Here is a 109,664-nt window from a genome sequence, read left to right as displayed (position 1 = left end):
TCCTTCTCCGCCGCGATCGCGGGGGCGCCCGCGTCGGTCCCCCCCCGCCCCGGCGGTTCTCGTCAGGCGGTCCTGTCCCATGGCGCCACCGCCGCCACCTCTCTCCACGACGCCGGCATGACCGGCGTGCCGGCGGTCGCCCGTCGAGACGCCGGCGCGCTCGGCGCCCACATCACCGCTCGGCCACCGGTTCGCGGTCCGGCTCGGCGGGCTCGGTTGTGTCGGTTGGCTCGGCGGGCTCGGCGGGCTCGGTGGACTCGGTGGGCTCGGGAGGCACGGTGGGCACGGCCGCCTCCGGGGCGCCTTCGAGCCCGCGCAGCGTGGCACTCGTCGCGGCCAGGACGCAGCACACGGCGAGCGAGCCGCCGATGGCGAGCAGCGCGCCGACGCCACCGGCACGGTCCGCCAGGACACCGCCCAGCAACGGCCCGAGCGGGGCCAGGCCCATGGTCGCCACCCGGAGGAGCGAGGTCAGCCGGCCCATCATCGCGTCCGGGACGAGCGTGGCCACGAGCACGCGCAGGACCACGTTGAGCGCCGGGGCCGCGATCATCGCCAGGATGAGCGGGACCGCGGGCCAGTAGGGGCCGAACGGGAGGGTGGTCGCGCAGACGGCGAGCGCGAACACGCCGACGACCGCCAGCATCAGCTTGCCGGGCGGCAGCAGGGCGCCGATCTTCGCCGACAGGGCGGCTCCGAGCAGACCGCCCAACCCCAGACCCGCGAGAACCATCCCGGTCACCGCGGGGTTCCCGCCGCGGGATCCGACCAGCACGACCACCGGCAGCAGCAGCGCGTTGGCGGCGAGGTTGGCGACCAGGGAGAAGCCCAGCCCCGCCCGCAGCGCGGGCCGGTGCCACAGCCAGCGGGCCGCCTCCGCGATGTCCGCCCGCATCCGGGTCTTGCCGGAGTCCTCGACGTTCTGGGGCCGTCGCGGGACCCTGGCCAGCAGCACGCACACCATCGAGACCACGTAGGTGACCGCGTCCACGGCGAACGGGACGACCCGGCCCAGGCCGAACAGGAACCCGCCGAGCGGCGGCCCCGCGAGGACCGTCGCGTGGCCGCGCGCCTCGTCCTGCGCGTACGCCGTTATGAGCTGGCTCGCGGGAACGACGGCGCGGATCGCCGCGTCGCGGGCGGGCCGGAAGAACGCGTCCGCGGCCCCGTTGGTCACGGACACGGCGACGATGTGCCCCATCGTCACCCGGTCGGCGAGGACCGCCGCCGCGAGGGTGGCCAGAGCCACGGCCCGTACGGCCTCGCTGCACAGCAGGATCCGGCGCCGGTCCCACCGGTCCACCCACACCCCCGCGGGGAGCGAGACGAGGACACCGGTGGTGATGCGGCAGGCGGCGGTGAGCCCGGCCAGCGCGGCGGAGCCGGTGACCGCCAGGATCAGCAGCGGCAGGGCGAGCCCGGTCAGTGAGGAGCCCAGCTCCGACGTCACCGAGCCCAACCACAGGAACTGGAAGCGCATGTTGCGCCGCAGGGGCGGGGGTTCGCTCATGGGCTACCTCTGTAGGCGCCGATGTCGGTGGGAGCATCGGAGGCGGGAGTCCACGCGCCGCCCTGGACCGGTACTTGGGCGGTGGCCGCGACATCGGTGTGGGTCACATCGGTAGGCGCGACACCGGTAGGTGCGACATCGATAGGCGCGACATCGGTAGGCGCGACATCGGTAGGCGCGGCACCGTGCGCGCCCGCCCGCGCCGACGAGGTGGCGGCGACCACCGCGTCGGCGGCAGCGGCGGCGCCGCCGGAGGTGTTCAGGCGCGCGCCGAGCTCGCGCACGCGCTCGTCCAGCCCGCCCGCGTACGCGGTGCCGAGCGCCGGGACGCCGTCGCCCACGGGGCCCGGGGGAAACCCGACCGCCACACCGGCCCGTACGCACGCCTCGGACAGCATCGGCTGCTCTGAGCCGATCGGCGCGACGGCCAGGGGCTTTCCCCGCATGAGCGCGGCCAGGACGGGAGACGAGGTGCCGTTCGTCAGCACCAGGTCCGACAGCTCGATCAGGGGGCCCATCCAGGGTTCGCGCACCACGACGACGTCCGCTCCCGGGGCGGGCCTCGGCTCGCCGGAACGGCCCCGCTCGACCACGGCCTGGAACGGGCTGCCGGTGAACGTCGCGTTCAGCCGGGGCCACATGCTCTCCCCGCCGAACACCCGGCCCAGATGCACGTACACGACGGGTTTGCCGATCCGGCGCACATGCCCGGCCAGCCGGTGCAGCGCGGCCGGGTCGGCGGCAGGCTCCCACGGGCACGGCCCCACGTGGCGCACGCCCTCGGGCAGCTCCGCCCCCGGATGCTCCAGCGCCGGGTCTCCGCGGAGCAGCAGGCCCGACCCGATCAGCGGGAGGTCCCGTCTCCGGTCCCGGCGGGGCGGCAGCCCCGCCTGCTCCCGCGTGAGGTCGTAGAGGCGCAGCAGCTCCACCAGCCGCAGCTCCCGCATGACGGCGCGCCCGTGCCGCTCCCCCTCAGCGCCGCGGGCGTACGTCCACAGGTGCGTCGCGAAGCCCAGCACCACCACCGGCAGGTCGAGCGCCTCGGCGGCGAGGATCGCGCCGTGGCACAGGATCGAGGTGACCAGCGCGTCGGCCCGGACCTCGCGGGCCGCGCGGACCACGGTCCGATACTGGAGGGCGCCGGTCTCGCCCCACCAGGCGGCCGAGAAGGCGCGGACTCCGCCGTACTCGTGCGCGTTCAGCGCGGCGAAGCCCGCCTCGCCCACGACGCCGGCCGCACCGGGCCGGGCGAGGGGGAAGACGGCGTGCCCGCGCCGGCGGAGCTGCCTGCCGACCGCGAGGGCGGGGTAGAGGTAGCCGGCGTCGCTGAGCGGGCACAGGAGGACGTTCACGGCAGACCCACCGGGTCGAGGCCGCAGTGCCGCGCGAGGAAGGCGACGACGTCGGCGAGCAGCGCGAGCCTCACCGACTCGGACCTGGCGCCGTGGCCGACGCCCCGGTCCAGCCGGTGCAGTACGGGGCCCGGACCGGCCGACGCCCACTGCAGCAGGGCGCACATCTTGCGCGAGTGGCCCGGGTCCACCCGGGTGTCGCCGTCGGCGACGGCGAACAGCACCGGCGGGTACGGCAGGCCCTCGCGCACCAGGTGGTAGGGCGAGTAGGCCAGCAGCGCGCGGAACTCCCCGGGGTCGCGCACGCTGCCGTACTCCGCCCGCCAGCTCGGGCCCATGCCCAGCCGCTCGTAGGCGAGCATGTCCAGCAGCGGCGCGACACAGACGACCGCGGCGTACTTGTCAGGATGCTGGGTGAGCGCCGCCGCGGCGAGCAGCCCCCCGTTGGACTCCCCCAGGACGCCGAGGCGGTCGGGGGCGGTCCAGCCCTGCCCGATCAGGAGGTCGGTGGCGGCGTCGAAGTCGTCGAAGACGTTCTGCTTGCGCAGGCCCGTCCCGGCGCGATGCCACTCCTCGCCTTCCTCTCCCCCGCCGCGCAGGCACGCGATCGCGTAGACCCCGCCGGCCCGGACCCAGGCCAGCGCCTGCGGCGTGTAGACGGGAGTCATGGAGATACCGAAACCGCCGTACCCGCTGAGGATCGCCGGGCGCCTGCGGTCCGGCACGCCGTGCGGCGAGAGGACGAACATCCGCACGGTGGTGCCGTCCCTGGACGGGAAGGCGACCTGCGTGGTCGTCACGGAGCCCGGCTCCGGCGACGGGACCGGCGCCGAGGGAAAAGCGGGAGGAACAGCGGGAGGAACAGCGGGGGCAGAAGCCGAGGGAGAAGACGGGACGGACGCCGGGAAGGCACCCGGCGGGAGAGACGGGACGGGCGTCCGCGTCGGAGAGGCCATGGCAGGCACCGCCGGGCACGGCCAAGTCTCCAGCGTCCCCGTACGGGCGTCATAGCGCAGCACCCTCGGCGGCGTGACGTGGTCGTGGTAGCCGAACCACACCTCGTGCCCGCCCTCGGGCCGCGTGGCGAACCGGCCGATGGTGCCCCTGCCCGGCAGCGGCACCTGGGCCAGTTCCCGGCCGTCGGCGAGGTCGTGCAGGGTGATCTCGGACACGGCGTGGCGGGTCCAGGAGACCAGCGCGCGCGGACGCGGCAGCGCCGGGTCGCGCAGCGGCGCGAAGTCCTCCAGCACCGCGTCCGGCCGCTCCGGGATGAGCGTGCGCCACCGTTCCGCGGCGGTGTCGGCGACGGTGCCGGCCACAGCGCCGGCCACAGCGTCGGCGACAGTGGTCACCACGACCCGCCCCCGGGGGGCGTCCAGATCCGTACGCAGCCAGATCGGGTCGCCGGGCGCCGTGCCCGGGGCGATGTGGAGCCTGCTGCGGGCGGGCGTGCCCGTCCGCACGGCGCGCAGCCGGGGCCGGTCGGGGGCGCCGTCCGGGCCGGCCAGGTCGGCCAGCCACAGATCGGTGGCGGGACGGGTGCCGAGGGTCGACGAGACGCTCAGCCAGCGGCCGTCCGGTGTGACGGCGACGGTGTAGAAGCTCGTCTTCTCCCGGCCCTCGCCGAAGACGAGGACGTCGTCGTCCGGGTCGGCGCCCACCCGGTGCAGATAGACGCGCCGGTGGTAGCGCTCCTCCCCCGGATTCAGGCGGGGATGCAGCCGGCGCACGTAGTAGTACGCCCGGCCGCCCGGCAGCCAGGCGACCGGGGTCCGCCGCACCCGGTCTGCGGGGCCGTCGACCACGGCGCCGGTGGCGACGTCGATCACCCGGAGCACGCAGTCCTCCAGGCCGTCGGCGGACACCTGGAAGGCGAGCAGGTCGCCCTCGACGGAGGGATGCCACGCCTCCAGCACCGTTCGCCCGCTGGGGTCGAGGGTGAGCGGGTCCACCAGGGGCCTTACGGTGCCGTGTTCGGCGACCAGCAGCACCGGGTGTTCCGCGCCGGGCTCCCTGTGGGTGAAGAAGACGCGGTCCCCGCGGGGGCGGGGCACCGACGACAGCGGGAACGCGTGCAGGCGGGCCAGCGCCACCTGCCATTTCTCCAGGTGCGGCCACGCGGCCCGCTCGGCGTCGAACAGCGCGTCCTGGGCCGCGGTCCACGCGCGGGTCCGCTCGTCGCCGGAGTCCTCCAGCCACCGGTACGGGTCCGCCACCACGTGGCCGTGGAACACCTCGGTCCGGTCCTCCCGGGCAGCGGCGGGGTACTCGCTCGTGCGGCCCTCGCTCATGCCCGCAGCCGGCCGGTCGCGCTGAGGTGGTCGAGGTGCGCCGCGTCCACCCGATCGCGGAACCGCGCCGCCTCCCGCGTGTCGCCCGCCCGCCCGTACGTGTCCTCGCACGTGATCCATCGGTCCTCGGTCCGCTCGCCGGGCAGGTAGCCGTCGCGGGCCGTGCCCACCCGCAACTCGGGTCTGCCGGCGGTGGTCCAGGAGCTGTACAGCGCGCCGTCGGGGCTGACGACCGCCCCGTACTTGCCGTCCCGATAGGAGCACGCGTTGCAGGGCCGCCGGACGTGGGGACGGGGGACGGTGAAGCCGAGGTCGAGCGCGCGGCGCTGCCAGCGGATGAACCGGTCCGCCAGATCGTCGGAGTACGCCAGCGTGTCCTCGTAGCCGACGCCGGCGTCGCCGACCCGGGCGAAGTGGATGGTGCACCGGGACGGGTCCAGCGCGGCGGCCAGCCGCTCGACCAGCGTGTCGATTCCGGCCACGTTCTGAGGCGAGACGTTGACCCGCAGGTCGCATCTGACCGAGGTGGTCTCCGTCATCGCGGCCATGGCGCCCACGATGGCGTCGAACGTGCCGCCGCCTGTCCTGCGCACCCGGATCCGGTCGTGGTCGGGCCGGTCGCCGTCGAAGGTCACCTGTACGTATCGCAGCCCCAGGTCGGCGAGCTGCCGGGCCAGCCGCGGCGTCAGCAGCGTTCCGTTGGAGACCATGCCCGCGCGGCGCAGCCCGTAGCCGGCGGCGCGTTCGAGCAGCTCAAGGCAGCCTCGCGGGTTCATCAGCGGCTCTCCCCCGAAGATGGTGAGGAGGAGGCCGTCGAGCCCCGACTCCGCCTGCCGCCGCCCCACGAACGTGAGGATCTCGGCGATGACGCCGGAGGTCAGCCTGACCGAGCCGATGCGCGGCGGGCTGGTGCCGCCGCCGCCGTCCTGGTCAAGGTTCTGGAAGCAGTAGGCGCAGCCCAGGTTGCACGCGGTGGCCGTCAGCACGGTCAGGGAGTAGCTGCGGCTGGGCCGTACGGTGAACAGCCCCTGCTCGCGGAGACCGCGCTCGACGTCCGGGCGCAGCGTGCGCGCCGGGGTCAGATGCCCGTCCCCGAGCCGGGCGATGCCGCCCGGCCCCAGGAACCACCAGCCGCGCTCTCCCCGGATCAGCCGCGGGGGCGCCTCGTCCTCACGGTTGCTCGCTTCGATCACCGAATCCTCCAAGCGGGGACGACGAGGATGCCCGGCCCTTCCGGAGGACCGAGCCGACGAGACGTGCCCGGGCGCCGTGGTCGGCGCCGGGGCGTCCGGAGGATGTCCGGCCGCTCCGGCCGGCCCGACCTAGTGGACCTCGATGTTGATCGAGATGCAGAGGGGATTGTCCTCGGACTCCTCGTCGGAGTGCGCGACGACCTCGGGGCCTTCCTCGTCCGTGATCTCCGGCTCGACGCTCGGGTTGTCGTTCGCCTCGGACATGGCTACTCCTCGCCTTCCAGGGGCCGAAGCCGCTCACCAGGGATGACCCCTACGGTAGGAAAGGCCAGTTCGGCGGTGGTATGGCGACGGCATAGCGCCGCCATACCGGCGCCGCGAGCGCGCCGGCGCGCTGAAGGGGTGCCGAAGGAGCCGGAGGAGCCGCACCGGTCGAACGGCCACGGTGGCGAGCCGGCGGGTGTGGATCCGCTCACGCCGTGCTCGCCTCCGGACCGCCCGCGGCGCCGACGCTCACGAGCGGGCGGACAGGGTGAACTCCTTGCGCGGCTCCTCGATGGCCCCCAGCGAGATGATCTCCCGGGGGAAGAACAGCCCGAGCGTCCAGTCCATGAGGATCCGGGTCTTCTTGTTCATGGTCGGCATCCGCGTCAGGTGATAGGTCCGGTGCATCAGCCAGGCGGGGAAGCCGCGAAGCTCCCGGCCGTAGATCTGCGCGACCCCCTTGTAGAGTCCCAGGCTCGCCACCGACCCCGCGTACCTGTGCCGGTACGGCCGCTGGGCCTCCCCGCGCAGCGCCGCAAGCAGGTTGTCCGCCAGCGTCTTGGCCTGCCGTACGGCGTGCTGGGCGTTGGGCGGGCAGAACTCGCCCGGGCGGGTGAGGTCGGGCACGGCGGCGGAGTCGCCCGCGGCGAAGGCGAAGTCGGTGCCGTGCACGCGCAGGTACGGATCGACCCTGATCCTGCCCTTCTTGTCCAGGGGCAGGTCGCCCGCGCCGACCAGCGGGTTCGGCTTGACGCCCGCCGTCCAGACGAGGGTGTCGGCGTCGAACTCCTCGCCGTCGCTCAGCACGATGTGGCAGCTCTCCGCGGACTTCAGCAGCGTGCCCATGCGGATCTCGATGCCCCGCTCACGCAGCTGCGACGCCGTCCACTTGCCCATGTCCGGCCCCACCTCGGGCAGGATGCGGTCGGTGGCCTCCACGAGCACCCAGCGCATGTCCTCGCGGCTGATGCCTTCGAAATACTTGCAGGCGCCGGCCGCCATGTCCTCGAGCTCGGCCAGGGCCTCCACTCCGGCGTAGCCGCCACCGACGAAGACGAAGGTGAGCGCCCTGCGGCGGACCTCGGGGTCCGGGGTGGACGCGGCGATGTCGAGGCGGCCGAGCACGTGGTTGCGCAGGGCGATGGCCTCTTCGATGGTCTTGAAGCCGATGCCGTTCTCGGCCAGGCCGGGCACCGGCAGCAGCCGCGAGATCGAGCCCGGCGCGACGACGAGGTAGTCGTAGTCGATGGTGAGGTCGGGCCCCTCGTGCGGGGTGAACTCCGCCTTGCGGTCGGCCAGCCGCACCTGGGTGACCCGCCCGCTGAGGATCTGGCACCGGGACAGCACCCGTCTGAGCGGGACGACGACGTGCCGCGCCTCGATGTTCCCGGCGGCCGCCTCCGGCAGGAAGGGCTGGTAGGTCATGTAGGAGTCGAGATCCGCAACGGTCACGAGTGCCTCGCCGCGGCGGAGCCTGCGCTGCAGGCGGAGTGCTGTGTACATGCCGACGTATCCGCCGCCGACGATCAGAATCCGTGGGACAGCCATGGCTGTCCCCTACCCCTACTCAAGGAGGAAACGCATCGTCACGGTGGTTCCCCTGGGGCCGGTGGTGACCTGGAGATCGTTGCTCAACATGCGTGCCACCCACAGCCCCATGCCGCTGGTCGCGTTCTCCGGAGGCGGGTCGTGGCCCGGCTCGCCCTCGAAACGCCACTCCCGGCCGTCGTCGTGGACGGCGACCACCAGGGCCGGCCCCTCCCGCCGGACACCCAGCCGCGCCTTGGTCGACCCGTGGGTGACCGCGTTGGTGGCGACCTCGTTGAGCGCGACGAGGAAGTCGCCGATCGCGTCCTCCCGCATGCCGCGACGCAGCGCCTCGGCGGCGGCGAACTCCCGCAGATCGGGCAGATCGGCTAAGGAGAAGGCACGCTCCCTGGCCGCTCTGGTGACGTGCGCGGGAACGCCGTCATCTTTCACCCGGTACACGCCTCCCGCCGGAAATCTGGCCGTCTCAGGATCTATGGGCTGTGGGCAGGACGAAGATACCCCGGGACACCGCCTCGGCACAGACGGTGTCCCGTGCATCGCCGCATCCTCTCATCCCGCGACGAGCTCCGCCCGGAGCTGGTCGAGGGTCTTGCGGAGGATCCGTGAGACGTGCATCTGCGATATGCCGAACTCCGCCGCGATCTCGGCCTGGGTCATGTTGCCGTAGAAGCGCAGCAGGAGGATGTTCTTCTCCCGCTCGGGGAGAAGGTCGATGAGAGGCTTCAGCGCCTCGGTGTCCACCAGGGTGTCGAGCGCGTCGTCCTCTTCGGGGATCACGTCGCCGAGGGCGGCGGCGTCGTCGTCCGCGCCGATCGGCGCGTCGAGGGAGAGGGTGCTGTACGCCGCGGAGGCGTCCATCGTGAGGAGCATGTCCTCCTCGGACAGGCCCATCTTCTTGGCGAGCTCGGCGACGGTGGGGAACCGGCCCAGCTCCTGGGTCATGTCGGCGACGTGCCGGTTGAGCTCGGCCCGGCGCTCCTGGTAGACGCGGGGCACCCGGACGGCCCAGGTGCGGTCCCGGAAGTGCCGCTTGACCTCGCCCGTCATGGTGACCATGGCGTAGCCGCGGAAGCTGTGGCCCAGAGTGGGGTCGAAGCCGTTGATGGCCTTCATGAGGCCGACGTACGCGGCCTGGAGGAGGTCTTCCATCGGCTCGCCGCGGTTGAGATACCGCCGGGCGATGTCCCTCGCCATCGGGCGGTGCATTTCGACGATCTTCTCACGGAGGCGTTCCCGCCGCTCCTCGGACAGTCCGTCCTCGGCCAGCTCGGCCAGGAGCTCTTCGGCGGTCGGATTGCTGGCGGTCTCTACATGGACCTCGGCAGCCATCTGCGCAGTCCCCTCGTATTTTCTCGCGAGGGCGCCTACGCGCTGGGGTGACCACGCAGAAGGCACGCCTCGCTACAGTATCGAGACGAGGCCCTCTGCTGGACCTCTGCTTCAGTATATTGCCCCAAAATCAGGAGTATCACCACCCCTTCGGCACCAGTAATGTTGCCGCAGAGGAGGCGCGAGGTGTCTAACAACGGACTGCTGTCCCTGTCGTCGAGCATGGCGGGGGACATCGTGGTGATCCATGTGAACGGTGTCCTCGACGCCACGACACGTGAGCAGTTCTCCGACTATCTGGACGCGGCGGCGGACGACCACGGCCCCGGCATGATCCTTGACCTGGGCGGCGTCACGTTCATGGACTCCCGGGCGCTGGGCCTGATCGTGCACCACTGGCAGCGCTCGACCACGGCCGGCGGCAACTTCGCGCTGATCTCCGTGCAATACCCGAACTCCAAGGTGATGTGGGTGACCGGCCTGTCGGAGCGGCTGCCCCTGTTCGACACCCTCGACGAGGCCCTGGCCGCGTTCGCCGCCTGAGCCCGCCCGCCGCCGGCCCCTCCCCCGCGCGTACGGCCCGCTCAGGCCGGGGCGGCTCCCCCGTGCTTCTGCTGGTGCTCGGTCACCAGGAGCCTGGCCAGGTCGGCCACCTTGACCTGGTGGTGCTGCGACACCCGCCTGAGCTCCTCGAACGCCTCCTCGGCCGAGCAGCCGCTCTTCGACATGATGATGCCCTTGGCCTGGTCGATCACCGACCGGCCCGCCAGGGCCTCCTGCATCTGCGCCGCGCCGGTCAGGACGTCGTCGAACTCCCAGATGTTGGCCAGCGCCACGGTGACCTGCTCGCGCAGCAGGGCCATGAGCGGGCCGCCGGAGGTGAACACGCCGGGGCGCACGCCGTACAGGCCGATGATCACGACGGCGCCTTCCACGGCGATCGGCACGACGAGGACCGAGCGCACCCCGTGCCGCACGGCCGTGGCGGCGTAGCGGGACCAGCGCGACTCGCGCATCACGTCGGGGATCGTCACCGGGCGCCCGGTGGACAGCGCCTCCCGCGACGGGCCCTCGCGTAGGTCGCGCTCGCGGTCGATCAGCACGGTGAGCTCGCTGTGGGAGGCGGCCAGCAGCACGCGCTCCTCCATCCACAGTTCGGCCGTGCCGCCGGCGCAGCCGGGCACGCCTCGCGCCACCGCCTCCGTGATGCCGCGCAGGACGCTCTCGGCCGACGTGCCCTCCGTCACACGGCCGAGCGCCGCGAGGTCACGCGCGAGGATGGATGTCGTCTCCATGGTAGAAAGACCATTCCCATAGTTTCCGGGTTAATCCAGGCTGGATCGATTAGGCCCGGGGTTTGGCGTAGCGTCTACGTCGAGAGAGGGGGGCAGCTTGCCCGACACCGCCGAGCTTGAGCGCGCGTTGAGCGGGCTCGCCGACCGCATCGCCAGCCTACGGGACGATCCCGATCCGGGTGCGATGCTACGGGAGCTGGACGCCGCCGAGGAACTGGTCCGCAAGGCGCTGAGCGAGCTGGCGCGCAGCCGCAGGCGCAGGGACGGCGGCAGTCAGCGCGAGCAGAAGCTGCTGCGCCAGGTGTTCCGCGCGCTGCCGATCCCCGTGATCATCATGGACACCGGCGGCACGGTGCGCCGGATCAACAACGAGACCACCCGCCTGCTCGGCAGCCCCGCCGGCTACCTCATCGGCCGCGCCTTCCCGCTGCTCGTCGACGTGACCGCCCGCGCCGCGTTCCGGCAGCGTTTCGCCGCCGTCCTCCACGGCGACGACAGCGCCTCGTTCCAGACCCGGCTGGCCCACCAGGGCCGCGCCCACACCGTACGGCTGGTGCTGAGCCGCCTGCGCATGCCGGGCGAGCCGCAGGAGATGATCGCCGGGGTCGTGCTGCCCACCGAGGTCCAGCTGCCCGAGCCGGCCGTGCAGGCGGGCGTGCCCGACGACGCGGCGGTCCTGGCGGCGGCCAGGCGGCACGAGCTGCTGTCGCGGCTGACCGGGCTGCTGCTGGACGAGGAGAGCCTGCGCGAGCCCGTCGCCCTGCTGCGGGCGGCCCGCCTGCTGGCCGGGGAGACGGCCGACTGGGTGATCGCGGACGTCACCAGGGACGGCGAACTGGTCCGGTCGGTCGTCGTCGGGCCGAGCGACCAGCCGGTCGGGCGGCTGCAGCGGACGGTCGAGGAGGCCCCGCCCGCGCTGGCTCCGGTCGTGGAGCAGGTGATGGCGACGCAGAGCGGCGTCGTCCACGAGATGCTGACCGACGACTCGGTGCTCGGCGGCGACGTGCTCCAGGCGATGCGCGCGGGCTCGCTGCTCAGCGTGCCGATCCGCACGGACGACGAGGCGCGCGGCGTGCTCACGCTGGTGCGGCTGCGCGACCGGCCGCCGTTCGGCCTGGCCGACCTGGGCCTGATGGAGGAGATCGGCCTGCACCTCGGCCTGGCGATGCGGGCCCAGCAGGGGTTCCAGCGCCGGGCGCAGGCCGCCGACACCCTGCAGACCGGCGTGCTCCCCCGCACGCTCCCCGACATCCCCGGTTTCGAGATCGCCGCCGCCTACCACCCCGGCTCCGGCATGCGCGCCATCGGCGGCGAGTTCTACGACGTGTTCCCCGTCAAGAACGGGTGGGGCTTCGTGATCGGCAGCGCGGCGGGACGCGGCGAGGAGGCGGCGTCCGTCACCGCCATGGTCCGCAACGGCCTGCGCGTGCTGAGCGTGTGGGAGGACGACCCGGGGCAGGCCCTGCGCAAGGTCAGCGACGCCCTCGTCGCGCAGAACACGGGCCTGTTCGTGATGGCCGCCGCCGGCTTCGTGCGGGGCCGCAAGGTGCGGCTCGCCTCCGCGGGTCACCACCCCGCCGCGCTGATCCAGCCGGGCGGCGGTGTCCGGTTCTCCGAGGGCGGCGGCGTCCCGCTGGGCTTCGAGGAGGGCTCGGTCCCCGCGACGGAGGAGCTCACCCTGTCGGCCGGGGAGGCGCTCGTGCTGTACAGCGACGGCCTGGTGGGCTCCCAGAGCCCCGCCGGGGACAACTACGGCGAGCAGCGGCTCACCGAGGCCCTCGCCCGCTGCGCCGGACAGCCCCCGAGCGCGGTCGTCAAGGCCATCGAGGAGGACCACCGGGCCTTCTGCGGCAGCCACGCGGTCGACGAGATCACCGTCCTCACGCTGCGCCGATCCCGCTGACCAGGAGTGCGCATGATTTTTCCCGATTAGGCGTTTAGCGGGAATCAGAGTAAGGTAAACATCATCTACACCGATCGTGCCTAGGACGCAGGCACACCCTTTCAGACGCCTTCCTGTCTTGAGGTGTGCCATGGATATCGCGATCGTCTCCGCGCACGAGCTGACTCCCGACACTCCCGCCATCGCCCGCGAGCTGGGGCGGGGCCACCGGGTGACCGTCTACACCCGGTCGATGGTCACGGGTGACGGCGTCGAGCACGTGCCCGCAGGACCCGACGTGGAGCTGTCGGAAAGCGACCTCCTCCCCTACATCTCGGACTTCAGCGACGGCCTGCGGCGCCGGTGGCGGGAGCATCGCCCGGACATCATCCACGCCTACTCGTGGTCCAGCGGCCTGGCCGCCATCGCCGGGTCCGAGGGCCTGGGCGTGCCCGTCACGCAGACCTTCCACAGTCACTACGACGACAGCCGGAGCACCGCGCCGGTGCGGCGGCTGGAGTGCGCGATCGGCCGCCGGGCCAGGGCGGTCATCGCCGCCTGCGCCGACGAGGAGTCGGAACTGATCCGGATGGGCGTTCCCCGCCGCAACATCTCGGTCGTCCCGCACGGCGTGGACATCGAGCGCTTCCGCCGCCAGGGCCCCGCCTTCCCGCGGGGCGAGCGGCCCCGCCTCCTGCACGTGGGGCACGTGGGCGCCGACTGCGCCGTGCACGCGCTGCGGGCGGTCCCGGACGCCGAGCTCGTGATCGCCGGCGGCGACGACCAGAGCGTCGAGCGGCTGCGCGCCCTCGCCGGGGAGCACGGCGTGGCGGACCGCGTGGAGGTGCTGGGCATGGTCCCGCACACCGCCATGCCCAAGCTCATGCGCAGCGCCGACCTGGTGCTGTCGCTGCCGCCGACCGTTCCCACGGGCACGGCGGCGCTGGAGGCCATGGCCTGCGGCATCCCGGTCATCGCCTCGGCCGCCGGGGCGCACCTCGACTCGGTGGTGGACGGCGTGACCGGATTCCTGACCCGGCCCGACCGCCCGCTGGAGATCGCCCACCGGATCCGCCGCCTGCTCGGCGACGCCACCCTGCGCACGGCCATCGGCTACGCGGCCGCCGACCGGGCCCGTTCCCGCTATTCGGTCGAGCGAATCAGCATGGAACTGCTTCGCGTATACGAGAAGACGTGCGCGTAAAGGCAAGAGATATTACCGGATTTGGGCCGTTATCTGAGTGAATTCATGTGATTAACTCGGCTCATGTCACTTCATGGGCCTGGTTTAGCGGTGGGGGGGGGGGGGGGGGGGCTGCCCCCCCCCCCCCCCCCACCGCCTGTTCGAGCGGGGACTCCACGAAGGTGTTCAACGCCGGGGCCGAGTCCACCGCCCAGAAGTCCGCGTCCTCCCCCGGTTCGCCCGGCGACCAGCCGGGAAACGCGAACGCGGCAGGGCTGGGCGCGACACAGACCGCCACCGCGGCCGCCGCGCCGACCGGCCAGGACGCCAACGGCCGGAAGGGCGACGAGACCGCGGAAAAGACTTCGGAGAAAACCGCGGAGAAGATCGGCGACGTCCCGGCGGGCCCGTCGCCGCGCCCCTCCCCCAGCCTTTCACCCGTTCCTTCCCCCCTCCTCTCGTCCGGCACGGGGGCGACGTCCGCACCCACCGAGACCGAGCCGCCGATGCGGCTCGCGGGGCCGGTGCGCTCGGCGGACGGGCCGCGCGTGGTGGACGTCATCCAGCCGGAGGACGTAGCCGGGGAAGGCCGCGCGCCCGCCCGGGCGATCCCCGGAGGCGGGCACGGGGCCGCGCCGGAGTCCTCCCCGCCGTCGCGGACGCCGTCCCGTACCCCGCCGTCCCGTACCCCGTCGCCCCGCTCGTCCGGCGCCTCCGCGAGTGGGTGGGGCAGCCCGGCCCTGGCCGAGGACTTCGGCGGGGAGGCGCTGCGCCTCACCGGGGGCGGCGACGGCGTGGACCTGTCCGGGACGTCGGTCCAGCGGTACGGCCGCTGGGAGGTCCGCCTGCGGGCCGGGGAGGGCGCGCTTCCCGTCGTGCTGCTGCGGTCCGCCCGGTCGGAGGTCTCCCGATACGGAGACTCACGGCGCGACGGCTCCCGATACGGAGACTCACGGCGCGACGGCTCCCAATACGACGGCTCCCGATACGACGAATCGTGGTACGACGACGTCGAGTTCGCCGGCCCGCAGGACGACGTCCCGCAGTCGCATGGAGCGGAGACGGACGGCGCGGGGGCGGAGGACGCGGCGATCGGCGTGGCGGAGGTCGCGGGCGGGCGGCGCACGGAGCTCTCCGTCCGGCAGGGCCGGGAAGTGGCCCGGGCCGAGATGGCGGCCGACTTCACCCAGTGGCACACGGTCACCGTCGACTGGCTGCCCGGCCGGGTGACCTTCTGGCTGGACGGCAGGCAGGTGTGGAACTACACCGGCCCGTACGTCCCCCGGTCCCAGGAGATGGGCCTGGTGCTGCGCAACGACGCCTCCGGCGGCACCGTGGACGTCGACTGGGTGCGGATCTACCGGGCTCCGGAGCGGTAACCTTTCCGGATGATCTCGGATGCGTGACGGAGACGCGGGGCGGGTGTGAGCGAACTGCACGGCACGGCCGGGGAACCCACGGCGGATTCCGGGGCGGACCCCACCACTGACCCCATCGCGGAGGCGGTGCGGGCGGGCGACGAGGCCGTGTTCGGCGAGCTCGCCGCGCGTCACCGGCACGAGCTGCGGGTGCACTGCTACCGGATGCTCGGGTCGTTCACCGACGCGGAGGACCTGGTGCAGGAGACGCTGCTGCGGGCCTGGCGCGCGCGGGAGAGCTTCGAGGGACGCTCCACGTTCCGGGCGTGGCTGTACCGGATCGCCACGAACGCCTGCCTGGACGCGCTGTCCGGCCCGGCCCGCGCCCGCGAGGTGGTGGCGGCGGACGCCTCGCAGAGCCCGGGGCGTCCGGCCCCGGCCGACGTCCCCTGGCTGCAGCCCTATCCGGACGAACTGCTCGACCTGGCGGCGCCGGACGAGGGCGGGCCGGACGCGGTGGCCATCGCCCGGGAGACCGTCGAGCTGGCGTTCCTGGCGGCGATCCAGCACCTGCCGCCCCGGCAGCGGGCCGTGCTCATCCTGCGCGACGTGGCCGGCTGGCCGGTGGCCGAGACCGCCGAGGCGCTGGAGATGAGCGTCGCCTCGGTCAAGAGCGCGTTGCAGCGCGCCCGCGCGACGCTGCGCGAGCGGCTGCCCAGGCGGCGGGGGGACTGGGCCGCGGCCACCCGGCCCAGCCGGGACGAGCTCGACCTGCTGGAACGCTACGTCACCGCCTCCAGGAACGCCGACCTGGGGGCGCTGGCGGCGCTGCTGCGCGAGGACGTCCTGCAGTCCATGCCGCCCGCCGCCCTGGTGTTCGACGGGCGGACGGCCGTGCTCGACATGTGGCGTCCGGTCCTGGAGGGCGAGGAGCGCTGGGGCGAGTGGCACTGCGTCCCGCTCGCGGTGAACCGGCAGCCCGCGGTGGCGAACTACGTACGGCGGCCCGGCGAGACCTCCTACACCGCGGTCAACATCGACGTCCTGTGCGCCGAGGACGGCCTCGTCACGGAGATCACCACCTTCGGCCCCGAGCTGCTTCCCCTGCTCGGCCTGCCGCTCTCCGTCGCCCCTTCCGCCGTCGAACAGGCCGTTACCGGATCGTGATCCGGGATGCTCGTGCGGACCGATTCCTTCTCCCGGCCCGCGCCGTCGTACGAGCGACATCGCACACCGTCACCAATGGAGAAGGGGCGCACCATGCCGGACATCATCGAGACGACGCAGCCGGACAAGCAGGTCAGGGCGCTGGACCGGCTGGTCGGCTCCTGGCGCGTGACCGGCGGCGCGGAGGGCACGGTCACCTACCGCTGGATGGAGGGGGGCTTCTTCCTCGTCCAGGACATCCGGCTGGAGCAGGACGGTCAGCCGATCGTCGGCATCGAGGTCATCGGCCGTGAGAGGCCCTACGGAGCGGACGAGCCGAGCGAGGACATCAAGTCCCGCTATTACGGCAGCGGGGGCGACACGCTGGACTACGTCTACGAACTCGACGGCGACACGCTGACCATCTGGTTCGGCGCGAAGGGGTCTCCGGCCTACTTCCGGGGCACCTTCACCGCCGAAGGCGACACCATGACCGGCCGCTGGCACTACCCGGGCGGCGGGGGCTACGAGTCGAACATGACCAGGGTCGGATAGCCCCGTCACGGGTGGGTCGGGAGGAGGGCCGCCGCCTTCAGCGACAGGTGGAGCAGCAGGCGGTCCTCCCCGTCGGCGAGGTCGAGCCCGGTGAGCTGCCCGGCCTTGCCCAGGCGGTAGTACAGCGTCTGCCGGTGCACGCCCAGCGCCGCCGCCGTCTCCTGGACCTGCCCGGCGTGGTCGAGGTAGGCCTCCACGCTCGCCGCGATCCCGGGCGTGAGGGCGGCCGACTCGGCGGCGAGGTCGGCCAGGTCGCGCGGGGACAGCCGGGCCAGCAGCCGGTAGACGCCGAGAGCGCTCCAGTCGGCGACGGGGGCGTGCCGCTCGACGTGCTCGGCCACCCGCAGCGCCAGCAGCGCCTCCCGCCAGCTCTGCCACGCCTCCCCCGGGTCGTCGCGCGGGCCCCCGACTCCGGCGGCCATGCCGTACAGGCCGTGCAGGAGGCGCGCGACGTGCGCGGCCTGCGCGGCGGGCGCCAGCACCGCGAGGAGCGGCGCTTCCACGGCCGTGTCGGTCACGTCGGGGTCGGCCAGCACGCCGCGCGGCAGCGTGCGCGGCGGTCCGGGGGCCTCCGCGGGCGTCCGTACGGCGACCGCCGTCACCGGGCCCTCGACGTCCACCCCGGCGGTGGCGCGGACCGCGGGGTCGGGCGAGAAGAACTGGCGGAGCGGGGCGTGCCGGCCGCGGGCCTGCGTGGCCAGCAGCGCGGCCGCCCGGCCGACCAGCGGCGCGACGGCGGCCAGGCGCTCGTCGGTGAGCGCCCCGGATTCGAGCGCCCACAGGTAGCCGTAGGTCACCCCGCCGTGCCGCAGCGGCACGCACACGCGGCCGAGCAGGCCGGGCAGCCCGGGGATGCGCACCGGGCCCGTCGCCGTGGCGATGCCGTACGCCTCGAAGTGGGCGCGCACCTCGTCGGAGGCGTGCCTGCGCAGGATCGACTCCTGCCGCACACGGTCGATGTCCCCGCTCTGCGCGCCGTACGCCAGCAGGTTGAACGAACGGTCCTCCAGCGTGACGGAGGCGTCGAGCAGCCGGGAGATCTCATCGACGATGTCTTGCATGCTGACATTCTTGTGCATTTGTCGAAAAATACTGTGGCGGATGTCCGTGGAACTTCCGTGACGTGCGGATTTAGCCTGAGGCCATGCTCGGTTCCCTGCTTCTCGCGGGCTCGCGCAGCCCGCTCGCCCGCCGGGCCGTGTCGGGGCTCCCGCTCACGCGCAAGGTCGTCGACCGCTTCGTGGCCGGGGAGTCCGGCGCGGACGCCGTCGCCGCGACGCGCCGCCTGACCGGCTCGGGGCTGTCCGTCACGATCGATCACCTGGGCGAGGAGGTCCGGGACCCCGGGACCGCCGTCGCCGCCGCCAAGGCGTACGTCTCGCTGCTGGAGGAGCTGCGGCCGCTCGGCCTCGGCGCCCGGGCCGAGGTGTCGGTCAAGCTGTCGGCCGTCGGCCAGGCCCTCGACCCGGGCATGGCCCTGGACAACGCGCGGCAGATCTGCGCGGCGGCGCGGGAGTGCGGCTCCACCGTCACCCTGGACATGGAGGACCACACCACCGTCGACGCGACGCTCGGCGTGCTGCGCGCGCTGCGGGAGGACTTCCCGGAGACGGGCGTGGCGATCCAGGCCTACCTGTTCCGCAGCGAGGCCGACTGCCGCGACCTCGCGGGGTCGCGGGTGCGGCTGGTCAAGGGCGCCTACCGCGAGCCCGCCTCGGTGGCCTGGCAGAGCAAGGCCGAGGTCGACCGCGCGTACGTGCGATGCCTGCGGGCGCTCATGTCGGGCACGGGATATCCCATGGTGGCCACGCACGACGACCGGCTGATCGCGATCGCCGAGTCGCTCGCGGTGACCGCCGGGCGCGGCCCGGACGACTACGAGTTCCAGATGCTCTACGGCATCCGGGCCGACAGGCAGGCGGCGCTGGCCGCGGCCGGGTCGCGGGTGCGGGTCTACGTCCCCTACGGCGACGACTGGTACGGCTACTTCATGCGCCGCCTCGCCGAGCGCCCGGCCAACGTCGCCTTCTTCCTTCGCGCTTTGAGGGGTAAATGATGGATGCGATCACCGACGTCCCGGTGCCGGCGAACGAGCCGGTGCACGCCTACGGACCGGGCAGCGCCGAGCGCGCGGCCCTGGAGACCCGGATCAAGGAGCTGTCGGGGGCGTCCCTCGACCTGACGATGACGATCGGCGGCGAGCGGCGCATGGCCGGCGGCGCCCCGATCGACGTCGTGCAGCCGCACAACCACGCCGCCGTCCTCGGCCGTACGGCCGACGCCACCGCGGCCGACGTCCGGGCGGCGGTCGACGCCGCGCTGGAGGCCGCGCCGCGCTGGCGGGCCCTGCCGTTCGAGGAGCGCGCCGCGGTGTTCCTCAGGGCCGCCGAGCTGCTCAGCGGCCCGTGGCGGGCCACGCTCAACGCGGCCACCATCCTCGGCCAGTCGAAGTCGGCGCAGCAGGCCGAGATCGACGCCGCGTGCGAGCTGATCGACTTCTTCCGGTTCAACGTCGCCTACGCCCGGCGGCTCCTCGCCGAGCAGCCGCAGTCGGCGCCGGGCGTGTGGAATCGCATGGAGTATCGCCCGCTGGAGGGCTTCGTCCTGGCGATCACGCCGTTCAACTTCACCTCCATCGCGGCCAACCTGCCGGCGTCGGCGGCGCTGATGGGCAACGTCGTGGTGTGGAAGCCGTCGCCGACGCAGCAGTTCGCGGCGCACTTCACCATGCGTTTGCTGGAGGCGGCCGGGCTGCCGCCCGGCGTGATCAACATGGTCACCGGCAACGGCGCGGCCGTGTCCGAGGTCGCGCTGCCGCATCCGGAGCTGGCCGGGATCCACTTCACCGGCTCGACGGCCACCTTCCAGCACCTGTGGCGCGCCGTCGGGGAGAACATCGCGGGCTACCGGGGCTACCCGCGGCTCGTCGGCGAGACCGGCGGCAAGGACTTCATCCTGGCCCACCCGTCCGCCGAGGCCGGTGTGCTGTCGACCGCGCTGCTGCGGGGCGCGTTCGAGTACCAGGGCCAGAAGTGCTCGGCGGCCTCCCGGGCGTACGTGCCGCGCTCGCTGTGGACCCGGATGCGCGACGACCTCGTCTCGGCGGCCGAGTCGCTCACCGTGGGCGACGTGTCGGGCGACCTGTCGACGTTCATGGGCGCGGTGATCGACGCGCGGGCCTTCGCCAAGCACAGGGAGGCGATCGACCGGGCGCGGTCGGTGGACTCGATCGAGGTGCTCACCGGCTCCTACGACGACTCGTCGGGCTACTTCGTGCGGCCGACGGTGCTGGAGTGCGCCGACCCCGCGGACGAGATCTTCGTGAAGGAGTACTTCGGCCCGATCCTCGCCGTCCACGTCTACGACGACGCCGCGTACGACACGGTGCTGGACCAGATGGAGAGCGTCTCGCCGTACGCGCTGACCGGGTCGGTCATCGCCCAGGACAGGTACGCGATCGACGACGCCACCGAGCGCCTGCGCTTCGCGGCGGGCAACTTCTACGTCAACGACAAGCCCACCGGGGCGGTCGTCGGGCAGCAGCCGTTCGGCGGGGCCCGCGCCTCGGGCACCAACGACAAGGCAGGCTCGATCTTCAACCTGATCCGCTGGGTCAACGCCCGCACGATCAAGGAGACCTTCGTGCCGCCGGTCGTGAGCGGGCCGTACAAGGGCGACGTGCCGCAGGGCGGCTGGCAGCAGCCCGACCTCGGCGACCTCGGCTACTGACGGATCGCGGCGCCCTCGGAACCCCGGCGCGGGTTCCGAGGGCATCGTCACGGGGTGCGGCGAGACGGGCGCGCGGACAGTCCCCAGACGGCGAGGGCCGTCAGGCTGAAGGCCGCGCCGAGCAGGCAGACGGCGCCCCAGCCCGCGACGGCGTAGACGGCGGTGGAGGCCAGCGCCCCGGCGGCGCTTCCGGCCGAGTAGAACATCATGTAGCCGCCGATGACCCGGCTGCCCGCGTCGGGACGGTGGGCGTAGATCATGCTCTGGCTGGTGACGTGGACGGCCTGCACCGCGAGGTCGAGCAGGACCGCGCCGAGCGCGAGAGCCCACAGGGACCGCTGGGTGAGGGCCAGGGGGATCCAGGAGATCGCGAGCAGGAGCAGGGCTCCCCCGGTGGTCCACTGGCCGAGGCCGCGATCGTGCAGGCGCCCGGCCGGCGCGGCGGCCATGGCGCCGGCGGCACCGGCGAGGCCGAAGGCGCCGATGGCGGCGTGTGTCAGGGACAGCGGCGGAGCGCTGAGCGGCAGGGCCACGCAACTCCACAGCGTGCTGAAGGACGCGAAGACGAGCAGGGCGAGCACACCCCGGGCGCGCAGGAGGGGTTCCCGGACGAACAAGGTGATCGTGGAACGCAGCAGGTCGCGGTAGCGCGGGCGGCGCGGCGTCGCGGGCCGGCGAGGCAGGACACGCCGCAGGGCGAGGGTGAGGAGCAGCATCGCCGCGGCCGAGGCGAGGTAGACGGCGCGCCAGCCGGCCAGGTCGGCCAGCAGCCCGGAGACGGTGCGGGCGAGCAGGATCCCGAGCACGACGCCGCTCGTGACCTGTCCCACGACCCGGCCCCGGCGGTCCGGCGTGCTCAGCGCGGCGGCGTAGGCGACCAGGGACTGGGTGACGACGGCCAGGAAGCCGACCGCGGCGGCGGCGGCGAACAGCACGGGCGCGTGCGGGGCGGCGCCCAGGGCCGCCAGCGCCGCGGCCAGCAGCAGCGACTGCCTGGTCACCAGCGTTCTCCGGTCGAGCACGTCGCCGAGAGGAACCAGCAGGAACAGGCCCAGTCCGTAGCCGAGCTGGGTCGCCGTGACCATGGCGCCGGCGGCCCCCGGCCCGATCCCGAAGTCCTGGGCGAGGGTGACCAGCAGCGGCTGCGCGAAGTAGACGTTGGCCACGGCCGTACCCGCGGCCAGGGCGAACAGCATGGTGGTTCCGCGCGGTGCCGGGCCCGCGTCCCCGATGTGCGTCACGTGTCCGTCCGCGGTCCGGCATGCGGCCATGAGCCCTCCTGGTTTCAACTTGCTACCAGGCGAGACTAAAAGCATTTGGTAGCATGTTGCAACCAGACTGGGTGTGGGAAAGAGGAACGACCGTGGTGCGACGGACTCGTCTCGACGACAGCGACTGCCCCGTGGCACGGTCGGTGGACGCCATCGGCGACTGGTGGTCGCTGCTGATCGTGCGCGACGCCTTCGACGGGCATCGCCGCTTCGGGGAGTTCCAGCGCAGTCTCGGCGTCGCGAAGAACATCCTCGCCGCGCGGCTGCGCGCCCTCGTCGCCGGCGGCGTCTTCGAGGTCGTGCCGGCCTCCGACGGGAGCGCCTACCAGGAGTACGTCCTGACCCCGAAGGGCCGGGGGCTCTTCCCGGTGATCGTCGCCCTCCGGCAGTGGGGTGAGGACCACTTCTTCGCCGAGGACGAGCCGCGTTCCGAACTGGTGGACCGGCTGTCCGCCCGGCCGCTGGCCCCCCTGCGGATCCAGGCCGCCGACGGGCGTCCCGTCGCCCCCGAGGACACCGTCGTCGTCAAGGTCTCCCACGATCACTGACGCTTCGGCACCTGCCGGACTCGGCGGCGATGGAGGTAGAGGCCGGCTCCGCCGAACAGGAGCACCGAGGCCAGCGAGCCGGGGGCGATGCCGAACAGCAGGTCGCCGTGTCCCCGGTAGCGAAGGTGCCCGTCGACGAGGAGCGGGGTCGACAGGGCGTTGCTGACCGTGTGGAGCACGACGCCCGGCCAGATCGAGCCGGTCCACAGGCGCATCTCGCCGTACAGCACGGCCAGGGCGACGGTGCCGGCGAGGAACGCCGGGAGATACCAGGCGAAGGGCAGCGTGGTCGTGGCGTCCAGGTCGGCGGGAGCCATCCACACCGCGTACAGCGGGATGTGCCACAGCCCCCACACCAGGCCGACGAGCACGTGCGGCACGACCCCGGGCAGCCCGAGCGCCGCCGCGGTGCGGGTGCCGTAACCACGGAAGACGAGTTCCTCCAGGAGGTTCTTGACCACCAGGAACCCCAGCGTGCTCGCGAGGGCCGCCGGGAGGGACGGCTTGCCGGCCGAGGGCGTGAGGGAGAACGCCGCGGCCCCGGTCGTCAGGGCCGCCGCCACGCAGACGGCCACCGCGACGGGAAAGGCCGCCGCCGCGAACGCCAGCCATCGGACCGGATGGGGAAACCGGGGCGTCAGACCGAGGGGTCCTGCGCCGTCGCGGACGACCAGGCGCAGGACGATCGCGGTCAGCGCGGGGACCAGGATCCACAGGCCCTGCCCGGCGGTGGTGCCACTGGTGGAGACCGTGCTGCCGGCGCCGGTGATCTGCCCGGTCGCGCGATCCAGGGCCACGAAGAGCCATCCGCCGCCCACTGCGGCGGCGGAGAGCATGGCGAAGCCGACACCGGCGCGCAGACGGGAGGGAGGGGCGGCGGTGGGGACCGCTGCGGTGAGGGTCATCGCTGTGCTCCGTTCGGGGGGCTGTCGCCGGCCCGCGCCGGCGTGGGGACGTCCCGCGACGTGCCCGCCGCCGGTGTCTTCGGCGGGGTCTTCGGCGGGGTCTTCGGCTGGCCGTCGAGCAGCGCCAGGGCCTCGGCGGCCCAGGCGATGACCGCCTCGGCGCCGCGCCTGCCGGCCGAGACCGTCATCAGGGTGTAGGGCAGGTCCGGCGAGCCCCGGTCCTCGATCTCGATCTGGGCGGCCAGCGCGGCGTACTCGGCCAGGCGGCGCTCGGCGTCCGCCTTCGCCTGCTCGATCAGCTCACGGCACCGTTCCGGCCCGAGGAGCCGCCCGAAGAACAGGCGCAACAGCAGCCCGTTGCGCGGCGGCACCGCCGCGATCGGCTCGTTCAGCAGTTCACGCAGCCGGGCGACGCCCGGCTGCGTGACCGAGAAGATCGACGAACCCGCGCGGGGCCCCTCGTGCCGCACGACGTGCCCCCGCTCCTCCAACGCGTGGAGCGTGGGGTAGATCTGACCGAAGCTCTCGCTCCAGAAATGCCCGAGCACCTCCCTGATGGCCTCCCGCAGCGCGTACGCCGTCATCGGCCGCATGTTCAGAGCCCCGAGGACCGCCATCTCGGTCTGGTCTTTCCGCGCCATCCTTCCTCCCTTCTCTCTGCCAGATATATCTAATAGATAGAAGGGGCGCTTCGCAAGGGTGAGTCACCGCCGGGGGATGGCTACCCTCGCCGACTCCGAGATGCGCGCCGATCTCGTCGAGGCCGCCGCCACCGAGGCGAGGGGCGACGTGACGACAGAGGAAGAGATGGCCGCCATCATGGCCGCCCGTCTCGGCAGGGCCGGTGCGTGAGCGACCGATACAGCGTCCTCCTCGCTCCGCCGGCACGCCGCGCCCTCAGCGGCGGTCTCCCGGAGAGGTGACCGCCGCCTGGGAGCGCAGTGACGATTCAGACGATCAAGCACCGCCGCGACGCCTACGGGTTCCGAACGCGTTTCAGTCCTCGGCGGGGAGGGCCATCTCGCCGAGGGGGACCAGTCACAGGCGGTCGCGCCGGGCGGACAGCGTGCGCGTCGGTCGCGGTGCGCGTCAGCCGAGGGTGGCGGTGTCGATGACGAACCGGTAGCGGACGTCGGAGGCCAGGACACGCCGGTAGGCCTCGTTGATCTGGTCCGCCGAGATCAGCTCGATGTCGGCGCCGATATGGTGCTCAGCGCAGAAGTTCAGCATCTCCTGCGTCTCGGCGATGCCGCCGATCATCGACCCGGCGTAGGAGCGTCGGGCACCGATGAGGGAGAACACGTTGAGGCTCAGCGGCTCGGCGGGGGCGCCGACGTTGACCAAGGTGCCGTCGACGGCGAGCAGGCCGAGGTAGGCGTCGAGGTCGATGCCGGCGCTGACCGTGTTCACGATCAGGTCGAACCGGCCGGCGAGCCGCTCGAACGTGTCGGGGTCGCCGGTGGCGTGGTAGTGGTCGGCCCCGAGCCGCAGGCCGTCCTCCTGCTTCTTCAAGGACTGCGAGAGCACGGTGACCTCGGCGCCCATGGCGTGAGCGATCTTGACGGCCATGTGCCCGAGTCCGCCGAGACCGACGACGGCGACCTTCTTGCCCGGACCGGCCTGCCAGCGGCGCAGCGGCGAGTAGGTGGTGATACCGGCGCACAGCAGCGGCGCCGCGGCCGCCAGGTCGATGCCCTCGGGCACCGACAGGACGAAGCGGGCGTCGACGACGACGTGCGTGCAGTAGCCGCCTTGGGTGATGGTGCCGTCCCGATCCACGCCACCGTAGGTGGGCACCATCCCGTCCAGGCAGTACTGCTCGTCGCCGTTGCGGCAGTGGGCGCACTCACCGCAGGCGTTGACCATGCAGCCCACTCCGACACGGTCACCCACCCGGTGCCGGGTGACGGCGGCGCCGACCTCGGTGACGACGCCGACGATCTCGTGGCCGGGGACCAACGGATAGGGCTGGGGCCCCCAGTCGCCGTTGACGGTGTGGATGTCGGAGTGACAGATGCCCGCGTACTTGACCTCGATGAGCACGTCGTTGGGACCGACCTCACGTCGATCGATGATCGTGGGGGCCAGCGGCTCGCCGGCGGCCGGCGCGGCGTAGGCATGAACACGCATGATGATTGCTCCTTCGGTAAGGGCCGCCCCCAAACGCTCAGTGGGCTGTGCTCGCTGGGCTGTGCTCACTGGCGGCGAGGTGGCCACCACCCATCCAAAGCGCCGACCGGAGGAGGAGGAAGGCACTGGTGAAAGGTGTACTGGCAGGGCATCCCTGCGGTGGGGAAGGTTACCTAGCCTGAAAGACGTGGACAGCCGCACCGAGATCCGTGAGTTCCTGACCTCCCGCCGGGCCAGGATCAGCCCGCAACAGGCCGGGCTGCCCTCCTACGGCACCCGCCGGGTTCCCGGCCTGCGCCGCGCCGAGGTCGCCCAGCTGGCCGGGATCAGCGTGGAGTACTACTCCCGGCTGGAGCGCGGCGACCTGTCCGGAGTTTCCGACAGCATCCTGGACGCACTGGCCCGCGCCCTGCGGCTCGACGACGAGGAACGCACCCACCTGGAGGATCTCGCCCGTGCGGCCGGACCCGCCCGGCGTCGCCGGCGCCGCCCCACTCCGCAGCAGGTACGGCCCACCGTGCAGCGGCTGCTGGACGCCATGACCGACGCGCCCGCGTTCGTGATGAACGGCCGCGGCGACATCCTGGCCACCAACGCCCTCGGCCGCGCCCTGTACGCCCCCATGATCGACGCGGCCCGCGGCGCCACCCCCAACCACTCCCGGTTCATCTTCCTCGACCCCCGCTCCCACCGGTTCTGGGGCGACTGGGAACGCGCCGCCAACGACACCGTCGCCCTCCTGCACGCCCAAGTCGGCCGCGACCCCTACGACAAGGACCTCGCCGACCTCATCGGCGAGTTGTCCACCCGCAGCGACGACTTCCGCGCCCGCTGGGCCCGCCACGACGTCCGCCAGCACCACATCGGCACCAAGCCCTTCCGTCACCCCGTCGTCGGCGAGCTCCACCTCACCTACGAATCCCTCGACCTGACCGCCGACAACCTGACCCTGGTCGCCTACGGCACCGAACCCGGCAGCGACTCCGAAGACAAACTCCGCCTCCTCGCCAGCTGGGCCGGCACGCTCGACGCCGCCCCCGGCCACGACGACCGCAGCAGGCCCCGGCCCGCCCCTCCGGCGTCGCGGTCGCGGCCTCTGGATGCCTTCTGAAACGCGTTTCAGTCCTGGGCGGGGACGGCCATCTCGCCGAGGGGGGACCAGTCGTCCTGCGGAACCGTGACGTTCACGATCCTCGGGGTCTCGGCGAGGTGGGGCGGCAGCGTCCGCCGGGCCGTCTGGAAGTGCTCCGACCCCACGTGCGCCGCTCCGGCCTCGTCGTCGCGGAACGCCTCGACGAGGACGTACTCGGCCGGGTCGTCGAGGCTGCGCGACCAGTCGAACCACAGGCAGCCCGGCTCGGCGCGGGTCGCCTCGGTGAACTCACGGGTGATCTCCGGCCACTGGTCGGCATGCTCGGGCAACACCCGGAACTTCGCGGTGATGAAAATCATCCGGCGTCTCCTCACCTGATCGCGGGCAGGACCACATCCTCCAGGACCGCCCTCGGCGCCGTGTCCTGGCCCGCCCCATCGTAGTCACCGGCCGTGACGGCCACGACGAGGCCGAGATCGGGCAGCAGGAACAGCCGCTGGCCGCCGTTGCCCATGGCCGACGCCCGGCCATCCGGGCCGGAGTACCACATGTACCCGTAGGAGACCGCCTCCCAGGCGGGCACACGCGGGCGCAGCATCTCCTCCAGCCAGCCGGGGGCGATCTCCCGGTCGACCACCGCCTGCCCGATCCTGGCGAGGCCGCGCGGCGTCAGGCGCAGGCCGGAGGCCGCCAGCGCCCTCCCGTCGGAGCCGGTCGACCACTCGAAGGCCCCGGTGCCGAGCGGCTCGAACAGCGCGGCGCGGGCGAACTCCTCAAGGCGCGAACCCGTGCCCCTTTCGACGATCGCGCCGACGAGGGCCGCGGCTCCGCCGCTGTAACGCCACCGCTCGCCCGGCTCCTCCACGAACGGGCGCTCCAGCACGTAGCGGCAGCGGTCCGGCGCCATCTCCATCGCGATCTCGCTGTTCGCCGGGCTGGTGTAGGGCGCGCTCTCGTCCCACTCCAGGCCCGTCGTCATCGTCAGCGCGTGCCCGATCGTCAGCCCGGCCCGCCGGGGATCGGCCGCCAGGTCGGCGTACTCGGGGAAGACCGTCAGGATCGGCTCGCCGGGACCCGGCACCAGGCCGGACTCCAGTGCCAGGCCGTACAGCAGCGCCACCACGCTCTTGGTGACAGAGCGCACGTCGTGCGGCGTGTCCGGCCCGAAGTCCACGTGGCCGAGCGGGGTGTTCAGCACATGGTCCTCGCCGCCGCCGTACCACTCGAGGACGACGCGGCCGTGCCGGGCCACCACGACGCCGTGCAGGGCCGGGGCACCTCCCCGCCGTACGAGGGCGTCCAGCCGGTGGGACAGGTCCGGCGTGAACCCGGCCTCCTCCGGGGAGATCAGCCGCATGCGTTTCCTCCGCGTTCTCGGGGATTCCTCCTCGTCCCGAGGCTCGCATAATTTTCCGGCGGTAAACAACCGGCAGAGGGGGTACCCAGCCTCGAAAGACGCCCTCCGAGCGAGCCGAGGTCGACATGCGCAGGATCCTGGCGGCTCTATGCATAGCGGCCGCGGCCGTCACCGCCGCCTGCGGCGACATCAAGCAGGACTACTACACCCAGACGATGCCGCAGAACGAGGGGGCGAACGTCAACCTTCCCGGCCTGCTGCTCCGCAACGCCTTCATCATCGGCTCGCAGCAGCCCGCCCCGCCGGGGACCGACATGCCGATGTACATGATGCTGCTCAACGAGAGCGGCCGCGCCGACCGTCTGGTGTCGGTGGACACCGGAGGCCTGTTCCGGGAGGCCCGCCTGCCCGCCGGCGGCCTGGAGATCCCCGCCGGAAAGTACGTCGGCGGGACGGCCCTTCCCCAGGTGCTGCTCGCCGGCCTCACCCGCCCGCTGGGCAGCGGGGGCACGATCCCCGTGACGTTCCGGTTCCAGAACGCGGGAACGGTCCGGGTCGACGTCCCGGTCCTGCCGCCCGGAACGTGGAGGAGCACCTACTCCCCCTGGCCGGGCACGTCGCCGGGCACATCGCCGGGCACGTCGCCGGGAATGTCGCCCAGCCCCTCGCCGGCCGTTTCACCGAGCCCGTCACCCGCCGGGGGCTGACCCGTCCCGGATCTCGGGGTTCGCGGCGATGATCTCCTCGGCGACCGCGCGCAGGCGGGGCAGGTAGGCGGTCAGCTCGCGCGCCCGGCGCCGCAGGTCGTCCGGCGACCCGGCCCCCAGGTCGGCCGCCAGGTCCGCGAAACCGTCGAGGTGGCCCGTCTCCCCCGGCGCGTCCGCGGCGAGGATCTTCAGGCACCGGGCGTACGTCGCGGCGATCCAGAAGACGGCCTCGCGGTGCTGTCCCCGCGCGACGAGGTCGCGGCTGCCGTCGACGGCCACCGGCCGGGCCGCCTCGGTGACGTCGGCGGAGAAGGGGAACGGCGTGCGGGCCGCGGCCGCCGCCGCGTCGAAGGCCCTCGTCATCGTGGCGAGGTGGGCGGCGACGCGCTCGCGGGTCAGCCGCGCGCAGCCGAGCAGGCCGAGCAGCTCCTCGTAGACGTCCATCCGGCCGTAGTCCCGCAGGAGTTCGCGGACGGCCGGGTAGCGCAGCCGTACGGTGAGGTTGCGCAGCCCGGCCGCGAGGAGCACGTGGGTCGTGATGCCGGCCGGGAACAGCCAGGCGGTGACCTGGTCGTGGAACGGTTTGCGGGAATCGAGCGCCGCGAGCCCGCCGGTGATGCGGCGCTCGGCGTCCTCGCACCGCAGGCGGACCCAGCGCCGTTCGGCGAAACCCGCCGCGACCGCGGCCCGCAGCGACGCCAGCCGCCCGGTGGGGTCGGCGATGACGATGCCGGCACGCAAGGCGCCCGCCAGGTGGCAGGAGGCCAGCACGTCGTCCGCCGAGGCGAGCCCGTCCCAGGACATGTACGTGACCTCGACGAGCACGCCCTCCCAGGGGATCTTGCCCAGCTTGGGCGGCGCGACGGGATCGGTGACCACGACGGCCACGTCGACGTCCGACGTGGGCGGCAGCACCGCGCCGGGATCGGCCCAGGCCGCCGACCCGGTGAGGAAGGCCCCGGCGAAGTTCGCGGCGGAGGCGGCCTCACGGGCGACCCAGCGGGCCGCCGCGGCCCGCGCGTCCCCGACCCGTGTCCCTTCCGCCCGCATGGTCCAAGAGTGAACCACAGGGACATGGTTCAAGGGTGAACCACAGGGACATGGTTCAAGGGTGAACCACAGGGACATGGTTCACCAGTGAACCACCGGGACGCCCTCAGGACGCCCCGAAGGTCACGTGCGTGCCGGGCGGGGACGGCTCGTGCCGCGGCGGCGCGCCGGTCGCGGGAACGGGGAGCATGACCTCCACCGTGGTGCCCACCCCCGGCTCTCCGGAGATGAGGCAGATCCCGCCCAGCTCCGCCGTGCGCTCGCGCATGGAGGCCAGGCCGACGCCCGAGCGGCGCCCCGGCGGCAGGCCCACGCCGTCGTCGGCGATCAGCAGGCGCAGCGCCGCGGGTTCGCGGCGCAGCTCGACCCGGACGCGGGTGGCACGCGCGTGGCGCCGGACGTTGGTCAGCGCCTCCTGCACGATCCGGTAGACGGCCACCTCGACGGCGGCGGGCAGGTCGGCCAGGTCGCCCTCGGCGCTCACCGCCGTGGCGGGGCCTTCGGGATCGACCGGCCGGGCCAGCGCCTGTACGGCGGCGGCCAGGCCCAGATCGTCCAGGGCGGGCGGGCGCAGGCCGTACACGAGCTCCCGGAGGTCGCCCGTGACCGCGTCCATGCCGGAGCGCAACTCGCGCAGCAGCCCGTCCGCCGCCTCGGGGGAGGTCTTCAGGCGGATGCGGGCCATGTTGACGGCCATGGCCATGCCGCTGAGCGTCTGGCCCAGGCCGTCGTGCAGGTCCCGGCGCAGCCGCCGCCGCTCCTCCTCCCGGGCGGCCAGGATGCGTTCCCGGGAGCGCTGCAGGTCGGCCGCGAGCCGCACCGCGTGCGCCACGTCGGCCGCGTACGGGACCAGCGTGGCCAGCACCCGCTCGTCGTGCGCCGCGGGGAAGCGGCGCGAGGTGGGCGGGCCGACCAGCAGCCGCCCCACCCGCTCGCCGTGCCAGACCAGCGGCACCTCACGCGGGGAGTCGCCGACCCGCCCGCTGACCGTGCTCGCCACGCTGACCTGGCGCCCCGGCTCGCCACCGGTCACCTCCACCGCGACCCCCTGCACCGCCAGGCCCTCGCGCAGCACGCCGATCACCGGCGCCAGCGCCCGCGCCGGATCGCCCCGGCGCACCTCCTGGACCAGCCGCTCGGCGAGCACGCGCGGGTCGCCCACAGGGCCGTAGAGCAGGCGGTCGACGGCACGTTGCAGCATCCGGCGCAACGGCTGGAAGAACGCGCCCGTGAGCAGAGCGGAGGCGAGCCCGGCGACCTGGTCGTATCCGGACACCACCAGGCTCGACAGCGTGGCCATGCCGAAGTAGACCCCTCCGACCACGGCCAGCAGCCCCGCGGCGACGAAGGTCCGGCTGATGACGGTGTCGATGCCGTACAGCCGGTAGCGCATCACCGAGAACACCATCAGGACGGGGATGAGCGCCGCCCAGACGACCGACAGCCAGGTCAGCTCCGGCGCGACAATGCCCACGAACATGAACGCGATGTATCCGGCGAACGCGAACAGCGGCCAGCCGATCTGCCGCCTGCCCACCGGGTCGGCCCGGCGGAAGCGCAGCAGCAGCGACAGCGCCGCCAGCGGCAGCGTCGCCAAGATCCCCGTCCAGGCCAGCGCTCCCGCAGTCGACGTGTACGGCGCCAGGGCGGGGACCTGCAGCGGGTTGGGGATGACGGCGGGCAACAAGCCCCCGGCCGGCGGGTCCGACCGCACGAACTGGCGCGCCGTCTCGGTCACGACGGACGCCGCGCCCAGCAGCACCACCACCCGCCAGCGCGGCGAGGGCAGCCTGCCGTCCGGGGAGTACAGGGGCAGCAGCATCTCCAGAAGGAGCCCGCTCACCGCCCACCCGACATGCGCCGGGAACCTCAGCAGGCCCGCCAGCGCGAGGTCCCCGCGCGCCGCGGAGGCCAGCATCGTCGCCTGGCAGAAGTCGTAGACGGCGCCGCCGAGCCCGCCCGCGCACATCAGCCATGCCAGCCTGAGCCGGGGCCGGTGCGCGATGAGGAACGCGCCGACCGCCGGGAAGGTCACCCCCGCCGCCGACAGCGGCGTGACCATCACCGGCAGCCGCCATTCCGCCGGAAGCCCCGCGAAGATCAGGACCGCCGCGACCACGAGCGCAGGAGACACCACGGCGATGACGACGGCGGCCGCCCGGGCTGCCCACGCCATCCCGCCTCCCGCTTTCCGGCTCCGTTCCCGCCTGCCCCCAGGGTGCCCGCAGAACGGCACAAAAGCCGCGATTTCGCGCCATTGTGGCAGGGCCGTTACCAACACGCTCAGGGGGCCGGGCGCGGCTTCCGGGTGATGAGAGCGGCCAGGAGCAGGGCCGGCGCTCCGAGGACGACGAGGAGCACCAGGAGCGCCACGGCGGCGCCGACGACGTTCCGGACGCCGGCCGAGGGGGCCGTTCCGACGCCGAACACGGTGTCTTCGCCGGAGCAGATCACCTTGTAGGTTCCCGTCTTGGACGCGCGGATCTCGTAGAGCAGCCGCCACTGGGCGTCGCCCGTGGTGAACGGCTGGTAGCCCATCGCGGGCCGGACGAGCCTGACGTTCCGCCCGCGGCCGTTCTCGACTGCGCAGCGCGGATCGGCCGACGCGCCGGAGACGTAGATCGCCGGCTTCAACGCGGGGTTCAGCGCGACGGTCAGCGCAGACCCGTCGCTGGAAGTCCTCCCCGGCGTGGCGGAGATGCCCATGCCGACCTCGCACACGGCGGCGACCGCCACGAGCAGCCCGCAGAGGGCCGCCCAGAGGCGGGTGGTCCGCCGCAACCAGGCGGGGTAGCGCCTGCGGGGCCGTCGCCGGGGTGTGGAACCCGCCGGCGGCGGATACGGCCTCGCCGGGCGGTGGGTGGGCCACGAAGAATAGGGCGCCGGAGGAAGGTGCGGAGAGTTCGGCGCCGGGAAGGCCGGCCGCGGACCGGGTGTGATCACCTGCGGGACCGGTCCGCCGCTCGCCCGGGGAACCCCGGGCGCCCCGGCCACATGCGGGTCCGGATGCGGCGTGCCCGGTGTCCCCGGTGCCCCTGGTGTCCCCGGCGTCCCCGGCATCCGTGGGCCGGGCCCGTCGAACAGCGGCGAGCGCGGCGTCTCCGGTGACACGGTCAAGGCGTGCGTCCGGGCGACGCGCGTACGCACCGCCTGCGCCACGGTCGGGGGAAGCCATCTGCCCTGCTGGATGGGCGAGGCGAAGTCACGGCCGCCGCCGGCCAGCTCGTTCAGCACGGCCGACACCGTCGGCCGCTCCTCGGGCTCCTTGACCAGGCACCGCGCGACCAGCGTCCGCACCACGGGCGGCAGCGCGCCGAGGTCGGGCTCCTCGTGGACGATGCGATACCACAGCCCCTGCCAGGAACCCTGTCCGAACGGCCCGGTGCCCGTGGCGGCGAACGCCAGCACCAGCCCCAGGCAGAACACGTCGCTCGCCGGTCCGACCCGGGTGCCCTTGAGCTGCTCCGGGGACATGAACCCGGGGGTTCCCATGGTGATGCCGGTCTTCGTCAGCGAGCCGCCCTCGGTGGCCAGGGAGATGCCGAAGTCGATGACGCGGGGACCGTCGCCGGCCAGCAGCACGTTGGACGGCTTGAGGTCCCGGTGGACGACTCCGGCCGCGTGGATCGACTCCAGCGCCTCGGCCAGCCCCGCGCCCAGGGCCAGCACGGAGTCCTCCGGCCACGGCCCGTGCTCGTTCACCGCGTCCTCCAGCGACATGCCGGGCACGTACGCCGTCGCGAGCCACGGCGGTGACCCCTGCGGGTCGGCGTCGACCACTCCGGCCGTGAAGAAGCCGTTGACCTTGCGGGCCGTGGCGACCTCACGGTCGAATCTGCGGCGGAAATCGGTGTCGCCGGCCAGCTCCGGCCGCACCACCTTCACCGCGACGGCCCGCCCGCTCCGCGAACGCCCGAGATACACGCGGCCCATCCCGCCCTCCCCCAGGCGTGCCTCGATCCGGAAGGGGCCCACCTGCCGCGGATCGTCCTCCCGCAGCGTCTCGAAGGTCCGCACGGGCACTCCTTGGGATCCGGGGGTTCAGGCGTAGTCGATCAGGACATTCTCTCCAATCGGTGCGGGAACAGGTCGGCCTGGCCGCCGATCACGACGCGGCCGGGCGGCCCCTGGGGGAGCCGCCCGGCCGGGAACGGAGACGATCAGCTGTTGAGCAGGTCGCGGATGCCGGACATCGCCTGGATGTTGCTCAGGATCGACAGGTGGTCGACGCAGGCCAGGGTGTGGTTGTCCGCCCCGGACAGCCGGGTGCTGGTGTAGGGGATGATGATGCCGTCGCAGGGCGACACCCAGGTGCCGTACTTCGCCGACCCCGGCGTCTCGTCGCCGCTGAGCGAGGTGATGTACGCCGAGCCGGGCAGCATCTCGATGCACGAGATGTTGACGGTGCAGGCAGTGGCGTACGTCGTGCCGTGGTTGGCGCCGGCCAGCGAGGCGACGTGGCCGACGTTGGCGGCCCCGCCGAGCTTCTGCAGGTAGTAACGCGTCACCAGGCCGCCCATCGAGTGGTTGACGATGTCGACCTGGGACGCGCCCGTGGTGGCCTTGACCTGGTTGACGAAGGCGGCCAGGCCCTGGGCGCTGATCACGTTCGACCCGGCCCAGTTGTAGTTGTATCCGTACAGCCGGCTGCCAGACCATCCGTTGGCCACCAGGTACGCCTGCAGGGTGGCGAAGTTGGTGCTGTTCCCGGTGTAGCCGTGGACGAAGATGACGGGGTTGTGCGTGGCCGCCTGCGCGGGGACGGCTGGGGCGAGGAAGCCGAGCAGGGCCAGGATGCCGAGGAGGGGGCCGACGATCCTACGCATGAGATCTCCTTGCCGTGGGGGATGACAGGAGTCTCGCGATCAGGCCGGGTCACGGCATCGGGGAAATCACCAGTCGCCGTCCCCCGTCTCGCGGGGAGCCGTCTCGGCGGCACACCTTCCGCGGGAAGATGCGTGAGTGACGAGGCGCCCGGACTCCCGCGCGAACCTCACGCCGCGCCCCTCTCCGGACGGCTCGGCGAGTCAGCCGGGGATCTTGCGCACGACGACGGCGATGTCGTCGCGGGGCTGCCCTGATCTCGCCGACCGCGTCCCCGCCGGACCGCAGCGGGGGCGGGTGACCGCCAGGGAGAGGGTGAGCCTGAAGTGGTGGTCGGCGGGCGCGATCTGGCCCTACACGGCCGTCATGAACCGGCCCGCCCGCTCGCGCAGCAGGGGGCGGTTGAGCGCGGACGGCACCGCCGAGGGGCTGGGCTCCCGCCCACCAGGTCTCCGCGCCCGGCGGGCCGGAACGCCGGGTGGGTTCGGGGCCGGATTCCGCGGCGGCCGTGTACGCCGCGCCCTCGGGGGTAGGCGCGGGAGTTCCCGACCTTTCCGCGGCCGGTCCCCGGCCGCGCGTACGACACACCACAAGGAAGGAGAAGGCATGACGACCGCTCGCGACATGATGACCCCCCGGGCCGAGTGTGTGAACGCGGACGAGACCGTCCTCGACGCCGCGCGGAAGATGGCGCGCCTCGGCGTGGGCTCACTGCCGATCTGCGGCACCGACGACCGGCTCCAGGGCGTGCTGACCGACCGCGACATCGTCGTGAAGGTGCTGGCCCAGGGCAAGGACCCCAAGTCGTGCCAGGCCGGTGAGCTCGCCCAGGGCGAGGCCGTCACGATCGGCGCCGACGACGACGCGGCCGAGATCCTCACCACGATGGCCGCCCACAAGGTCCGCCGCCTGCCCGTCATCGACGGCCACAAGCTGGTGGGCATCGTCGCGCTTGCCGACGTGGCCCGCGCCCTGCCCGACCGTCCGGTGGGCGACCTCGTGGACGCCATCAGCACGGACTGACCACCCGTCCGCCGCCGTACGGCGGGCGGTCGCCGGAGCCCCGGCCCTCCCCCGGCCGGGGCTTCGCACCACCAAGGCCCTGTTTGACGCCGACCGATGGGGTATGGCGGCTTTTGCGCGCTCTGTCCCGGCGGGACGTCGCCGGAGACGGAGTCGCGGCGACCGGGGCGAGGCGCTGGACTCCGCGCCGGGGCCCGCCGGCCGGACCCACCGACGACCGAGGTGCCGGGAGGGGTAGCGATGACCGACGACACCACCGCGGGCAAGCCGGAGCGCTTCGCGTTCGACTTCGACCCCCGATTCGCCCCCCTGCTGTCCGTCCTGGGCATCCGCCCGGACACCGCCGGTGTCCTGGTCGGCCCGGGCACGCTGCGGGTCCGCTTCGGGCCCTGGGTGATCGAGACCCCGCTCGCCAACGTCTCCGGCGTCGAGACGACCGGTCCCTACTCCCCGTTCCGGGCGATCGGGGTCCACGTGTCGCTCGACGACCGGGGCCTGACGTTCGCCACCAACGCCCGCGGAGGGCTGTGCGTACGGTTCCACGAGCCGATCCGGGGCGGCGAGCCCACCGGGCTGCTGCGTCACCCGGGCCTGACCGTGACCGTCGCCGATCCCGCGGCACTCGCCGAGAAGCTTTCCCGGCGCCTTTAGAAGTCTCCTGGAGGGAGAACCGTGATCCGCCAACTCGTCCGCGGCGCGGCCGCCGGCGCGCTGTCCACCATCACGATGAGCGCGGTGATGCTCGCCGGGCAGAAGAGCGGGCTGATGCCGGGCCAGCCGCCCAAGCACATCGTGAGGGCGGCCCTGCCGGGCCACCGGCACCGGCCCAAACCCGGGGAGAGCGTCCTCGGCGCCGCCGCGCACCTCGGATTCGGCGCCGCCTGCGGCGCGGCGTTCGCGCTGCTCACCCGCGGGCGGAGGGCCGGCGTCCCCCTCGGGGTGGGCTACGCCCTGCTGATCTGGCTCGGCGCCTACGAGGGCTGGGTGCCCGCCCTGAACATCCTGCCGCCCGCCTCGCGCGACCCCGCGCGCGGCCGCCCGGTCGTCATGGCGGCGGCGCACGTGGTGTACGGCACCACGCTGGCGCTCGCGGTTCGCGCCATGCGAGGGTCGTACGGGCATGCCGCGGCCCTCCGCCTCGGAAGCGAACCGGCCGGTCAGAAGCTTGAAGGTCGTTAAGGCACGTCAGGCGAGTAGGCTGACCGCGATCGCCCGCGACGGTGAAGGGATCCCTCATGACCACCGACCCGACGATGACCCGGATCGGCCAGGGGGTGGAGTTGCATCACCACCAAGGTCAGCGTGAAGCCGCTCGCGACTTGTTCGCGCAGATCTGGGACGACATCGGCGGTGAGCAAGGCGACCCGCTGCATGTTTGCGTCCTTGCCCACTCGATGGCCGACGTGCAGGACGACGTGCACCAGGAGCTGATGTGGGATCTGCGAGCGCTTGCCGCCGCCGATCTCGTCACCGATGAGCGGGTGGCCCAGGCGGGAGTGCCACTTTCGGTGGCCGGCCTGTATCCGTCGTTGCACCTGAACTTGAGTGAGTGCTATCGCAAGCTGGGCGATTTCGGCCGCGCCCGTGAGCACCTCCAGCAGGCGCGGGCCACGATCGGCGCGCTTGGCGACGACGAGTACGGGCGGCTCATCAGGGGCGGCCTGGAGCGGCTGGCCGAACAGTTGGGTGAGGGCCTGTCCAGATGATGATCGATGGCGGCGAGCGCGTCCCGGGGCTCGAGAAGTAGTGCTGCAGTTGCGGCGCGGCCGCGATCCCGCCCACCACGTGGTGTTCCTCAGGTGCTCACAAGAGGCGTCTTCCGAGGGGCATGCGCACGCGACGGTTCCCGGCCCAGCCGCCTGACCGGCTTGATCAACAGCAGCGCCGCCACCACGCCGGCCGTCACCAGGGCCGACCCCAGCATGAAGGCGCGCGGTTCGACCAGCGTGGTGACCGGACCCGCCAGCGCCTGCCCGACCGCCATGCCCGCGACCGACCCGGCCACCTGGTAGGCGTTGACCCGGTTCACCACGTCCGGCGCGACCTGCGTCTGCACGCTGGTCGACCACATCACCGACCAGAACGCCAACGCGCACCCCCCGAGCAGGTGCCCGGCCATCAGCAGCGGCAGCGGCAGCCCGAGCGCGACCGTCAGCGGCACCGCCACGTACCCGCTCAGCGCCACCGCCCCGGCCGCCAGCGGCCTGCGCGGCCTGAGCCTGATCGCCACCAGCCCGCCCAGCACGGTGCCGAGGCCGAGCGCCGCCATCACCCAGCCGTAGTCCGCCCCGATGACCTGCGACGACAGCGGCACGTACGGCCCGATCACCAGAACGCCCCAGAACACCCAGACCAGGATGACCGACCACATCCAGCTTCTGGCCGTGAACTCCTCCCAGCCCCTGCGCAGGTCGTTCAGCACGTCGGAGGGCTCCGGCCTGGGTACGGCGACCCGGACCAGCAGCAGGCACACCCCGCTGACCAGGAACGTCGCGGCGTCCACCGTGTAGACGAAGACCGGCCCTGTGACGACGACGAGGACTCCGGCCAGTGCGGGACCCGCCATCTGGGTGACCGCCTCTGCGATCTTCAGCGTCGCGTTGGCCCGCTGCGGATCTTCGGCGACCAGGGGGACCATGCCGTTCACGCCCGGTTCGAACATCCCGGCGGCCGTGCCCGACAAGAACGCCGTCACCAGCAACAGGGCGTACGGCGGAGCACCGCCGAGGAAGGCGACAGCCACGGCCCCCTGGGTGACGACCCTGACCATGTCCGCGCCGATCATCAAGCGCCGTGCGCCGATCCGGTCGGCGACGACCCCGCCGAAGACCATGACCAGCACAGCCGACGCGGTCCAGAGCGCGAGCACGTAGCCGACGCCCGCGATCCCATGGACTTTCCCGATCGCCAGCGCCGAGGCGACGGGCATCATCGCGTCACCGAGCAGCGAGATCGTGCGGGCCCCGAAGTAGAGGGTGAAGTTCCTCGTCCACATGAGCCCCAATTCTGGATTTTTGCAGATCAGAGCACCGGTGTCCCAAATGACATCAATGGGTACATTTGCGCCATGCCCCTGGATTGCCCGGAAACGCCCCCGACGCCCCCCAACCCGCATCGCGTGGTCGCCTTGGTCTCCCCGAACCAGGAGCTCTACCCGGTCACCTCCGCCTCAGCCGTCTTCGGCTACCACGGTCCCGACATCCCCCAGCACTACAGCTTCAGCCTGTGCGCGGAGCACCCCGGCTCCCTCCCCACCACCCTCGGCGTCCCCATCCAGGTGGACAGCGGTCTCGAAGCCCTCGACGACGCCGACACCGTGGTCATCGCGAGCTGGACTCTCAAGCCCTCGCCCGCCGTACTCCACGCGGTGGCCCACGCCCATGCCCGAGGCGCCCGCGTCGTCGCCGTCTGTGCCGGAATCTTCGTCCCTGCCGCCCTGGGCCTCCTGGACGGCCGCCGCGCCTCCGTCCACTGGGAACTGTCCGGCGAACTCGCCGCCCGCCACCCCCGCGTCATCCCCGACAGCACCGTCATCTACGTCGATCACGGCGACGTCGCCACCGCCGGAGCCTCGGCCGCCACCCTGGACCTCTGCCTTCACCAGGTCCTCCAGGAGCACGGCGCGGCCCACGCCATGCGCATCGGCCGTCAGCTCGCCGCCGGTCCGCACCGCGAGGGCTGCCAGCGCCAGTACCCGCCCCTCCCCACCACCGGCCCCATGCCGGACTCCCTGGCCCCTCTGCTCGAATGGCTCCTCTCACGCCTGCCCGACCAGGTCACCGTCAAGGACATGGCCGCCTACTCGGGCGTCTCCCCCCGCACCCTCACCCGCCAGTTCACCGATCAGCTCGGCGTGCCACCCGCCCGCTGGCTGCTGGAACGCCGCCTGGCCGCCACCCGCGCCCTGCTGGAGGAGACCGACCTGCCCGTGGAGACCATCGCCACCCGCGTCGGCCTCTCCTCGGCGGTCAACCTCCGCCGCCGCTTCCACACCGCCCTGCGCACCACCCCGGCCGCCTACCGCCGGTCCTTCCGCTGAAGGTCCCGGGCGGTTCCGCCGCGATCACGATCTCTCTCCCCCGATCAGGATCGGCGGACGCGGCCGGGTCGGTGCCGATGCCGAGCCAGGCTCGCCCTCCCGCCGGCGAGCACGGCCACGCACGATGAGGGGTGGCCGGAGCCCGTCAGGACGCGACGTCCTTGAAGGCGACGACCTTGCCGACGCGCAACCGCACCAGGAACTCTCCCGGGACCCCGTTGCGCCGGCCGTACTCCTCGGCCCGGTCCTCCCCCATGTAGCGGCCGCCGAGCGCGGTCGCCCAGTGCCGGACCTCGTCGAGGTCGTCCGACAGCGTCGCCTCACCCTCGATCATCACGTACGAGTACGGCGGGGCCTGGTCGTCGACGCACAGGGTCGCCCGGGGATCGCGGCGCAGCGCCTTGGCCTTCACCCCGCCCTCGTGGGTGGTGAAGACCACGTCGTCCCCGTCGAGCGCGAACCAGATCGGGGTCACGTGCGGCCGCCCGTCCGCCCTGGTTATGGCGAGTTTGCCGGTCCTGGTGCCGCTCGTCGCGAACTCGCGCCACTCCGCCTCGGTCATCCTTTCCATGACATAGAACCTAGCGCTCCTCGCCTTTTCCGCTCGCCGTCCCTCCCCCATGTGGCGGGCCGCTTTTCTTACGCCCTACGCACAAAGGCCGTCGCTTTTCCGTAGATATACGGATATCACTACGGATGTTCGCGTCCGGACCATGGTTCTAACGTCGCGCACGGGCCGGTTTCCCCGGCCGGGTCGGCGAAACGAGGAGCCCGTGACGTAGAACCCCCCTCTTTTCTCCCAGCCGTCTCCGCCATGGGAGAGACGCCTCCGCTCGTGCCCGTCACAGCGGAAATCACCATCCATTTCTCTCATCACCCCCCAAATCCCACAGTGTCCGCTGCCCGGGCTCGTCTCCCGGCGGCGCGACCGCCGGCCCCCGCTCACAAGGCGGACGCCACGTGGGAGGCAGAGAAAGGAAGACGCCCATGAGGCGCACAGCACTGCTCGCGGCCGCCGCCGCGCTGGCCGTGACCGGCGTGGTGGTGCCCCCCACCGTCGCCGCCGCCAAGCCCCCGCCCGGCAGCGAGAGCGCGGTCAGGTCCCTCGCCGACGACCCGGCGCAGCGGGCCGCGGCCGCCGCCGACCAGGCCGTCGCGAGCGGCCTGGACGACCTGCGCGTGTCCCCCAGCGAGACCTACCGGCGCACCGCCGTCACGGCGGGCGGCGGCATGTACTACGTCACCTACGAGCGCTCCTACAAGGGCCTGCCCATCGTGGGCGGCGACGCGGTCGTGGTCACCGACGCAGGCGGGCGCGTGCGCGACACCGAGGCGGCGTCCGGCGCCCTCCCCCTGGGCGTGCCGACCTCGCCGTCGGTCAGCGCCGAGACCGCGACCGCGACGGCCAGGACCGTGCTGTCCCGGGTCGACGACACCGCGGCCCCGCGCCTGGTGGTCCTGGCCTGGGGCCACAAGCCGCGCCTCGCGTGGGAGGCCCTCGTCTCCGGCATCGCCGACGGCAAGCCGAGCATCCAGCACGTCTTCGTCGACGCGACCACCGGTGAGATCGCCGACTCCTACGACCAGGTGAAGGCCGGCACCGGCAACGGCTACTACTACGGCACGGTCACCATCAACACGAGCGGCTCCGGCACCTCGTACTCGATGACCGACTCCACCCGCAGCGGGATCAGGTGCGGCGGGCAGAACGGCTCGGCCTACACCGGCACCGACGACTCCTGGGGCAACGGCGGCGGGACCAACCTGGAGACCGCCTGCGTCGACGCGCTCTACAGCGTGCAGCGCGAGTGGGACATGCTGCGCGACTGGCTCGGCCGCAACGGCATCAACGGCAGCGGCGGCGGCTTCCCCGCCCGCGTGGGCCTGGCCGACGTCAACGCGTACTGGAACGGCAGCTACACCAACTTCGGCCACTCGCAGGACAACGCCCGCCAGGCCACGCCGATCGACGTCGTGGCGCACGAGTTCGGCCACGCCATCTTCCAGACGACCCCCGGCGCCGCCGGCTCCGGCAACGAGAACGGCGGCATCAACGAGGGCACCGGAGACATCTTCGGCGCGCTCACCGAGGCGTACGCCAACAACCCGAACGACCCGCCGGACTACCAGGTGGGCGAGGAGGTCAACCTCGTCGGCGACGGGCCGATCCGCTACATGTACAACCCGTCCCTCGCCGGAGACCCCAACTGCTACTCGAGCTCGATCCCGAGCACCGAGGTGCACGCCGCGGCCGGCCCGCTGAACCACTGGTTCTACCTGCTCGCCGAGGGCTCGTCGCCGGGCGGCGGCAAGCCGAGCAGCCCGATCTGCTCGGGCGGCCCCTCCTCCGTGACCGGCATCGGCATCCAGAAGGCCGGCAAGATCTACATGGGCGCGCTCCAGCGCAAGACCTCGACCTGGAAGTACGTCAACGTCAGGACCGCGTCGCTGGCGGCGGCGGTGGAACTGTACGGCGCGAGCAGCCCCGAGTGCGCGGCCACCAAGGCGGCGTGGAGCGCGGCCGGAGTGCCGGCGCAGTCGAACGAGGCGAGCTGCTCCTCCTCGGGCAACGAATTCTCGCTGTCGCTCAACCCCACGGCGGGCACGGTGACGCCCGGCCAGGCGGCCACCACCACGGTCGCGACGGCCACCACCTCGGGTAGCGCGCAGACGGTCACGCTCAGCGCCTCCGGGCTTCCCTCCGGGGCCACCGCGAGCTTCAGCCCCTCGTCGGTGACCTCGGGCGGCTCCTCCACCCTGACCGTCTCCACCAGCGCGTCGACGCCGGCCGGCACCTACAGCGTCACCGTCACGGGCAGCGGCTCGGCCGCCACCACCCACACCGCGACGTACACGCTGACGGTGTCGGGCACCTCCGGGGGGCGCACGTTCACCAACGGCACCAACTACACGATCAACGACCTGACCACGATCACCAGCCCGATCACCTCGACCGCGACGGGGACGGCGGCCTCCCCGGTGCAGCTGAGCATCACGATCTCGCACACCTGCGCCGAGGACCTGCGGATCAGACTCCAGGGCCCGAACGGCACCTGGTACACGGTCAAGTCCAGCGGCGGCTCCAGCTGCACCTCCTTCGGCACCAGGACCTACTCCGTCCCCGTCACCCAGACGGCGGCGGGCACCTGGACCCTTGAGGTCCGCGACCAGTACTACTACGACACCGGCTACCTCGACTCGTGGAGCATCACGCTCTGAGTGACGGCTACACGGATCCCCGGGACCGCATCCGGTCCCGGGGATCCCCGCGTCCGGGGCCGGTCAGCCGGGCGGCGCGATCTGGGTCCGCGACCGCACGCCGAGCTTGCGCAGCACGGTGGCCACGTGGGTCTCGACCGTGCGCGTGGACAGGAAGAGCACGTCGGCGATCTCGCGGTTGGTCCGGCCGAGCGCGACGAGCCTGGCCACCTCCCGCTCCCGCTGCGACAACGCGCCGGCGGGACGCCGCCCGCCGCGCGGCAGCGGGACGTCCACGCCGATGTCGCGGAGCACCCGCCTGCACCGGGCGGCGTCGTGGGTGGCGCCGAGCCGGCCGTACCACTCCGCGGCCTCCCGGAAGCCGGCCGCCGCGGCGCCGTCCCCGAGCGCGAGCCCGGCCCGCGCCCCGCCCTCGGCCGCCCGCGCCGCCGCGTACGGCTGGGGCAGTGCGGCGTACGCCTCGCGGGCCCGGGCGAAGAAGGCGGCGGCGTCGGCGTGCCGCAGTCCGGCGGCGGCGAGCGCACCGCGGGCGGCGTCGAGCGCGGCGTGCGCCGCGGGCGCCACCCGGCCCGCGATCCCGGCGGCGTACTCGTCCACCAGCTCCGCCGCCGCCCCCGTGTGCCCGGCCCGGGCGAACGCGGCGACGGCCGACGGGACCAGGCTCGCGCCCCACACCCACACGCCCTTGCGGCGCAGCCGGGCGACCGCCCGCCCGGCCTCCGCGACCGCCTCGTCCACCGCCCCCTGGGCGAGGTGCAGGTCGACGAGCCCCCCGGCGGCGGCCGTCACGACCGGCACGTTGCGGGCCTCCGGCGCGTCCAGCCCCGCGCGGTGGAACTGCCTGACCGCCTCCTCCCATTCGCCCGTCGCCAGGGCGAGCAGCCCGAGCACCAGCCAGAGGTCCACCGCGATCAGCGGCGTCTCCGTGGCGGACTCCCCCAGCGAGGCCGCCCGGTCGCGGAGCCCGTCCCACCGGCCGGTGAGCCACTCCCTGCGGATCGCGGAGGCGTCGAGGAGGAAGGCGGGATAGTGCGCGCCGGTCTCCAGGGCGAGCCGCCGGCCTTCCCGGGCGAACCGCTCGGCCGCCGCGTAGAGCCCCACGGTGGTCGCCGAGTCGTGCAGGTTGCAGTACGCCCGGGCGACCTCCCTCCGGACCGCCGTGCGCGGGTCGGCGGCCGGAAGCCGGGCGGCGACGTCGAACGCGCCGGGAGAGCCGGTCGTCATCTCGAAGGAGGCCCGGTTGGCGAGGACCGCTGCCGACAGCTCCGGGTTGTCGGCGGTGGCGACGAGCGCCTCGGCGCGGGCCATCCACTCCGCGTGCTCCGCCAGCGACTCGGCGCCCCATTCCGGCATCGCCATGCTGGCCCAGCCGCGGGCGGCCAGCGTCGGCCGGTCGTCCAGCTCGGCGAGGGCGGCCATGATCTCGGGCCGCCCCGCGGCGGCGTCGCCCGCCTGGTTGGACAGGACGACGCCGAGGTTGAGCCGCACCTCGCCGCGCACGTCCCGGGACAGGAAGTCGCCCCGCAGCACCTGGCGCAGCAGCCGCACCACCCGCTGGTGCGACAGGCCCGTCGCCGCGAAGCGGCTCAGCATCAGCACCAGCGGGCCCCTGTCCCGCACCGGCAGGTCGGGGTCGTCGAGCATGCCCTCGACCACCTCGACGGCCAGGGCGGTGTCGCCCAGCGCGGCGGCCTGCTGGGCGGCGGCGGTGCCGTGGCGTACCCAGGCGTCGGTGTCCCCGGCCTGCCGGGCGTGGAAGGCCAACTGCACCAGCGGCGGCGCGTCCGTCGCGGCGAGCGCGGCCATCGCCCGGACGTGCGCCGCCCGGCGTTCGGGGCCCGGGATGGCGTCGTAGACGGCCTGCTGGGCCAGCGCGTGGCGGAAGCCGTACCGGCCGCCCGGGTGCTCGTGCAGGACCCCGGCGCGCAGCGCCTCGGCCAGTCCGGCAGAACCCGATCCGACTGCGCCCAGTCCGCCGGGGCCCAATCCGACAGCGCTCAGTCCGCCGGGGCCCAATCCGACAGCGCTCAGTCCGCCGGGGCCCTGCCCGGCCGTGTTCGGCGCGGCCGGGTCGCCGCCGACCGCGGTGATCAGCTGCTCTGCCGCGGGGAGCCGCAGCACCGCCGCGGCCCGGACCGCTCCGGCCGCCGCCGGGGACAGGCAGGTCATCCGCTCGGCCATCGCCTCGCGCAGCAGCAGCGGGACGCCGACGCGGTCGACGGCACGGTCCAGCGCGTCCGGATCGTCCGCGCCGGGCAGGGAGGCGGGCAGGGAACGGACCAGCTCCTCCACCACGAACGGGATGCCCGCCGTGCGCTCGTGCAGCCGCGTGACGAACCCGGGAGACAGGTCGGACCGCTCCAGCAGCGCGCCGGCCAGGCTGGCCACGCCGGAGGCGTCCAGCGGCGCCAGCCGTACGACCACGCTGGCGGTGTCCGGCTGGTGCCGGTAGGCCCGGCCGAGCGGCGGACCGGCGACGCCGTCGCGCCGGCACGTCGCGACCACCGCCAGCTCCCGCGGCGGCTGCCCGGCCAGGAAGCGCAGCAGGTCGAGCGTGCCGTCGTCGGCCCAGTGCAGGTCCTCGACGACGAGCACGGCCGGGCCGACGGCCGCCAGCAGGGCGCGTATCGCGCGGAAGACCCGGTGGCGTTCGGCCCGCGGGTCGTCCAGGGGCTGCGGCGAGGGCGGCAGCGCGCCGGCCAGTTCGGGGAGGTGGGCGCGGAGCGCGCCGGTGACCGGGTTGAGCCGGTGCGCCGCGGGGAGCCGTCCTCTGATGTCCCGCAGCGCCTCGAAGACCGGCCCGTACGGGAAGGGTTCGCGGATCTGGTGGCAGTAGCCGAGGAGGACGGCCCGGTCGCCGGACGGCAGGCGGTCGAGCGCGGCGCGGACGAGCCGGGTCTTGCCGATGCCCGCCTCGCCCTCCACCAGCACGACCGCCGGCGGGCGGGTCACCGCGTCGATGAGAGTCCGCAGCTCAGTGGAGCGTCCGACCAGCGGCGGCGGGGGCACGATGCTCATCCACGGCTCCAAGGTACGGATTGCGAGGCCCCCGGGCTCAGTTATCCCCGCCTCTTGACCGTCGGTCAACCCTCCGGCGTAACGGCCGTGTTGCGGAACCGGACAGACCTCCGGAGCGCTACTCGCGGCGGGGCCGGGCGGCGGCGTCGAGCGCGGCGGCCTCCTCCGGAGTGGGCGCGGTGCCGCCGAGGTGGGCCGGCTGCCACCACACGCCGCGCCGCCGGTCGGGGTAGGTCCGCTGGGCCTCGTCGAGCAGGTCCGCCATCCGCCGCCGCAGGTCGCCGGTGAGCGCGGCGATGTCGTCGTCCCCTGCAGTGGAAGCCTCGCCCGGCGGCATCGGCTCGCCGACCAGGATCGTGATGGGGACATGCCGCTGCAGCAGCTTGCGGGGCCGGCCCTTGGTCCACAGCCGCTGGCCGCCCCACAGGGCGACCGGGATCACGGGCACTCCGGCCTCGGCCGCCATCCTGACCGGGCCGCTCTTGATCTCCTTGACCGTGAACGACCTGCTGATCGTCGCCTCGGCGAAGTTGCCGACGATCTCGCCGTCCTTGAGGGCCCGTACGGCGGCGTCGTAGGCTCCCGCCCCGGCCGACCGGTCCACCGGGATGTGGTGCATGCCGCGCATCAGCGGGCCCGACACGGGGTGGTCGAAGACCTCCTTCTTCGCCATGAACCGGACCAGCCGCCCGGCGGGGTAGGCGGCGAAGCCGGCGAAGATGAAGTCGAGGTAGCTGACGTGGTTGCTCACCAGGACCGCGCCGCCGCTGCGGGGTATCCGCTCCGTGCCCTCCATGTGGAACCTCAGGTCGAGCAGTTTGAAGGCGGTCAGCGCGGTCCGCAGGACCGGCGGGTACACGATCTCAGCCATGCCTGAAACCGTAACCTACTCATCCGTAACTTTTACTGGGCCAAAGGTCCTCATCGTGCGCGTACTCCGGCGCACAGGCGTCAGTGGCCGCGGAACGCCTCCTCCAGCCACCACGACGGGCGGTCGGCGGTGACCTTCGCGTGGACGAGCAGGGGTTTGTCGCGCGGCCCCTTCAGCCACTCGGCCACCCCCGACAGGTCCTCCTCCCGCCGTACGGTCACCGCCTCGAAGCCGAAGCCCCGGGCGATCCCGGCGATGTCGGCGGGTGGGAAGGTGACCGTGCCGAGCGGGAACCCGTGCGGGCCGAAGTGGTGGACCTCCGCGCCGTACCCGTCGTCGTCGTAGACCACGACCACCATCGGCAGGCCGAGCCGTACGACCGTCTCCAGTTCCGCGACGCCCATCAGGGCCCCGCCGTCACCGAGCGCGGCGACCGCGAGCCGGTCGGGCCGCGCGACGGCCGCGCCGATTGCGGTGGCCAGGCCGAGCCCGATCGACTGGTACGCCTGGGTGAAGCAGAACGCGCCGCCGTCCGGGACCGTGAGGAACATCGACGGATACCCCATGAAGTTGCCCGAGTCGACGGCCACCAGCCGCTCCTGCGGGAGCAGGTCGTCGAGCCCGATCGTCAGCGTGCGGGGGTCGATGCGCTCCCCGGAGCTCAGGTCCTCGTACGGCACGTCGCGCCAGCGCCCCTCGCGGGCGACACGCTCGGCGATCTCCGGGGCGCGGTAGCCGCGCGTGGCCGCCCCGCCCTCCGTCCCGGGGTCCCCGAGCAGGGCGGCGACCGCCCGCGCGGTCTCGCGTACGTCGCCGACCACGCCGAGGTCGATGTCACGGTGCACGCCGAGCGCATCGGGGTCGAGGTCCACCTGGACGACCCTGGCCTCCGGCCCGATCAGCGCGCCGTGCCGGGTGGTCCACATCGTGAGCGAGCAGCCCCAGCCGACGACGAGGTCGGCGCCGCGGATCAGCTCGGCCGCGAGCGGGGTGGCGAAACCGCCGCTCACGTCGAGATCCCAGGGGCTGCCGTGGAAGTGGCCCTTGGCGACCGCCGAGGTGGCGAACAGCGCTCCCACCCGCTCGCCGAGCGCCTCCAGCTCCCGCCGCGAGCCGCGGGCTCCCCGGCCGGCCACGAAGACCGGCCGCTCCGCCTCCGCCAGCATCCGCGCGAACCGCGTCAGCTCGTCGGACGGCTCCGCCGGGAGCCCCTCCGGCTCCACGCCGCCCCCGGACTCGACCGGGAACGTCAGCCCCCACGCCGCCGGCACGCGGCTCGCCACGCCGCGGTGCGCGCCGCCCCGGCCGGCCAGCAGTTCGCGCACGGCCTCGGCGGCCTCCTCGGGCAGCGTCTCGGCCTGCACGTCCAGCGGCAGGTTGAGCACCACCGTCCGGCGCCCGAGCAGGGCGGCGAGGAAGGCCATCACGGTGTCGTCCACGACCGTGGCGGCCGACCCGACCCTGGCGCAGTGCGCGCCCACGGCCTCGGCGAGCGCGGTCTGGTCGATCCGGAAGTTGGAGGTGGGCGAGGTCACCTCCGGTGCGAGCACGAGCAGCGGGGTCCGGCTCTTGGCCGCCTCGGTGACGCCGGTCAGCGCGTTGGTCAGGCCGGGACCCTGGTGGACGGTGAGCACGGCGACCGTGCCGCTCATCCGGGCGTAGGCGTCCGCCATCGTGGCGGCCCCGCCCTCGTGCCGCGCCGCGACGTACCGCACGCCGTGCTCGACGAGGGCGTTGGTGACGTGGAAGTTGCCGCTGCCGACGACGCCGAAGGCCGCCCGTACGCCGAGGGCGGCGAGGGCCGCGCCGACGGCCTCCGCGACGTTCACCGCTCCACCAGCGCGAGCACGCGCACCGGGCTGCCCGAGCCGCCGACGATCGGCAGCGGGCCCGCGACCACCACCGCGCCCGTCGGCGGCAGCCGGTCGAGGTTGCGCAACTGGGTCAGGCCGTACTTCCCCGCGCCGAGCAGGTAGGAGTGGCAGGGGAAGGCGGGGTCGAAGGAGTGCGCGGCGCCCGCGTCGGTGCCCACGGTCTCCACCCCGATGCCCGCGATGGGCGTCTCCTCGGCCAGGTAGCGGGCGCAGGCGGGCGACATGCCGGGCGTGTGCGGCCCCGTCTCGTCTGCGTTCAGGAACTCCGCCTGGTCGTGGGCGCGCACGTCCCAGCCGGTGCGGTACAGCAGCCAGCCTCCGTCGGGCAGCGGCCCGTGCTCGGCCTCCCACGCCTTGACGTGGTCGATCTCCAGCAGGAAGTCGGGGTTCGCTGCCGACTGCGCGCTGAAGTCGAGCACCACGGCGGGTGCGATCAGCCTGGCGGGGGCCACCTGCGAGACGTCCTCGCCGTCGCGCCCGGTCACCCAGTGGACGGGGGCGTCGAAGTGCGTGCCGGTGTGCTCCCCGGTGGTGAAGTTGTTCCAGTACCAGGCCGGGCCGCGGTCGTCGTACCGGCTGATCTCCTGCATCGAGAACGGGACCGTCTGGCCGAACGGCTCGGGCAGCGACAGGATCGGTGTCTTGTCACTCAGCGGCGCGGTGAGGTCGAGCACCTCGATCTCCCCGCTCCGAATGCCGTCCACCAAATCCTGCAACACCGACATTCCGCCTCCCCATGGTCAGCACACCCCTGCGATCCTCCTACACCGTCCCCCCGGAACGCCATATGCCGTCTCCATATAGGCCCGGCGTATGGATCGTCGCGATATCGCCGTCCGGGAAGGCCGCGCGGGCAGGCGGACCGGCGGCGCCCCGCCCCCACACGCTTCCGGGGCAGGCCCAGGCCCTCCGCGTACGCGCCTGGGCCCTTGACGCGGATGGCCTCCAGATTTAACTTCTATGAAACCGCGTTCGACATTATCGAACGACGTTCGCACTCTGGACGGTCTCATGAACGACTCACCCCCCTCCACGTTCCAGAAGCTCCTGTCAGAACTGCTCGGCACCGCCTTCCTCGTGTACGTCGGCGCCGGATCCGCCGCGGCCACCGGGGTCATCGCCGCGGGCTCCCACGCCCCCTTCTCCATGGCCCAGCTCGGCATGATCAGCTTCGCGTTCATGCTGGTCATCGTGGGCACGGTGTACGCAATCGGGCACATCTCCGGCGCCCACATCAACCCGGCGGTCACCGTCGCCCTCGCCGCGACCGGCCGCTTCCCCTGGCGCGAGGTGCCGGGCTACGTCGCGGCGCAGGTCGCCGGAGCCCTCGCCGGCGCACTCGGGATCTTCGTGACGCTCGGCGCGGACGCCGCCAGGGCCGCCGGAGGCGGCGTGACCGCGTACGCCCCCGAGGTCGGCTTCGCCCGCGGCACGCTGATCGAGGCGATCGGCACGTTCATCCTGGTCTTCGTCGTCTTCGGGGTGCTGGACCGGCGGGCCGCGCCCGGGTGGGCGCCGATGGCGATCGGCTCGATCGTCTTCGCGATCATCGTCATCGTGGGCCCGGCGACCGGGGCCGCGATCAACCCGGCCCGCTACGCGGGCCCGTTCCTCGTGGACGCGGCCTGGGGCGGCGCGGTGAGCTGGAACCAGCTGCCGGCCTACTTCATCGGGGAGTTCGCGGGCGGGCTGATCGGGGCACTCGCCTACACGGCGCTTGCGGCCTCGCGAGGAAGGACGAAGCTGGAGAGCACGACCACGGCAGTAGGGACCGCATCATGAAGAAGCTCATCAACAGTGTCGATTCCGTCGTCACCGACGCCCTGCGCGGCATCGCCGCGGCGCACCCCTCGCTCCGCGTCGACATCGAGAACAAGGTGGTCTTCCGCGCCGACGCCCCCCGGCCGGGCAAGGTCGGCCTGGTCTCCGGCGGCGGTTCGGGTCACGAACCGCTGCACGGCGGGTTCGTCGGCTACGGCATGCTCGACGCGGCCTGCCCCGGCGAGGTCTTCACCTCCCCCGTCCCCGACCAGCTCATCGAGGCGACCAAGGGCGTGAACGGCGGCGCGGGCGTGCTGCACATCGTGAAGAACTACACGGGCGACGTGCTGAACTTCGAGATGGCCGCCGAGCTCAGCGGCGACGAGGGCGTCGAGGTGGCGACCGTGCTCGTCAACGACGACGTGGCGGTGCGGGACTCCCTGTTCACGGCGGGGCGCCGGGGCACCGGGGCCACGCTGTTCGTGGAGAAGATCGCCGGTGCGCTGGCCGAGACCGGCGCACCCCTGGCCGAGGTGGCGCGGGTCGCCCGGGAGGTCAACGAGCGCAGCCGCTCGTTCGGGGTGGCGCTGACGCCCTGCACGGTCCCGGCCGCGGGCAAGCCCACCTTCGAGCTGGGAGACACGGAGATCGAGCTCGGCATCGGCATCCACGGCGAGCCCGGCCGCACCCGCGCGCCGATGCGCGAGGCCCGCGAGATCGTCCGTACCGCCATGGACGCGATCGACGCCGACCTGCCGCTGTCCGGCGAGACGCTCGTCATGGTCAACGGCATGGGCGGGACGCCGCTCATCGAGTTGTACATCGTCTTCGCCGAGGTGGAGGCGTACCTGCGCGAGAAGGGCGCGACGGCCGTGCGCAGCCTGGTCGGCAACTACGTGACCAGCCTCGACATGCAAGGCTTCTCGGTGACGACGTGCTCGCTGACCGGCGAGCTCACCCGGCTCTGGGACGCGCCGGTGGAGACACCGGCGCTGCGCTGGGGCCGCTGACCGCCATCCGACCCTCTGGAGTCCCCTGGTGAACACCCAGTTCTTCGCCGCCTGGATCGAGGAGATCGCCGCCGCGGTGCGGGCGCAGCGCGACCACCTCACCCAACTGGACGCCGCGATCGGCGACGCCGACCACGGCGCCAACCTCGACCGCGGCTTCACCGCCGCACAGGAGGCGCTCGCCGGCGCGTCCCCGCAGACGCCGGGCGCGCTCCTCGTCCTCGTCGGCTCCACGCTGATCCGCAAGGTCGGCGGCGCCTCCGGCCCCCTGTACGGCACCGCCTTCCGCGAGATGGGCAAGGCGTTCGGCGAGGCCGCCGAGATCTCGCCGGCCGAGCTGAGCACGGGCCTGAACGCGGCCCTGTCCGGCGTCCAGCGCCTCGGCGCAGCCGCGGAGGGCGACAAGACCATGGTCGACGCCCTCGCCCCGGCCGCCAAGGCGCTGGCCCGGGCCGTACGGGACGGGCTGAAGCCGCAGGAGGCGCTGGAGGCGGCGGCCGCCGCGGCCGAGCAGGGCGCCAGGGCGACGGTCCCGCTGCAGGCGCGCAAGGGGCGGGCCAGCTACCTCGGGCCGCGCAGCGTCGGGCACGAGGATCCCGGCGCCGCCTCGACGGCTCTGCTGTTCGGCGCGCTGAAGGCCGCCGCCTCCCGATGACCGCCTCCCGATGACCGCGAGCCGATGACCGTGAGCCGCGGCCGGGCCGCACCGGGCCGGGACCGGTCAGGTGGCCGGGCCCCCGGGCACGGCGGAGCATTGCGCGGCCGGACCGCACCGGGCCGGGACCGGTCAGGTGGCCGGGCCTCCGGTCACGGCGGAGCGGGGCGCGCCGAGGTCGCGCGAGAGCGCCCGCGCGGTCTCGCGCACGGCCAGCGCGATCTCCTCCCGCCGCGCCGGGTCCAGCACCCGCTCGACCGGCCCGACCACGGCGACGGCGCCGGCCACCGAGCCGTCCCTGGAGAAGACCGGCGCGGCGACGCCCGCGTCCCCCAGCGCCGCCTCCTGGTCCTCGACCGCGTACCCCCGGCGGCGCACCTCCGCGAGCGCCCGCTCCAGGTCGTCGCGGCCGGTCCTGGTGAGCCCGGTCAGCGGGGCGAGGTCGTCCGACAGCAGTTCCTCCCCGCGCGGGTCGTGGGCGGCGATGGCGTGGCCGAGCGCGCAGGCGTGCCACGGGATCGCCGCGCCCACCTCCAGGATCTGCACGACGTCGTCGGGCCGGAACACGTGGTGGAGCACGATCACCCGGCTCCCCGACAACGTGCCGACCCAGACGGCCTCGTTGACGCGCTGGGCCAGGGAGTCGGCCCACAGCAGGCTCCTGGCCCGCAGTTCCGATCCCTCCAGATAGGCGTTGCCGAGTTGCAGCACGGCGGGCCCCAGCGCGTACTTGCCGGTGTCGGGGTCCTGCACGACCAGCTCGCACGCGGCGAGCGTGCGCAGCAGCCCGTGCACGGTCGGCTTCGCCAGGCCGACCCGCTCGGCGATCTCGGTGACCCCGAGCCGGGGGGTGCCTGACCCGAGGGCCTTCAGGATGAGCGCGGCGCGCTCCACCGACTGGATCACTTTTCGATTATGCCGAACGATCTTCAGGAGTAACGAATGGTTGGCATCGTACTCATTTCACACAGCAGCGGCCTGGCCGCGGAGGTGGCCGCTATGGCCAGGCAGATCGGCGGCGCGCAGGTGCCGCTGGCGGCGGCGGGAGGCACCGAGGACGGCGGGCTCGGCACCAGCCCCGACCGGGTGACCGCCGCCATCGAGGAGGTGAACCGGGGGGACGGCGTCGTGCTGATCCCCGACCTCGGCAGCTCGGTGCTCACCGCCAGGCTGCTGCAGACCCCGGGTGACGTCGTGATCGCCGACGTGCCGTTCGTGGAGGGCGCCATCTCCGCGGTCGTCGCGGCGGGCGGCGGGGCCTCGCTGGACGGTGTGCTGGCGGCGGCCGAGGAGGCGTGGCATGTCCGTAAGCTCTGAGCCCACGGCGAGCCCTGAACCCGCGGCCCCCGAGGCCGGCGCCGGCGAGCGCACGATCGTCCTGACCGAGGACCTGCACGCCCGCCCCGCGAGCGCGCTCGCCCAGACCGCCGCCGCCTTCACCTCGGCCGTCACCCTCTCGTACGGCTCTCGCTCGGTCGACGCGCGCAGCGTGCTGTCGCTGATGGGCCTGGGCGCCACGAGCGGGCAGACCGTGACCCTGCGCGCCACCGGCGAGGACGCCGCCGCGGCGTTGACCGCTCTCGGCGCGGTGCTCGGCGGCTGACGACCTACCGCCGCGCCGCGTCCGCCGTCGGCGCGGCGGGCTCTCCGGCACGCTCGAGGAAGTCGCGGACCTTCCCGGCCTCCGGAACGCTCCCCGTAAAGGCCGAGAGCCAGCCGCCCGTGCTCACCCGCCTGCTCCGCGTGCCCGAGTGCGAGGTGGGCGCGTGCCAGCCCGTCGTGAGCGCGCGCCTGCTCCGGCCGGTTGCGTGTCAGGCCGGCGAGCGCGAGCGCGGCCGTGTGCTCCTCGACCGCCCGAGCCGGGTCGCCCGCCGCCTCGGCCAGCCCGTTGAGCGCGGCAGCCTCGTCGGCGATGTTGCCGAGCGTGCGGTGGAGCGCCGCGGCCTGCTCGTGGCGGGTGCGCGCCTGGGCGAGCTCGCCCTGGCGCCGGAGGACGACGCCGAGGTGGTCGAGGATCACCGCCTCTCCGGCCGGGTTGCCCACCTTGCGGTGGAGCGCCAGCGCCAGGTCGAGATGGCGCCGGGCCTCTTCCGGGCGGCCGGCCCGGTCGAGGACGAGGGCGAGGATGCCGAGCACGTCGGCCTCGCCCCAGGTGTCGGCGCCGATCCTGGTGAGGTCGAGCGCCTGCTTGAGGTGCTGCTCCGCCTCGGTGTCCCGGCCGCGGCGCAGGGCCACGTGCCCCAGGGTGAGCAGTGCCCGAGCGCGCTCGCCGGCATCCTCGCACGCGTCGAGGGCCCAGTGGTCGAGGGCCCAGTGGTCGAGGGCCTGGTGGGCGTGCTCCTCCGCCCGCTCGTACTCGCCGAGCCGCCAGTAGGTCCACGCCAGGTCGGTGAGCGCTCGCGCCTGGACCTCGCGGTCGCCGAGCGTCCGGCTGCGCCGCAGCGCCAGGGTGTGCAGCGTGAGCGCGTCGTCGTGGTGCGCGTGCCGGTCGAGGTAGGGGCGCATCGCCAGGGCCAGCATGCCCAGGCAGATCTCGGGTCCGTGGACGGCGGTCGCGATGATGTTGGAGCGCTCGGCGTCGAGCCAGGCGATCGCCTCAGCGGCGTCGCGGATGGGCGCCATCGGGGCGGCCGGCTGGGGGATGCCCTCCCGCTGGCTCACCGTGTGCGGGAAGAGCCGGTCCATGGCCGCGCGGGAGCGGTGCAGGTAGTAGGTGAGCAGCCGCATGACGGCGCCGTCGTCCTCGGCGAGCGAGCGGGCGTGCACGCGGAGCAGGTCGTGGAAGGTGTAGCGGCCCGGTTCGAGCTGCAGGAGCATGTGGGCGTCGAGGAGGCCTTCGAGGAGCTCCTCCGACTCGTCCTCCGAGATCCCGGCCAGCGCGGCGGCTCCGCAGGCGTCGATGTCGCGCCCGGGCACCAGCCCGAGCAGGCGGAACATGCGCTGCTCGTCCTCGTGGAGTTGCTCGTAGGAGAGGGCGAAGGCCGCCGACACCCCGTCCAGGAGCCGGCGATGGTCCCGCAGCCGGCCGGCCAGGTAGGACACGGTCCAGCGCGGGCGGTGCTGGAGGCGGGCGGCGGAGATCCGGACGGCGAGCGGAAGATACCCGCACAGCCGCAGCACCTCGCGTACGGCGTCCGGCTCCCGGTGAGCGCGTTCGCCCACGATCCGCTCGAACAGCTCGGCCGCCTCCGCCTCGCCCAGCACGTCGACCGACAGCGCCCGGGCGCCGTCCAGGTCGACGAGCCGCCGCCTGCCGGTGATCAGGACGAGGGTGTCGGAGCGCCCCGGCAGCAGGGGGCGCACGTGCTCGGCGTCGAGAGCGTTGTCCAGCACCGCGAGCACGCGGCGTTCGGCCAGCTCGGCGCGCCACAGGGCGCTCCGCTCGCCCAGGGTGACCGGGATGCGGTCGGCGGGCACCCCGAGCTGGCGGAGGAGTGCCTCCAGCGCCGCGGCGGCGTCGATCGGCTCCCGGCCCGCGGTGTGGGCCTGCAGGTCGATGAAGAGCCGGCCGTCCGGATAGTGGGCGGCCAGCCGGTGGGCCGCGTGGACGGCGAGCGTGGTCTTGCCGATCCCGGCCATGCCGTCGATCGTGACGACCGCCGGCCCGTTGTGTTCGTTGTGGTGCTCGTCCGCGAGCCGCTCCAGTTCGGCGGCCCGCCCGGAGAAATCGGGGATGTCGTAGGGCAGGAAGGTGGAGCGGGACGTCGGGGCGGGAACCACCGGTGCCGCATCGGCCAGGCGCAGGGCCGGATCGTCCGCCAGCACCGCCCGCTCCAGTTCGGTGAAGGCGTGCCCGGGGTCGAGGCCCTGCTCGTCCGCGAGAGCCGTACGGTAGGCGCGCGCGGCGGCCAGGGCGTCGGGCTGCCGCCCCGCCCGCTGCAGGGCCAGGACGAGGTGGCCGTTGAGCTTCTCGCGCAGCGGGTTGGCGGCCACCTGGGCGGCGAGCTCGTCGAGCAGATCGGCGTGCCGCCCGGCGGCGAGCTCGCCCTCCACCAGGCGCTCGTACGCCGACAGCCGCCGGTCGTTCCAGAGCTCCCGGACGCCGGTGACGTAATGCGCGTGCACGTCCTCCAGCGCCTCGCCGCTCCACAGGTCCAGGGCCCTGCGCAGCTCACCGGCGGCCACCAGATCGGTGAACTCCTGCGCGTCGACCTGTCCGGGCTCCGGCTGCGCGAGGTAGCCGCCGGCGCGCGTCTCGAGGAGCCGTACGGCTCCCGCGCCACGCAGCACCTTGCGGATCGCGGTGATCGAGGCGTGGATCTGCGATCGGGCGGTGTCGGGCCGGTCGTAGCCCCACATCGCGTCGATCAGCCGCTCGATGCCGATCACCCGGCCGGCGTTGAGCAGGAGATAGGCCAGGACAGCCCGATGACGTGGGGCGACGCCCGTCAGAGGCGCGCCGTCCACGACGATCTGGACGGGGCCGAGAAGGATGAAGCGCAGCATCGTCCCCCCATCACGATCGCATCGTGCGCGCATAGCGAATGTATCAATCCGGGCGGTCACTCTGATCTCACGCGAACCAAGACGGATCTCACCCGAACCAATATGGAGGGAACACGATGGAAGCCCGGATGAAGAACCCCGCCGTGATCATCCCCGCCGCGATGAAGCCGATCATGGAGCTGATGAAGGCCGCTCAGTCGCAGGATCTTCCCCAGGAGCTCCTGGAGCTGGTCCACCTGAGGGTCAGCCAGATCAACGGCTGCAGCGCCTGCGTCGACGCCGGCCTCAAGAGCCTGCGCAAGCTCGGCGAGAGCGACGAGCGCATCGGCCTCGTCAGCGCCTGGCGCGAGACTCCGTACTACACCGACGCCGAGCGGGCCGCGCTGGAGCTGGCGGAGGCCTCGACCCGGCTGGCCGACCGCGCCGACGCCGTCTCCGACGAGGTCTGGGACAACGCCGCCGACCACTTCGACGAGAAGCAGCTGGCCTCGATCCTGCTGATGACCGCCGTCACCAACCTCTTCAACCGCCTGAACGCCCCGGTCCGGCAGATCGCCGGCAGCTGGTAAGCCCCCTCCCCGACCCCCACGCACAGAAGGAGACACCGACATGTCCGCCGTCCGCTCGCACCGCTACTCCGTCGCCGACGCCGACCTGGAGGAGTTCCTGGCCCGCAGGAGCTCGCTGATCGCGACCGTCAGGGAGGGGCACCCCGGGCTCACCCACACCGTGCTGGTCCAGCTCGAGGATGGCACCTACACCGACACCTGGCACTGGGAGACCGCTGAGCAGATGGGCGCCGCGCTCGCCGCACTGCCCACCTTCCCCGAGGCGCCGCTGACCATGTCCCTCACCAAGGACGCCACCGCCCTGAACGGCCGGGTCGTCGACGACCGCTGACCCCCCTCTGATGGCCCGGGCCCACGGGCGGGGCGGCCGGGTGGAGGAGGGCGGCGGGCAGGGCGCGGCGGCGTCAACGACTCCGCGTGCGCCGGGCGCGGGGCATGGCGGCGAGCTGCTCGTGCCGGATCTCCTCCAGGTAGGCCCGCATCAGGTCGCCCGCGCGGGTGAACCAGTCGGACAGCACGGCGATCTCCGCGGGCGTGTAGTCGGCGAACAGCTCGTTCAGCCGACGGTAGAAGGGTTCGTAGACGGCCGCGGCGGTAGCGGCCGCGGCCGGGTCGGCGACGACCCGCACCCGACGGCGGTCCTCCGGGTCCGGCTGCCGGTGCGCGTACCCGGCCTTCTCCAGCCGGTTCAGCACGCCCGTCACCGCGCCCGTGGTCAGGCCGGCCTGCTCGGCGAGCGCGCCAGCGCTGATCGGGTCGTCCCCGGCCGCCAGGATGAAGCCCAGGCAGGTGACGTCGGTGACGTTCAGCCCGAGCCGCTGGGCGATGTCGTGCTGCCCGACCAGGCTGAGCGCGATCAACTGATCCATGCCGGCGAGAGCCTGCTCGGGCGTCGCCTCCGGGCGCGGCTTGCCGTCCATCCGGAATCTCCTTAGAATCTAAGATGTTTAGTTCGCGAGATAATTGTCTCATCGTCGAGGAGAATCATGAGCGGCATGCACGACGATGTGGACCTCGGGCACACGGTCGCGGGCTGGACCGGCTGCGTGGTCGTGCTGTTCGGCTGCGCGACCGCGGGCGTGGCGACGTGCGCCCCCTCGTCCCTCGGCATCTGGCTCGGCATCGGCGTGATCGCCCTGGGCGGCCCGGTCACCTGGGCGCTGCACCTGGCGGGCTGGGGCAAGCCCAGCGGCCCGCGACCTCCCGAGCAGTGGGACTGGCGGGTGAAGGACCCGATGACGGGCCACGACGGCTGCCTCGCCTGCCGTCTCGCGGGCCGCGGAAACGGGCCTCGCGCTGGAGGCGCTCCCCGCATCGATGCCATCCGCGAGGAACCCGCACTCTCCGACATGTCGGTATTCGCCAACCGCTGAAGCTCTTCACGCTGCTCGCGCACGTCCTCCCGAGCAGGAGGCCCGCGCGTGGTCGGCCCGGATGGCTGCCACCCCATGAACTCCTTCCCGCATGAGCCGGCGGCCGGCGAGTGCACCGACGGAGCCCGGGGTAACGAACCTCGTCATGCGTTCCCTCACTCGCCTGGTCCCGCCCATCGTCCCGGTCCCCGCCATGACCTCCGGCTGCGGGGCGTCCCGGCCGCATGCGGGCCCCATGCTCGGCCGAGAAACCGCTGACCGAGGTCGGCTTCCCTGCCCGCACTCCCGCCGTCACCACTGTCTGCGAGGAGGACGCCCTCCACACCGAACTCGCCCTGCCGTACGGGAAGACCCGCGACGGCACCGGCAGCCGAGGGCGTACGCCACCTGCACCTCGGCGGGCCGTCCGCGTACCGTCGATCTCGATCTGCACGTGCTGCCGTGCGCACCGGACGACATGAGCACCGAGCAATGCGGGGAGACGTAGAAGAACTCGCACCCGAGCGGCAGCGACCCGAACCTGATGAGAGGGCGACCATTGACCTATCCACCGCCGTCTTACCACGGTGACACCGGCGAGCCGACGGCGTCGTACCGGCGCCCGGACGCCGCGCCCGAGCTGGTCTATCCGAGCGGAACCACGGTGCACTATCTGGCGACCGGCGCGACGACCAACGGGCAGTTCGGGCTCTACCGCTGGGATATGGGACCGGAGCCCAGCGGTCCGGCGGCGCACTTCCACCGGTCGATCTCCGAATCGTTCTACATCCTCTCCGGCACGGTGCGGATCTACGACGGACGGCGCTGGATCGACACCGGTCCCGGCGACTTCGTGCACGTCCCGGAGGGTGGCGTACACGCGTTCCGCAACGAGTCGGGAGCGCCGGCGTCGATGTTGCTGCACTTCGCGCCGGGCGCGCCCCGGGAGGGCTACTTCGAGGGACTGCTCACGCTCGCGGACAAGAGCGAAGAGGAGAAGGCGGAGTTCTTCCTCCACCACGACACCTACTGGCTCTGAAACCGGCCGGCCAGGACGTCCTCGGTATGGCAGGCCGTTCCACCATCCCGGCCAGACCAACGCCGACCCGGTCGGACGCCGGCGCAGGGTGGTGGGACCGCCTAACCGGCACCGGGACGTCACCACCCGGCCCTGTGAAAGGCGCGTAGCCGATGGGGAGTTCGGTCACCCGGAGACCGGAGAACACGAGCTCGATACCGCGCCGGTCGCGATCAGCGGCTTGAGTACCAGCGCGGCCAGGGCCATGCGTCACGGGCCGTCGGCCGGTCTACCCCCGGTCGGCGACTCCGACGTCCTTGCGCGCACTCGCCGATCGTTTCGAGAGCGTCCAAAGCTCGGCCATCGCCTGGTCACTCCCGCGTCGTGCCGCCAGGTCACTGTCACCGTGTCGAGTTCGTCGCTGACGGTACGCCACGCCCTGATGCGGGGTGGTTGCTGAATGTAGCCGAGATCCAAGGTGTGTTCGTCGTACCAGACCGCGGCGGTCGATGCCGCATCGCTGTTCACCGGCCGCCAGGCGTCGTGACCTGCGGTGACGAAATCGAGGAGATCGGCCGGCACCGGTTCGAGTACGGCCGGTGTCATCTCGATGACGTCCTCCCATAGGCGAGCCAGGTAGTAGTCGACATATGGGCGCGCCGTGGAATCCGCATGCCGAGGTGGGCCCGGCACGTAGCGCAGCAACTCGTGATCAGCCAGTTCGATCCAATACCAGCCTTCGGTCAGTCCGAACCAGTGCAGGCTCCGATCCTCATCACCCCAAGGGACGACCCCGCCCAACCGCGTCAACGCGAAGCGGAATCTGATCACCAGGCGGATGGTAGTCGCTCTTCGGCCTGTAGGACCGGCTCCGATCCCTCAGGCTCCTCACCTCGGCGATGTCCCGGGGAAGGGGGCGGAGGCGGACCCAAGAACTGGACCGGCCGGCCAGGGTGAAAACACGTGCCGGTGAGCAGCCTCATAGACGGGCCAGCAGCCCGTCCAGGGGCCGCGGCACACGATCGAGCTCCAACGCCGCGACGAGCGGGCCCGAGTAGCGGATCTTGCGGCCGCTGCCTGCTCCCATGAACCGGCGCAGCTGGTCGTGAGTGCTGCGCCCGCGCCACACGGGTTGCTTCTGCAGTGTGCGAAACGAGCCGAGCTCGCCCTCGGCATCGACGACGCGTTCCACCGCGGCGGTGCCGAGGGCGCGGATCAGCTCGTCTTCCAGGTCGGCCACGCACACGAAGAACCCGAGCGCCTCCAGATCGCTCCTGCCGAGATCGGACCCAAGGCCGGCGCGCTCGAGCCCCCTCCGGAAGGCGCCTTCCTCGCCGGCGTCACACAGCCCGGCCAGCCGGAGATTGCGACCGGGAGGGCCGTACTTGCCGATATACGCCCCGATGTTCGTGGCACCGCCCATCGCCACGACACGGACGCCTTCGGCCGCGAGGTTTCGCCCCCGGCGCTCGGCCAACGCCCTGATGGCCGACTTGTCGCTGATCCCCTCGACCAGGACCACGGTGTGCGCATGGTTCACGCGCTCAGCCTCGCACCGAACCCGGCGAGCTTCGCACCCATTTTTCTGCCAGCGCCCCGTCTCAGACCGTCGAGCCAGGGCATGCCGCGACGGGTGCGCTCGCGCGGCAGGCCGGCCCACGAGGCGGCCGACTCCCGATGGCTGCGGTCAGTTCACTTCCACTGGAAGTAGACGAACAGGCGGCCGTGGTTCTTGGCGTCCTTGTCGATCCGGTGGTAGAGCGCCTTGATCTCCTTCTGCTCCAGGAAGCGCAGCACCTTCTTCTTCAGCTGGCCGGACCCCTTGCCCGGGATGATCTCCACCTGGGTCGCCTTCTTGCGTACGGCCTCCTGGATGATGCCGTGCAGCGCCTTGTCGATCTCGCTGCCCTTGTTGTAGATGTCGTGGAGATCCAGCTTCAGCTTCACACAGGCGAGTCTAAATCGCCGCTCACCGCGGGGACGCGGGGCGAGGCGGGTGACCGCGCCCCACGCCGGCAGTGCCTCGCGTCAGCCGTTGATGTAGCCGACCAGGGCCTCCCGTTCGCTCTCCAGTTCCTGGATCGAGCTCTTGACGACGTCACCGATGCTGACGATGCCGGCCAGCCGGCCGTCGCGGACCACGGGCACGTGCCTGATCCGGTGGTTGGTCATGGTGCGTCGCAGGTCGTCGACGTTGGCGTCCGGGCCGCAGGTGCGCACCTCCACGGTCATGATCGACGAGACGGGCATGGTGAGCAGCGCGGCGCCGTGCTCGTTGAGCCGCCGCACGACGTCGCGTTCCGACACGATGCCCGCGATGGACAGGCCGTCCTCGGAGACCACGACCGCGCCGATGTTGAGCTCCGCCAGCCGGGCGAGAAGCTCGGACACCGTGGCGTGCGGAGGAACGGTCGCCACGCCTGTTCCCTTACTCTGCAAGATCGTCCCGATGAGCATCGACACCGCCTCTCAGGGGGCACCCGGGGGACATGTCCCCGTTTCCGCTCCCGCCGGCCGGCCGGAGCGGCGAATCCTGTTTCCCCAGGCAACAGCGGTCGTCGTACCTCGTCAAGGGCCCCCACCCCTACGATGGCGAAATATCACCGCACCCTGGGGGCACTGGATGGCCGAGAAGCTCAACACCGGGAGCCATGATCTCCCGATCTCAGACGCGCTCGCGGACTTCATGCGCGGCGGCTGGGGCGGCACCCGCGCGGACGTGGCGCCGCTGCCGGTCGCCGCGTACGCCGCCAAGCGGCGGGCGCGGCTCGCCGAACGCCTGCCCGGCGAGCGGCTCGTCATCCCCTCGGGCACGCTGCGGGCCCGCAGCAACGACGACGACCACCGGTTCCGCACGCACAGCGCGTTCGCCTACCTGACCGGCGGCCAGCAGCCCGACGACGTCCTGGTGATCGAGCCGTCGGGCGCCGCGCGGCTGTTCCTGCGCCCCCGCCCGTCCCGCGCCGAGTCGCAGGAGTTCTACCGCGACCGGCGGTACGGCGAGTTCTGGGTGGGCCGCCGTCCCGACCTCGCGGAGGCCGAGGCGGCGTACCAGATCGAGTGCGCGCACATCGACACCCTGCCGGCCGCGCTGAGCGGACCGGCCCGCGTGCTGCGCGGGGTGGACGCCTCGGTCGACGCGCTCGTCTCCCCCGCGGGCGACGACCGCGACGCCGAGCTGGCCGCGGTCCTGTCGGAGCTGCGGCTGGTCAAGGACGAGTGGGAGATCGCGGAGCTGCAGCAGGCGGTGGACGCGACCGCGCGCGGTTTCGAGGACGTCGTGCGCGCGCTGCCCGCGGCCCTCGCGCACCCGCGCGGCGAGCGATACGTCGAGGGCGTCTTCGGCCTGCGTTCTCGGCTGGAGGGCAACGCCGTCGGCTACCAGTCGATCGTGGCCTCCGGGGCGCACGCGTGCGTGCTGCACTGGATCCGCAACGACGGGCGGCTCGACCCCACCGAGATGCTGCTGCTGGACGCCGGGGTCGAGGGCGACAACCTCTACACCGCCGACGTCACCCGCACGCTGCCGCTGTCGGGCCGGTTCAGCCCCATACAGCGGCAGGTGTACGAACTGGTCTACGAGGCGCAGACGGCCGCCATCGCCGTGCTGCGGCCGGGGGCGCGCTTCCGCGAGTTCCACGAGACCGCGATGCGGGTGATCTCGGACGGGCTGCGCGAGTGGGGCCTGCTGACCCGGGCCCAGGCCGACGCGGGCCTGCACCGGCGCTACACGTTGTGCAGCAGCGGCCACATGCTGGGCCTGGACGTGCACGACTGCGCCCGGGCACGGGCGGAGACCTACCTCGACGGCGTGCTTGAGGAGGGTCAGGTGCTGACCGTGGAGCCGGGGCTCTATCTCCAGCCCGACGACCTGACGCTGCCTCCGGAGCTGCGCGGGATCGGCGTCCGCATCGAGGACGACCTCGTGATCACGGCCGACGGCGCCCGGCTGATGTCGGCCGCGCTGCCCCGCCGCGCCGACGAGGTCGAGGAGTGGATGGCCGCCCTCGCCGGGTGACCGTCCGCGATCAGGCGATCCGGTCCGGGCGCGCGGCCCGGACCGGACCTGGATCGGCCACGAGACACGGCCGGCCGGGCGCGTGTGCCGCGGGAACACCGGCCGTGACGTCCTGGGCGGATATCGGAGCGGCCCAGTTCACGTGATCGTCACATCGCTCCCCTACAGTGGCCTCGTGCGCCCCCCACTGGCCGTGGCCGGCCACACCGCTGACGTGCTGGACATGGTCGCAGGCACACTGAGCGAGGCCGAGCGTGAGCGCGCCGGGCGTTTCACCCGAAAGCGGGACCGCCTCGACTTCGTCGCCGCCCACCTGCTCGTACGGCACTGCGCCGCGGAGCTGCTCGGCACCCGCGCCTGCATGCTGACCGTGGTGCAGCGATGCGAGGACTGCGGGCAGGCCCACGGACGGCCCTGGCTGGCCGAGGCCCCCGAGGTGTCGATCAGCTGGGCGCACACCTCGGGCTACGTCTGCGCGGTCGCGGGGTCCGGACGGGTGGGCGTGGACGCCGAGCACGCCACGAACGGCCCCGCCGACGAGAGGCTCGTGGAGCTCGCGCTGACTCCCGCGGAGGCGAAGCTGGTCGGCGACGACAACCGCGGGCTGATCCGGCAGTGGGTGCGCAAGGAGGCGCTGGTCAAACGGGGAGAGCTCACGCTCGACCGGCTGCGCGACGCGGACCTGTCGGCCCTGCCGCTGGAGGACGGGCTGTCGATCCCGCTGGAATGGCAGGGCCGTCACTTCGTCGAGTGGACGGCCGGCACCGTCATCGCCGCCGCGGTCACCGACGAGCCCGCCAAGCTACGCCTCCTTGGCGGCTGACCGGCCAGGGGTGGGGTCGAGGAAGACCTGCCGGATCTCCGGGAACCGCTCGGTGAGGCGGCGCTCCACCTGGTCGGAGGCGAGCTCGAGCCGCTGCCCGGACGTCTCGTCGCGGAAGTCGACCTTCGCCGCGACCATCACCTGGCCAGGGCCCATCATGATGGTGACCAGCTCGACGACGGCCTCGACCTCCGGCTGGGCGGCCAGCTCGCCGCGGATCTCCTCCTGCAGGCCGCGCGGCGCCGCCTGGCCGATGAGCAGCGAGGCGTTGGTCCTGATCAGGGTCAACGCCACGCCGAGCAGCAGCAGCCCGATGACGATCGACGCGACGCCGTCCCACACCGCCGAGCCGGTGAGCTGCGACAGCAGCAGGCCGACGCCGGCCGTCGCGATGCCGATCAGCGCGGCGGAGTCCTCCAGCACGACGGCCTTGAGCACGGTGTCGGAGGTGCGCTGCAGCAGCCGCCCGGGACTCACCCGCCAGCGCCGGGCCTCGCCACGAAGCTGCCGCAGGGCCTTCCAGAGGGAGACCGACTCGATCGCGAAGGACGCCGCGAGCACGACGTAGGAGACGCCGATGTCGCCCAGGCGCTCCCCCGCCGTGATCGTGTGCCAGCCGTGCGTCAGCGAGAACCCCGCCCCCACGACCAGCGTGAAGCAGGCCGCCACGATCGCCCACAGGTAGGCGGCCCGCCCGTGGCCGAGCGGATGGCGGGAGTCGGCGGGGCGCTCGCCGTGCCGGATCGCGGCGAACAGCACGACCTCGGTGGCCGTGTCGGCCGCCGAGTGAGCGGCCTCCGAGAGCATCGCCGAGGAGGAGCTGATCAGGCCGGCCACCAGCTTGGCCAGTGCGATGGCGAGGTTGGCCGCGCCCGCGACCACGACGGTGCCGAGACTCTCACCGTTCTCGCTGTCAGGCATTCCGCTCCGTCCGTCGAATTGATCTTATGCTGGTCGTCATGGAAGACCCCCGCTGGCTCACCCCGCAGGAGCAACGCGCCTGGCGGGCCCATCTGGCCGCCCATCGCCTGCTCTTCCTCCAGCTCGACCGGGAGCTGCAGGGCACCGGGCTGTCGCTGAACGACTACGAGATCCTCGTGAACCTCTCCGAGAGTCCCGACCGCCGCATGCGGATGAGCGAGCTGGCCGACGCCACGATCCAGTCGCGCAGCCGGCTGTCCCACCAGATCTCCCGTATGGAGGCGGCCGGCCTGGTGACCCGGCAGGACTGCGAGGACGACCGGCGCGGCACTTTCGCCGTGCTGACCGACCACGGCTGGGAGACGATCCAGCGGGTGGCGCCGGACCACGTGGCGAGCGTCCGCCGGCACTTCATCGACCTGATGACCCCCGAGCAGGTGTCCGCCCTGGAGCGGATCTACGCACCGGTCGTCGACCACCTCCAGGCGGTCCGCGGCGCCCGGTGAGGAGGCTGCGGGACGGCGCGGGATGAGCACCGGTCCCGACTTCCCCCGCCGGGCCGCGCCAAACCGATTCCCTTGGGAGCGCGTGCCGCCCCCGCCCGCTCGCTACGATCCGGCTGTGCGAACAATCCTCGGGCTCGTCGTGGCCGGCCTGCTGCTCGTGACCGCCTGCAGCGCGAAGAGCGAGACGGCCCTGCCGGACGGTCCCGCGTTGCTGAAGCGCTCGGCCGAGGCCATGCGGACGGTCAAGACGGTCGCCTTCACGATCGAGACCAAGGACAAGCCCGCCGTACCGGTCCGGCACGCCGAGGGCAGCCTGACCCGGGAGGGCGACGCCAAGGGCACCCTGCAGATCGAGATCGTGGGACTGCAGGAGATCGAGTTCGTGCTCGTCGGCGACAAGGTCTACTTCAAGGGGCCCACCGGCGGCTTCCAGACGATGACCCGGCAGCAGCTCGTGGCCCTCTACGACCCGTCCGCCGTGCTGACCGGCGTACCCGACCTGCTGTCCACCGCGAAGGACGTGCAGCCGCAGGCGGAGGAGAAGGTCGGCGACTCCGCCGCCTACCGGGTGACCGCCGCGCTGTCGCAGCAGGTGCTGGCCAAGCTGGTCCCCGGCGTCCAGCAGGGGGTCACCGGCACGCTCTGGATCGACAAGGCCACCAGCCGCCTGCTCAAGCTCGACCTGCCGCTCACCGGCGGCTCCGTGGCCGTGACCCTGGGGGACTACGACGCCCCCGTGACCGTCGCCCCGCCCGCGTCGTGACCGACGCCACCGACGCGACCGGCGCGGCCGGGCAGACGCGGGCGACCGGGACGGCCGGGCCGCCCTTCACGCGGCACCGGCGGCTCGCGCTGGGCGTCGGCGGGGCCGCCGTGCTGCTCGCCGCGCTCGACGCGTACGTCGTCGTCACCGTGCTCGTGGACGTCGCCGCCGACGTCGGCGTTCCGCTGAACCGCCTGGAGCGGGCGACCCCGGTCGTGACCGGGTTCCTGCTCGGCTACGTGGCGGCGATGCCGCTGCTCGGCCGCCTGTCCGACCGGTACGGCAGGCGGGTGCTGATCCACGCGTGCCTCGCCGGGTTCGCCGCCGGTTCCCTCGTCACCGCCCTGGCGGCGAGCGTCCCGGCACTGGTCGCGGGCCGTACGCTCCAGGGCGTGGCAGGCGGCGCGCTGCTGCCGATCACCATGGCCCTCATCGGCGACCTGTGGGACGAGCGCGCCCGGCCGGTGGCGCTCGGGGCGGTCGGCGCGGCGCAGGAGCTCGGCAGCGTGCTCGGCCCGCTGTACGGCGCGGGCCTGGCCGCGCTCTTCGGATGGCGCGGCATCTTCTGGGTCAACCTCCCGCTCGCGCTGCTGGCCGCCGTCGCCGTGCAGGCGGCCGTCCCCGGCGGGCGCGAGCCGTACGGCCGGCGCTCCGGCGAGGTGAGCACGGGAAAGGTGGACGCGGGCGGCGGCGTCCTGCTCGCGCTGGCGCTCGGCCTGCTGGTCGCCGGGCTCTACAACCCCTCCCCGGACACCGCGGTGCTGCCCCCGTGGGGACTGCCGTGCGTGGCCGCCGGGGTGGTCGCCGCCGTGCTGTTCGTGCTGTGGGAGATCCGCTCGCCGGTCCGCCTGCTCGACCTGACGGGCGTGCCCAGGACACCGCTGCTCGCCACGCTGGCGGTGAGCCTGCTGGCCGGGGCGGCGCTGCTGGTCACGCTGGTCGACGTGCAACTCGCCGCGCAGACGCTGCTCGGCAAGGACGCGGTGGGCGGCGCCCTGGTGCTCAGCCGGTTCCTCGCCGCGCTGGCGGTCGCGGCGTTCCTCGGCGGGATCCTGGTCCGGCGGTTCGGCGAACGCCCGGTGGCGTTGACGGGGATGGCGGTGGCCGCAACGGGCTATTGGATGATCTCCCAGTGGCCGCTCGACCTGGCCTCGGCCGGAGTCCGGATGGACGTCGACCTCGTGGTGGCCGGCCTCGGCCTCGGGGTGGTGATCGCCCCGGTCTCCTCGGCGGTGCTGCGCCTGGTCCCGGCGGCGCAGCACGGCGTGGCGTCGGCGGCGGTCGTGGTCGCCAGGATGATGGGCATGCTGCTGGGCGTGGCCGCGCTGTCGGCCTGGGGCTTCCACCGGTTCCAGTCGCTCACCGCGCGCCTGGACACGCCGCTGCCGTTCGGGGTGGACGCGGCCGAGTACGCCCGCAGGCTCGCGGACTACACGGCGAAGGTCCAGGCGGCGCTGCACACGGAGTACACCGAGATCTTCCTGATCACGTGCGGGCTGTGCGTGCTCGGCGCGGCGGCCTGTCTCGCCCTGCCCCGCCGCCGCGCCTGACCCTGCGCCCCTGCCGGGTCAGGCGCCGAACCATCCGGGCACGTCGAGGCGGAAGACCTCCTGCGGCGTCACCTTCCGCAGGTCGGCCTCCAGTTCCCTGAGCCGCTCGGCGCCGATGACGGCGGCCCAGCGCGCCCGCAGCTCGTCGAAGATCCGGGCCGAGCGCACCAGCATGTCCACGCCCGACGGCGTGAGCCGTACGATCTTGCGGCGCGTGTCCCGGGGGTCGCGGGCGCGCTCCACGTAGCCGAGGCGCTCGAGCGTCTCGATCGTCTTGCCCGCCGCCTGCTTGCTGACGCCCAGCGTGCGGCCCAGTTCCACCGCGGTCGTGCCCTCCGTGCCGATCGCCTGCATGACGAACCCGTGCATGGGCCGGGCGTGCGGATGCCCCTCACGGGCGAGTGCGGCGTGCAGTTCGTCGATGAGGACGCGAAACCCCAGGAAGAGCCGCAGGGGCAGCTCGAAGCCGGGCGGGTCGATTGACACGGATAGACAACCTGGTTCACTATTAACGACAACGACGTTGTCTATCTTAGGAGACGCCGGCGATGCCTGTCATCCGTCATGCCCAATGCCGCAGATCCGAGACCCCCGCCGGGGTCATGACGACCTTCGCCTCGCCCACCCTGGGCGGCGCCACGCGGGCCGTGTGGCGCGTCGAGGCGACCCCCGGGACGAGCGGGCCGCTGCACGACTTCGACGTCGAGCAGGTGTGGACGTTCCTCGGCGGCACCGCCACCGTCGAACTCGGCGGGGAGACGTTCACGGTCGCGCCCGGCGACACCGTGGTCATGCCCCCCTCGGCTCCGCGCCGCGTCACGGCGGGCGCCGGTGAGGGCTTCACCGCCGTCGTCACCGCCCCCGCCGGGGCCAGGGCCGTCCTGCCCGACGGCACGGTGCACGGCGTGCCGCCCTGGATCGCCTGACCTCGTCACCCCATCGCTCGAAGGAGTCACACATGCCTGTCATCCGTTCCGCCGACAGCCGCAGGAGCACCACTCCCAATGGCGTCATGACCACCCTCGCCTCACCCACGCAGGGAGGCGCCGCCCAGGCCGTGTGGCGCGTGGACATGCCGGCCGGCCACAGCGGTCCCCACCATGCCAGCGACGGCGAGCAGGTGTGGACCTTCCTCACCGGCGGCGCGACCGTCGAACTCGACGGCGAGACCGCCGGCGTCGAGGCCGGGGACACCGTCGTCATGCCCGCCGACATGGGCCGCCGGGTGCACGCCTGCCCGGAGTCGGGCTTCAGCGCGATCGTGGTCGCTCCAGCCGGTTGCGAGGTCTACAACCCCGGCGGCGTGACCGCCGCGGACGCCTGCGACCTCGCGCCCAAGGGGACCGACCGGCTCGTCCCGCCCTGGGTCCGCTGACCGGGAACCTTCGGACGGTCCGCGGCGGCAGTCGAAGGCATGAAGCGACCTCCGGCGGGTCGTCGAGGGGTCGCGTTCACCGACGATGACGCGTACCGGCGGCGAGAGCGAATCGAGTCGGTCGGTCACCCCGATGCGGGGAACCGCCGGGCGGCGGCTCGCGTGTCCGCCCGGCTTCCGCGGGTGTCGACGATCGAGGGCGTTCCTCGAAGCGAAGGCGCCGGGGAACGGCCGCGCCGGCAGTATCGGCCGAGATACCGGCCGCTCATCACTCTTGCTGACCGGCACGGCGTCCTCGGCCGGCATCGGCCGACCCCGCCCGGCGAGTGCCGGAGGGTACGGCGCCGCGCCGCGGAGCTTCGCCTGCGGCTTCCTCGTCGCCGCCCCGTAGGGCTTGCTGTCGACTGCCTTCCCGCCTGGCGCGCGCGGAGACGGTTCGCTGCTCCTCGACAGGGACTCTGGTCACGGTGAGGTGCACGCTGCCTTGGTTGTTGCCGTAGAAACCCCAGGCGTCGTTGGCGAAGGCGTACAGATACCCGCTCCTGGCGACACGGCGGCTTGCGCCGGCCCCGACGGCGATCCGCTCGTGGGCCTTGTACTCGCCGTCGACCGGTATCGCATCGTTGGCGACGACGCCGACCAGCGACATCCACGGCAGGTCCTCCTCCCGGCGGGCACCGATGAAATCCGCCACCCTGTTCCGGGTCACGAGCCGGAACAGCTTCTCGCCCTGACCCAGCAGCGTGCCCACGAGTCGGAGCTTCTCGACCAGAGGATTGAAGCGGCCCAGACCTGTGGTGCCGGCGGGCCCGGACAAGATGCCGGCGTCGCGCCACTGGCCCTCGGCGGTGAAGCGATACTCGCCGGCCTCGAGGTAGAGCCCGGTTTCGTTCCACGGCTCGTGGGCGAACACCTCGACCGTCCTGCTCTGTCCCGGAGCAAGCACCTGGGTCGGCCGGTAGGGCCCGCTTGTGATGGGCGGGTTCTGGTACCGGTCGTACACCGACTGGTGGATCAGGGGAGTCATCGCGTCCGGGTCGATTCTCGGAACGGCACGCGGTCGCGGCTGCAGGAAGATCTCGCGCACCGGCTCGAACTGCGGCTCGAGCAAGGGCTCCAGCACGCCGAACGCACCATGGTCGTCATCATGCAGAACGTCGAGCGGGTTGGGCTTGATCTGGTCTTCCACCGTCGACTTGTAGAAACCCATACCGACCGCCTCGCGCGCTTCGTCGATCATCCACCGCAGCGCGCAGTCGCTCAACCCCCTCTGAAGATGACCGCCCCCGACGTCCACGTGGCTACCGGCGAACCACACCTGCTTGACGACCTGCTCGGGCCCGTACGGCTCCGACCACAGAGCGGGCGTATAGGGACTGCGGCGCTCGTCCAAGGCCACGGCGTGGCGACCGTGCTTGATGTAGGGGTTGAGCCGCATGTCGTGGAAGTCGTACCGGTGCAACGGGTCCAGAAGACTGAGCCAGCCCATGTAGGCCGGAATGCCCAGCGCGCCGACGGTCTCCCACACCCCGATGAAGTGAATGGGGATCTGCTTGAAATCGTCCGGGTCCCAGCGGAAGGTGAGTTCGTTCCGCCATTCACGACCTTGAGGGTCGCGCCTTCTCTGCCGGTACCCACGGTTATATATGTCCTTGATCTGCGACCAGAGCTTCGCCTGATCCGTCTTGGTGGTGTCGATCAGCCCGCACGCCGAAATCATTCCGGCGAGGCTTCGTGCCGTGTAGGCACCGCGGCTGAACCCGAACAGAGAGATGCGATCCCCCGGGGAATATCGCGTGGTCAGCCAGAGATAGGCATCCATCACGTTGTCGGACAGCCCGAGCCCGACAGCTCCACCCAGCAGCCTGTTGCGCAGAGTCCCCACACCGGGCTGGTAGTACGCCAGCTGGCGGTCGCCGTCCAGGTCCTTCTCGTTAAGGGCGTTATACAGCCGGCGAACATTGGTGATCGACTCCATCTCCGGAGTGTTCCAGGTACCGTCGCAGCACACGATGAAATGGGTCATGATCCCCCCGCGATCACAAGAGCCTCATCGAGGCCGTCTCGCACCATTCCCGTGCGGAGTTCCGTAGAAGCCCGCCGGCAATTCAAGATTGGGATTCAAGATCCAGGGTCACGGATCCTCCGGGCGTAGGCCGCCTACTCGAGCGGAGAAGGGATGGCGTGATGGCGCCTGTCCCGCACAGGAACCTTGTCGCCAGGAGACCTCAGGGGTGGTAGGTGGCCAGGAGGGTGTCGATGTAGGCCTCGTATGCGGTGGCGAGAGCGGAGTCGGTGAGGATGAGGGTGTTCTCGGCGTTCGCCTCGGCGTGTTCGGAGAAGTTATAGGAACCGGTCACCACGGTGTGCCCGTCGATGACCAGGACCTTGTTGTGCATGAAGTCCTGTTCCTTGCCAGGGGTGTAGGGGTGGCTGGGTGCGGCGGCGAAACGGGGGTCGTCGGTGAACCAGAACAAGGCGGCGTCTTGGTGGCTGCCGTGGCGCGCGTCGGCCATCCCGCCCGGGTCGTACACGCCGGCCAGGTCCGCCCCGGCGGCGTTGAGCGCGGCCAGGGCTTGCAGAATGCCAGGGTCGGAGACGGGCCTGAAGCCCGCACCGCCGGATTGGAAGAACACCGACAGCCCGCCGGTGGTGTAGGTCGTGGACTGGTGTGGATCGTTCATCGTGGCCTCCCCGCAGACGGCTCTCGGAGCCTTCCCGCTCGCACATGCCGCTCAGTAAAGCCGGTGTCGTCCTGCACGCACCGTAGGCAACGCGCACTGACCGCAACGTCTTTTGCTGCGATAGGCGGCCGGCGGGGTCCTGCCGGGCTCGCCTCGGCGCGGGTGCGCCGGCAGGCCGGGACGAGTCCGGCGGGCTTGCCTGGCGGTGAAATTCCCGGCGAAAACTTCCCGGCGGACAGGGACGGGTGTCCCGGGCACCCGGGACACCGGACGGTCCACCATTGCGGCGTACCGTTCCGGCTCTCGCCGCTGCCCCGCAGAACCCCCGGGGCTCGTCCCTTCCCGACTGAGGAGGCCCCATATGCGCAAGGTGTTCTTCGGGTTCGCCGTTCTGCAGCTCGTCGCCGTGCTCGCCCAGTTCTACCTCGCCACGTTCGGCGCGTTCGAGACCCCGCACCCGGCGCCGGGCGACCCGAACGCCGCCATCAACTACCACGCCATGAACGGCACGATGGTGATCCCGCTCGTCTCGCTGCTGACCACGGTCGTGGCCCTGATCGCCCGCGCGGGCGGCAAGGTGGCGGGCCTGTCGATCCTGCCGTTCGTGCTGGTCGCGGTGCAGCTGTTCGTCATCTTCCCGCTGGCGGAGATCGCCGGCGCGACGGAGACCGCGACGACCACGGCCAGCCTGGTCGTCATGGGCTTCCACGCCCTCGACGGAGTGGCGATCCTCGCCGTGGCCGTCGTCGTCGTGCGCCGGGCCCGTGCCCTGGTCAAGGGCGCGCCGGGCGCGGCCCCCGCCGGGGCGCGCGTCGCGGCGTGAGCACCGCACGGCTGATCGCTCTCGATCAGATCCTGTTCGTCCTGGTCGCGGCCGCCTGGGCCGCGACCGCCGGGGTCGCCTGGGCCGGTCTGCGGCAGCCCGCCGCGGCCGGGCGGAGGACCCGCCTGATCGCCGCGGCGCTGTGCGCCGCGGCGATCGTCGTGACCGCGCTCAGGGTCGCCGTCACGCTCGGCCTCGCCCGCGCGGGCTGGTGGTTCGTGGCGGAGAAGGTCACGTTGGCCCTGCCCCTGGTCGTCGCCCCCGCGCTCGCCTCGGCCGCCGTCAGCCTGCCCCGGCTGCTGCGCGTGCCGTCCGTGAGCGGCGCGCCCGCCCCTTCTCCCCGGCTCGTCGCGTTCCCCCTGATGACCACCGCGTACGGCGCGGTGGCCGGGATCGCCTGCGGGGTCGTGATCTCCTATCCGGTCACGGCCGGTGGGGCGGCGGCGGTGCTCGCGCTGTTCGCCGCGGCGTGCGTCGTGTCGTGGCGGCTGCTCGGCCCGATGCGCAGGCCGGGCGACCGCTGGCAGGCCGCCGGGACCGGCGTGCTCGCCCTCGCCGTCGCCCTGACCGTGGGCGGCGGCTGGTCGGGTGGTCACCCGCACTCCGATGACCACGCGAGCGCCCAGGGCATATCCGTCGACCTGCTGCGCGGCCCCGCCGCGTCGGCCGCGGGCGGACCGGCCGGGGCGAGGCCCCGGGTCCGCCGGTTCACGCTCACCGCGCAGCCCGCCACCGTACGGCTGGCGTCCGGCCCGATCGACGCGTGGTCGTTCAACGGCCAGGTGCCCGGGCCGGTGCTGCGGGTGCGGCAGGGTGACCTGGTGGAGGTCGTTCTGCGCAACCGCCTGCCCGGGCAGGCGGTCACCGTCCATTGGCACGGATACGACGTGCCGTCCGGCGAGGACGGGGTGCCGGGCGTCACCCAGAACGCGGTGGCGCCCGGGAAGACGCACGTCTACCGGTTCCGGGCCGAGGACGCCGGCACGTACTGGTACCACAGCCACCAGAACTCCAGCGTCGCCGTGCCGCGCGGGCTGTTCGGCCTGCTGGTCGTCGATCCGGCCGCCCCCCTCCCGGAGAGCGAGGACCACATCCTCGCGCTGCACACGTTCGGCACCCGGCCCACGCTGTCGGTGGACGGCGCGGCGCCGTCGGACGGGCTCACCCGCCTCACGCTGCCGCCCGGCGCCCGGGCGCGGCTGCGCGTGGTGAACACCGACACCCGGCCCGTGGTCCTCGGGCTGGGCGGCGCGCCGTACCGGATCGCGGCCGTGGACGGCGGCGACGTGCCGGGGGCGACCGACCTGGACGGCGCCCGCCTTCACCTCGCCGCGGGGGGCCGCTACGACCTGACCTTCACCGTGCCCTCCGGCCCGGTGCTGCTGACGGCGGGAGACCGCCCCGCGCTGCTCGTCAACGGGCCGGACCTGCCCCGTGCGGCGGCCGGGCCGATCGTGGACATCACCCGGTATGGCACGCGCACCGCACCGCCGGCCCGGTTCGACCAGGAGGTCACCTGGGTGCTGGACAAGACCCTCGCCATGGCCGACGGCCTGCCGAGGCTCGCCCAGACGGTGAACGGCAAGGCCTGGCCGAACATCCCCACCCCCGTCGTACGGCAGGGCCAGACCGTCAGGATCACGGTGGTGAACCGGGGCACGGACACCCACCCGATGCACCCGCACGGCCACCACGTGCGGATCCTGTCCCGCAACGGCGTGCCCGCGACCGGGCTGGCGATGGACACCTTCGACGTCGCCCCCGGCGAGGTCTGGGAGGTCGCCCTGGTGGCGGACAACCCCGGCATGTGGATGTCCCACTGCCACGACCTGGCGCACGCCGCGCAGGGAATGGAGTTCCACCTCGCCTACGAGGGAGTCACCACGCCGTACGTCATGGGCGGTGGCAACCATCCGGCCTAGAGTCCGGGGTCAGGAGCGGAGGTAGGCCAGCACCGCGAGGACGCGGCGGTGCTGGTCGCCGTCCTCGGCGTGCAGGCCGAGCTTGGTGAAGATGCCGCGGATGTGCTTTTCCACCGCGCCCTCGGTGACGACGAGGCGGCGGGCGATCGCGGGGTTCGACCTGCCCTCGGCCATCAGCGAGAGCACTTCGCGCTCGCGCGGCGTCAGCGAGGCCAGCGGGTCGTCGCGGCGCCGCCGCACCATGAGCTGGGCGACGACCTGGGGGTCGAAGACCGTACCCCCGGCGGCGACCCGCCGCAGGCCGTCCATGAACTCCTCGACGTCGACCACGCGGTCCTTCAGCAGGTAGCCGACCGCCCCGCGGGCGTCGGCCAGCAGGTCGTCGGCGTACGACACCTCGACGTACTGCGACAGGATCAGCACGGGCGCGCCCGGCACCTTCTCCCGCGCCTCGACGGCGGCGCGCAGGCCCTCGTCGGTGAACGTCGGCGGCATCCGCACGTCGACCACCGACACGTCGGGCCGGTGGGCGACGACGGCCTCGACCAGGTCCTCCCCCGTGCCCACGGTCTCGACGACCTCGCAGCCGAACTCCTCCAGCAGGCGGACGAGCCCCTCCCGGATGAGGACGGCGTCGTCGGCCACCACTACGCGCACGGAACCTCCGCCGTGATCAGTGTCGGCCCGCCCGCCGGCGACCGCACCGACAGCTCGCCGTCGACGGCCCGCAGCCGGTCGGCCAGGCCGGACAGGCCGTGTCCCTTGGCGACGTGTGCGCCGCCGACCCCATCATCCCCGATCGTGAGGATGAGCGTGTCGCCGATCCTGGTCAGCCCGACCGAACAGGACGTCGCCCTGCTGTGCTTGGCCACGTTGGTGAGCGCCTCGGCCGTCACGAAGTAGATCGTGTTCTCGATGAGCGCGGGATACCGCTCGGCCGTCTGGACGTCCAGCTCCACGGGCACCGTGCAGCGGCCGGCCAGGGCGGCGAGCGCCGGCGCGAGGCCGCGGTCGGCGAGGATCGGCGGGGCGATGCCGCGCGACAGCGCCCGCAGCTCGTCCAGGGTCTCCCGGGTGGCGCTGATGGCCTTGCCGATCGTCTCGTGTGCGGCCGTGGCGTCCTTCTGCAGTTCCCGCTGGGCCCGCGACAGCTCCATCGCCAGGTGGACCAGGCGCTGCTGGGGTCCGTCGTGGATGTCGCGCTCCAGCCGGCGCAGGGCGTTCGCCTCCGCGTGGGCGGCGGCGTGGCGGCCCTCGGTGAGGTCGTCGATGCGCTCCTGCAACTCGGCGACGCCGGTCAGCAGCGCCCGGCCCAGCGACGCCTTGATCAGCGCGCAGGAGCGGACGACCGGGTAGAGCGTGAGCGCGAAGACCACGCCCAGGGCCAGGTAGAAGACGCTGTCCACGACATATCCGCTGCCGAGCCCGAGCAGCTCGGGAAGCTGCTCGTTGCCGGGGATGCTCGACGTGATCCACCCGTAGAGGGGGTAGGTCAGCCCGGTGATCGCGACGGCCCACCAGCTGACGGTCACGCAGAACGCCACGAGCGCGACCGGGAAGGCCAGCAGCGCGTGCAGCGCGTCGAGCCAGGGCTGTCCACCGGCGAGCGGCGTGACGGTCCTGCGGAACACGCCCGCGCCGGGCGGCGACGTGGGATACCGGGGCCGGGGCACGTCCCTGCCCAGCACTGCGCGCATGCGGAGCCGTTCGACGTCGCCCATCCCCCGGGCCATGAGGAGGGTGAGAGCGAGGACGGGCACGCCCAGCCAGACCACCAGCAGGCCGGTGCCGGCCGACAGGCCGGTCACCGTGAGGCAGAAAGTGATCGTCGCGAGGGGGAACCCGACGAGGATATAAACCGTGTCGCCGCCGAGGCGGGAGAGAAGTCGGCGCATGTCCCCAACGCTATTGACCCGCCCGCCGCGAATCGATCCGGCGGGCGGCAGTCCCGCGGGTAGGGCATTCCCTACCCCCGAGCCCCGGCGGCCTCGATCAGGATCTTCAGCGGGTCCTCCGGGGCGTCGCACATACATGAGAAGACCCACTGGCTGGCCGAGGCCGCCACGGCGGCCGGGGGACGATCCCCACGACCAGCTCGCCGCGGTGTTCGACGCGCTGCGAGAGTGGTACGAGGACCCGGCCTTCCGCGGCTGCGCGATGCTGAACGCGCCGGGTCGCCGCACACCACGGCACGGCCGGTACTGGGCGAGCAGGCCCGCCAAGCGGCGCTCGCCCTGCTGTCGGCCGCGTCCCGGAGCGGCGGCGACTGAAATCCGGCCGGCGGCCCGGGATGCCCTCTCCCCGCTACTGGGGTTGGGACGTCACCGCGCCGGCCGGAAGCTCCGGTCCTCGCTCCCGCCCGCTCCGCTCCTCACATCTCGAGGGGTTACTTCTTCTTGCGCTTCTCGCGGATCTTCATCGTGACCTCGACCGGAGAGCCGGCGAAGCCGAACTCCTCGCGGATGCGGCGCTCGATGAACCGGCGGTAGGTCTCCTCCAGGAACGCCGAGGTGAACAGCACGAACTTCGGCGGCTCGGTGGACGCCTGGGTGGCGAACAGGATCTTGGGCTGCCGGCCTCCGCGCACCGGCGGCGGGGTGGCCTGCACGAGCTCGGTGAAGAACTGGTTGAGCCGGGCCGTCGGCACCCGCGTACCCCACGACTCCAGGGCCCGTTCGATGGCCGGTGCCAGCTTCTCGACGTGGCGGCCGGTCTTCGCCGAGATGTTCACCCGCAGCGCCCAGGGCGTGCGGACGAGCTGCCGGTCGATCTCCTTCTCCAGGTAGTATCGCCGGTCCTCGTCGACCAGGTCCCACTTGTTGAACGCGACCACCATCGCCCGGCCCGACTCGATGACCAGGCCGATGATCCGCAGGTCCTGCTCGGTCAGCACCTCGGAGGCGTCGATCAGCACGACCGCCACCTCCGCCCGCTCCAGCGCGGCGCGCGTGCGCATCGCCGCGTAGAAGTCCGCGCCCTTCAGCTCGCGGTCACGCCGCCGGATGCCGGCCGTGTCGATGAACCGGTACGTCGTGCCACCCAGCTCGACCAGCTCGTCCACCGGGTCGCGGGTCGTGCCGGCCATCGGGTCGACGAGCACCCGCTCCTCCCCGGCCAGCTTGTTGAGCAGCGACGACTTGCCCACGTTGGGCTTGCCCAGCAGCGCGATCCTGCGCGGGCCCCGCCGCTCGCCGAACGTCTGCGGCGGCGTCTCGGGCAGCGCGTCGAGCACCACGTCGAGCAGGTCGCCGCTGGCGCGGCCGTGCAGGGCGGAGACGGGGTGCGGCTCGCCGAGGCCGAGCGACCACAGCCCGGTCGCCTCCAGCTCCATCTGCTGGTTGTCGACCTTGTTGGCGGCCAGCACGACCGGCTTGCCCGAGCGGCGCAGAACCGCGCCGACGGCCTCGTCGGAGTCGGTGACCCCGACGCTGGCATCCACCACGAACAGGATCACGTCGGCCAGCTCGGCCGCGATCTGCGCCTGCTCGGCGATGCGCAGGGCCATGCCGCTCGCGTCGGGGTCCCACCCGCCGGTGTCGACCAGCGTGAACCGCCGGCCCCGCCAGGTCGCCTCGTAGGTGACCCGGTCGCGGGTCACGCCGGGCACGTCCTCCACGACCGCCTCACGACGGCCGATGACGCGGTTGACCAGTGTCGACTTGCCGACGTTGGGGCGCCCCACCACGGCGACGACCGGCAGCGGGCCCGCGTCGGGCTCCCGCTCCGCCTCCTCGGCGGAAAGCTCGGCGAGCTCGGCCTCGATCCAGCCGCCCTCGTCCTCGTCGTACTCCCCCGTCACGTCCATACCCTGCCTCATCGGCTGCTCTTCCGTTCTCCCCGGCCTCCCGCGAGGCCTCCCGGCGGACCGCTTCCGGGGCCGGGCTCGTTCGTACGTCGCACCGCGTGGCGCACCCCCCTTCTCGGCAGACACGGCGCGGCGGACGCGGCGCGGGAGGCGGTCAGGCGGGGCGTGCGGGCGTCAGACCCGCTCCTTGACGAGCCGGAGCACCTCGGCGATCACCTCGTCCAGGTCCAGCGGCGTCGTGTCCAGTTCCACCGCGTCCGCGGCCTTCGCCAGCGGATCGGCCTTGCGCGTCGAGTCGAGGGCGTCGCGCCGGGCCATCGCGGCCTTCTGCGCCTCCACGGTCGTCCCGTCCAGCTCGGCCGTACGGCGCTGGGCACGCGCCTCGGCACTCGCCGTGAGGTAGATCTTGACGGGCGCGTCCGGCGCGACCACGGTGCCGATGTCGCGGCCCTCGACCACGATCCCCCCGCCGGGAAGGGACTCGGCGATGATCTCCCGCTGCAGGGACACCAGCCGGTGGCGCACCTCGGGCACCGCGCTCACGGCCGACACCGCGCCGGTCACATCGGCGCCGCGGATCGGCCCGCTGACGTCAACGCCGTCCACGGTGACGCCCGGCGCGTCGGGGTCGGTGCTCATCGCCAGTGCGGGCTCGGCGGACCTCGCGGCGATCTCGGCGGCGTCCTCCAGGTTCACGCCCCGCTGGAGCATCCACCAGGTGACCGCGCGATACATGGCGCCCGTGTCGAGGTATCGCAGGCCCAGCGCCCGCGCGACGCCCCGCGAGGCACTCGACTTGCCCGATCCCGAGGGACCGTCCATGGCGACGACCAGACCCGACACCGGCTCTCCTTCTCCCCTTCGAATCGTCGTCCCCGAGGCTACCGGGATACCGCCGGAAAGCATGCATCGGCGGCGGGACAAGGCTTCCCGTTCGATCGCCCGGCGGGCGACCGAACGGCCTCCCGGCGCGGTCCCGCCGGGCGGCCGGGCGCTCTCAGGGCTCCAGGTCCGCCGGCAGCAGCTGCTCGGTGAGCAGGCGCCGCACGCGGACGGCGCGGTCGGGATGGTCGAGCCAGGAGCTCAGCAGCCGCCACCCGTGGTAGTAGCCGAGCGTGTAGAGCCCCATTCCCGCCGTCCGCAGTGAGCCCAGCACCGCGGCGGCCTCGGCGTCGGAGAGCAGGGCCCAGCGGGACAGGTAGTCCGCGATCTCATGGTCCGGCCGCCCCTCCGCGACCAGGAACGCCGCGTTGGCCCAGACGCCGAACAACGCGGTGCGGGCCCGGTGGACGGCGGCGAAGTCGCTGCCGTCGGGGGCGATGCCCTGCTCGGCGAGGACGTTGCCGGTCAGCCACGCCTGGGCCTCGTCATCGGTGAAGATGATGTCCTGCGCGTGCAGCCCGAGGCCTTCGCTGATCACGAACGACGGCCCGAGCATGAACCGCACCTGCTGGTCGAGCCGGCCCTGCTCCTCGATCAGCACCAGCTCCTTGAGCATGGACTCGGCGATGTGCCCGGGGTGGCCCTCGTGCGCGACCACGTACAGCAGATCGGCCAGGTTGAACGGCAGATCGGCGTTGATGAAGATCGTCGAGCGCAGCCCGCCCGCGTAGTGCCCGGCCGCCAGGTAATGCGCGCCGCGCTGCAGCCGGCACTCCACCACCTCGCCGTCCGGCAGCGGCACCAGGGCGTGCGTACGCCGGCGCGTCTCGGCGACGGCCCGTTCCACGAGGGCGGGCAGCCGGTCGAGCCGTTCCACCGGCAGCGTGTGGGCCGCCTGCCAGGCCCGCAGCCGCTCCGCCAGCGAGCCGGACCCTCCCGGCCGGCCCTGGCGGCCAGGACCGGGCAGCGCCCGGCGATCGACAGCGGGCAGCGCCCGGTCGAGCTGGGCGTGGGCCTCCTCGAACACCTCCCGCGGCACCCAGGGCGCCTCGACGCCCAGGCACTGGCGGGCGTACTCCGGCAGCGGCAGCTCCTCCCCGGCGAGGCGGCGGGCGACCGCGCGCAGCGCCCGCACCTGCGCCGTCAGATAGCGGACGCGCCCGGGTTCGAACGGCGGCCCGTCCAGCAGGGCCTCGGCATCGTCGGCCAGCCGTCCCGGTGGAGGCGGATCCTCCCGTTCGACCTGCTCGCTCCACTCCCGCGGCCCCCGGTAGACGAGCATGGTCGCCCCGCCGTCCCCGGTCACCTGCCGGTTGACGCGCAGCGCCAGCAACGCGTATCCGCGCAGCCACTCCTCGGGTGTCATGCGGCATCTCTCCCTTCCACGACACGACCCCGGAGCCGAAGCTAGCTGTACGGTTGGCCGTACGCCGTACGGAAGGAGGAGCGGATGTCCCGGCAGCGACCGCCCGCCGTCTGGTTCACGGAGGAACAGCCGCGCAAGCCCCGGCTGTCGCGTGAACGCATCGCGCGGGCCGCCGTCGACCTGCTCGACGCCGAGGGAGTGACGGGCTTTTCCATGCGCCGCCTGGCCGCCCGCCTGGACGCGGGGGTGATGTCGGCCTACGAGTACGTCCGCGGCAAGGAGGACGTGCTCGACCTGGCCATGGACCAGGTCTTCGCGGAGATCGAGCTCGACGACCCGGGCACCACGCCCTGGCGCCGGGTCCTGACCCGGCAGCTCCACCAGAGCAGGCGGGTGATGAAACGCCACCCCTGGCTGCCGTCGCTGATGGCGGTCCGTCCCCTGCTGGGCCCGCACTTCCTCGCCCGCTCCGAGCTGTTCTACGCCGCGCTCGCGCGGGCCGGGCTGCACGGCCCCGAGCTGCTCGCCGCAGTCGGCACCCTGACGTACTACGTCCAGGGGTACACCGCGGCGGAGATCACATGGCGCGGCTCGGTCCGCGACTCGGCCGAGGAGACCGAACTACGCCGCCAGGCTCAGCGGTACCTCGACCAGCGCTCGGAGCTCTATCCCGCGCTGACCCGGCACGCCCAGCTCGCCGACGACGACTTCGACGGCCAGTTCCAGCGGGGGCTGGACCTCATCCTCGACGGGATCCAGGCCCGGCTCGGGCACGAGGCGCAGGACCACCCCGGGCACGAGGCGCAGGACCGCTGAGCCCGGCGTGCGGCCGCCGGGCTCAGCCCGGCACCTGCCAGCCGCGCTCGCGCAGGCCGTCGGTGAGCGCTCCCGCCGCCTCCGGCTGGACGTACAGCTCGGCCGCGCCGAGCGGCAGCCCGGAGGCGTGCTCCAGGCGGATGTCCTCGATGTTGACGCCCGTCTCACCCGCGGCCTGGACCAGGCGGGCCAGCTCGCCGGGGCGGTCGCCGATGAGCACCTGGACCACGGCGTACGTCCGCGCCGGGCCGCCGTGCTTGCCGGGGATCCTGCCGGTCCCCCGCACGCCGCGCGACAGCAGGTCGGTGACCCGCTCCATGGCCGCGCCGTCGCCCGCCAGCGCGCGAAGCGACCGGGCTGCGGCGCTCAGGTCGGCCACGACCGCCTCCAGCACCTCGGCGACGGGCAGCGCGTTGCCCGCGAGGATGCCGGTCCACAGCGCGGGGTCGCTGGCGGCGATGCGGGTCACGTCACGCACGCCCTGCCCCGACAGCCCGAGCGCCGTCTCCGACGCCTCCGCCAGCCGGGCCGCCACTGCGGCGGCCGTCACGTGCGGAGCGTGCGAGACGACCGCGACGGCGCGGTCGTGCTCGGCCGCGTCCACCCGCACGGCGTTACCACCGCACAGCGCGATCAGCCCCTCCACCGCGGCCACCGCCCGCGGGGACGCCTCGCCGGTCGGGCAGTACGCCCACGGGCGGCCGAGGAACAGGTCCGCGCGGGCCGCCGCCGGGCCGGACCGCTCGCGGCCCGCGAGCGGGTGCCCCGCGACGTACGCCGACAGGTCGCAGCCGAGCTGGGCGGCCTGGGCCAGCGGAAGCGCCTTCACGCTCGCCACGTCGGTGTAGAAGCGGGCGCTGTCGCGCTTTTGCAGGTCGAGCAGTTGCTGCGCGACGAACTGGGGCGGCACGGCGACGACCGCGAGGTCCACCCGCTGCTCGCCGGTCCAGTCCTCCCCCGCGCCCAGCTCGCGCGCGAGCCGTACGGCTCCCGCGTCCCGGTCGGCGAGGAAGACCCGCACGTCCCGCTGCCGGAGCGCCAGTGCGATCGACGTGCCGATGAGGCCCGTCCCGACAACGACCACGCTGCCGATCTCGGCGTCCTCGATGGGAGTCATCGTGCTCTTCCTGCCGTCGCCGTCCCCGGGTGCGCTGTCCCGCGACGGATGTCTCGTGGGTGGATTGCCATGATTCGCCGGCCGTGCCGCCCCGGCGTGGTCCTTCCGCGTACTGCTTATTGGGCGATGTCCACGCGCAGCGCCACGGCGCCGCGCAGGTACACGTGCTGGATCTCCTGCCGGGGACGGTCGGTGTGCACGTGGGCCATCAGCCGCACCACGCGCGGAAGCGCGCCCGGCACGTCGATCTCGGTCGCGCACAGCAGGGGCACGTCGTGGAACCCGAGCTTGCGCGCGGCCAGCGCGGGGAACTCGGCGGTGAGGTCCGGCGTGCACGTGAAGATCACGCTGATGACGTCGTCGGTCGTGAGGTTGTTGCGCCCCATCACCTCGGTCACCAGCTCGGTCGTCCCGGCGAGGATCGCGTCACGATCGTTGCCGTCGACCTGGATGGCTCCACGGATCGCCCGCACCATGTCGTTCCCCTTTCGCTGGGCCGGGCCGGTCTCCTCCGGAGGGCCAGCCCGGCCCATTTACGTGGCTTTCAGCCAATTCTTGCCCGGCTTGCGGCTTTCGCCGACCGCGCCGAAAGGCTACAGGCCGACCGCCGCGTACAGCTCACCGATTTCCTGCACGGTGAGCGCTCGTACGGTGCCCGGCTTGAGGCGGCCGAGCTTGACCGGACCGAACTCGATGCGGGCCAGGTCGATCACCCGGTGCCCCACCGTCTCCATCAGCCGCCGGACGATGTGCTTGCGGCCCTCGTGCAGGACGACCTCGACCAGCGCCTGCTGGCCGTGCTCCTGCACCACCCGGAACTCGTCCACCTTGGCCAGGCCGTCGTCCAGCTCCACACCCTTGCGCAGCACCTTGTGCAGGTCGCGCGGGACGGGACCGGGCACCTTGGCCCAGTACTTCTTCTGCACGCCGTAGCTCGGGTGGGTCAGCCGGTGGGCCAGCTCGCCGTCGTTGGTCAGCAGCAGCAGGCCCTCGGTCTCGGTGTCGAGGCGCCCGACGTGGAACAGCCTGGGCGCGAGGTCCTGCACATAGTCGTTCAGGCACGGCCGGCCCTCGGGGTCGTCCATCGTGCTCACCACGCCGATCGGCTTGTTGAGCGCGTAGTAGACGGTCTCCGAGGACGTCGGGATGCGCTTGCCGTCGACCCTGATGACCTGCTTGGCGGGATCGACGCGGGCGCCGAAGCGGCGCACCGTCTGCCCGTCCACCGTCACCCGGCCGTCGCCGATCATCTCCTCGCACGCCCGGCGGCTGGCCACCCCGGCCTGGGCGAGCACCTTCTGCAGCCGCTCGCCGCCCGGCACCTCGGTCGTGTCGCGCTCGTCGGTGTAGTCCTCGTCGTAGAAGTCCGGGTCGCGCAGCGGCTGCCGCGACGTCTTGAACGGGTTGCTCACCGGGCCGCTCACGCCGCGGCTCTTGGAACCTCCCACGGGCCGCGCCGCGCTCCGCCCGCCGGCGCCCGTTCCGGGGCCGCCGTTCCGGCCGCGCCCGCCGCCCAGGCGGCCGATCGTCTGCACCTCGTCACGGCTCACCCGGCCCCTGCCGCCGCGCCCCGCGCGGAAGTCGCCGCGCTCGGGCCGCGCGCCCTGTGTTTCCCGGTCGCCGCGCCCGCTCCGTGTTTCCCGGTCGCCGCGCCCGCTCCGTGTTTCCCGGTCGCCGCGCCCGCTCCGTGTCTCCCGGTCGCCGCGCTCGGACCATCGGCCCCGGGCCTCACTCTGGCCACGCTGGCTCCGGCTGTCCCGGTCGCCGCGCTGGCTCCATCCCTCCCGGTCGCCGCGCTCCTCGTCCCGGAAGGCCGGTCGCCCGGCCGCGCGCCTCGTCTCATTCCCCGTCTCGTAGCCGCCGTCGCGGTCGCGCGGCCGTTCCCGGCCGCCCTCCGGCCTGCCGTACCGGCCGCGTGAACCGGCCCCCTCCGTACGGAACGAGGGGCGGCCCGCGGAGAAGGCGTCCCGGGAGCCGCGCTCCCGGCCGGTCCCCCGGTCACGGTCGAAGTCACGCTCGAAGCCACGGTTGCTGTCGCGGTCGGAGCCACGGTCGGAACCACGGTCGAAGCCGCGCTCGAAGCCGCGGCCTCCGTCGCGGTCGCCGGTACGGCCGCCCTCGGGCCTGCCGTACCTGCCGCGGGAACCGCCCCGCTCGGCGCGGAAGGGGGCCCGGTCGTCGTCGCGATACCGCTCGCCGCCGGAACGCGCGTCGCGGCGGCCGGTGTCGCCGTTACGACCGGTGTCGCCGTAACGGCCGCGGGAGCGGTCGTCGCGGGCGTCACCGCCACGGCGGTCGCCGTACCGGTCGCCACGCGGGGCGTCCTCGTCGCGGAACCGCCGGGAATCAGACCTGTCGGACCTGGAGTCCGGCCTGGAGTCCGGCCTCGAGTCCGGCCTGGAGTCCGACCTTGAGCCGGACCTGGAGTCGAAACCGTACCCGGACCGGGAATCAGGGACGCGGGAACCGCCGCGCCGGTCGCCCTGGGGGCGGAAGCCGCCGGATCCGCCGCGGGATCCACGTGGGCTCGCGCCCTGCTGACCGGTGCTCCGGCTCCGACCGCGTCCCTCACCGGACGGGGTGCCACGCCTGTTGTTCACTACTTCTGCTCCTCGAGAATTTCCACGTCGTCCGGGAGGAAGGGGGCGAGTTCGGGAAGCTCGTCGAGGCTCCGCAACCCCAGTCTCTCCAGGAAGTAACTCGTCGTCCGGTAGAGCACCGCCTGGCTCTCCGGGTCGGTTCCGGCCTCTTCCACGAGGCCGCGTGCGACCAGCGTCCGCATGACGCCGTCGCTGCTCACGCCGCGCACCGCCGCCACCCGGGCCCGGCTGACCGGTTGCCGGTAGGCGACTACGGCGAGGGTCTCCAGCGCGGCCTGTGTCAGCCGCGCCTGCTGGCCGTCCCTGACGAACCTCTCCACCAGCGCGGCGCATTCCGCCCTGGTGTAGAAGCGCCAGCCTCCGGCCACCTCTCGCAGGTCGAAACCCCGTCCGGAGGCCGTGTATTCCTCCGACAACGCGCGGAGCGCGGCGGCGACCTCCGCCGTCGGGCGTTCGAGCACCTGCGCGAGGGTCACCTCGGCGACCGGCTCGTCCACCACCATCAGGATCGCCTCGAGGGCCGTGGAGAGTGTGGGGCCCTCCACCGGCTCCGCCTCGGACTCCCGGGCCACGGAGGCCGGATCCGGCGATCCGGGGCCGGATGACGCGAGCGCGCCGCCGTCCCGCCCCGTCACATCGCCGACGGAGCCGGAGGGCTCGCTGCCGGGACCGGGGGTGTCGCTCGCTTCCATCGCTCCTCGCTCGTCGTGCGGTGGTCTCGTCGTCCGGTGGTCTCGTCGTGCGGTGGTTCCGTCTCCGCCGCCACCAGGAGTTCGGCGCCGCCTCGATCCGGCTGGATGCCGCGGCCCGCCTCACTCGTCCCGTGCGGCCGTCGCCTCGGCGGGCCGCTCCTCGCGCCGGCCCTCGTCGTAGTCGTCGCCGACCGTGACGTCGCCGTCCGCGGTTCCCGTCCAGGTGACGTACAGGTCGCCGAGCGGTTCGACCTGTTCGAAGGAGACCGCGGCCTCCCGGAACAGCTCAAGGACGGCCAGGAAGCGGGCGACGACCTCGAACGTCCCCGCGCAGTCGGCGGTCAGCGCCCGGAAGGTCGCCGTGTGCAGCCGCCTCAGCCGCTCGACAAGGATAGCGGCTTGCTCCCGGACGCTGGCCAGCGGTTGGTAGATGTGCGAGACCGACACCGACGGCGGGGCCTTCGGCGTGAAGGCCCGTGCCGCGATCTTGGCGAGCTGCTCGGGCCCGATGCCGAGCACGAGTTCCGGCAGCAGGTCGGCGAAGCGTTTCTCCATCGGCACGGCGCGCGGGAAGCGCAGCGCCTCCTCGGCCATCCGGCCGGCGAAGATCTTCGCGACCTCCTTGTACGCCCGATACTGCAGCAGCCGTGCGAACAGCAGGTCGCGGGCCTCCAGCAGGGCGAGGTCCTCCTCGTCCTCCACCTCTCCGGTGGGCAGCAGCCGGGCCGCCTTGAGATCGAGCAGGGTGGCCGCGACGAGCAGGAAGTGGCTCGTCTGGTCGAGGTCCCACTCCGGGCCCCGCGACCGGATGTACGCGATGAACTCGTCGGTGACCTTGTGCAGGGACACCTCGGTGATGTCCAGCTTGTGCTTGGAGATCAGCCCGAGCAGCAGGTCGAACGGCCCTTCGAAGACGTCCAGGTGCACCTGGAAACCGCTCGGGGCGCTCTCCTCGGTCCCCTGGTCGGTCTCCTGGCCGGTCGTCACACCTGCCATTGTCCCCTACCGGCGTGATCGCGCGGCACCTACGACGACATCGCTGTCAGACGCGGGCGGGCCACCTGGCCAGCAGCTCGCGGGCCAGCTCACGGTAGGCGGTGGCGCCCATCGAGCCGGGGTCGAACTGCGTGATCGGCTCCCCCGCCAGGGTGGCGTCGGGGAAGCGAACCGTCCGGTTGATGACCGTATGGAACACCTTGTCGCCGAAGCCCTGCATGATCGTCTGCAGCACCTCGCGGGCGTGCAGCGTGCGGGGGTCGTACATCGTGGCGAGCAGGCCGTCGATCTCCAGGCTCTTGTTGAGCCGCTCCTGGACCTTGCCGATCGACTCCATGAGCAGCGCGACGCCGCGCAGCGCGAAGAACTCACACTCCAGCGGGATCATCACGCTGTGCGCGCAGGTCAGCGCGTTGACCGTCAGCAGGCCAAGGGACGGCTGGCAGTCGATCAGGCAGATGTCGTAGTGCGGCAGCAGGGGCTCCAGCGCCCGCTGGAGGGCGTACTCCCTGGCCACCTCGTTGACGAGCCGGATCTCCGCGCCGGACAGGAAGATGTTGCTCGGCAGGAGCTGCATGCCCTCGACGGTGGTGTCGAGCAGCACGTCCTCGACCGTGACGTCCGGCTCCTCCATGATCAGGTCGTAGACCGTCGCCTCGAGCGGCCGTGGGTCGATGCCAAGACCGACCGACAGCGCGCCCTGCGGGTCGAAGTCGACGAGCAGGACCCGCTGACCGACCTCGGCGAGCGCGGCGCCCAGGTTGATCGTGGTCGTCGTCTTGCCGACGCCGCCCTTCTGGTTCACCATCGCGACGATGCGCGCGGGTCCGTGCGACTCCGGCGGGGTCGGCTCGGGGAACACCGGACGTGGACGGCCGGTAGGCCCGATCGCGCCGGGAGCCCCCACCCACGTCCCCTCTGTGGTCGCAGTCACCTGTTGGTCCTCCCTGACGGCCTTAGAACCTGATCGAATCTAAAGGGTAGGCACGTGGTCGGCAAGGCGGCGCGCCAAAGGCCCGCGAGATGCGCCTTCTTAATGCAACGCACGGGGATGCGCCGCCGCGTAGACCTCCCGGAGCTTGTCGACCGTCACCAGGGTGTACACCTGCGTGGTGGTCACCGAGGCGTGCCCGAGCAACTCCTGGACAACCCTAACGTCGGCGCCCCCGTCCAGGAGGTGGGTTGCGAACGAATGGCGCAACATATGTGGCGATACACCGGAAAGTCCAGCTCGTTCCGCCGCCGCCTGCAGCACCTCCCAGGCGCCCTGCCGGGTGAGCCGCCCGCCCCGCGCGTTGAGGAACAGCGCGGGCGTCCCCCGGCCGTGCGCCGCCAGCCGGGGCCTGGCCCTGACCAGGTACGCGTCGAGCGCCTGGCGGGCGAAGCGGCCGAGCGGCACGATCCTGGTCCGCCCGCCCTTGCCGCGCAGCCGCACCTGGTCCTGGTCGGGCTCCTCGTCGTGGACGGCACCCGTGGGCACGTCGTCCACCGCCAGCCCGACGGCCTCGGAGATCCGGGCGCCCGTGCCGTACAGGACCTCCAGCAGCGCGCGGTTGCGCAGGGCGAGCGGCGAGTCCTCCGGGCCGCAGGCGGCGATGAGCCGCTCGACCTCCGCGACGGTGATCGCCTTGGGGAGCCGCCGGAGCTGGCGCGGCGGGCGCACCTCGTGCGCGGGGTCGTGGCCGGCCACGCCCTCGCGCAGGGCGAATCGGTGCAGCCCGCGTACGGCCGACACGGCGCGGGCGGCCGAGCTGGCGACCAGCGCCGGGTGGTCCTCGTCGCCCTCCCGCAGCGCGGCGAGGAAGGCGACCACGTCCGACTCGGCGACCTGCGCGAACGTCTCGAGCCCGCGCGCCCGGAGATGTTCGACGTATCGGCGCAGGTCACGCCGGTAGGAGGCGAGCGTGTTGGCAGACAGCCCCCGCTCCACCGCCAGGTGGGCGAGGTAGCTGGACAGCACCGCCTCGGGCTCGCTCAGGACGTCTCCCTACGGACTCATGCCTCCGGCGCGTCGGCGGGACGAAGGCCCTTGAATCCGTCGGCGGAAGCAGCGTATGCGGCGAGGATACCGGCGACGGCAGGAGAATTGTGGATCATTCCGCTCAGCACCTTGTCGACCGCCGCACCCAGGGGAATCCAGGCCGCCGGCATGTCGGTCTCCTCGTGGTGGCGCACGTACGTGTTCTCCTCGTCGGGGATCGGCTCCACGTCGCGCGCCAGGAAGACCCGGATCCGCTCGTCCGACATGCCCGGGGAGGTGTGCAGGTCGACCAGCGTGTGCCACGTGCGCGCCCGGTAGGCGGCCTCCTCGGCGAGCTCGCGCGCCGCGCACTCCACCAGCGGCTCGCCCGGCACGTCGCGGATGCCGGCCGGCAGCTCCCACAGCAGGCGCCGCACCGGATGCCGGTACTGGCGGATCAGCAGCACGCGGTCCTGGTCGTCGAGGGCGAGCACCGCGACCGAGCCGGGGTGGACGACGTAGTCGCGGTCGGCGGTCACCCCGCCGGGCATGTCCACGGTGTCGGTGCGCACCGTGATGATCCGCCCGGCGAAGCGCTCGGCCGAGGCGACGACGTTCCAGGACTCCTCGGCGTCCTCCACCTTCATCGTGTTCTCCGGCATGTTCTCGGCCGTCACTTGGCCCGCCCGGCCTTCGCCACGTTCTCCCGCCGGCCCGCGTACTCCAGCGCGGCCTGGACCAGCCCCTTGAACAGGGGGTGCGACCGGGTCGGGCGGGAGCGGAACTCGGGGTGGGCCTGCGTGCCGATGAAGAACGGGTGCTGGTCGGTGGCCAGCTCGGCGTACTCGACGAGGCGGCCGTCGGGCGACAGGCCGGAGAACACCATGCCGACCTTCTCCAGCCGCTCCCGGTAGGAGTTGTTCACCTCGTAGCGGTGCCGGTGGCGCTCCTCCACCTTGGCCTTGCCGTACAGGCGGCGGGCCAGCGAGCCCTCCACGAGCTTGGCCGGGTAGAGGCCGAGCCGCATGGTGCCGCCCATGTCGCGCTCACCGGCGACGACGTCCTTCTGGTCGGCCATGGTGGAGATGACCGGGTTGATGGTCTCGGGGTCGAACTCGGTGCTGTCGGCGTCCTCGATCCCGGCCAGGTTGCGGGCCGCGTCGATGACCATGCACTGCATGCCGAGGCAGATGCCGAGCAGGGGGACGCGCTGCTCACGGGCGTGCCGTACGGCGCCGACCTTGCCCTCGATGCCGCGCACGCCGAAGCCGCCGGGGATCAGCACGCCGTCGACGCCGTCCAGCTCGCGGGCCGCGCCCTCGGGGGTCTCGCAGTCGTCGCTCTTGACCCAGCGGATGTTGACGCGCGCGTCGTTGGCGAAGCCGCCGGCGCGTAGCGCCTCGGTGACCGACAGGTACGCGTCGGGCAGGTCGATGTACTTGCCGACCAGCGCGATCGTGACCTCCTTGGCCGGGCGGTGGACCCGGCGCAGGAGCTGGTCCCACTCGGTCCAGTCCACGTCGCGGAACGGCAGGCCGAGCCGGCGCACCACGTACGCGTCGAGGCCCTCGGTGTGCAGGACCTTCGGGATGTCATAGATCGAGGCCGCGTCGACGGCGGAGACCACGGCGTCCTCGTCCACGTCGCACATCAGGCTGATCTTGCGCTTGAGCGAGGTGGTGATCGGCCGGTCGGAGCGGCAGACGATCGCGTCGGGCTGGATGCCGATGCTGCGCAGCGCGGCGACCGAGTGCTGCGTGGGCTTGGTCTTCAGCTCCCCGCTCGGGCCGATGTACGGCAGCAGGGAGACGTGCAGGAAGAAGACGTTGTCGCGGCCGACCTCGTGGCGGACCTGCCGGACGGCCTCCAGGAACGGCAGCGACTCGATGTCGCCGACCGTGCCGCCGACCTCGGTGATGACCACGTCGACGTCAGGGCCCGCCATGCCGCGGATGCGGTCCTTGATCTCGTTGGTGATGTGCGGGATGACCTGGACGGTGTCGCCCAGGTACTCGCCGCGCCGCTCCTTGGCGATCACGTTCGAGTAGACCTGGCCCGTGGTGACGTTGGCGGAGCCGTGCAGCTCCGTGTCGAGGAAGCGCTCGTAGTGGCCGATGTCGAGGTCCGTCTCGGCCCCGTCGTCGGTGACGAACACCTCGCCGTGCTGGAAGGGGTTCATCGTGCCGGGGTCGACGTTCAGGTAGGGGTCGAGCTTCTGCATGGTGACGCGGAGGCCGCGAAGCTTGAGGAGACGACCGAGGCTGGAGGCCGTGAGTCCCTTGCCGAGACTGGAGGCGACGCCGCCGGTGACGAACAGATGCTTGGTTTGTGCGGCGCTGCGCAAGTAGAGCTCCCGTGGTCGATGTCGATCCGGCCGTCCGGATTGGACGCCGCGATGCCCACGGGCTCTCAGAATATCAAACGCTGGGCAACATTGGGCTTGCCACGTGCACTAACCTGCCATAGCGGACAAGCCGACCTAGCGGTAACTTGTCGCGTTATGTCGTTCGTGAAGCGCGCCGTCGGCCGTCTGGTCCACCGGGGCTGGGCCTACGTGCGGGAAGCCGCGGCGATCAGCCCGGCCGCCCCGGGCGGCTACCGGTTCCGCAGCATGGGCGAGGGAGTGTGCCTGTCCTTCCCCCAGGGCGCCATCTTCGGCGAGCAGTGGATCGAGATCGGCCCGCACACGCTCGTCGGGGAGCGGGTGTCGATCTCCGCCGGCATGGGCCCCGGCGTGGACCTCGGGCCCGACTCGATCGTGCGGATCGGCCGGGGCTGCTCGATCGGCAGGGGCAGCCACATCGTGGGCCACCAGTCCATCGACATCGGCGACGACGTCTTCACCGGCCCCTACGTCTACATCACCGACCAGAACCACGTGTACGACGACCCCGAGACGCCCATCGGACGGCAGTGGCCGCGCAACAAGCCGGTCTCCATCGGCTCGGGATCCTGGATCGGGACGGGGGCGATCATCCTGCCGGGCACGCGCATCGGCCGCCAGTCGGTGGTCGCGGGCGGCGCCGTGGTGCGCGGAGAGTTCCCCGACCACTCGGTCATCGCCGGCGTCCCCGCCAAGATCGTCCGGCGGCACTCCCCCGACCTCGGCTGGCACAGCCCCTCGGCCGCCCGCCTCGCCCCTCCCCTTCCCGCCGATGCCCGCACCCGATCCGAGCACGGGTCACGTACAGCCTGACCGTACGCCGGCAATCCCTCGCAGAATTGATCGTCGAGCGCGGAGCGCTGCCCAACCTCAAGACGACGTCCTTCAAGCCGGAGGACGTCCACCTCGTCGTCGAGGTGGTGTCTCCCGAATCGGCGGACAGGGACAGGGTGACGAAGCCGATCAAGTATTCCAATGCCGGCATCAAATACCTCTGGCGGATAGAGCCTGAGGACGAGCAGGCGGTCGCGTACACGTTCGAGCTGGAGCCGAGCGTCAAGGCGTACGTGCCGACCGGGATCCACCGCAAGCGCCTCATGACCTACGTCGGCTTCGACGTGGACATCGACCTGGACCTGAGCCGGTTCATCGGCTGACCCAGCCTTTCGAGTGACCCGCCGGTCAGCCGGGCGGCGCGGCGGCCCGGGCGCGGCGGGCCGCCCGGTAGCGCCGCACCCTGCGGATGAGCCGCCAGGCCACGAACGCCAGCACGGCCAGCGCCACCACCACCAGGACGGGCAGGAAGATCGCGATCAGGCTCATGCCCAGCGAGCCCACGTCCTCGACCGTGCTGACGACCGGCGCGCCCACGCCCGCCGTGCCGGCGTTCACCACCGGCCGCGCCGTGGCCTTGATCACGTGCACGGCGAGGGCGACGGCGATCCCCAGCAGCCAGCCGACCGCCGGATGCTCGGCCATCCACGCCGAGTTGTCGATCTTCGCCGCGGCCGCGGTGGCACTGAAGACCACGCCGCCGGACGCGGGCCGCACCGCCGTCTGGATCATGTCGTTGACGTGGTCGACCACGGGCACCTTGTCGAGGACGAACTCGGCGACCAGCAGCACGGCGACGATCGCGAGGACCCAGGTGTCCGACAGCCAGGCGTACTCGGCCGGCAGCCGCACCGCGTCGGTGAGCCGTGCGAGCACGCCGACGAGCAGCAACGGGATGTACGCGTTGAGCCCGGCCGCGGTCGACAGTCCGAGCCCGGTGAGCGCCGCGAACATGAGCAACCTCCTCCGGCCGGCGGGACAATCCCGCCTCCCCCTCAACGGACGGCTCCGGCGCCGTGTCCCCGGTTACTACCGCGAATCGGGCTTGCGACACCCGGGGGGCATGAGCCGGGCGCGGCCACCGGGCCGCCGGCTCAGCGCGGTCTTCCTGGCCTGCCGCCCGGTCGATGCCCGGAGGCGGTCAGCCTGTCGCGGCGGCGAGCTCGTCGATCGCCGTGGCGAGGTCCTCGGAGCAGGCTTCCCGTTTCGCGATCGCGCCAAAACGCTGCGCCTGCTCTCTCGTGGGGAGGAAGCCGGTCAGCATGGCGGGCAGGAGCAGGCGTCTGGCGAGCACCTCGGGGGCGGAGATGCCCTCGGGCCGCCGGACCACCGAGACGTTCACCCGGATGGCGTGCTCGTTGCCCGGCGGCACCCCGGGACGGTCGGTCTCCCTGGCGACGTAACGCATGCCGTGCACGACGTCACAACGCGGGCACCCCGCCCGGCGGCCCAGCGGACCGTCGCACTCGTCGCAGGTCAGGCGGTCGAGCGCGGCATCGACCACGCGCCAGTCATGCCGGTCCGGCTCGTCGGCCACCATCTCGGCGATCGCCCGCTCGTCGGCGGACGGGACACGGGCACCGAACTCGCGCAGGAGGAAGTCCCGCCAGCCCTCTTCCACGATCGCGTCGACCAGGTCCGCACACCGCGGGCACTCGGGAGCGCCGCCGTACTCCCAGCCGCCGCAGGACGGGCACCGACGCAGTGGCTCGCCCACCGCAGGTCGCATCATGACCTCCCGGGTTGGACCCCTCCTGCACGAGGCTAGGCGGGGCCCGCGGAGACGGCGACCGGTTTTCCGCCCCCTCCCACGGCGTTCAGAGCGCGCAGCGGTTCGGTCGCCGAGCCCACACACTCACCCCGCCGGGCGGGACCCGGGCGGCGAGCTCGGCCGCCTCGGCTACACCGCCGGGGGCCATCAGCAGCACCGGCGCTCCCGCGCCGAGCCGCCCACCGGGCCGCCCACCGAGCCGCGCTCAACCTCGCCGCGAGGAACTCACGGAGTCACTGCCGTTCTTCACCGGCCGGCTGGAGCACCAACAGGGCGCTGTCGCCCTCGACCCGTGCGAGCCGCAGGTCGACGCCGCCGATGCGGCCCGGCCTGCTCGTGCTGGTCGTCACCGCTCCCCTGACCCGGCAGCGGTCGTTGTAACAGTTCCGGCTGATGCTGATGTTCGCGCCGTCGACGACCGTCGAGGTGCCGGTGAAGGCGAGCCTGACGGCGTCTCCCCGCAGGCCCACCACGGTGATCTCGTCCACGCCCAGCCTCGGGTCGATCGGGATGCCGTCGCCCTCACGCACCCGCGCCTCGCAGTCGCCGTCCCGGCACCCGGCGAGGTCGCTCGGCGTCGCCGACGGGCTGGGCACCGGCGACGGTGCGGGCGTCGCGGACCGGCTGGGCGAGGCCGGGGCGAACGTGACCGGCCGGCTCACCGGCACCGTGGCGAACGACCGCGCCGGAGCCTCGCCGCAACCGGCGAGGAGCGCGGTCACCGACCCGGCGGTGAGCACGAGGCGGGCGGCAGGGCTGGACGCGATGGTCGTCGAACGCATGAATTCCCCGATTGCCACAGACGGATTCGCTCGGCGGGAGCCGCTCGAACAAGCCGCTCCCTTGACGCGTGGACATGAATCCACGCACCGACGATTGCCTTCCCCGCAACAGACCAGGTCAACCGGGTTCGGAGCCCGCACCCCGCTCATTTCCTCACCGCCGACAGCGTTTCCGGCAGGGTAATGCCGCGAAAATCAAACCGGTTTCCGCATTTCACCCACCAGCGGTTCTCGCGCACAATTCACTAGAACCTGTCGAATTCGAGATCCCGCGGCACGGGCGACGGCCCGGGGCCATGCCGCCTGCGCGGCTCGCCCCGGGCCGTCGGTATCGTCCCGGGCCGTTACGGCGGTAGCGCAGGTCACCGCCCGGCCACGAAAGGCTCGCCCGGCCCGGCGCGTCCCTGGCGGTTACCGGTGTGTGATCCGCACTCACCGCCAGGTCACGGGCCGACCATGATCGCGCTCGCCGCACGACTCGCACCAATCCGGCGGGTTCGCACGACTAGGCACGGCCACCGCCCGGCCATGAGCGCCCGCCATGCGGTCAGGCATGCGGTCAGGCATGCGGTCAGGCATGGTCACCGCACCGTCGTCGCGCCATCACTTCACGCCGTCACCTCACGGCGTCACTTCACGGCGTCACTTCACGCCGGCCTCGCGCATGTCGCGGACCTCGCGCTTGAGTTCCTTGATCTCGTCGCGCAGCCGGGCCGCCACCTCGAACTGCAGGTCGGCGGCGGCGTTGTGCATCTGCTCGGTCAGCGACTCGATCAGCGACTCCAGCTGGGCGCGCGGCATCTCCCCCGCGATCGCCTTCGCGTGCTGGCCCGCCCCGCGGGACGCGAGGCCCGGCACCGGCGCCTTGCCGCGCGACTGCTGCCGCCCGGCGCCCCCGAGAAGCTGCGCGGTGTCGGCGTCCTCGCGGACGAGGCTGTCCAGGATGTCGGCGATCTTCTTGCGCAGCGGCTGCGGGTCGATGCCGTGCGCCTCGTTGTAGGCGATCTGCTTGGCCCGGCGCCGGTTGGTCTCCTCGATCGCCCGCTCCATGCTGGGCGTGATCTTGTCGGCGTACATGTGGACCTGGCCGGACACGTTGCGGGCCGCGCGGCCGATCGTCTGGATCAGCGACGTCTCCGACCGCAGGAAGCCCTCCTTGTCGGCGTCGAGGATCGACACCAGCGACACCTCGGGCAGGTCGAGGCCCTCACGCAGCAGGTTGATGCCGACCAGCACGTCGAACTCGCCCATGCGCAGCTCGCGCAGCAGCTCGATGCGGCGCAGCGTGTCGACCTCGCTGTGCAGGTAGCGGACCCGGATGCCGTTGTCGAGCAGGTAGTCGGTGAGGTCCTCGGCCATCTTCTTGGTCAGCGTGGTGACCAGGACCCGCTCGTCCCGCTCCGCCCGGGCCCGGATCTCCTCCATGAGGTCGTCGATCTGGCCCTTGGTGGGCTTGATGATCACCTCGGGGTCCACCAGGCCGGTGGGGCGGATGACCTGCTCCACCACCTCGCCCTTGCTGCGGCCCAGCTCGTACGGCCCCGGCGTGGCGGACAGGTAGACGGTCTGCCCGATGCGCTCCAGGAACTCCTCCCACTTGAGCGGGCGGTTGTCCATCGCCGACGGCAGGCGGAATCCGTGGTCGACCAGCGTCCGCTTACGCGAGGCGTCGCCCTCGTACATCGCGCCGATCTGGGGGACGGTCTGGTGCGACTCGTCCAGCACGAGCATGAAGTCGTCGGGGAAGAAGTCGAGCAGCGTGTGCGGCGGGCTGCCCGCCTCACGGCCGTCGATGTGCCGCGAGTAGTTCTCGATCCCGGCGCAGGTGCCGACCTGGCGCATCATCTCGATGTCGTAGGTGGTGCGCATGCGCAGCCGCTGGGCCTCCAGCAGCTTGCCCTGCCGTTCCAGCTCGGCGAGCCGCTCGGCGAGCTCCGCCTCGATGCCGGCGATGGCCCGCTCCATCCGCTCGGGACCGGCCACGTAGTGGGAGGCGGGGAAGATGTGCAGCTCCTCGTCCTCGCCCACGACCTCGCCGGTCAGCGGGTGCAGCGTCGCCAGCTTCTCGATCTCGTCGCCGAACATCTCGATGCGGACGGCCAGCTCCTGGTAGACCGGGATGACCTCGACCGTGTCGCCGCGCACCCGGAACGTGCCCCGGGTGAAGGACAGGTCGTTGCGGGTGTACTGCATGTCGACCAGCCGCCGCAGCAGCTGGTCGCGCTCGATCTGCTGGCCGACCTTGAGCCCGACCATCCGGTCGACGTACTCCTGTGGCGTGCCCAGGCCGTAGATGCAGGAGACGGAGGCGACCACCACCACGTCGCGGCGCGACACCAGCGACCAGGTGGCCGAGTGGCGCAGCCGCTCGACCTCCTCGTTGATCGAGGAGTCCTTCTCGATGTAGGTGTCGCTCTGCGGGACGTACGCCTCGGGCTGGTAGTAGTCGTAGTACGACACGAAGTATTCGACCGCGTTGTTCGGCAACATCTCGCGCAGCTCGTTGGCGAACTGGGCGGCGAGCGTCTTGTTCGGCTGCATCACCAGCGTCGGGCGTTGCACCCGCTCGATGAGCCACGCCACCGTCGCGGTCTTGCCGGTGCCGGTCGCGCCGAGCAGGACCGTGTCCTTCTCACCGGCCCTGACCCGGCGCTCCAGCTCCGCGATCGCCGTGGGCTGGTCGCCGGACGGCGTCATGTCGGTGACGACCTGGAAGGGCGCGACCTTCCGCTGCAGGTCCATCATGGATGTCATCGCCGCTCAGCTCCTCACTCGCCCCGTCCACCGGCGCGGGCGGCCGCACAGACAGGCTCGCGTCCGCTCCAGTTCACCTCCATAACCTACGCGCGGTCACCGACAATTCCGGTCCCGATGCCCGCTCCGCCCCCGCCTCCGGGTCGCCGCGCCCTGCCCCGGCGAACCCTTTGCCGGAACATGACCCTGTCGTTACGATTCGAGTCGGGGGCCGACACTGACGGGATGGCGGGGCTGACCTATGGCGGGGTTGCGGAGTGCCGTCGGCCAGTCGCTCGCGTGGGCGGCCAAGAACGTCGACGGGGCCATCGCCCTCGTGCTGGCCGTGGCGGTGGGCGTGCTCGGCGTGCTGCCCGACCGCGTGATCCCCGACGAGGTGAAGTCGCAGCTCGTCAGCGGCACCACACTGGTCGTCCTGGCCCTGGTCGCGACCGCGCTGCTGCGCGACCGGGCCCGGCAGGAGCCCGTCGAGGAGGCCATGCACGCCACCTCCGGCGTCCTTTCGCGGCTGCCCGAGCGCCTGGACCGCCTCGACGAGCTGGAGGGCCTGGTCGCGGGCACCCGCCGGGCCCTGGAGGACATGGCGGTCATCCGCATCCTGGGCAGTCAGCACGAGATCGCGCAGGCGCACGCGGATGCCCGGCGGGGCACCGACCGCTGGACGTTCAAGGGCGGCACCGGCACCTACATGCGCGCCGTCACGCTGCCCGAGTGCGTGGCCGCCGCACGGCGTGAGAAGCGGCACCTCACGGTCCGCCTGGAGATCATCGACCCGACGGACGAGGCGGTGTGCGAGAGCTACGCGCACTACCGCAGGTCGCTGTCGGACCGCCCGGACGGCACCGGTGAGCTGTGGACGACCGACCGGGCGAGGAAGGAGTCGTACGCGAGCGTTCTGGCCGCGTTCTGGTATCGCCAGCGGTACGGCCTGCTCGACATCGCGGTGGGGCTCTCACCGGTCATGACGACCTTCCGCTGGGACATGTCCGGCCGCGCCCTGATCATGACGTCCGAGGACCCCAACCGGGCCATCATCGCCTTCAGCGGCTCGTTCTTCTACGAGAGCTGCGGCACCGAGCTGCGCACGAGCTTCGAGCAGGCCCGCCGCGTGGCGATCGACCGTTACCGGTCGGTGCCGCTGAGCGACGAGCCGACCGTCGAGGAGGTCCGCAGGCTGTTCGACCGCGTCGACCTCCCCCTGCCCAAGTCGTTCACCGACCGCGACGTGGTCGAGGTCACCCGCAAGGCGCTGCGCGCCAAGGATCCGTACGCGCCATGAGGTACCGGGACGTGCTCGACGTGCTCGCCGGCGGAAGCGCCCGCGAGTGGGCCCTCGACGTGCTCGGCGAGATCGCAGAGGGTGGCTCGGGCGTGCGGGGCGTGCGGCACCCGCTGGGGTTCCTCTGCCTGCCGCTGGTCCGCGAGGGAGACCTCGGGGTGTGCGTGCACGTGTGGACCGCCGCCGCGCGCCGCGCCCGCAGCACCACCTCCCAGGTCCACTGCCACAGCTGGGACCTGGTCAGCCACGTCCTGTACGGCCAGGTGCGCAACATCCACGCCGTGGTGACCGACACCACCCGGTCCCCCACACACCGCGTCTTCGAGGTGGTCAGCACGCCGTCGGGCGACGTCATCCGCCCCACCCAGAGGACCGTGGCGTACACCCCGGGACGCGCCGAGCTGTTCGGCGCCGGGGACACCTACACGCTCGTCGCGGGCGCCTTCCACAGCAGCGTCATCCCCGAGGACGGCGAGGCCGCCACCGTGGCGCTCGGCCGCGGGCGGCCGGACCTCGGGGACCTGTCGCTCGGGCCGCTCGCCACGCCCCTCCACCACGTCAGGCGGGAACGCCTCGACGACGCCGAGACCGCACGTGCCGCCGAGCTCGCCAGGAGGAGCCTGTGGACCTCGAACACGCCAGGCGGGTAGCCGTCGAGGCCGCCCTGGCCGCCGGGGCCGTGCTGCGCGAGAGCGCGCCGGGAGCGGTCACCGTCCACGACAAGGGCGGATCGGGCGACGTCGTGACCGACCTCGACCTGGCCGCCGAGAAGCTGATCCTCGACCGCATCCGGGCCGAGTTCCCCTCCCACCGGATCGTGGCCGAGGAGTCGGGCGTCCACGGCGGTGACCGTCCGGGCGGCGGATGGACCTGGCTGGTCGACCCCCTCGACGGCACGAACAACGTGGCGATCGGCCTTCCGGCGTACGTCGTGGGCCTGGCGCTGTGCGCGGACGGCCACCCGGTGCTCGGGGTGGTCCACGAGCCGCTCTCCGGCCGCACCTGGTCGGCCGTCAGCGGGGCCGGGGCCCGCGGACCGGCGGGGCCGCTGACCGGGCCGCCGCGCCGCGACCTCCCGCACGGGCCGGTGCTGGCCTGGACGCAGGGCCACGGGGTCTCCCGGCGGGACCCGGTGGCGCGGTCGCTCAAGATGACGATGGACGCCCGCGCCCGGCGGGTGCTCCAGCTCTGGGCGCCGCTGCTGTGCTGGGCGATGCTCGCGCGCGGCGACATCGACGGCATGATCGGCTACCGCGCGGAGGGGCTCGACCTGCCCGCCGGGGCCCTGATCGCCCGGGAGGCCGGCGTGGAGATCCGCGGGCTCGACGGCGGGCCGTTCGAGGCGTCCGCCGAGGGCCCGCCCGAGGACCGCAGCTTCGTCGCCGCGCCGCCCGCCCTGGTCGGCGACCTGCTCGACCTGGTCGCCGAGGCCCGCCGCCTGGCGCCCGCCCTGCCGGCGGTGTGACCCGGGGCCCTTCCGGGCCGGCGGATCCGGCCGAGGACCCGAAGCCGATCAGCCTCCGCGCGACGCGCACTGACGGGAGGCACACGACTCCACCGTCACCGTCAGTCGTCCAGTCCGCGGGCGGCGAGCGCCTCGCCCAGCGCGTCGGCGTGCCGCAGGGCGCCCACCACCAGCGGGACGGCGAAGGCACGCGGGCTCCGCTCGATTCCCCTGGCGCGCTGGGCCTCGCGCACCCGGGTGACCAGATCCGCGATCACCGGCACGCTGCGCAGCGTGAGGGACAGCAGCAGCGACAGGCGGAACGGGTCGAGGCCGGCGAACCTGGCGGGGGCGAGGCAGCGCTCCAGGCAGGCCATGAGCGCGCTGGTGCGCGTCGTGAGGGTGACCAGCCCGGCCAGGGCGACCGCGAGCACGACCCGGAGCGTGGAGGACGCCGCCGTGGGCAGGTCCGCGAACACCAGCTGCACGCCGAACAGGGCCACGGCGAACCAGCGGACGGGCCGCACCTGCGCCCAGGCGGCCGCGACGCCGACCCCGGAGGCGGCGTACAGCAGCACCACGGCGGCCGCGGCGCCCGCCAGCGCCGCGGGCGAGCGCAGCAGCAGGAGCGCGGTGCAGGACACGGCGAGCCCGGCGAGCTTGGCCCCGGCGGGCAGCCGGTGCAGGAGCGAACCGCCGGGCACGTAGGCGCCGGTGAGCCCGCTCACGCCATCATCTTCCTGTAGTGGCCGATCGCGGCGGCGGGCTCGGCATCGGCGACGATGCGCCCCTCGTCGATCACCAGCACGCGGTCGAAGTCCTCCAGCATCGGGAGGTCGTGGGTGACCACGACCACCTGCTGCGGAAGGGTCCGGAGCAGCGCGGCGACCTGCCGGGAGTGGCGCAGGTCGAGCAGCGTCGTCGGCTCGTCCATGACCAGGATCTCCGGTTCGAGCACCAGGACCGAGCAGAGGGCGAGCAGCTGCTTCTGGCCGCCGGACAGGTGATGCGCGGGGTGGTCGGCGTGCTCCCCCAGGCCGTACCGCTCCAGGACCTCCCGCACCCGGCGCTCGACCTCCTCGCGCGTCAGCCCCTTGCGGCGCAGCGAGAAGGCCACGTCCTCGGCCACCGTCGGCATGACGATCTGCGCGTCCGGGTCGGTGAACACGAACCCCACGCCACGCCTGATGCGGGCCGCGTGGCGGCGGGTGTCGAGCCCGGACACCGTCACCGTGCCCGAGGACGGCAGGACCAGGCCGTTGACCAGGCGGGCGAGCGTGCTCTTGCCCGAGCCGTTGGCCCCCACCACGCCCACGCGGCGCTCGGTCAGCGAGGCCGTGACGCCGCGCAGCACCTCCCGCTGCCCGAGCCGCACATGGACGTCCTCCAGCCGGATCACTCACACCACCTCGAACAGGGCGGCGATCCCGAGACCGCCGCCGACCGCGACCGCCGCCAGGCCCAGCGTCCCGGGAGGCGCCCCAGCCCCGACCCCAGACCCGAGGAGCCGGCTGAACAGCCGGGTCACCACCACCGCACCGCTCGCGCCCCAGGGATGGCCGAGGGCGAGCGCGCCACCGTCGGCGCACACGCGGTCGGCGTCCGCGCCGAGAGGATCGAGGCCGAGCGCGTCGGTGACCGCGAGCACCTGCGCCGCGAACGCCTCCACGATCTCCACCGCCGCCACCCTCTCCAGGTCCACTCCGGCCCGCCGCAGCACACGCCGTACGGCGGGCACCGGTCCCCACCCGGGAAGCGCGGGGTCGCAGCCGGCGACGGCGCCGGCCAGCAGGCGCAGACCGGGCAGGCCGGCCGCCGCGCGCAGCCGCTCGGGCACGACCGCGACGGCGGCGGCTCCGTCGCTCACCGGGGAGGAGTTGCCGGCCGTCACCGTACCCCCCGGCACGAACGCGGCGGGCAGCCGGGCCAGCGACTGCGGCCGCAGCACGCGCGGGCGCTGGTCGTCCGTCCGGCCGCCGATCGGGACGATCTCGCGGATGAACCGTCCGGCGTCCCGGGCGGCCAGCGCCCGCGCGTGGCTCCGGCAGGCGTACGCGTCCTGGCGCTCCCTGGTCACGCCGCGCGCGGCGGCGAGCGCCTCGGCGGCCGGGCCCATGTCCGGGTCGGGGTGCCCCTCCGGGGCGAACGGCGCCCGCTCGTACGGCACGCCCGGCTCGCCCTCCCGCCGGCGAACCCGCAGCGGCGCGGTGGAGGCGCTCTCGACGCCCCCGGCGACGACGAGCTCCGCCTCGCCGCAGCGGACCGCCTGGGCGGCCAGCAGGATCGCGGCGAGCCCGCTGCCGCACTGCCGGTCGACGGTGACGCCGGGCACCTCGTGGCCCATCCCGGCGGCCAGCGCGCAGACCCGGGCGAGGTTGCCCCCGGGGCCCGTGCAGTTGCCCAGCACCACGTCGTCCACCGGGACGCCGAGGTGCGCCACGTCGCGGGCGACCGCCTCGATGACGGGCGCTGCGAGCCGGTCGGCCGTCAGGGTCCGGAACGCGTGGCCGGCCGTGCCAATGGAGGTGCGGCGGGCCGCCACGACGACCGCGTGCTCGTCCATCTCAGTCGAGCCGCCGCAGGCCGGGGTCGTCGCCGGCGGCGAGACGGGAGGCGACGAGGCCGCGGGCCGGCTTGCCCGTGGGGGTCCGGGGCAGGGACCCGGCCGCGTACCAGCGCCGGGGCCGCTGCGCCGGGTCGAGTTCGGCGCGCGCCGTCGCCTCCAGCGCGGCTCTCGGCACGCCCCCGCCCTCGACGACCGCGGTGACCACGGCGCCCAGGTAGGGGTGCGGCGTGCCGACCACGACCACGTCGTCCACTCCCGGCACCTTCCTGAGCACCTCCTCGACGTCCTCGGGCACCACCGTGGCGCCGCCGGTCTGGATCGCGCCGTCGCCCCGGCCGCGCAGCCGCAGGACCTCGCCGGGCCGGTGCGGCTCGGCCAGGTCGCCGACCGTCATCCAGCCGCCGTCGTCCCGCCGCAGGGGGCCGGTCGCACCGGCCAGGTAACCCTCGCAGAGCCACGGGGAGCGCACCCACACCTCGCCGAGGGCCTGCCCGGGCGGCACCCTGACGTCGATCTCGACGCCCGGGAAGGGCCGCAGCCCGGCGCCGTCGGCGTCCACGGCGACGAACGACAGCTCGGTGGCGCCGTAATAGGACACCACACGCACTCCGGCCGCCGCGGCCCGGGTCCTGGCGGCGGCGTCCAGAGCGGCCCCGCCGACCACGGCCGTGCGCAGCGGGCCTCCGGCCTTCTCCAGGGCGTCCAGCACGGCCGGCAGGCGGTGGGGCACCACGTGGACCACGGTGGCCCGCCGCAACTGATCCGCCAGCAGGGACGGGGACCACCGGCCGGGGACCACGGCGGTCGCGCCCGTCGCCAGCGTGTGCACGGCGGCGAAGCCGTACAGGGAGGAGACCAGCGGGCCGGGGATCAGCACGACGTCGTCGGGACCGATCCCGGTCAGCGCGTCCAGGTGGGCGAACGACGCGGTCCACGAGGCCCGGCTGCGCACCACGGCGCGGGGCCTGCCGGTGCTGCCGGAGCTGAAGCAGGCCCAGGTGAGGTCGTCCGGCGCGGGGCGGTGCCGTACGGGCGGGCCGTCCGCCTCCGGCAGCGGGGCGTCGAAGCGGGCGGCGACCGGCACCGCGGCCATGACCTGCGCCCGCCGTTCCTCGCTCCAGGCGTGGTCGCACAGCAGCGGCGTGGCTCCCGCCAGATCGGCGGCGAGCACGGCGACGAGCAGGGCCACCGGGTCGGCCTGGCCGGCCGCGACGAGCGCGCCGGGCCCGATGCCCTCGTCGGCCATACGGCGGGCGGCGCGGCCGGCCCGGGCGGCGAGTTCGGCGTAGCCGAGGTCGCCTCCGGGCCCGGACACCGCGATCCGGTCCGGGCGGGCGGCGGCGTGCCGCATGACCTGCGCGGCTACCGGCACGGGCGCGTCACCGCCCCCCTGCCCGCAGCCGCTCGCGATGCACCGCGGGGACCGCGTCGGGGTAGGCCCGCTGGGTGCCCCGCGCCACGATCGACGCCAGCACCGCCTTGGCCAGGTCGCCGGGCAGGAAGGCGGCGCTGAGCAGCGCGGTCTTGCCCAGGGACAGCCCGGTGACCAGGGCCTGCACGGGGATGCCGCACAGGTAGACCACGCCGACGCCGCCGGCCAGGCAGGCGGTCACCAGCCGCACCGTGGACGGCGTGCGTCCGCCGCGTTCGACGATCCACCCGGTCAGGGCCGCGCCGGGAAGCCAGCCGATCAGGAAGCCGGCCGAGGGCCCGGTGAAGACGCCGAGCCCGCCGCGTCCGCCGGCCAGCAGGGGCAGCCCCGCGGCGACCAGCACGAGCAGGACCACGACGGCGAGGGCGGACCGCCACGTGCCGAGGATCGCCCCGGCGAGCATGACGCCGAGTGTCTGCAACGTGATCGGCACCGCGTCGCCGAAGATGTTCAGCGCGCCCGGCATGCCGAGCACGGCGATCAGCGCGGCGAAGACGCTGACCCTGGCGACGTCGGCCGCGGGGAAGCGCCGCCGCGGCGGACTCTGTTCATCTGTCACGGATCGATCCCATACCAAGACGCTCCGTTCGGCGCATGAGGATTCCCACAACTTTTCGCCGTGTCGTTCTCAGCGCCGCCCATAGCCGGGCGGTCCGGGCCGCTCGACCTGGGACGGAGCTCAGGCCGTGAGAATCAGGACGGTCACGGTCGCGGCGAGGCCGGTCACGGCGAGGCCCGCGCCGGTGGCGACGAACTTGGCCAGCGGCACCCGCACGTCCCCCCGTCGGCACCACTCGAACCACAGCAGCGTCGCGAGCGACCCCCAGGGCGTGATCACCGGGCCCAGGTTGGTGCCCGCGAGCAGCGACAGCAACTGCGTGTGGTTGGCCGCGGGAACGACCTGCTCGCCCGCGACGTACGCCGGGAGGTTGTTGAGCACGTTGGACAGCGCGGCTCCGGTGGCGGCCGCGCGGTAGGCGCCGTCCCCGTCGCCGCCCACGCCGACGAGCGCGCGCATGATGTCGGCCAGGCCGAGGCGGCTGAGCGCCGGGACCACGAGGAACAGCCCGGTGACGAAGACCAGCAGCCGCCAGGGGATCAGGCCCCACACGAGCCTGGCGCGGTCGCGCCAGGCGAAGGCGGCGACCACCGCGACCGCCGCGACGAGGGCCGCGACCTCGATCTTCACGCCCGCCAGGAGCGCGGCGATGAACAGCAGGCATGCCGCCCCCGCGACGCCGAACAGCACCCGGTCGGCCACCGGCACCGGAGGCGGCGGCACGTAGCGGTCCTCGCCCCGCTCGCCGCGCCGCCAGTAGAACGTCCACAGGAACGCCATCGTCACCGCGATCGACACAGCCTGGGGCGCCCACATCCGCGCGGCGAACTCCTGCGTGGTCAGCGCGACCCGGTTCATGGCGAGCAGGTTCGTGAGGTTGGAGACCGGCAGCAGCAGGCTCGCGGTGTTGGCCAGCCAGACCGTGGTCATCACGAGCGGCAGCGGCGCGATCTTCGCGCGCGGCGCAAGGGCCAGCATGACCGGCGTCAGCAGGACGGCCGTCGTGTCCAGGTTCAGGAAGATCGTTACCAGCGAGGCGAAGGCCGTGCAGAACAGGAAGAGAACGGCGTAGCTCCCCCGGCCGACGATCGCGATGCGGGTCGCGATGACGTCGAAGACCTGCGCCTCCTTGGTCAGCTCCGCCAGCACGATCACCGCGCCGAGGAACAGCAGCAGGGGGGCGATGCGTTCGACGCTGTCCCTGGCCTCCTCGGCCGGCAGCAGGCCGGTGGCCACGAAGACCAGGCCCGCCGCGAGCAGTCCGAACCTGATCCAGTCGAGAACGCTCAGTCTCCGCAGCCCGGTCGCCACGCGCACACCCTATCTCGCCGCCCGCCGAGATGATCGAACCCCTCCAAACCGTCGGTGGCAGCGTGAATACTGGGCCCATGACGCACACGGGGCGGGGGGACGCGCGGACCGAGATCTTCGTCAGCTACTCCCCCGCCGACGAGCGGTGGGCGACGTGGATCGCGTGGCAACTCGAAGCCGCCGGCTATCGCACGATGCTGCAGGCGTGGGACTTCGTGCCGGGCACCAACTTCATCGACTTCATGGACCGCGGGGTCAGCGAGGCCGACCTGGTCGTCGCGGTGCTCACCCGCAACTACCTGGGCTCCCGCTACGGCAGGCTCGAATGGCAGGCGGCGCTGCGCGCCGATCCCGACAACCCGTCCAACAAGCTCGTGACGGTGCGGCTGGAGGACTGCCCGCTCGACGGCCTGCTGTCCACGATCACCTGGGTGGACCTCCTCGGCGTGACCGACCCCGACGAGGCGCGGCGGCTGCTGCTGACCCGGATCCGGCAGGCCCTGGCCGGCCGGGCGAAGCCATCCGAGCCACCTCGGTTCCCCGCAGGCCCGGGGGCGCAGTCTCTCCAGCCCTCCGCCGACCCCGCGCCCCCCGCCGTACGGGTGCCCCGGGCCCGGCGCACCCCGGCCGCCGAGCCGGCGTTCCCGACGGCCGAGCGCGCGGGCGGCGCGTCCTCGGTGACCGTGCTGCACGTCGCCGGACCGCGGTTCGGGCGCGGCCTCGCCGAGGCGGACGAGCCGCTGGACGCGGGTGAGCTGCAGGCGAGCGTGTGGGCCGACCTGACCCGCCTCGCCGACGCCGGGGTGCCCAGGCCCGACCTCCTGGTGGTGACCGGAGACCTCACCGAGTCGGGCAGCATCCGCGAGTGCGAGCAGGCGCTGGCGTTCCTCACCGGGCTGCGCGTGCTGCTGGGGCTGGAACCCGGACGGCTGGTGGTCGTCCCCGGGCCGCGCGACGTCACCAAGGCGGCCTGCCGGGCCTACTTCGCGACCTGTGAGGCCGACGACGTGCGCCCGCAGCCGCCGTACTGGCCGAAGTGGCGGCACTTCTCCACGCTCTTCGGCGAGCTCTACCAGGGCCTCGACGGCCCGGCCTTCGACAGCGCCCAGCCGTGGACGCTGTTCGAGCTGCCCGAGCTGCGCACTGTCGTCGCCGGGATCAACTCCACGATCGCGATGAGCCACCGCGAGGAGGACGACCACGGCTTCGTCGGCGAGGCCCAGGCGGCGTGGTTCGCCGAGCGGCTGCGGCCGTTCGAGGGCTGGCTGCGGATCGGCGTCGTCGCCCATCCCCCGCGTCCCGGCCTACGCGACGCCGCCACCCTGGAACGGCTGCTCGGATCCCGGCTCGACCTGCTCGTCCACGGGCGGGGCCCCCGGGCCGGCGGCCCGGAGGAGGTCTGGGATCTGGAGGGGCTGCCGTGCGTGCCCGCGCTCGCCCCGGGCCGTCACCAGATCCTCCAGCTCACACCCGAGGGGCTGCGCCGGTGGACCCGCGACCGGCCGGAGCTGGGCGACCCCGAGGTCCAGCCGTACGGCTGGCGCGGCTGGCGGCCGCAGACCCCCGCCGCGGCGGCTCCAGAGCCGCCGGCGCGGGAGCCGGAGGAGCCGGCGGGCCCGGCCGACCTGCTGCTCGACCGGATCGCCGAGGTCTGCGAGACCCGCTTCGAGCGGGCCAAGATCCGCCGCGTCGCGGGCGACCCGCCGCGCCTGCTCGTCACCCACCCCGAGGACGGGTTCGTCCGCCAGGTCCTGATCGGCGCGCACGCCGGGGAGCTGGACCAGGATCGGGTCGAGGCGTTCCTCGGTCACGTCCACGCGGCGGGGCTGGAGCACGCCGCCGAGCTGGTCTACCAGGGGCCGCAACCGTCCCGGACGTTACGCGACGACGCGCTGCGGCGCGGGCTGCGGCTGCGCAGCTTCACCGAGTTCCAGGGCCTGCTCGATCTGTCGTCCTATGTGGCCGGGCAGACGGCCAGGCTGCGCGGCGACCGCCGCTACCCGCCGGAGCTGTACGTGCCGCAGCGGTTCCGGGAGCTCGACCGCACCGGCGGCGAGGTACGCGACGACCTGACCGGCGAGCTGATGCGGCTGCTCGCGGCCGACCACGGGCGGTTCGTGCTCGTGCTCGGCGACTTCGGCCGGGGCAAGACGTTCTCGCTACGCGAGGTGGCCAGGCGCATTCCCGCCGAGCTGCCGCACCTCACGCCGATCCTCATCGAGCTGCGCGCCCTCGACAAGGCGCACTCGGTCGCCGGGCTGGTCGCGGCGCACCTCGCCAACCACGGCGAGGAGCTGATCGACCTCAAGGCGTTCCACTACATGCTGCGCCAGGGCCGCATCGTGCTGCTGTTCGACGGCTTCGACGAGCTGGTCACCCGAGTGACGTACGAGCGGGCGGCCGACCACCTCGACACCCTGCTGCGCGCGGCGGAGGACAAGGCGAAGATCGTCGTGGCCGGGCGCACCCAGCACTTCAAGTCGCGCAGCCAGGTGATGACCGCCCTCGGGGAGAAGGTCGGCCTGCTGCCGAACCGCCGGGTGCTCAGTATCGAGGAGTTCACCGAGGAGCAGATCCGCGCGTATCTGGTCAACCGGTACGGCTCGCAGCAGGCGGCCGACGACCGGATGGCCCTGCTCACCGGCATCGCCGACCTGCTCGGCCTGGCGCACAACCCCCGCATGCTCAGCTTCATCGCCGACCTGCCCGCCGACAGGCTGCGCGCCGTCGCCCAGGCCGGGGAGGCGATCAGCGCCGCCGGTCTCTACCAGGAGATCCTCGACACGTGGCTGGCCTTCGAGGAGGAGCGCGTACGCGGCGTGGCCGGGGCCCCCGGCGGGCTGACCCGCGAGGAGCTGTGGCGGGCGGCGACCACGCTCGCGCTGCGGTTGTGGGAGACCGGCGAGACCTACCTGCGGCCGGCGGAGCTGGCCGAGGTCGCCGACACGCTCACCGGCCTGGCCGCCGACGCGCACAGCCGCGCGCCGTACGGGCCCGGCGCCGGCCCAGAGACTCCGGACACGGGATCCCAGCAGGTGAGATCCGGACAGGCAGGGCCCGGGCAGGCGCCGTACCGCCTTCCCGACGCGGACGGCGCCGGGATCGCGGGAGTGCAGGGGGCCGCGCAGCTGACGCCCGAGCAGGCCGCGCACGCCGTCGGAGCCGGCAGCCTGCTGGTCCGCACGGACGAGGGGTTGTTCGGGTTCATCCACGCCTCGGTCGTCGAATGGCTGGTGGCACGGCACCTCGCGGAGTCGCTCGGCACCGGCCGCGCTCCGGGGCTGGGCCTGCGGCCGTTGTCGGCGCTGGCCGTCGACTTCCTGTGCGACCTGGCCGACGCGTCACGGCTGCAGGCGTGGGCGGCCCGCACACTCGCCTCCCCCGACTCCGGCGACGTCGCACGGGCCAACGCCATCAAGGTGACCACCCGGCTGCGCACCTCGGCCAGGACCGACCTGCGCGGAGCCAGGCTCAGCGGCGAGGACCTGTCCTACCGCGAGCTGCAGGGCGTGGACCTCACCGGCGCCGACCTGACCGACACCCGGCTCGTCG

Annotated in this window: 103 protein-coding genes and 1 pseudogene (1 of these 104 only partly in view); 43 read left to right on the top strand and 61 right to left on the bottom strand. The window is 72.9% G+C overall.

Annotation, left to right across the window (positions count from 1 at the left end):
• Positions 1-172: 172 nt before the first annotated feature.
• The 8 genes from ABZ857_RS27690 to ABZ857_RS27655 form a co-directional block, all read right to left on the bottom strand.
• Positions 173-1,510, bottom strand: a complete 1,338-nt coding sequence (locus tag ABZ857_RS27690; protein ID WP_357047925.1) for an MFS transporter — start codon at positions 1,508-1,510, stop codon at positions 173-175.
• Positions 1,507-2,862: a hypothetical protein gene (locus tag ABZ857_RS27685; RefSeq protein ID WP_357047922.1), complete on the bottom strand. Its 1,356-nt coding sequence runs from the start codon at positions 2,860-2,862 to the stop codon at positions 1,507-1,509. Before ABZ857_RS27685 ends, ABZ857_RS27690 begins: the two co-directional genes overlap by 4 nt.
• Complete coding sequence (locus tag ABZ857_RS27680; RefSeq protein WP_357047919.1) at positions 2,859-5,153, bottom strand: prolyl oligopeptidase family serine peptidase; 2,295 nt, start codon at positions 5,151-5,153, stop codon at positions 2,859-2,861. Before ABZ857_RS27680 ends, ABZ857_RS27685 begins: the two co-directional genes overlap by 4 nt.
• Positions 5,150-6,346, bottom strand: coding sequence for a radical SAM protein (locus tag ABZ857_RS27675; RefSeq protein ID WP_357047916.1), 1,197 nt, complete (start codon positions 6,344-6,346; stop codon positions 5,150-5,152). The genes ABZ857_RS27680 and ABZ857_RS27675 overlap by 4 nt, the downstream gene beginning before the upstream one ends.
• 129 nt (positions 6,347-6,475) lie before the next feature.
• Complete coding sequence (locus ABZ857_RS27670; protein WP_357047913.1) at positions 6,476-6,610, bottom strand: hypothetical protein; 135 nt, start codon at positions 6,608-6,610, stop codon at positions 6,476-6,478.
• Between the two features lie 249 nt (positions 6,611-6,859).
• Positions 6,860-8,158 carry an NAD(P)/FAD-dependent oxidoreductase gene (locus tag ABZ857_RS27665; RefSeq protein ID WP_357047910.1) on the bottom strand — a complete coding sequence of 433 codons (1,299 nt, stop codon included), beginning with the start codon at positions 8,156-8,158 and terminating at the stop codon, positions 6,860-6,862.
• Positions 8,159-8,173: 15 nt separating this feature from the next.
• Positions 8,174-8,590 carry an ATP-binding protein gene (locus ABZ857_RS27660; RefSeq protein ID WP_357047907.1) on the bottom strand — a complete coding sequence of 139 codons (417 nt, stop codon included), beginning with the start codon at positions 8,588-8,590 and terminating at the stop codon, positions 8,174-8,176.
• A 120-nt stretch (positions 8,591-8,710) separates the two neighbouring features.
• The gene (locus ABZ857_RS27655; RefSeq protein ID WP_357047904.1) at positions 8,711-9,490 is read right to left on the bottom strand and encodes a SigB/SigF/SigG family RNA polymerase sigma factor; all 780 of its coding nucleotides are present in this window, start codon (positions 9,488-9,490) and stop codon (positions 8,711-8,713) included.
• A 186-nt stretch (positions 9,491-9,676) separates the two neighbouring features.
• Here ABZ857_RS27655 and ABZ857_RS27650 point away from each other — a divergent pair, with 186 nt between their 5' ends.
• The gene (locus tag ABZ857_RS27650; protein ID WP_357047901.1) at positions 9,677-10,033 is read left to right on the top strand and encodes an STAS domain-containing protein; all 357 of its coding nucleotides are present in this window, start codon (positions 9,677-9,679) and stop codon (positions 10,031-10,033) included.
• 41 nt (positions 10,034-10,074) lie between these two features.
• Here the strand turns inward: ABZ857_RS27650 and ABZ857_RS27645 are convergent, their stop codons facing one another.
• Positions 10,075-10,785: a GAF and ANTAR domain-containing protein gene (locus ABZ857_RS27645; protein WP_357047898.1), complete on the bottom strand. Its 711-nt coding sequence runs from the start codon at positions 10,783-10,785 to the stop codon at positions 10,075-10,077.
• A 97-nt stretch (positions 10,786-10,882) separates the two neighbouring features.
• Between ABZ857_RS27645 and ABZ857_RS27640 the strand changes: the two genes are divergently transcribed.
• The 5 genes from ABZ857_RS27640 to ABZ857_RS27620 all read left to right on the top strand — a co-directional run bounded on the left by ABZ857_RS27640 (position 10,883) and on the right by ABZ857_RS27620 (position 16,909).
• Positions 10,883-12,688 carry a SpoIIE family protein phosphatase gene (locus tag ABZ857_RS27640; RefSeq protein WP_357047895.1) on the top strand — a complete coding sequence of 602 codons (1,806 nt, stop codon included), beginning with the start codon at positions 10,883-10,885 and terminating at the stop codon, positions 12,686-12,688.
• Between the two features lie 130 nt (positions 12,689-12,818).
• Positions 12,819-13,871: a glycosyltransferase gene (locus tag ABZ857_RS27635; RefSeq protein WP_357047892.1), complete on the top strand. Its 1,053-nt coding sequence runs from the start codon at positions 12,819-12,821 to the stop codon at positions 13,869-13,871.
• A 161-nt stretch (positions 13,872-14,032) separates the two neighbouring features.
• Complete coding sequence (locus ABZ857_RS27630; protein WP_357047889.1) at positions 14,033-15,229, top strand: hypothetical protein; 1,197 nt, start codon at positions 14,033-14,035, stop codon at positions 15,227-15,229.
• Between the two features lie 45 nt (positions 15,230-15,274).
• Entirely contained in the window at positions 15,275-16,375 is a 1,101-nt protein-coding gene (locus ABZ857_RS27625) for an RNA polymerase subunit sigma-70 (protein ID WP_357047886.1), read from the top strand.
• A gap of 93 nt (positions 16,376-16,468) precedes the next feature.
• Positions 16,469-16,909 (top strand): hypothetical protein, encoded by a 441-nt coding sequence (locus tag ABZ857_RS27620; RefSeq protein WP_357047883.1) that lies wholly within the window; start codon positions 16,469-16,471, stop codon positions 16,907-16,909.
• 5 nt (positions 16,910-16,914) lie between these two features.
• Here ABZ857_RS27620 and ABZ857_RS27615 read toward each other — a convergent pair whose 3' ends face one another.
• Positions 16,915-17,970, bottom strand: coding sequence for a helix-turn-helix domain-containing protein (locus ABZ857_RS27615; protein WP_357047880.1), 1,056 nt, complete (start codon positions 17,968-17,970; stop codon positions 16,915-16,917).
• An 83-nt stretch (positions 17,971-18,053) separates the two neighbouring features.
• On the opposite strand from ABZ857_RS27615, the gene ABZ857_RS27610 reads away from it, so the two are divergent.
• A complete protein-coding gene (locus tag ABZ857_RS27610) occupies positions 18,054-18,965 on the top strand; it encodes a proline dehydrogenase family protein (RefSeq protein ID WP_357047877.1) in 912 nt (303 codons plus the stop codon).
• Positions 18,965-20,638, top strand: coding sequence for an L-glutamate gamma-semialdehyde dehydrogenase (gene pruA, locus ABZ857_RS27605; protein ID WP_357047873.1), 1,674 nt, complete (start codon positions 18,965-18,967; stop codon positions 20,636-20,638). Before ABZ857_RS27610 ends, pruA begins: the two co-directional genes overlap by 1 nt.
• Positions 20,639-20,685: 47 nt before the next feature.
• Here pruA and ABZ857_RS27600 read toward each other — a convergent pair whose 3' ends face one another.
• Positions 20,686-21,909, bottom strand: coding sequence for an MFS transporter (locus ABZ857_RS27600; RefSeq protein ID WP_357047870.1), 1,224 nt, complete (start codon positions 21,907-21,909; stop codon positions 20,686-20,688).
• A 92-nt stretch (positions 21,910-22,001) separates the two neighbouring features.
• Here ABZ857_RS27600 and ABZ857_RS27595 point away from each other — a divergent pair, with 92 nt between their 5' ends.
• Positions 22,002-22,457 (top strand): helix-turn-helix domain-containing protein, encoded by a 456-nt coding sequence (locus ABZ857_RS27595; protein ID WP_357047867.1) that lies wholly within the window; start codon positions 22,002-22,004, stop codon positions 22,455-22,457.
• Here ABZ857_RS27595 and ABZ857_RS27590 read toward each other — a convergent pair.
• Both ABZ857_RS27590 and ABZ857_RS27585 read right to left on the bottom strand, forming a co-directional pair.
• Positions 22,451-23,362, bottom strand: coding sequence for a CPBP family intramembrane glutamic endopeptidase (locus tag ABZ857_RS27590; RefSeq protein WP_357047864.1), 912 nt, complete (start codon positions 23,360-23,362; stop codon positions 22,451-22,453). The two genes, ABZ857_RS27595 and ABZ857_RS27590, sit on opposite strands and share 7 nt — an antisense overlap.
• Entirely contained in the window at positions 23,359-24,003 is a 645-nt protein-coding gene (locus ABZ857_RS27585) for a PadR family transcriptional regulator (protein WP_357047861.1), read from the bottom strand. The genes ABZ857_RS27590 and ABZ857_RS27585 overlap by 4 nt, the downstream gene beginning before the upstream one ends.
• Positions 24,004-24,079: 76 nt before the next feature.
• Here ABZ857_RS27585 and ABZ857_RS27580 point away from each other — a divergent pair, with 76 nt between their 5' ends.
• Positions 24,080-24,214 (top strand): hypothetical protein, encoded by a 135-nt coding sequence (locus ABZ857_RS27580; protein WP_357047858.1) that lies wholly within the window; start codon positions 24,080-24,082, stop codon positions 24,212-24,214.
• Positions 24,215-24,451: 237 nt separating this feature from the next.
• Here ABZ857_RS27580 and ABZ857_RS27575 read toward each other — a convergent pair whose 3' ends face one another.
• Complete coding sequence (locus ABZ857_RS27575) at positions 24,452-25,495, bottom strand: NAD(P)-dependent alcohol dehydrogenase (RefSeq protein ID WP_357047949.1); 1,044 nt, start codon at positions 25,493-25,495, stop codon at positions 24,452-24,454.
• Between the two features lie 184 nt (positions 25,496-25,679).
• Between ABZ857_RS27575 and ABZ857_RS27570 the strand changes: the two genes are divergently transcribed.
• Positions 25,680-26,603 (top strand): helix-turn-helix transcriptional regulator, encoded by a 924-nt coding sequence (locus tag ABZ857_RS27570; protein ID WP_357047855.1) that lies wholly within the window; start codon positions 25,680-25,682, stop codon positions 26,601-26,603.
• An 8-nt stretch (positions 26,604-26,611) separates the two neighbouring features.
• On the opposite strand, the gene ABZ857_RS27565 is transcribed toward ABZ857_RS27570, so the two are convergent.
• Positions 26,612-26,944: a putative quinol monooxygenase gene (locus ABZ857_RS27565; protein ID WP_357047852.1), complete on the bottom strand. Its 333-nt coding sequence runs from the start codon at positions 26,942-26,944 to the stop codon at positions 26,612-26,614.
• An 11-nt stretch (positions 26,945-26,955) separates the two neighbouring features.
• Positions 26,956-27,942 (bottom strand): serine hydrolase, encoded by a 987-nt coding sequence (locus ABZ857_RS27560; protein ID WP_357047849.1) that lies wholly within the window; start codon positions 27,940-27,942, stop codon positions 26,956-26,958.
• A 125-nt stretch (positions 27,943-28,067) separates the two neighbouring features.
• On the opposite strand from ABZ857_RS27560, the gene ABZ857_RS27555 reads away from it, so the two are divergent.
• On the top strand, positions 28,068-28,649 hold the full coding sequence (locus ABZ857_RS27555) for a hypothetical protein (protein WP_357047846.1): 582 nt from the start codon (positions 28,068-28,070) through the stop codon (positions 28,647-28,649).
• Here the strand turns inward: ABZ857_RS27555 and ABZ857_RS27550 are convergent.
• From ABZ857_RS27550 to ABZ857_RS27535, 4 genes are all read right to left on the bottom strand, one after another.
• Positions 28,632-29,717, bottom strand: coding sequence for a hypothetical protein (locus tag ABZ857_RS27550; RefSeq protein ID WP_357047844.1), 1,086 nt, complete (start codon positions 29,715-29,717; stop codon positions 28,632-28,634). The two genes, ABZ857_RS27555 and ABZ857_RS27550, sit on opposite strands and share 18 nt — an antisense overlap.
• 88 nt (positions 29,718-29,805) lie before the next feature.
• Complete coding sequence (locus tag ABZ857_RS27545; RefSeq protein WP_357047841.1) at positions 29,806-31,875, bottom strand: sensor histidine kinase; 2,070 nt, start codon at positions 31,873-31,875, stop codon at positions 29,806-29,808.
• A 107-nt stretch (positions 31,876-31,982) separates the two neighbouring features.
• Complete coding sequence (locus ABZ857_RS27540) at positions 31,983-33,716, bottom strand: protein kinase (protein ID WP_357047838.1); 1,734 nt, start codon at positions 33,714-33,716, stop codon at positions 31,983-31,985.
• 143 nt (positions 33,717-33,859) lie between these two features.
• Entirely contained in the window at positions 33,860-34,525 is a 666-nt protein-coding gene (locus ABZ857_RS27535) for an alpha/beta fold hydrolase (protein WP_357047835.1), read from the bottom strand.
• A gap of 604 nt (positions 34,526-35,129) precedes the next feature.
• Here ABZ857_RS27535 and ABZ857_RS27530 point away from each other — a divergent pair.
• The 4 genes from ABZ857_RS27530 to ABZ857_RS27515 all read left to right on the top strand — a co-directional run bounded on the left by ABZ857_RS27530 (position 35,130) and on the right by ABZ857_RS27515 (position 37,252).
• Positions 35,130-35,546, top strand: coding sequence for a CBS domain-containing protein (locus tag ABZ857_RS27530; protein WP_357047832.1), 417 nt, complete (start codon positions 35,130-35,132; stop codon positions 35,544-35,546).
• 240 nt (positions 35,547-35,786) lie between these two features.
• Entirely contained in the window at positions 35,787-36,197 is a 411-nt protein-coding gene (locus ABZ857_RS27525) for a hypothetical protein (protein ID WP_357047829.1), read from the top strand.
• Between the two features lie 21 nt (positions 36,198-36,218).
• Positions 36,219-36,725: a DUF6789 family protein gene (locus tag ABZ857_RS27520; protein ID WP_357047826.1), complete on the top strand. Its 507-nt coding sequence runs from the start codon at positions 36,219-36,221 to the stop codon at positions 36,723-36,725.
• 56 nt (positions 36,726-36,781) lie between these two features.
• Positions 36,782-37,252: a hypothetical protein gene (locus ABZ857_RS27515; protein WP_357047823.1), complete on the top strand. Its 471-nt coding sequence runs from the start codon at positions 36,782-36,784 to the stop codon at positions 37,250-37,252.
• Between the two features lie 89 nt (positions 37,253-37,341).
• Here ABZ857_RS27515 and ABZ857_RS27510 read toward each other — a convergent pair whose 3' ends face one another.
• A complete protein-coding gene (locus ABZ857_RS27510; protein WP_357047820.1) occupies positions 37,342-38,541 on the bottom strand; it encodes an MFS transporter in 1,200 nt (399 codons plus the stop codon).
• Positions 38,542-38,613: 72 nt separating this feature from the next.
• Between ABZ857_RS27510 and ABZ857_RS27505 the strand changes: the two genes are divergently transcribed.
• Positions 38,614-39,585, top strand: a complete 972-nt coding sequence (locus ABZ857_RS27505; protein ID WP_357047817.1) for a helix-turn-helix domain-containing protein — start codon at positions 38,614-38,616, stop codon at positions 39,583-39,585.
• Between the two features lie 145 nt (positions 39,586-39,730).
• Here ABZ857_RS27505 and ABZ857_RS27500 read toward each other — a convergent pair whose 3' ends face one another.
• The gene (locus tag ABZ857_RS27500; protein WP_357047814.1) at positions 39,731-40,156 is read right to left on the bottom strand and encodes a PPOX class F420-dependent oxidoreductase; all 426 of its coding nucleotides are present in this window, start codon (positions 40,154-40,156) and stop codon (positions 39,731-39,733) included.
• A gap of 416 nt (positions 40,157-40,572) precedes the next feature.
• Here ABZ857_RS27500 and ABZ857_RS27495 point away from each other — a divergent pair, with 416 nt between their 5' ends.
• Positions 40,573-42,804 (top strand): M4 family metallopeptidase, encoded by a 2,232-nt coding sequence (locus ABZ857_RS27495; protein ID WP_357047811.1) that lies wholly within the window; start codon positions 40,573-40,575, stop codon positions 42,802-42,804.
• A 63-nt stretch (positions 42,805-42,867) separates the two neighbouring features.
• Here ABZ857_RS27495 and ABZ857_RS27490 read toward each other — a convergent pair whose 3' ends face one another.
• From ABZ857_RS27490 to ABZ857_RS27475, 4 genes are all read right to left on the bottom strand, one after another.
• Positions 42,868-45,822 (bottom strand): AAA family ATPase, encoded by a 2,955-nt coding sequence (locus ABZ857_RS27490; RefSeq protein ID WP_357047808.1) that lies wholly within the window; start codon positions 45,820-45,822, stop codon positions 42,868-42,870.
• Positions 45,823-45,940: 118 nt separating this feature from the next.
• On the bottom strand, positions 45,941-46,693 hold the full coding sequence (locus ABZ857_RS27485; RefSeq protein WP_357047805.1) for a lysophospholipid acyltransferase family protein: 753 nt from the start codon (positions 46,691-46,693) through the stop codon (positions 45,941-45,943).
• A gap of 80 nt (positions 46,694-46,773) precedes the next feature.
• Positions 46,774-48,522 (bottom strand): thiamine pyrophosphate-binding protein, encoded by a 1,749-nt coding sequence (locus ABZ857_RS27480; protein WP_357047802.1) that lies wholly within the window; start codon positions 48,520-48,522, stop codon positions 46,774-46,776.
• Positions 48,519-49,292 (bottom strand): cyclase family protein, encoded by a 774-nt coding sequence (locus tag ABZ857_RS27475; RefSeq protein ID WP_357047799.1) that lies wholly within the window; start codon positions 49,290-49,292, stop codon positions 48,519-48,521. Before ABZ857_RS27475 ends, ABZ857_RS27480 begins: the two co-directional genes overlap by 4 nt.
• A 286-nt stretch (positions 49,293-49,578) precedes the next feature.
• Here ABZ857_RS27475 and ABZ857_RS27470 point away from each other — a divergent pair, with 286 nt between their 5' ends.
• The 3 genes from ABZ857_RS27470 to dhaL are packed head-to-tail and all read left to right on the top strand — an operon-like array spanning position 49,579 to position 51,993.
• Positions 49,579-50,349 carry an MIP/aquaporin family protein gene (locus ABZ857_RS27470; protein ID WP_357047796.1) on the top strand — a complete coding sequence of 257 codons (771 nt, stop codon included), beginning with the start codon at positions 49,579-49,581 and terminating at the stop codon, positions 50,347-50,349.
• The gene (dhaK, locus tag ABZ857_RS27465; RefSeq protein WP_357047793.1) at positions 50,346-51,338 is read left to right on the top strand and encodes a dihydroxyacetone kinase subunit DhaK; all 993 of its coding nucleotides are present in this window, start codon (positions 50,346-50,348) and stop codon (positions 51,336-51,338) included. The genes ABZ857_RS27470 and dhaK overlap by 4 nt, the downstream gene beginning before the upstream one ends.
• Positions 51,339-51,366: 28 nt before the next feature.
• Positions 51,367-51,993 carry a dihydroxyacetone kinase subunit DhaL gene (gene dhaL / locus ABZ857_RS27460; RefSeq protein WP_357047790.1) on the top strand — a complete coding sequence of 209 codons (627 nt, stop codon included), beginning with the start codon at positions 51,367-51,369 and terminating at the stop codon, positions 51,991-51,993.
• A gap of 132 nt (positions 51,994-52,125) precedes the next feature.
• On the opposite strand, the gene ABZ857_RS27455 is transcribed toward dhaL, so the two are convergent.
• Complete coding sequence (locus tag ABZ857_RS27455; protein WP_357047787.1) at positions 52,126-52,899, bottom strand: IclR family transcriptional regulator; 774 nt, start codon at positions 52,897-52,899, stop codon at positions 52,126-52,128.
• 36 nt (positions 52,900-52,935) lie between these two features.
• Between ABZ857_RS27455 and dhaM the strand changes: the two genes are divergently transcribed.
• Both dhaM and ABZ857_RS27445 read left to right on the top strand, forming a co-directional pair.
• Entirely contained in the window at positions 52,936-53,310 is a 375-nt protein-coding gene (gene dhaM, locus ABZ857_RS27450; protein ID WP_357047784.1) for a dihydroxyacetone kinase phosphoryl donor subunit DhaM, read from the top strand.
• Complete coding sequence (locus ABZ857_RS27445) at positions 53,294-53,596, top strand: HPr family phosphocarrier protein (protein WP_357047947.1); 303 nt, start codon at positions 53,294-53,296, stop codon at positions 53,594-53,596. The genes dhaM and ABZ857_RS27445 overlap by 17 nt, the downstream gene beginning before the upstream one ends.
• Before the next feature lie 329 nt (positions 53,597-53,925).
• Here the strand turns inward: ABZ857_RS27445 and ABZ857_RS27440 are convergent.
• Positions 53,926-56,439: pseudogene (locus ABZ857_RS27440) on the bottom strand (BTAD domain-containing putative transcriptional regulator); the annotation flags it as partial.
• 116 nt (positions 56,440-56,555) lie between these two features.
• Between ABZ857_RS27440 and ABZ857_RS27435 the strand changes: the two are divergent.
• The gene (locus ABZ857_RS27435) at positions 56,556-57,008 is read left to right on the top strand and encodes a carboxymuconolactone decarboxylase family protein (protein ID WP_357047781.1); all 453 of its coding nucleotides are present in this window, start codon (positions 56,556-56,558) and stop codon (positions 57,006-57,008) included.
• A gap of 40 nt (positions 57,009-57,048) precedes the next feature.
• The gene (locus ABZ857_RS27430) at positions 57,049-57,339 is read left to right on the top strand and encodes a hypothetical protein (RefSeq protein ID WP_357047778.1); all 291 of its coding nucleotides are present in this window, start codon (positions 57,049-57,051) and stop codon (positions 57,337-57,339) included.
• 73 nt (positions 57,340-57,412) lie between these two features.
• Here the strand turns inward: ABZ857_RS27430 and ABZ857_RS27425 are convergent, their stop codons facing one another.
• Positions 57,413-57,928, bottom strand: coding sequence for a MarR family transcriptional regulator (locus tag ABZ857_RS27425; RefSeq protein ID WP_357047775.1), 516 nt, complete (start codon positions 57,926-57,928; stop codon positions 57,413-57,415).
• 66 nt (positions 57,929-57,994) lie between these two features.
• Here ABZ857_RS27425 and ABZ857_RS27420 point away from each other — a divergent pair, with 66 nt between their 5' ends.
• Positions 57,995-58,381 (top strand): HGxxPAAW family protein, encoded by a 387-nt coding sequence (locus ABZ857_RS27420; RefSeq protein WP_357047772.1) that lies wholly within the window; start codon positions 57,995-57,997, stop codon positions 58,379-58,381.
• 538 nt (positions 58,382-58,919) lie between these two features.
• Entirely contained in the window at positions 58,920-59,399 is a 480-nt protein-coding gene (locus ABZ857_RS27415) for a cupin domain-containing protein (RefSeq protein ID WP_357047769.1), read from the top strand.
• 249 nt (positions 59,400-59,648) lie between these two features.
• Here ABZ857_RS27415 and ABZ857_RS27410 read toward each other — a convergent pair whose 3' ends face one another.
• From ABZ857_RS27410 to ABZ857_RS27395, 4 genes are all read right to left on the bottom strand, one after another.
• Positions 59,649-60,209 carry a DUF5984 family protein gene (locus ABZ857_RS27410; RefSeq protein WP_357047767.1) on the bottom strand — a complete coding sequence of 187 codons (561 nt, stop codon included), beginning with the start codon at positions 60,207-60,209 and terminating at the stop codon, positions 59,649-59,651.
• Positions 60,210-60,357: 148 nt separating this feature from the next.
• Positions 60,358-60,918, bottom strand: a complete 561-nt coding sequence (locus tag ABZ857_RS27405; RefSeq protein ID WP_357047764.1) for a TOPRIM nucleotidyl transferase/hydrolase domain-containing protein — start codon at positions 60,916-60,918, stop codon at positions 60,358-60,360.
• Between the two features lie 152 nt (positions 60,919-61,070).
• Positions 61,071-61,325: a Smr/MutS family protein gene (locus tag ABZ857_RS27400; protein WP_346227803.1), complete on the bottom strand. Its 255-nt coding sequence runs from the start codon at positions 61,323-61,325 to the stop codon at positions 61,071-61,073.
• A gap of 81 nt (positions 61,326-61,406) precedes the next feature.
• A complete protein-coding gene (locus ABZ857_RS27395; protein WP_357047760.1) occupies positions 61,407-61,835 on the bottom strand; it encodes a CBS domain-containing protein in 429 nt (142 codons plus the stop codon).
• A 166-nt stretch (positions 61,836-62,001) separates the two neighbouring features.
• Here ABZ857_RS27395 and ABZ857_RS27390 point away from each other — a divergent pair, with 166 nt between their 5' ends.
• Positions 62,002-63,396 carry an aminopeptidase P family protein gene (locus ABZ857_RS27390; RefSeq protein WP_357047757.1) on the top strand — a complete coding sequence of 465 codons (1,395 nt, stop codon included), beginning with the start codon at positions 62,002-62,004 and terminating at the stop codon, positions 63,394-63,396.
• Between the two features lie 175 nt (positions 63,397-63,571).
• Positions 63,572-64,219 carry a phosphopantetheinyl transferase-like protein gene (locus ABZ857_RS27385; RefSeq protein ID WP_357047754.1) on the top strand — a complete coding sequence of 216 codons (648 nt, stop codon included), beginning with the start codon at positions 63,572-63,574 and terminating at the stop codon, positions 64,217-64,219.
• Here ABZ857_RS27385 and ABZ857_RS27380 read toward each other — a convergent pair.
• A complete protein-coding gene (locus tag ABZ857_RS27380; RefSeq protein WP_357047752.1) occupies positions 64,199-65,140 on the bottom strand; it encodes a cation diffusion facilitator family transporter in 942 nt (313 codons plus the stop codon). The two genes, ABZ857_RS27385 and ABZ857_RS27380, sit on opposite strands and share 21 nt — an antisense overlap.
• Positions 65,141-65,178: 38 nt before the next feature.
• On the opposite strand from ABZ857_RS27380, the gene ABZ857_RS27375 reads away from it, so the two are divergent.
• From ABZ857_RS27375 to ABZ857_RS27365, 3 genes are all read left to right on the top strand, one after another.
• A complete protein-coding gene (locus ABZ857_RS27375) occupies positions 65,179-65,646 on the top strand; it encodes a MarR family transcriptional regulator (RefSeq protein ID WP_357047749.1) in 468 nt (155 codons plus the stop codon).
• A 115-nt stretch (positions 65,647-65,761) separates the two neighbouring features.
• On the top strand, positions 65,762-66,409 hold the full coding sequence (locus ABZ857_RS27370; protein WP_357047747.1) for an LppX_LprAFG lipoprotein: 648 nt from the start codon (positions 65,762-65,764) through the stop codon (positions 66,407-66,409).
• Positions 66,406-67,959, top strand: a complete 1,554-nt coding sequence (locus ABZ857_RS27365; RefSeq protein ID WP_357047744.1) for an MFS transporter — start codon at positions 66,406-66,408, stop codon at positions 67,957-67,959. The genes ABZ857_RS27370 and ABZ857_RS27365 overlap by 4 nt, the downstream gene beginning before the upstream one ends.
• Before the next feature lie 18 nt (positions 67,960-67,977).
• Here ABZ857_RS27365 and ABZ857_RS27360 read toward each other — a convergent pair whose 3' ends face one another.
• The gene (locus ABZ857_RS27360; RefSeq protein ID WP_357047741.1) at positions 67,978-68,445 is read right to left on the bottom strand and encodes a MarR family winged helix-turn-helix transcriptional regulator; all 468 of its coding nucleotides are present in this window, start codon (positions 68,443-68,445) and stop codon (positions 67,978-67,980) included.
• 62 nt (positions 68,446-68,507) lie between these two features.
• On the opposite strand from ABZ857_RS27360, the gene ABZ857_RS27355 reads away from it, so the two are divergent.
• Together ABZ857_RS27355 and ABZ857_RS27350 are read left to right on the top strand one after the other, a co-directional pair.
• Positions 68,508-68,885, top strand: coding sequence for a cupin domain-containing protein (locus ABZ857_RS27355; RefSeq protein WP_357047738.1), 378 nt, complete (start codon positions 68,508-68,510; stop codon positions 68,883-68,885).
• A gap of 32 nt (positions 68,886-68,917) precedes the next feature.
• Complete coding sequence (locus ABZ857_RS27350; protein WP_357047735.1) at positions 68,918-69,334, top strand: cupin domain-containing protein; 417 nt, start codon at positions 68,918-68,920, stop codon at positions 69,332-69,334.
• Positions 69,335-69,602: 268 nt separating this feature from the next.
• Here the strand turns inward: ABZ857_RS27350 and ABZ857_RS27345 are convergent, their stop codons facing one another.
• Both ABZ857_RS27345 and ABZ857_RS27340 read right to left on the bottom strand, forming a co-directional pair.
• Positions 69,603-71,360 carry a DUF2235 domain-containing protein gene (locus tag ABZ857_RS27345; protein ID WP_357047732.1) on the bottom strand — a complete coding sequence of 586 codons (1,758 nt, stop codon included), beginning with the start codon at positions 71,358-71,360 and terminating at the stop codon, positions 69,603-69,605.
• 202 nt (positions 71,361-71,562) lie between these two features.
• Positions 71,563-72,018 carry a phospholipase D-like domain-containing protein gene (locus ABZ857_RS27340; protein ID WP_357047729.1) on the bottom strand — a complete coding sequence of 152 codons (456 nt, stop codon included), beginning with the start codon at positions 72,016-72,018 and terminating at the stop codon, positions 71,563-71,565.
• Between the two features lie 361 nt (positions 72,019-72,379).
• Between ABZ857_RS27340 and ABZ857_RS27335 the strand changes: the two genes are divergently transcribed.
• On the top strand, positions 72,380-72,841 hold the full coding sequence (locus ABZ857_RS27335) for a DUF6220 domain-containing protein (protein ID WP_357047726.1): 462 nt from the start codon (positions 72,380-72,382) through the stop codon (positions 72,839-72,841).
• Positions 72,838-74,763: a multicopper oxidase family protein gene (locus tag ABZ857_RS27330; RefSeq protein WP_357047723.1), complete on the top strand. Its 1,926-nt coding sequence runs from the start codon at positions 72,838-72,840 to the stop codon at positions 74,761-74,763. The genes ABZ857_RS27335 and ABZ857_RS27330 overlap by 4 nt, the downstream gene beginning before the upstream one ends.
• Before the next feature lie 9 nt (positions 74,764-74,772).
• Here ABZ857_RS27330 and ABZ857_RS27325 read toward each other — a convergent pair whose 3' ends face one another.
• From ABZ857_RS27325 to ABZ857_RS27305, 5 genes are all read right to left on the bottom strand, one after another.
• The gene (locus tag ABZ857_RS27325) at positions 74,773-75,420 is read right to left on the bottom strand and encodes a response regulator transcription factor (protein WP_357047720.1); all 648 of its coding nucleotides are present in this window, start codon (positions 75,418-75,420) and stop codon (positions 74,773-74,775) included.
• Positions 75,411-76,658: a sensor domain-containing protein gene (locus tag ABZ857_RS27320; RefSeq protein WP_357047717.1), complete on the bottom strand. Its 1,248-nt coding sequence runs from the start codon at positions 76,656-76,658 to the stop codon at positions 75,411-75,413. The genes ABZ857_RS27325 and ABZ857_RS27320 overlap by 10 nt, the downstream gene beginning before the upstream one ends.
• A gap of 491 nt (positions 76,659-77,149) precedes the next feature.
• The gene (gene der / locus ABZ857_RS27315) at positions 77,150-78,580 is read right to left on the bottom strand and encodes a ribosome biogenesis GTPase Der (RefSeq protein ID WP_357047714.1); all 1,431 of its coding nucleotides are present in this window, start codon (positions 78,578-78,580) and stop codon (positions 77,150-77,152) included.
• 162 nt (positions 78,581-78,742) lie between these two features.
• On the bottom strand, positions 78,743-79,390 hold the full coding sequence (cmk, locus tag ABZ857_RS27310) for a (d)CMP kinase (RefSeq protein ID WP_357047944.1): 648 nt from the start codon (positions 79,388-79,390) through the stop codon (positions 78,743-78,745).
• A 175-nt stretch (positions 79,391-79,565) separates the two neighbouring features.
• Positions 79,566-80,816 (bottom strand): hypothetical protein, encoded by a 1,251-nt coding sequence (locus tag ABZ857_RS27305; protein ID WP_357047711.1) that lies wholly within the window; start codon positions 80,814-80,816, stop codon positions 79,566-79,568.
• 84 nt (positions 80,817-80,900) lie between these two features.
• Here ABZ857_RS27305 and ABZ857_RS27300 point away from each other — a divergent pair, with 84 nt between their 5' ends.
• Positions 80,901-81,632, top strand: coding sequence for a TetR/AcrR family transcriptional regulator C-terminal domain-containing protein (locus ABZ857_RS27300; protein WP_357047708.1), 732 nt, complete (start codon positions 80,901-80,903; stop codon positions 81,630-81,632).
• A gap of 22 nt (positions 81,633-81,654) precedes the next feature.
• On the opposite strand, the gene ABZ857_RS27295 is transcribed toward ABZ857_RS27300, so the two are convergent.
• From ABZ857_RS27295 to ABZ857_RS27255, 9 genes are all read right to left on the bottom strand, one after another.
• Positions 81,655-82,749, bottom strand: coding sequence for a prephenate dehydrogenase (locus ABZ857_RS27295; protein WP_357047705.1), 1,095 nt, complete (start codon positions 82,747-82,749; stop codon positions 81,655-81,657).
• A gap of 116 nt (positions 82,750-82,865) precedes the next feature.
• The gene (gene aroH / locus ABZ857_RS27290; RefSeq protein WP_357047702.1) at positions 82,866-83,225 is read right to left on the bottom strand and encodes a chorismate mutase; all 360 of its coding nucleotides are present in this window, start codon (positions 83,223-83,225) and stop codon (positions 82,866-82,868) included.
• Between the two features lie 117 nt (positions 83,226-83,342).
• The gene (locus tag ABZ857_RS27285; RefSeq protein ID WP_357047699.1) at positions 83,343-85,349 is read right to left on the bottom strand and encodes a pseudouridine synthase; all 2,007 of its coding nucleotides are present in this window, start codon (positions 85,347-85,349) and stop codon (positions 83,343-83,345) included.
• Complete coding sequence (gene scpB / locus ABZ857_RS27280; RefSeq protein WP_357047696.1) at positions 85,349-86,041, bottom strand: SMC-Scp complex subunit ScpB; 693 nt, start codon at positions 86,039-86,041, stop codon at positions 85,349-85,351. The genes ABZ857_RS27285 and scpB overlap by 1 nt, the downstream gene beginning before the upstream one ends.
• Positions 86,042-86,161: 120 nt before the next feature.
• Positions 86,162-87,037, bottom strand: a complete 876-nt coding sequence (locus ABZ857_RS27275; protein WP_357047693.1) for a segregation/condensation protein A — start codon at positions 87,035-87,037, stop codon at positions 86,162-86,164.
• 46 nt (positions 87,038-87,083) lie between these two features.
• A complete protein-coding gene (locus tag ABZ857_RS27270) occupies positions 87,084-87,944 on the bottom strand; it encodes an AAA family ATPase (protein WP_275414070.1) in 861 nt (286 codons plus the stop codon).
• 126 nt (positions 87,945-88,070) lie between these two features.
• The gene (locus ABZ857_RS27265; RefSeq protein WP_357047691.1) at positions 88,071-88,997 is read right to left on the bottom strand and encodes a site-specific tyrosine recombinase XerD; all 927 of its coding nucleotides are present in this window, start codon (positions 88,995-88,997) and stop codon (positions 88,071-88,073) included.
• A gap of 35 nt (positions 88,998-89,032) precedes the next feature.
• On the bottom strand, positions 89,033-89,659 hold the full coding sequence (locus ABZ857_RS27260) for an NUDIX hydrolase (RefSeq protein WP_357047940.1): 627 nt from the start codon (positions 89,657-89,659) through the stop codon (positions 89,033-89,035).
• A gap of 11 nt (positions 89,660-89,670) precedes the next feature.
• Positions 89,671-91,341 carry a CTP synthase gene (locus ABZ857_RS27255; RefSeq protein WP_357047689.1) on the bottom strand — a complete coding sequence of 557 codons (1,671 nt, stop codon included), beginning with the start codon at positions 91,339-91,341 and terminating at the stop codon, positions 89,671-89,673.
• A gap of 156 nt (positions 91,342-91,497) precedes the next feature.
• Between ABZ857_RS27255 and ABZ857_RS27250 the strand changes: the two genes are divergently transcribed.
• Positions 91,498-92,193 carry an acyltransferase gene (locus ABZ857_RS27250; protein WP_357047686.1) on the top strand — a complete coding sequence of 232 codons (696 nt, stop codon included), beginning with the start codon at positions 91,498-91,500 and terminating at the stop codon, positions 92,191-92,193.
• Between the two features lie 26 nt (positions 92,194-92,219).
• The gene (locus ABZ857_RS27245) at positions 92,220-92,537 is read left to right on the top strand and encodes a Uma2 family endonuclease (RefSeq protein ID WP_357047684.1); all 318 of its coding nucleotides are present in this window, start codon (positions 92,220-92,222) and stop codon (positions 92,535-92,537) included.
• Between the two features lie 25 nt (positions 92,538-92,562).
• On the opposite strand, the gene ABZ857_RS27240 is transcribed toward ABZ857_RS27245, so the two are convergent.
• The 4 genes from ABZ857_RS27240 to uvrB all read right to left on the bottom strand — a co-directional run bounded on the left by ABZ857_RS27240 (position 92,563) and on the right by uvrB (position 97,521).
• Positions 92,563-93,168 (bottom strand): DUF4126 domain-containing protein, encoded by a 606-nt coding sequence (locus ABZ857_RS27240; protein WP_357047681.1) that lies wholly within the window; start codon positions 93,166-93,168, stop codon positions 92,563-92,565.
• Positions 93,169-93,355: 187 nt separating this feature from the next.
• Positions 93,356-93,946 carry a hypothetical protein gene (locus ABZ857_RS27235; RefSeq protein WP_357047678.1) on the bottom strand — a complete coding sequence of 197 codons (591 nt, stop codon included), beginning with the start codon at positions 93,944-93,946 and terminating at the stop codon, positions 93,356-93,358.
• A 272-nt stretch (positions 93,947-94,218) separates the two neighbouring features.
• The gene (locus ABZ857_RS27230; RefSeq protein WP_357047675.1) at positions 94,219-94,767 is read right to left on the bottom strand and encodes a hypothetical protein; all 549 of its coding nucleotides are present in this window, start codon (positions 94,765-94,767) and stop codon (positions 94,219-94,221) included.
• Positions 94,768-95,409: 642 nt separating this feature from the next.
• Entirely contained in the window at positions 95,410-97,521 is a 2,112-nt protein-coding gene (uvrB, locus tag ABZ857_RS27225) for an excinuclease ABC subunit UvrB (protein WP_357047672.1), read from the bottom strand.
• Between the two features lie 241 nt (positions 97,522-97,762).
• On the opposite strand from uvrB, the gene ABZ857_RS27220 reads away from it, so the two are divergent.
• The 3 genes from ABZ857_RS27220 to ABZ857_RS27210 are packed head-to-tail and all read left to right on the top strand — an operon-like array spanning position 97,763 to position 100,265.
• Positions 97,763-98,800, top strand: coding sequence for a hypothetical protein (locus ABZ857_RS27220; RefSeq protein WP_357047670.1), 1,038 nt, complete (start codon positions 97,763-97,765; stop codon positions 98,798-98,800).
• The gene (locus ABZ857_RS27215; protein ID WP_357047667.1) at positions 98,797-99,450 is read left to right on the top strand and encodes a hypothetical protein; all 654 of its coding nucleotides are present in this window, start codon (positions 98,797-98,799) and stop codon (positions 99,448-99,450) included. The genes ABZ857_RS27220 and ABZ857_RS27215 overlap by 4 nt, the downstream gene beginning before the upstream one ends.
• Positions 99,423-100,265, top strand: coding sequence for an inositol monophosphatase (locus ABZ857_RS27210; RefSeq protein WP_357047664.1), 843 nt, complete (start codon positions 99,423-99,425; stop codon positions 100,263-100,265). Before ABZ857_RS27215 ends, ABZ857_RS27210 begins: the two co-directional genes overlap by 28 nt.
• Before the next feature lie 101 nt (positions 100,266-100,366).
• Here the strand turns inward: ABZ857_RS27210 and ABZ857_RS27205 are convergent, their stop codons facing one another.
• The 6 genes from ABZ857_RS27205 to ABZ857_RS27180 form a co-directional block, all read right to left on the bottom strand.
• The gene (locus ABZ857_RS27205) at positions 100,367-100,972 is read right to left on the bottom strand and encodes an energy-coupling factor transporter transmembrane protein EcfT (RefSeq protein ID WP_357047661.1); all 606 of its coding nucleotides are present in this window, start codon (positions 100,970-100,972) and stop codon (positions 100,367-100,369) included.
• Positions 100,969-101,643 (bottom strand): ABC transporter ATP-binding protein, encoded by a 675-nt coding sequence (locus tag ABZ857_RS27200; RefSeq protein ID WP_357047658.1) that lies wholly within the window; start codon positions 101,641-101,643, stop codon positions 100,969-100,971. Before ABZ857_RS27200 ends, ABZ857_RS27205 begins: the two co-directional genes overlap by 4 nt.
• The gene (locus ABZ857_RS27195; protein ID WP_357047655.1) at positions 101,644-102,807 is read right to left on the bottom strand and encodes a thiolase family protein; all 1,164 of its coding nucleotides are present in this window, start codon (positions 102,805-102,807) and stop codon (positions 101,644-101,646) included.
• A gap of 1 nt (position 102,808) precedes the next feature.
• The gene (locus ABZ857_RS27190; protein WP_357047652.1) at positions 102,809-104,182 is read right to left on the bottom strand and encodes an AMP-binding protein; all 1,374 of its coding nucleotides are present in this window, start codon (positions 104,180-104,182) and stop codon (positions 102,809-102,811) included.
• Between the two features lie 7 nt (positions 104,183-104,189).
• Complete coding sequence (locus ABZ857_RS27185) at positions 104,190-104,801, bottom strand: biotin transporter BioY (RefSeq protein ID WP_357047649.1); 612 nt, start codon at positions 104,799-104,801, stop codon at positions 104,190-104,192.
• A 120-nt stretch (positions 104,802-104,921) separates the two neighbouring features.
• A complete protein-coding gene (locus tag ABZ857_RS27180; protein WP_357047646.1) occupies positions 104,922-106,112 on the bottom strand; it encodes an SLC13 family permease in 1,191 nt (396 codons plus the stop codon).
• Between the two features lie 77 nt (positions 106,113-106,189).
• Here ABZ857_RS27180 and ABZ857_RS27175 point away from each other — a divergent pair, with 77 nt between their 5' ends.
• On the top strand, positions 106,190-109,664 hold the 5' portion of the coding sequence (locus ABZ857_RS27175; protein ID WP_357047643.1) for a TIR domain-containing protein. 2,384 nt of this gene lie beyond the right edge of the window; 3,475 of the gene's 5,859 nt are visible here — the first part of the coding sequence; it begins with the start codon at positions 106,190-106,192; the stop codon falls past the right edge of the window.

It is taken from the genome of Microbispora sp. NPDC046933, from assembly GCF_040644635.1.
Lineage (GTDB): Bacteria > Actinomycetota > Actinomycetes > Streptosporangiales > Streptosporangiaceae > Microbispora.
This window is presented reverse-complemented; position numbering and strand designations above follow the sequence as displayed.

Excerpts from the sequence above, each read along its gene's own strand:
- dhaM (WP_357047784.1), top strand. The coding sequence starts at position 52,936 with ATGGTTGGCATCGTACTCATTTCACACAGCAGCGGCCTGGCCGCGGAG.
- ABZ857_RS27380 (WP_357047752.1), bottom strand. The coding sequence starts at position 65,140 with ATGCCTGACAGCGAGAACGGTGAGAGTCTCGGCACCGTCGTGGTCGCG.
- ABZ857_RS27195 (WP_357047655.1), bottom strand. The coding sequence starts at position 102,807 with ATGGACGAGCACGCGGTCGTCGTGGCGGCCCGCCGCACCTCCATTGGC.
- ABZ857_RS27535 (WP_357047835.1), bottom strand. The coding sequence starts at position 34,525 with ATGCGTAGGATCGTCGGCCCCCTCCTCGGCATCCTGGCCCTGCTCGGC.
- ABZ857_RS27475 (WP_357047799.1), bottom strand. The coding sequence starts at position 49,292 with ATGTCGGTGTTGCAGGATTTGGTGGACGGCATTCGGAGCGGGGAGATC.
- ABZ857_RS27375 (WP_357047749.1), top strand. The coding sequence starts at position 65,179 with ATGGAAGACCCCCGCTGGCTCACCCCGCAGGAGCAACGCGCCTGGCGG.
- ABZ857_RS27665 (WP_357047910.1), bottom strand. The coding sequence starts at position 8,158 with ATGGCTGTCCCACGGATTCTGATCGTCGGCGGCGGATACGTCGGCATG.
- ABZ857_RS27495 (WP_357047811.1), top strand. The coding sequence starts at position 40,573 with ATGAGGCGCACAGCACTGCTCGCGGCCGCCGCCGCGCTGGCCGTGACC.
- ABZ857_RS27340 (WP_357047729.1), bottom strand. The coding sequence starts at position 72,018 with ATGAACGATCCACACCAGTCCACGACCTACACCACCGGCGGGCTGTCG.
- ABZ857_RS27620 (WP_357047883.1), top strand. The coding sequence starts at position 16,469 with ATGCCGGACATCATCGAGACGACGCAGCCGGACAAGCAGGTCAGGGCG.
- ABZ857_RS27430 (WP_357047778.1), top strand. The coding sequence starts at position 57,049 with ATGTCCGCCGTCCGCTCGCACCGCTACTCCGTCGCCGACGCCGACCTG.
- ABZ857_RS27335 (WP_357047726.1), top strand. The coding sequence starts at position 72,380 with ATGCGCAAGGTGTTCTTCGGGTTCGCCGTTCTGCAGCTCGTCGCCGTG.
- ABZ857_RS27505 (WP_357047817.1), top strand. The coding sequence starts at position 38,614 with ATGCCCCTGGATTGCCCGGAAACGCCCCCGACGCCCCCCAACCCGCAT.
- ABZ857_RS27275 (WP_357047693.1), bottom strand. The coding sequence starts at position 87,037 with ATGGCAGGTGTGACGACCGGCCAGGAGACCGACCAGGGGACCGAGGAG.
- ABZ857_RS27500 (WP_357047814.1), bottom strand. The coding sequence starts at position 40,156 with ATGGAAAGGATGACCGAGGCGGAGTGGCGCGAGTTCGCGACGAGCGGC.
- ABZ857_RS27555 (WP_357047846.1), top strand. The coding sequence starts at position 28,068 with ATGCGCAGGATCCTGGCGGCTCTATGCATAGCGGCCGCGGCCGTCACC.
- ABZ857_RS27420 (WP_357047772.1), top strand. The coding sequence starts at position 57,995 with ATGAGCGGCATGCACGACGATGTGGACCTCGGGCACACGGTCGCGGGC.
- ABZ857_RS27220 (WP_357047670.1), top strand. The coding sequence starts at position 97,763 with ATGGCGGGGTTGCGGAGTGCCGTCGGCCAGTCGCTCGCGTGGGCGGCC.
- ABZ857_RS27470 (WP_357047796.1), top strand. The coding sequence starts at position 49,579 with ATGAACGACTCACCCCCCTCCACGTTCCAGAAGCTCCTGTCAGAACTG.
- ABZ857_RS27445 (WP_357047947.1), top strand. The coding sequence starts at position 53,294 with ATGTCCGTAAGCTCTGAGCCCACGGCGAGCCCTGAACCCGCGGCCCCC.
- scpB (WP_357047696.1), bottom strand. The coding sequence starts at position 86,041 with ATGGAAGCGAGCGACACCCCCGGTCCCGGCAGCGAGCCCTCCGGCTCC.
- ABZ857_RS27645 (WP_357047898.1), bottom strand. The coding sequence starts at position 10,785 with ATGGAGACGACATCCATCCTCGCGCGTGACCTCGCGGCGCTCGGCCGT.
- ABZ857_RS27320 (WP_357047717.1), bottom strand. The coding sequence starts at position 76,658 with ATGCGCCGACTTCTCTCCCGCCTCGGCGGCGACACGGTTTATATCCTC.
- ABZ857_RS27690 (WP_357047925.1), bottom strand. The coding sequence starts at position 1,510 with ATGAGCGAACCCCCGCCCCTGCGGCGCAACATGCGCTTCCAGTTCCTG.
- ABZ857_RS27230 (WP_357047675.1), bottom strand. The coding sequence starts at position 94,767 with ATGCGTTCGACGACCATCGCGTCCAGCCCTGCCGCCCGCCTCGTGCTC.
- ABZ857_RS27215 (WP_357047667.1), top strand. The coding sequence starts at position 98,797 with ATGAGGTACCGGGACGTGCTCGACGTGCTCGCCGGCGGAAGCGCCCGC.
- ABZ857_RS27545 (WP_357047841.1), bottom strand. The coding sequence starts at position 31,875 with ATGGCGTGGGCAGCCCGGGCGGCCGCCGTCGTCATCGCCGTGGTGTCT.
- ABZ857_RS27435 (WP_357047781.1), top strand. The coding sequence starts at position 56,556 with ATGGAAGCCCGGATGAAGAACCCCGCCGTGATCATCCCCGCCGCGATG.
- ABZ857_RS27530 (WP_357047832.1), top strand. The coding sequence starts at position 35,130 with ATGACGACCGCTCGCGACATGATGACCCCCCGGGCCGAGTGTGTGAAC.
- ABZ857_RS27580 (WP_357047858.1), top strand. The coding sequence starts at position 24,080 with ATGGCTACCCTCGCCGACTCCGAGATGCGCGCCGATCTCGTCGAGGCC.
- ABZ857_RS27490 (WP_357047808.1), bottom strand. The coding sequence starts at position 45,822 with ATGAGCATCGTGCCCCCGCCGCCGCTGGTCGGACGCTCCACTGAGCTG.
- ABZ857_RS27525 (WP_357047829.1), top strand. The coding sequence starts at position 35,787 with ATGACCGACGACACCACCGCGGGCAAGCCGGAGCGCTTCGCGTTCGAC.
- aroH (WP_357047702.1), bottom strand. The coding sequence starts at position 83,225 with ATGGTGCGGGCGATCCGTGGAGCCATCCAGGTCGACGGCAACGATCGT.
- pruA (WP_357047873.1), top strand. The coding sequence starts at position 18,965 with ATGGATGCGATCACCGACGTCCCGGTGCCGGCGAACGAGCCGGTGCAC.
- ABZ857_RS27610 (WP_357047877.1), top strand. The coding sequence starts at position 18,054 with ATGCTCGGTTCCCTGCTTCTCGCGGGCTCGCGCAGCCCGCTCGCCCGC.
- ABZ857_RS27485 (WP_357047805.1), bottom strand. The coding sequence starts at position 46,693 with ATGGCTGAGATCGTGTACCCGCCGGTCCTGCGGACCGCGCTGACCGCC.
- ABZ857_RS27395 (WP_357047760.1), bottom strand. The coding sequence starts at position 61,835 with ATGCTCATCGGGACGATCTTGCAGAGTAAGGGAACAGGCGTGGCGACC.
- ABZ857_RS27345 (WP_357047732.1), bottom strand. The coding sequence starts at position 71,360 with ATGACCCATTTCATCGTGTGCTGCGACGGTACCTGGAACACTCCGGAG.
- ABZ857_RS27390 (WP_357047757.1), top strand. The coding sequence starts at position 62,002 with ATGGCCGAGAAGCTCAACACCGGGAGCCATGATCTCCCGATCTCAGAC.
- ABZ857_RS27635 (WP_357047892.1), top strand. The coding sequence starts at position 12,819 with ATGGATATCGCGATCGTCTCCGCGCACGAGCTGACTCCCGACACTCCC.
- ABZ857_RS27300 (WP_357047708.1), top strand. The coding sequence starts at position 80,901 with ATGTCCCGGCAGCGACCGCCCGCCGTCTGGTTCACGGAGGAACAGCCG.
- ABZ857_RS27250 (WP_357047686.1), top strand. The coding sequence starts at position 91,498 with ATGTCGTTCGTGAAGCGCGCCGTCGGCCGTCTGGTCCACCGGGGCTGG.
- dhaK (WP_357047793.1), top strand. The coding sequence starts at position 50,346 with ATGAAGAAGCTCATCAACAGTGTCGATTCCGTCGTCACCGACGCCCTG.
- ABZ857_RS27560 (WP_357047849.1), bottom strand. The coding sequence starts at position 27,942 with ATGCGGCTGATCTCCCCGGAGGAGGCCGGGTTCACGCCGGACCTGTCC.
- ABZ857_RS27510 (WP_357047820.1), bottom strand. The coding sequence starts at position 38,541 with ATGTGGACGAGGAACTTCACCCTCTACTTCGGGGCCCGCACGATCTCG.
- ABZ857_RS27615 (WP_357047880.1), bottom strand. The coding sequence starts at position 17,970 with ATGCAAGACATCGTCGATGAGATCTCCCGGCTGCTCGACGCCTCCGTC.
- ABZ857_RS27240 (WP_357047681.1), bottom strand. The coding sequence starts at position 93,168 with ATGTTCGCGGCGCTCACCGGGCTCGGACTGTCGACCGCGGCCGGGCTC.
- ABZ857_RS27680 (WP_357047919.1), bottom strand. The coding sequence starts at position 5,153 with ATGAGCGAGGGCCGCACGAGCGAGTACCCCGCCGCTGCCCGGGAGGAC.
- ABZ857_RS27305 (WP_357047711.1), bottom strand. The coding sequence starts at position 80,816 with ATGACACCCGAGGAGTGGCTGCGCGGATACGCGTTGCTGGCGCTGCGC.
- ABZ857_RS27585 (WP_357047861.1), bottom strand. The coding sequence starts at position 24,003 with ATGGCGCGGAAAGACCAGACCGAGATGGCGGTCCTCGGGGCTCTGAAC.
- ABZ857_RS27655 (WP_357047904.1), bottom strand. The coding sequence starts at position 9,490 with ATGGCTGCCGAGGTCCATGTAGAGACCGCCAGCAATCCGACCGCCGAA.
- ABZ857_RS27590 (WP_357047864.1), bottom strand. The coding sequence starts at position 23,362 with ATGACCCTCACCGCAGCGGTCCCCACCGCCGCCCCTCCCTCCCGTCTG.
- ABZ857_RS27565 (WP_357047852.1), bottom strand. The coding sequence starts at position 26,944 with ATGATTTTCATCACCGCGAAGTTCCGGGTGTTGCCCGAGCATGCCGAC.
- ABZ857_RS27670 (WP_357047913.1), bottom strand. The coding sequence starts at position 6,610 with ATGTCCGAGGCGAACGACAACCCGAGCGTCGAGCCGGAGATCACGGAC.
- ABZ857_RS27295 (WP_357047705.1), bottom strand. The coding sequence starts at position 82,749 with ATGACTCCCATCGAGGACGCCGAGATCGGCAGCGTGGTCGTTGTCGGG.
- der (WP_357047714.1), bottom strand. The coding sequence starts at position 78,580 with ATGAGGCAGGGTATGGACGTGACGGGGGAGTACGACGAGGACGAGGGC.
- cmk (WP_357047944.1), bottom strand. The coding sequence starts at position 79,390 with ATGGACGGTCCCTCGGGATCGGGCAAGTCGAGTGCCTCGCGGGGCGTC.
- ABZ857_RS27350 (WP_357047735.1), top strand. The coding sequence starts at position 68,918 with ATGCCTGTCATCCGTTCCGCCGACAGCCGCAGGAGCACCACTCCCAAT.
- ABZ857_RS27260 (WP_357047940.1), bottom strand. The coding sequence starts at position 89,659 with ATGCCGGAGAACACGATGAAGGTGGAGGACGCCGAGGAGTCCTGGAAC.
- ABZ857_RS27425 (WP_357047775.1), bottom strand. The coding sequence starts at position 57,928 with ATGGACGGCAAGCCGCGCCCGGAGGCGACGCCCGAGCAGGCTCTCGCC.
- uvrB (WP_357047672.1), bottom strand. The coding sequence starts at position 97,521 with ATGACATCCATGATGGACCTGCAGCGGAAGGTCGCGCCCTTCCAGGTC.
- ABZ857_RS27600 (WP_357047870.1), bottom strand. The coding sequence starts at position 21,909 with ATGGCCGCATGCCGGACCGCGGACGGACACGTGACGCACATCGGGGAC.
- ABZ857_RS27235 (WP_357047678.1), bottom strand. The coding sequence starts at position 93,946 with ATGATGCGACCTGCGGTGGGCGAGCCACTGCGTCGGTGCCCGTCCTGC.
- ABZ857_RS27515 (WP_357047823.1), top strand. The coding sequence starts at position 36,782 with ATGACCACCGACCCGACGATGACCCGGATCGGCCAGGGGGTGGAGTTG.
- ABZ857_RS27355 (WP_357047738.1), top strand. The coding sequence starts at position 68,508 with ATGCCTGTCATCCGTCATGCCCAATGCCGCAGATCCGAGACCCCCGCC.